This is a genomic window from Sulfitobacter mediterraneus (assembly GCF_016801775.1).
Taxonomy (GTDB): Bacteria; Pseudomonadota; Alphaproteobacteria; order Rhodobacterales; family Rhodobacteraceae; genus Sulfitobacter; species Sulfitobacter mediterraneus_A.
In genome coordinates this window covers 2266910-2375663 of sequence record NZ_CP069004.1, presented here as the reverse complement: position 1 = coordinate 2375663, position 108754 = coordinate 2266910, and the positions used below count along the sequence as shown (strand labels likewise).

The 108754-nt window shown below is 58.8% G+C and carries 124 protein-coding genes, 2 tRNA genes and 1 other RNA gene (1 of these 127 only partly in view); 72 read left to right on the top strand and 55 right to left on the bottom strand.

What is annotated here, in order from left to right:
* Positions 1 to 98: 98 nt before the first annotated feature.
* Together JNX03_RS11840 and JNX03_RS11835 are read right to left on the bottom strand one after the other, a co-directional pair.
* Positions 99 to 174, bottom strand: a tRNA-Ala gene (locus tag JNX03_RS11840).
* 90 nt (positions 175 to 264) lie between these two features.
* Positions 265 to 591, bottom strand: a complete 327-nt coding sequence (locus JNX03_RS11835) for a TIGR02300 family protein (protein WP_203209237.1) — start codon at positions 589 to 591, stop codon at positions 265 to 267.
* A 111-nt stretch (positions 592 to 702) separates the two neighbouring features.
* On the opposite strand from JNX03_RS11835, the gene JNX03_RS11830 reads away from it, so the two are divergent.
* From JNX03_RS11830 to JNX03_RS11820, 3 genes are read left to right on the top strand one after another with little or no spacing between them, the layout of a single operon-like run.
* A complete protein-coding gene (locus tag JNX03_RS11830; protein ID WP_203209236.1) occupies positions 703 to 1401 on the top strand; it encodes a M48 family metallopeptidase in 699 nt (232 codons plus the stop codon).
* The gene (locus JNX03_RS11825) at positions 1401 to 2237 is read left to right on the top strand and encodes a GNAT family N-acetyltransferase (RefSeq protein WP_203209235.1); all 837 of its coding nucleotides are present in this window, start codon (positions 1401 to 1403) and stop codon (positions 2235 to 2237) included. Before JNX03_RS11830 ends, JNX03_RS11825 begins: the two co-directional genes overlap by 1 nt.
* Positions 2238 to 2287: 50 nt before the next feature.
* Positions 2288 to 2938: a GntR family transcriptional regulator gene (locus JNX03_RS11820; RefSeq protein ID WP_203209234.1), complete on the top strand. Its 651-nt coding sequence runs from the start codon at positions 2288 to 2290 to the stop codon at positions 2936 to 2938.
* Here the strand turns inward: JNX03_RS11820 and JNX03_RS11815 are convergent.
* Positions 2935 to 3246: a hypothetical protein gene (locus JNX03_RS11815; RefSeq protein WP_203209233.1), complete on the bottom strand. Its 312-nt coding sequence runs from the start codon at positions 3244 to 3246 to the stop codon at positions 2935 to 2937. The genes JNX03_RS11820 and JNX03_RS11815 overlap by 4 nt on opposite strands.
* Positions 3247 to 3557: 311 nt before the next feature.
* Here JNX03_RS11815 and JNX03_RS11810 point away from each other — a divergent pair, with 311 nt between their 5' ends.
* Positions 3558 to 4013 carry a GNAT family N-acetyltransferase gene (locus JNX03_RS11810; protein ID WP_203209232.1) on the top strand — a complete coding sequence of 152 codons (456 nt, stop codon included), beginning with the start codon at positions 3558 to 3560 and terminating at the stop codon, positions 4011 to 4013.
* 3 nt (positions 4014 to 4016) lie between these two features.
* Here JNX03_RS11810 and JNX03_RS11805 read toward each other — a convergent pair whose 3' ends face one another.
* Both JNX03_RS11805 and JNX03_RS11800 read right to left on the bottom strand, forming a co-directional pair.
* Complete coding sequence (locus tag JNX03_RS11805; RefSeq protein WP_203209231.1) at positions 4017 to 4979, bottom strand: acetyl-CoA carboxylase carboxyltransferase subunit alpha; 963 nt, start codon at positions 4977 to 4979, stop codon at positions 4017 to 4019.
* 72 nt (positions 4980 to 5051) lie between these two features.
* Positions 5052 to 5651, bottom strand: coding sequence for a LysE family translocator (locus JNX03_RS11800; RefSeq protein WP_203209230.1), 600 nt, complete (start codon positions 5649 to 5651; stop codon positions 5052 to 5054).
* Positions 5652 to 5724: 73 nt separating this feature from the next.
* On the opposite strand from JNX03_RS11800, the gene JNX03_RS11795 reads away from it, so the two are divergent.
* A complete protein-coding gene (locus JNX03_RS11795) occupies positions 5725 to 6177 on the top strand; it encodes an Lrp/AsnC family transcriptional regulator (protein WP_203209229.1) in 453 nt (150 codons plus the stop codon).
* Positions 6178 to 6381: 204 nt separating this feature from the next.
* Here JNX03_RS11795 and JNX03_RS11790 read toward each other — a convergent pair whose 3' ends face one another.
* Positions 6382 to 7338, bottom strand: coding sequence for an HpcH/HpaI aldolase/citrate lyase family protein (locus JNX03_RS11790; RefSeq protein WP_203209228.1), 957 nt, complete (start codon positions 7336 to 7338; stop codon positions 6382 to 6384).
* Between the two features lie 244 nt (positions 7339 to 7582).
* On the opposite strand from JNX03_RS11790, the gene dgcN reads away from it, so the two are divergent.
* The 3 genes from dgcN to JNX03_RS11775 are packed head-to-tail and all read left to right on the top strand — an operon-like array spanning position 7583 to position 10474.
* Positions 7583 to 8584, top strand: a complete 1002-nt coding sequence (gene dgcN, locus JNX03_RS11785) for an N-acetyltransferase DgcN (RefSeq protein WP_203209227.1) — start codon at positions 7583 to 7585, stop codon at positions 8582 to 8584.
* 57 nt (positions 8585 to 8641) lie between these two features.
* The gene (dgcA, locus tag JNX03_RS11780) at positions 8642 to 9607 is read left to right on the top strand and encodes an N-acetyl-D-Glu racemase DgcA (protein ID WP_203209226.1); all 966 of its coding nucleotides are present in this window, start codon (positions 8642 to 8644) and stop codon (positions 9605 to 9607) included.
* A gap of 6 nt (positions 9608 to 9613) precedes the next feature.
* A complete protein-coding gene (locus JNX03_RS11775) occupies positions 9614 to 10474 on the top strand; it encodes a D-amino-acid transaminase (RefSeq protein WP_203209225.1) in 861 nt (286 codons plus the stop codon).
* On the opposite strand, the gene JNX03_RS11770 is transcribed toward JNX03_RS11775, so the two are convergent.
* Entirely contained in the window at positions 10471 to 10914 is a 444-nt protein-coding gene (locus JNX03_RS11770; protein WP_203209224.1) for a DMT family transporter, read from the bottom strand. The two genes, JNX03_RS11775 and JNX03_RS11770, sit on opposite strands and share 4 nt — an antisense overlap.
* 60 nt (positions 10915 to 10974) lie before the next feature.
* Here JNX03_RS11770 and JNX03_RS11765 point away from each other — a divergent pair, with 60 nt between their 5' ends.
* Complete coding sequence (locus tag JNX03_RS11765) at positions 10975 to 11433, top strand: MaoC family dehydratase (RefSeq protein WP_203209223.1); 459 nt, start codon at positions 10975 to 10977, stop codon at positions 11431 to 11433.
* A gap of 23 nt (positions 11434 to 11456) precedes the next feature.
* Here JNX03_RS11765 and JNX03_RS11760 read toward each other — a convergent pair whose 3' ends face one another.
* Genes JNX03_RS11760 through JNX03_RS11750 form a run of 3 tightly spaced genes read right to left on the bottom strand, consistent with a single transcriptional unit; the run spans position 11457 to position 12873 of the window.
* Positions 11457 to 11768, bottom strand: a complete 312-nt coding sequence (locus tag JNX03_RS11760) for a DUF1244 domain-containing protein (protein ID WP_203209222.1) — start codon at positions 11766 to 11768, stop codon at positions 11457 to 11459.
* Positions 11769 to 11782: 14 nt separating this feature from the next.
* On the bottom strand, positions 11783 to 12124 hold the full coding sequence (locus tag JNX03_RS11755; RefSeq protein WP_203209221.1) for a 5-carboxymethyl-2-hydroxymuconate Delta-isomerase: 342 nt from the start codon (positions 12122 to 12124) through the stop codon (positions 11783 to 11785).
* An 11-nt stretch (positions 12125 to 12135) separates the two neighbouring features.
* Positions 12136 to 12873, bottom strand: coding sequence for an N-formylglutamate amidohydrolase (locus JNX03_RS11750; RefSeq protein WP_203209220.1), 738 nt, complete (start codon positions 12871 to 12873; stop codon positions 12136 to 12138).
* A 121-nt stretch (positions 12874 to 12994) separates the two neighbouring features.
* Here JNX03_RS11750 and pyk point away from each other — a divergent pair, with 121 nt between their 5' ends.
* The 5 genes from pyk to rplT all read left to right on the top strand — a co-directional run bounded on the left by pyk (position 12995) and on the right by rplT (position 17121).
* A complete protein-coding gene (gene pyk / locus JNX03_RS11745; protein WP_203209219.1) occupies positions 12995 to 14440 on the top strand; it encodes a pyruvate kinase in 1446 nt (481 codons plus the stop codon).
* 30 nt (positions 14441 to 14470) lie between these two features.
* Complete coding sequence (locus JNX03_RS11740) at positions 14471 to 14695, top strand: hypothetical protein (protein WP_203209218.1); 225 nt, start codon at positions 14471 to 14473, stop codon at positions 14693 to 14695.
* Between the two features lie 90 nt (positions 14696 to 14785).
* On the top strand, positions 14786 to 16420 hold the full coding sequence (locus JNX03_RS11735) for an EF-hand domain-containing protein (RefSeq protein WP_203209217.1): 1635 nt from the start codon (positions 14786 to 14788) through the stop codon (positions 16418 to 16420).
* A gap of 119 nt (positions 16421 to 16539) precedes the next feature.
* A complete protein-coding gene (rpmI, locus tag JNX03_RS11730; protein ID WP_203209216.1) occupies positions 16540 to 16740 on the top strand; it encodes a 50S ribosomal protein L35 in 201 nt (66 codons plus the stop codon).
* Between the two features lie 15 nt (positions 16741 to 16755).
* A complete protein-coding gene (gene rplT, locus JNX03_RS11725; protein WP_025047063.1) occupies positions 16756 to 17121 on the top strand; it encodes a 50S ribosomal protein L20 in 366 nt (121 codons plus the stop codon).
* A 76-nt stretch (positions 17122 to 17197) separates the two neighbouring features.
* Here rplT and JNX03_RS11720 read toward each other — a convergent pair whose 3' ends face one another.
* On the bottom strand, positions 17198 to 17785 hold the full coding sequence (locus JNX03_RS11720) for an NAD(P)H-dependent oxidoreductase (protein WP_203209215.1): 588 nt from the start codon (positions 17783 to 17785) through the stop codon (positions 17198 to 17200).
* 102 nt (positions 17786 to 17887) lie between these two features.
* On the opposite strand from JNX03_RS11720, the gene JNX03_RS11715 reads away from it, so the two are divergent.
* The 6 genes from JNX03_RS11715 (at position 17888) to JNX03_RS11690 (ending at position 24331) form a co-directional block, all read left to right on the top strand.
* Complete coding sequence (locus JNX03_RS11715; protein ID WP_203209214.1) at positions 17888 to 18466, top strand: TetR/AcrR family transcriptional regulator; 579 nt, start codon at positions 17888 to 17890, stop codon at positions 18464 to 18466.
* A 74-nt stretch (positions 18467 to 18540) separates the two neighbouring features.
* Positions 18541 to 19614, top strand: coding sequence for a phenylalanine--tRNA ligase subunit alpha (gene pheS / locus JNX03_RS11710; protein WP_203209213.1), 1074 nt, complete (start codon positions 18541 to 18543; stop codon positions 19612 to 19614).
* A 179-nt stretch (positions 19615 to 19793) separates the two neighbouring features.
* On the top strand, positions 19794 to 20564 hold the full coding sequence (locus tag JNX03_RS11705) for a type 1 glutamine amidotransferase (RefSeq protein ID WP_203209212.1): 771 nt from the start codon (positions 19794 to 19796) through the stop codon (positions 20562 to 20564).
* Between the two features lie 36 nt (positions 20565 to 20600).
* A complete protein-coding gene (locus JNX03_RS11700; RefSeq protein ID WP_203209211.1) occupies positions 20601 to 21404 on the top strand; it encodes an alpha/beta hydrolase family esterase in 804 nt (267 codons plus the stop codon).
* 65 nt (positions 21405 to 21469) lie between these two features.
* Positions 21470 to 23869, top strand: a complete 2400-nt coding sequence (pheT, locus tag JNX03_RS11695) for a phenylalanine--tRNA ligase subunit beta (RefSeq protein WP_203209210.1) — start codon at positions 21470 to 21472, stop codon at positions 23867 to 23869.
* 15 nt (positions 23870 to 23884) lie between these two features.
* A complete protein-coding gene (locus JNX03_RS11690) occupies positions 23885 to 24331 on the top strand; it encodes a YtoQ family protein (protein WP_203209209.1) in 447 nt (148 codons plus the stop codon).
* Positions 24332 to 24333: 2 nt separating this feature from the next.
* Here the strand turns inward: JNX03_RS11690 and JNX03_RS11685 are convergent, their stop codons facing one another.
* Positions 24334 to 25035, bottom strand: coding sequence for a glutathione S-transferase family protein (locus JNX03_RS11685; RefSeq protein WP_203209208.1), 702 nt, complete (start codon positions 25033 to 25035; stop codon positions 24334 to 24336).
* Between the two features lie 148 nt (positions 25036 to 25183).
* On the opposite strand from JNX03_RS11685, the gene mscL reads away from it, so the two are divergent.
* The gene (gene mscL, locus JNX03_RS11680) at positions 25184 to 25618 is read left to right on the top strand and encodes a large conductance mechanosensitive channel protein MscL (protein ID WP_203209207.1); all 435 of its coding nucleotides are present in this window, start codon (positions 25184 to 25186) and stop codon (positions 25616 to 25618) included.
* A gap of 65 nt (positions 25619 to 25683) precedes the next feature.
* Here mscL and JNX03_RS11675 read toward each other — a convergent pair whose 3' ends face one another.
* Entirely contained in the window at positions 25684 to 25965 is a 282-nt protein-coding gene (locus tag JNX03_RS11675; RefSeq protein WP_203209206.1) for a DUF1330 domain-containing protein, read from the bottom strand.
* 102 nt (positions 25966 to 26067) lie between these two features.
* Here JNX03_RS11675 and JNX03_RS11670 point away from each other — a divergent pair, with 102 nt between their 5' ends.
* Positions 26068 to 26949, top strand: coding sequence for a LysR family transcriptional regulator (locus JNX03_RS11670; RefSeq protein ID WP_203209205.1), 882 nt, complete (start codon positions 26068 to 26070; stop codon positions 26947 to 26949).
* On the opposite strand, the gene ald is transcribed toward JNX03_RS11670, so the two are convergent.
* Positions 26950 to 28068 (bottom strand): alanine dehydrogenase, encoded by a 1119-nt coding sequence (gene ald / locus JNX03_RS11665; RefSeq protein WP_203212230.1) that lies wholly within the window; start codon positions 28066 to 28068, stop codon positions 26950 to 26952. It abuts the gene before it with no gap.
* A gap of 139 nt (positions 28069 to 28207) precedes the next feature.
* Here ald and JNX03_RS11660 point away from each other — a divergent pair, with 139 nt between their 5' ends.
* Together JNX03_RS11660 and JNX03_RS11655 are read left to right on the top strand one after the other, a co-directional pair.
* Complete coding sequence (locus JNX03_RS11660; protein WP_025047050.1) at positions 28208 to 28666, top strand: Lrp/AsnC family transcriptional regulator; 459 nt, start codon at positions 28208 to 28210, stop codon at positions 28664 to 28666.
* 165 nt (positions 28667 to 28831) lie between these two features.
* Positions 28832 to 29794: an HWE histidine kinase domain-containing protein gene (locus JNX03_RS11655; RefSeq protein WP_203209204.1), complete on the top strand. Its 963-nt coding sequence runs from the start codon at positions 28832 to 28834 to the stop codon at positions 29792 to 29794.
* 88 nt (positions 29795 to 29882) lie between these two features.
* On the opposite strand, the gene rpsU is transcribed toward JNX03_RS11655, so the two are convergent.
* The gene (gene rpsU / locus JNX03_RS11650; protein ID WP_007118112.1) at positions 29883 to 30089 is read right to left on the bottom strand and encodes a 30S ribosomal protein S21; all 207 of its coding nucleotides are present in this window, start codon (positions 30087 to 30089) and stop codon (positions 29883 to 29885) included.
* 114 nt (positions 30090 to 30203) lie between these two features.
* Here rpsU and JNX03_RS11645 point away from each other — a divergent pair, with 114 nt between their 5' ends.
* The 4 genes from JNX03_RS11645 (at position 30204) to JNX03_RS11630 (ending at position 32921) form a co-directional block, all read left to right on the top strand.
* Positions 30204 to 30902, top strand: a complete 699-nt coding sequence (locus tag JNX03_RS11645; RefSeq protein ID WP_203209203.1) for a COQ9 family protein — start codon at positions 30204 to 30206, stop codon at positions 30900 to 30902.
* A gap of 87 nt (positions 30903 to 30989) precedes the next feature.
* A complete protein-coding gene (locus JNX03_RS11640) occupies positions 30990 to 31724 on the top strand; it encodes an energy-coupling factor ABC transporter ATP-binding protein (RefSeq protein WP_203209202.1) in 735 nt (244 codons plus the stop codon).
* Positions 31699 to 32295, top strand: coding sequence for an energy-coupling factor transporter transmembrane component T family protein (locus JNX03_RS11635; RefSeq protein WP_203209201.1), 597 nt, complete (start codon positions 31699 to 31701; stop codon positions 32293 to 32295). Before JNX03_RS11640 ends, JNX03_RS11635 begins: the two co-directional genes overlap by 26 nt.
* Positions 32296 to 32375: 80 nt before the next feature.
* Complete coding sequence (locus tag JNX03_RS11630) at positions 32376 to 32921, top strand: biotin transporter BioY (protein WP_203209200.1); 546 nt, start codon at positions 32376 to 32378, stop codon at positions 32919 to 32921.
* On the opposite strand, the gene JNX03_RS11625 is transcribed toward JNX03_RS11630, so the two are convergent.
* Both JNX03_RS11625 and JNX03_RS11620 read right to left on the bottom strand, forming a co-directional pair.
* Complete coding sequence (locus tag JNX03_RS11625) at positions 32910 to 34013, bottom strand: thiolase family protein (RefSeq protein WP_203209199.1); 1104 nt, start codon at positions 34011 to 34013, stop codon at positions 32910 to 32912. The two genes, JNX03_RS11630 and JNX03_RS11625, sit on opposite strands and share 12 nt — an antisense overlap.
* Positions 34010 to 35248, bottom strand: coding sequence for a class I adenylate-forming enzyme family protein (locus JNX03_RS11620; RefSeq protein WP_203209198.1), 1239 nt, complete (start codon positions 35246 to 35248; stop codon positions 34010 to 34012). The genes JNX03_RS11625 and JNX03_RS11620 overlap by 4 nt, the downstream gene beginning before the upstream one ends.
* Positions 35249 to 35377: 129 nt before the next feature.
* On the opposite strand from JNX03_RS11620, the gene JNX03_RS11615 reads away from it, so the two are divergent.
* On the top strand, positions 35378 to 36364 hold the full coding sequence (locus JNX03_RS11615) for an NAD(P)H-quinone oxidoreductase (protein ID WP_203209197.1): 987 nt from the start codon (positions 35378 to 35380) through the stop codon (positions 36362 to 36364).
* A 279-nt stretch (positions 36365 to 36643) separates the two neighbouring features.
* Here the strand turns inward: JNX03_RS11615 and JNX03_RS11610 are convergent, their stop codons facing one another.
* The gene (locus tag JNX03_RS11610; RefSeq protein ID WP_203209196.1) at positions 36644 to 37288 is read right to left on the bottom strand and encodes a ribonuclease T2 family protein; all 645 of its coding nucleotides are present in this window, start codon (positions 37286 to 37288) and stop codon (positions 36644 to 36646) included.
* Positions 37289 to 37415: 127 nt separating this feature from the next.
* Between JNX03_RS11610 and JNX03_RS11605 the strand changes: the two genes are divergently transcribed.
* The 3 genes from JNX03_RS11605 (at position 37416) to JNX03_RS11595 (ending at position 40836) form a co-directional block, all read left to right on the top strand.
* On the top strand, positions 37416 to 38189 hold the full coding sequence (locus JNX03_RS11605; protein WP_203209195.1) for a DUF1013 domain-containing protein: 774 nt from the start codon (positions 37416 to 37418) through the stop codon (positions 38187 to 38189).
* A 126-nt stretch (positions 38190 to 38315) separates the two neighbouring features.
* On the top strand, positions 38316 to 39413 hold the full coding sequence (locus JNX03_RS11600) for an endonuclease/exonuclease/phosphatase family protein (protein WP_203209194.1): 1098 nt from the start codon (positions 38316 to 38318) through the stop codon (positions 39411 to 39413).
* Positions 39414 to 39657: 244 nt separating this feature from the next.
* Positions 39658 to 40836: a type III PLP-dependent enzyme gene (locus JNX03_RS11595; RefSeq protein ID WP_203209193.1), complete on the top strand. Its 1179-nt coding sequence runs from the start codon at positions 39658 to 39660 to the stop codon at positions 40834 to 40836.
* Between the two features lie 103 nt (positions 40837 to 40939).
* On the opposite strand, the gene recR is transcribed toward JNX03_RS11595, so the two are convergent.
* The 4 genes from recR to JNX03_RS11575 all read right to left on the bottom strand — a co-directional run bounded on the left by recR (position 40940) and on the right by JNX03_RS11575 (position 44173).
* Entirely contained in the window at positions 40940 to 41533 is a 594-nt protein-coding gene (gene recR / locus JNX03_RS11590) for a recombination mediator RecR (RefSeq protein WP_203209192.1), read from the bottom strand.
* Positions 41534 to 41598: 65 nt separating this feature from the next.
* Positions 41599 to 41943, bottom strand: a complete 345-nt coding sequence (locus JNX03_RS11585; protein WP_203209191.1) for a YbaB/EbfC family nucleoid-associated protein — start codon at positions 41941 to 41943, stop codon at positions 41599 to 41601.
* A 54-nt stretch (positions 41944 to 41997) separates the two neighbouring features.
* Complete coding sequence (locus JNX03_RS11580; RefSeq protein WP_203209190.1) at positions 41998 to 43743, bottom strand: DNA polymerase III subunit gamma/tau; 1746 nt, start codon at positions 43741 to 43743, stop codon at positions 41998 to 42000.
* 67 nt (positions 43744 to 43810) lie between these two features.
* The gene (locus JNX03_RS11575; protein ID WP_203209189.1) at positions 43811 to 44173 is read right to left on the bottom strand and encodes a YidH family protein; all 363 of its coding nucleotides are present in this window, start codon (positions 44171 to 44173) and stop codon (positions 43811 to 43813) included.
* A gap of 63 nt (positions 44174 to 44236) precedes the next feature.
* Between JNX03_RS11575 and ypfJ the strand changes: the two genes are divergently transcribed.
* Entirely contained in the window at positions 44237 to 45088 is an 852-nt protein-coding gene (gene ypfJ / locus JNX03_RS11570; protein ID WP_203209188.1) for a KPN_02809 family neutral zinc metallopeptidase, read from the top strand.
* Here ypfJ and JNX03_RS11565 read toward each other — a convergent pair.
* Positions 45085 to 45639, bottom strand: a complete 555-nt coding sequence (locus JNX03_RS11565) for a TetR/AcrR family transcriptional regulator (RefSeq protein ID WP_203209187.1) — start codon at positions 45637 to 45639, stop codon at positions 45085 to 45087. The genes ypfJ and JNX03_RS11565 overlap by 4 nt on opposite strands.
* A 126-nt stretch (positions 45640 to 45765) precedes the next feature.
* Between JNX03_RS11565 and JNX03_RS11560 the strand changes: the two genes are divergently transcribed.
* On the top strand, positions 45766 to 46605 hold the full coding sequence (locus tag JNX03_RS11560; RefSeq protein WP_203209186.1) for an alpha/beta hydrolase family protein: 840 nt from the start codon (positions 45766 to 45768) through the stop codon (positions 46603 to 46605).
* Positions 46606 to 46640: 35 nt separating this feature from the next.
* Here the strand turns inward: JNX03_RS11560 and ffs are convergent.
* Both ffs and JNX03_RS11550 read right to left on the bottom strand, forming a co-directional pair.
* Positions 46641 to 46738: signal recognition particle sRNA small type (gene ffs / locus JNX03_RS11555), an RNA gene on the bottom strand.
* A gap of 37 nt (positions 46739 to 46775) precedes the next feature.
* Positions 46776 to 48575 carry a bifunctional metallophosphatase/5'-nucleotidase gene (locus JNX03_RS11550; protein WP_203209185.1) on the bottom strand — a complete coding sequence of 600 codons (1800 nt, stop codon included), beginning with the start codon at positions 48573 to 48575 and terminating at the stop codon, positions 46776 to 46778.
* Positions 48576 to 48766: 191 nt separating this feature from the next.
* On the opposite strand from JNX03_RS11550, the gene nudC reads away from it, so the two are divergent.
* From nudC to JNX03_RS11535, 3 genes are read left to right on the top strand one after another with little or no spacing between them, the layout of a single operon-like run.
* Positions 48767 to 49735 (top strand): NAD(+) diphosphatase, encoded by a 969-nt coding sequence (nudC, locus tag JNX03_RS11545; protein ID WP_203209184.1) that lies wholly within the window; start codon positions 48767 to 48769, stop codon positions 49733 to 49735.
* 59 nt (positions 49736 to 49794) lie between these two features.
* A complete protein-coding gene (locus JNX03_RS11540; protein ID WP_203209183.1) occupies positions 49795 to 50262 on the top strand; it encodes an SRPBCC family protein in 468 nt (155 codons plus the stop codon).
* Between the two features lie 45 nt (positions 50263 to 50307).
* On the top strand, positions 50308 to 51108 hold the full coding sequence (locus JNX03_RS11535) for an endonuclease/exonuclease/phosphatase family protein (RefSeq protein ID WP_203209182.1): 801 nt from the start codon (positions 50308 to 50310) through the stop codon (positions 51106 to 51108).
* 3 nt (positions 51109 to 51111) lie between these two features.
* Here JNX03_RS11535 and JNX03_RS11530 read toward each other — a convergent pair whose 3' ends face one another.
* Entirely contained in the window at positions 51112 to 51954 is an 843-nt protein-coding gene (locus JNX03_RS11530) for a prephenate dehydratase (RefSeq protein ID WP_203209181.1), read from the bottom strand.
* A 128-nt stretch (positions 51955 to 52082) separates the two neighbouring features.
* Between JNX03_RS11530 and JNX03_RS11525 the strand changes: the two genes are divergently transcribed.
* From JNX03_RS11525 to JNX03_RS11500, 6 genes are all read left to right on the top strand, one after another.
* On the top strand, positions 52083 to 52583 hold the full coding sequence (locus tag JNX03_RS11525) for a c-type cytochrome (protein ID WP_203209180.1): 501 nt from the start codon (positions 52083 to 52085) through the stop codon (positions 52581 to 52583).
* A gap of 154 nt (positions 52584 to 52737) precedes the next feature.
* Positions 52738 to 54666: an extracellular solute-binding protein gene (locus JNX03_RS11520; protein ID WP_203209179.1), complete on the top strand. Its 1929-nt coding sequence runs from the start codon at positions 52738 to 52740 to the stop codon at positions 54664 to 54666.
* A 9-nt stretch (positions 54667 to 54675) separates the two neighbouring features.
* The gene (locus JNX03_RS11515) at positions 54676 to 55767 is read left to right on the top strand and encodes a microcin C ABC transporter permease YejB (protein ID WP_203209178.1); all 1092 of its coding nucleotides are present in this window, start codon (positions 54676 to 54678) and stop codon (positions 55765 to 55767) included.
* Positions 55767 to 56873: an ABC transporter permease gene (locus JNX03_RS11510; RefSeq protein WP_203209177.1), complete on the top strand. Its 1107-nt coding sequence runs from the start codon at positions 55767 to 55769 to the stop codon at positions 56871 to 56873. The genes JNX03_RS11515 and JNX03_RS11510 overlap by 1 nt, the downstream gene beginning before the upstream one ends.
* Positions 56870 to 58450, top strand: coding sequence for an ABC transporter ATP-binding protein (locus tag JNX03_RS11505; protein ID WP_203209176.1), 1581 nt, complete (start codon positions 56870 to 56872; stop codon positions 58448 to 58450). Before JNX03_RS11510 ends, JNX03_RS11505 begins: the two co-directional genes overlap by 4 nt.
* Positions 58451 to 58501: 51 nt before the next feature.
* Positions 58502 to 59266 carry a DUF2189 domain-containing protein gene (locus JNX03_RS11500; RefSeq protein WP_203209175.1) on the top strand — a complete coding sequence of 255 codons (765 nt, stop codon included), beginning with the start codon at positions 58502 to 58504 and terminating at the stop codon, positions 59264 to 59266.
* A 9-nt stretch (positions 59267 to 59275) separates the two neighbouring features.
* Here the strand turns inward: JNX03_RS11500 and JNX03_RS11495 are convergent, their stop codons facing one another.
* From JNX03_RS11495 to JNX03_RS11485, 3 genes are read right to left on the bottom strand one after another with little or no spacing between them, the layout of a single operon-like run.
* Positions 59276 to 59500 carry a DUF6552 family protein gene (locus JNX03_RS11495; protein WP_203209174.1) on the bottom strand — a complete coding sequence of 75 codons (225 nt, stop codon included), beginning with the start codon at positions 59498 to 59500 and terminating at the stop codon, positions 59276 to 59278.
* 34 nt (positions 59501 to 59534) lie between these two features.
* Positions 59535 to 60062, bottom strand: a complete 528-nt coding sequence (locus tag JNX03_RS11490; protein ID WP_231024215.1) for a cysteine hydrolase family protein — start codon at positions 60060 to 60062, stop codon at positions 59535 to 59537.
* 7 nt (positions 60063 to 60069) lie between these two features.
* The gene (locus JNX03_RS11485) at positions 60070 to 60216 is read right to left on the bottom strand and encodes a hypothetical protein (protein WP_203209173.1); all 147 of its coding nucleotides are present in this window, start codon (positions 60214 to 60216) and stop codon (positions 60070 to 60072) included.
* A 99-nt stretch (positions 60217 to 60315) separates the two neighbouring features.
* Here JNX03_RS11485 and JNX03_RS11480 point away from each other — a divergent pair, with 99 nt between their 5' ends.
* Positions 60316 to 61197 carry a LysR family transcriptional regulator gene (locus JNX03_RS11480; RefSeq protein ID WP_203209172.1) on the top strand — a complete coding sequence of 294 codons (882 nt, stop codon included), beginning with the start codon at positions 60316 to 60318 and terminating at the stop codon, positions 61195 to 61197.
* Positions 61198 to 61218: 21 nt separating this feature from the next.
* Here JNX03_RS11480 and JNX03_RS11475 read toward each other — a convergent pair whose 3' ends face one another.
* Positions 61219 to 62670, bottom strand: a complete 1452-nt coding sequence (locus tag JNX03_RS11475) for a D-alanyl-D-alanine carboxypeptidase family protein (protein ID WP_203209171.1) — start codon at positions 62668 to 62670, stop codon at positions 61219 to 61221.
* A 263-nt stretch (positions 62671 to 62933) separates the two neighbouring features.
* Positions 62934 to 63641: an HAD family hydrolase gene (locus tag JNX03_RS11470; protein ID WP_203209170.1), complete on the bottom strand. Its 708-nt coding sequence runs from the start codon at positions 63639 to 63641 to the stop codon at positions 62934 to 62936.
* 88 nt (positions 63642 to 63729) lie between these two features.
* Between JNX03_RS11470 and clpS the strand changes: the two genes are divergently transcribed.
* From clpS to JNX03_RS11455, 3 genes are read left to right on the top strand one after another with little or no spacing between them, the layout of a single operon-like run.
* Positions 63730 to 64074, top strand: coding sequence for an ATP-dependent Clp protease adapter ClpS (gene clpS / locus JNX03_RS11465; RefSeq protein WP_025047014.1), 345 nt, complete (start codon positions 63730 to 63732; stop codon positions 64072 to 64074).
* 3 nt (positions 64075 to 64077) lie between these two features.
* Positions 64078 to 65070, top strand: a complete 993-nt coding sequence (locus JNX03_RS11460; protein WP_203209169.1) for a class I SAM-dependent methyltransferase — start codon at positions 64078 to 64080, stop codon at positions 65068 to 65070.
* A gap of 21 nt (positions 65071 to 65091) precedes the next feature.
* Positions 65092 to 65892: an SDR family NAD(P)-dependent oxidoreductase gene (locus JNX03_RS11455; RefSeq protein WP_203209168.1), complete on the top strand. Its 801-nt coding sequence runs from the start codon at positions 65092 to 65094 to the stop codon at positions 65890 to 65892.
* Here JNX03_RS11455 and JNX03_RS11450 read toward each other — a convergent pair whose 3' ends face one another.
* Entirely contained in the window at positions 65893 to 66888 is a 996-nt protein-coding gene (locus JNX03_RS11450) for a phosphatase PAP2 family protein (protein WP_203209167.1), read from the bottom strand.
* A 205-nt stretch (positions 66889 to 67093) separates the two neighbouring features.
* Here JNX03_RS11450 and JNX03_RS11445 point away from each other — a divergent pair.
* From JNX03_RS11445 to JNX03_RS11380, 14 genes are all read left to right on the top strand, one after another.
* Positions 67094 to 67170, top strand: a tRNA-Met gene (locus tag JNX03_RS11445).
* Between the two features lie 321 nt (positions 67171 to 67491).
* On the top strand, positions 67492 to 68526 hold the full coding sequence (locus JNX03_RS11440; RefSeq protein WP_203209166.1) for a TRAP transporter substrate-binding protein: 1035 nt from the start codon (positions 67492 to 67494) through the stop codon (positions 68524 to 68526).
* 73 nt (positions 68527 to 68599) lie between these two features.
* On the top strand, positions 68600 to 69181 hold the full coding sequence (locus JNX03_RS11435; RefSeq protein ID WP_203209165.1) for a TRAP transporter small permease: 582 nt from the start codon (positions 68600 to 68602) through the stop codon (positions 69179 to 69181).
* A gap of 1 nt (position 69182) precedes the next feature.
* Entirely contained in the window at positions 69183 to 70502 is a 1320-nt protein-coding gene (locus tag JNX03_RS11430) for a TRAP transporter large permease (RefSeq protein WP_203209164.1), read from the top strand.
* 70 nt (positions 70503 to 70572) lie between these two features.
* The gene (locus JNX03_RS11425; RefSeq protein ID WP_203209163.1) at positions 70573 to 72387 is read left to right on the top strand and encodes a feruloyl-CoA synthase; all 1815 of its coding nucleotides are present in this window, start codon (positions 70573 to 70575) and stop codon (positions 72385 to 72387) included.
* A gap of 75 nt (positions 72388 to 72462) precedes the next feature.
* Complete coding sequence (locus tag JNX03_RS11420) at positions 72463 to 74001, top strand: benzoate-CoA ligase family protein (protein ID WP_203209162.1); 1539 nt, start codon at positions 72463 to 72465, stop codon at positions 73999 to 74001.
* Positions 74001 to 74825, top strand: a complete 825-nt coding sequence (locus tag JNX03_RS11415) for an alpha/beta fold hydrolase (RefSeq protein ID WP_203209161.1) — start codon at positions 74001 to 74003, stop codon at positions 74823 to 74825. Before JNX03_RS11420 ends, JNX03_RS11415 begins: the two co-directional genes overlap by 1 nt.
* Positions 74818 to 75264 (top strand): DUF309 domain-containing protein, encoded by a 447-nt coding sequence (locus tag JNX03_RS11410; RefSeq protein WP_231024216.1) that lies wholly within the window; start codon positions 74818 to 74820, stop codon positions 75262 to 75264. The genes JNX03_RS11415 and JNX03_RS11410 overlap by 8 nt, the downstream gene beginning before the upstream one ends.
* 110 nt (positions 75265 to 75374) lie before the next feature.
* The gene (gene boxC, locus JNX03_RS11405; protein WP_203209159.1) at positions 75375 to 77033 is read left to right on the top strand and encodes a 2,3-epoxybenzoyl-CoA dihydrolase; all 1659 of its coding nucleotides are present in this window, start codon (positions 75375 to 75377) and stop codon (positions 77031 to 77033) included.
* 84 nt (positions 77034 to 77117) lie between these two features.
* A complete protein-coding gene (gene boxB, locus JNX03_RS11400; RefSeq protein ID WP_203209158.1) occupies positions 77118 to 78569 on the top strand; it encodes a benzoyl-CoA 2,3-epoxidase subunit BoxB in 1452 nt (483 codons plus the stop codon).
* Between the two features lie 82 nt (positions 78570 to 78651).
* The gene (gene boxA / locus JNX03_RS11395; RefSeq protein WP_203209157.1) at positions 78652 to 79830 is read left to right on the top strand and encodes a benzoyl-CoA 2,3-epoxidase subunit BoxA; all 1179 of its coding nucleotides are present in this window, start codon (positions 78652 to 78654) and stop codon (positions 79828 to 79830) included.
* Positions 79831 to 80256 carry an acyl-CoA thioesterase gene (locus JNX03_RS11390; protein ID WP_203209156.1) on the top strand — a complete coding sequence of 142 codons (426 nt, stop codon included), beginning with the start codon at positions 79831 to 79833 and terminating at the stop codon, positions 80254 to 80256.
* 84 nt (positions 80257 to 80340) lie between these two features.
* The gene (locus JNX03_RS11385) at positions 80341 to 81228 is read left to right on the top strand and encodes a helix-turn-helix transcriptional regulator (RefSeq protein ID WP_203209155.1); all 888 of its coding nucleotides are present in this window, start codon (positions 80341 to 80343) and stop codon (positions 81226 to 81228) included.
* Positions 81225 to 81731 carry a 3-hydroxyacyl-CoA dehydrogenase family protein gene (locus JNX03_RS11380; protein ID WP_203209154.1) on the top strand — a complete coding sequence of 169 codons (507 nt, stop codon included), beginning with the start codon at positions 81225 to 81227 and terminating at the stop codon, positions 81729 to 81731. The genes JNX03_RS11385 and JNX03_RS11380 overlap by 4 nt, the downstream gene beginning before the upstream one ends.
* Before the next feature lie 49 nt (positions 81732 to 81780).
* On the opposite strand, the gene JNX03_RS11375 is transcribed toward JNX03_RS11380, so the two are convergent.
* The 7 genes from JNX03_RS11375 to hmgA form a co-directional block, all read right to left on the bottom strand.
* On the bottom strand, positions 81781 to 83457 hold the full coding sequence (locus tag JNX03_RS11375; RefSeq protein ID WP_203209153.1) for an ABC transporter substrate-binding protein: 1677 nt from the start codon (positions 83455 to 83457) through the stop codon (positions 81781 to 81783).
* A 525-nt stretch (positions 83458 to 83982) separates the two neighbouring features.
* Complete coding sequence (locus tag JNX03_RS11370; RefSeq protein ID WP_203209152.1) at positions 83983 to 84171, bottom strand: DUF2783 domain-containing protein; 189 nt, start codon at positions 84169 to 84171, stop codon at positions 83983 to 83985.
* On the bottom strand, positions 84168 to 85772 hold the full coding sequence (locus tag JNX03_RS11365; RefSeq protein ID WP_203209151.1) for an FAD-dependent oxidoreductase: 1605 nt from the start codon (positions 85770 to 85772) through the stop codon (positions 84168 to 84170). The genes JNX03_RS11370 and JNX03_RS11365 overlap by 4 nt, the downstream gene beginning before the upstream one ends.
* Positions 85773 to 85802: 30 nt before the next feature.
* Positions 85803 to 86753, bottom strand: a complete 951-nt coding sequence (locus JNX03_RS11360) for an MBL fold metallo-hydrolase (RefSeq protein WP_037905226.1) — start codon at positions 86751 to 86753, stop codon at positions 85803 to 85805.
* A gap of 57 nt (positions 86754 to 86810) precedes the next feature.
* On the bottom strand, positions 86811 to 87191 hold the full coding sequence (locus JNX03_RS11355) for a VOC family protein (protein ID WP_203209150.1): 381 nt from the start codon (positions 87189 to 87191) through the stop codon (positions 86811 to 86813).
* Positions 87188 to 88453, bottom strand: a complete 1266-nt coding sequence (fahA, locus tag JNX03_RS11350; protein ID WP_203209149.1) for a fumarylacetoacetase — start codon at positions 88451 to 88453, stop codon at positions 87188 to 87190. The genes JNX03_RS11355 and fahA overlap by 4 nt, the downstream gene beginning before the upstream one ends.
* A 96-nt stretch (positions 88454 to 88549) precedes the next feature.
* On the bottom strand, positions 88550 to 89911 hold the full coding sequence (gene hmgA, locus JNX03_RS11345; protein WP_203209148.1) for a homogentisate 1,2-dioxygenase: 1362 nt from the start codon (positions 89909 to 89911) through the stop codon (positions 88550 to 88552).
* A 69-nt stretch (positions 89912 to 89980) separates the two neighbouring features.
* On the opposite strand from hmgA, the gene JNX03_RS11340 reads away from it, so the two are divergent.
* On the top strand, positions 89981 to 90430 hold the full coding sequence (locus JNX03_RS11340; protein ID WP_203209147.1) for a MarR family winged helix-turn-helix transcriptional regulator: 450 nt from the start codon (positions 89981 to 89983) through the stop codon (positions 90428 to 90430).
* A 26-nt stretch (positions 90431 to 90456) separates the two neighbouring features.
* Positions 90457 to 91317 carry a DMT family transporter gene (locus JNX03_RS11335; RefSeq protein ID WP_203209146.1) on the top strand — a complete coding sequence of 287 codons (861 nt, stop codon included), beginning with the start codon at positions 90457 to 90459 and terminating at the stop codon, positions 91315 to 91317.
* A gap of 5 nt (positions 91318 to 91322) precedes the next feature.
* Here the strand turns inward: JNX03_RS11335 and JNX03_RS11330 are convergent, their stop codons facing one another.
* Positions 91323 to 92132: a division plane positioning ATPase MipZ gene (locus JNX03_RS11330; protein ID WP_203209145.1), complete on the bottom strand. Its 810-nt coding sequence runs from the start codon at positions 92130 to 92132 to the stop codon at positions 91323 to 91325.
* A 257-nt stretch (positions 92133 to 92389) separates the two neighbouring features.
* On the opposite strand from JNX03_RS11330, the gene JNX03_RS11325 reads away from it, so the two are divergent.
* The gene (locus tag JNX03_RS11325) at positions 92390 to 93388 is read left to right on the top strand and encodes a PAS domain-containing protein (protein ID WP_231024218.1); all 999 of its coding nucleotides are present in this window, start codon (positions 92390 to 92392) and stop codon (positions 93386 to 93388) included.
* 216 nt (positions 93389 to 93604) lie between these two features.
* Positions 93605 to 95125 (top strand): ABC-F family ATP-binding cassette domain-containing protein, encoded by a 1521-nt coding sequence (locus JNX03_RS11320; protein ID WP_203209143.1) that lies wholly within the window; start codon positions 93605 to 93607, stop codon positions 95123 to 95125.
* Positions 95126 to 95202: 77 nt separating this feature from the next.
* On the opposite strand, the gene rpmE is transcribed toward JNX03_RS11320, so the two are convergent.
* Positions 95203 to 95424 carry a 50S ribosomal protein L31 gene (gene rpmE, locus JNX03_RS11315; RefSeq protein ID WP_025046988.1) on the bottom strand — a complete coding sequence of 74 codons (222 nt, stop codon included), beginning with the start codon at positions 95422 to 95424 and terminating at the stop codon, positions 95203 to 95205.
* A gap of 13 nt (positions 95425 to 95437) precedes the next feature.
* On the bottom strand, positions 95438 to 95812 hold the full coding sequence (rplS, locus tag JNX03_RS11310; RefSeq protein WP_203209142.1) for a 50S ribosomal protein L19: 375 nt from the start codon (positions 95810 to 95812) through the stop codon (positions 95438 to 95440).
* Positions 95813 to 96182: 370 nt separating this feature from the next.
* On the opposite strand from rplS, the gene ppk2 reads away from it, so the two are divergent.
* Both ppk2 and JNX03_RS11300 read left to right on the top strand, forming a co-directional pair.
* Positions 96183 to 97046: a polyphosphate kinase 2 gene (gene ppk2, locus JNX03_RS11305; RefSeq protein ID WP_231024241.1), complete on the top strand. Its 864-nt coding sequence runs from the start codon at positions 96183 to 96185 to the stop codon at positions 97044 to 97046.
* A gap of 23 nt (positions 97047 to 97069) precedes the next feature.
* Positions 97070 to 97321 carry a YdcH family protein gene (locus JNX03_RS11300; protein ID WP_203209140.1) on the top strand — a complete coding sequence of 84 codons (252 nt, stop codon included), beginning with the start codon at positions 97070 to 97072 and terminating at the stop codon, positions 97319 to 97321.
* 19 nt (positions 97322 to 97340) lie between these two features.
* On the opposite strand, the gene trmD is transcribed toward JNX03_RS11300, so the two are convergent.
* The 12 genes from trmD to JNX03_RS11240 form a co-directional block, all read right to left on the bottom strand.
* The gene (gene trmD / locus JNX03_RS11295) at positions 97341 to 98129 is read right to left on the bottom strand and encodes a tRNA (guanosine(37)-N1)-methyltransferase TrmD (RefSeq protein WP_203209139.1); all 789 of its coding nucleotides are present in this window, start codon (positions 98127 to 98129) and stop codon (positions 97341 to 97343) included.
* Positions 98126 to 98914: a hypothetical protein gene (locus JNX03_RS11290; protein WP_203209138.1), complete on the bottom strand. Its 789-nt coding sequence runs from the start codon at positions 98912 to 98914 to the stop codon at positions 98126 to 98128. The genes trmD and JNX03_RS11290 overlap by 4 nt, the downstream gene beginning before the upstream one ends.
* Positions 98914 to 99435 (bottom strand): ribosome maturation factor RimM, encoded by a 522-nt coding sequence (gene rimM / locus JNX03_RS11285; protein WP_203209137.1) that lies wholly within the window; start codon positions 99433 to 99435, stop codon positions 98914 to 98916. The genes JNX03_RS11290 and rimM overlap by 1 nt, the downstream gene beginning before the upstream one ends.
* 175 nt (positions 99436 to 99610) lie before the next feature.
* The gene (locus JNX03_RS11280) at positions 99611 to 99760 is read right to left on the bottom strand and encodes a hypothetical protein (protein ID WP_203209136.1); all 150 of its coding nucleotides are present in this window, start codon (positions 99758 to 99760) and stop codon (positions 99611 to 99613) included.
* Position 99761: 1 nt separating this feature from the next.
* Positions 99762 to 100391 carry a 5,6-dimethylbenzimidazole synthase gene (bluB, locus tag JNX03_RS11275; protein ID WP_203209135.1) on the bottom strand — a complete coding sequence of 210 codons (630 nt, stop codon included), beginning with the start codon at positions 100389 to 100391 and terminating at the stop codon, positions 99762 to 99764.
* 18 nt (positions 100392 to 100409) lie between these two features.
* Positions 100410 to 100811 carry a 30S ribosomal protein S16 gene (gene rpsP / locus JNX03_RS11270; RefSeq protein ID WP_203209134.1) on the bottom strand — a complete coding sequence of 134 codons (402 nt, stop codon included), beginning with the start codon at positions 100809 to 100811 and terminating at the stop codon, positions 100410 to 100412.
* Between the two features lie 43 nt (positions 100812 to 100854).
* Entirely contained in the window at positions 100855 to 101151 is a 297-nt protein-coding gene (locus JNX03_RS11265) for a chorismate mutase (protein ID WP_203209133.1), read from the bottom strand.
* Positions 101148 to 101432, bottom strand: a complete 285-nt coding sequence (locus JNX03_RS11260) for a hypothetical protein (protein WP_203209132.1) — start codon at positions 101430 to 101432, stop codon at positions 101148 to 101150. The genes JNX03_RS11265 and JNX03_RS11260 overlap by 4 nt, the downstream gene beginning before the upstream one ends.
* Positions 101429 to 101932, bottom strand: coding sequence for a GNAT family N-acetyltransferase (locus JNX03_RS11255; RefSeq protein ID WP_203209131.1), 504 nt, complete (start codon positions 101930 to 101932; stop codon positions 101429 to 101431). The genes JNX03_RS11260 and JNX03_RS11255 overlap by 4 nt, the downstream gene beginning before the upstream one ends.
* Positions 101929 to 102261 (bottom strand): NIPSNAP family protein, encoded by a 333-nt coding sequence (locus JNX03_RS11250; RefSeq protein ID WP_203209130.1) that lies wholly within the window; start codon positions 102259 to 102261, stop codon positions 101929 to 101931. The genes JNX03_RS11255 and JNX03_RS11250 overlap by 4 nt, the downstream gene beginning before the upstream one ends.
* Positions 102258 to 103766, bottom strand: coding sequence for a signal recognition particle protein (gene ffh, locus JNX03_RS11245; RefSeq protein ID WP_203209129.1), 1509 nt, complete (start codon positions 103764 to 103766; stop codon positions 102258 to 102260). Before ffh ends, JNX03_RS11250 begins: the two co-directional genes overlap by 4 nt.
* A 158-nt stretch (positions 103767 to 103924) precedes the next feature.
* A complete protein-coding gene (locus JNX03_RS11240) occupies positions 103925 to 104416 on the bottom strand; it encodes a hypothetical protein (protein ID WP_203209128.1) in 492 nt (163 codons plus the stop codon).
* An 81-nt stretch (positions 104417 to 104497) separates the two neighbouring features.
* On the opposite strand from JNX03_RS11240, the gene JNX03_RS11235 reads away from it, so the two are divergent.
* Together JNX03_RS11235 and JNX03_RS11230 are read left to right on the top strand one after the other, a co-directional pair.
* The gene (locus JNX03_RS11235) at positions 104498 to 105376 is read left to right on the top strand and encodes a LysR family transcriptional regulator (protein ID WP_203209127.1); all 879 of its coding nucleotides are present in this window, start codon (positions 104498 to 104500) and stop codon (positions 105374 to 105376) included.
* On the top strand, positions 105373 to 106272 hold the full coding sequence (locus tag JNX03_RS11230; RefSeq protein WP_231024219.1) for a DMT family transporter: 900 nt from the start codon (positions 105373 to 105375) through the stop codon (positions 106270 to 106272). The genes JNX03_RS11235 and JNX03_RS11230 overlap by 4 nt, the downstream gene beginning before the upstream one ends.
* 135 nt (positions 106273 to 106407) lie before the next feature.
* Here JNX03_RS11230 and JNX03_RS11225 read toward each other — a convergent pair whose 3' ends face one another.
* Positions 106408 to 106767, bottom strand: coding sequence for an ArsR/SmtB family transcription factor (locus JNX03_RS11225; protein ID WP_203209126.1), 360 nt, complete (start codon positions 106765 to 106767; stop codon positions 106408 to 106410).
* Between the two features lie 377 nt (positions 106768 to 107144).
* Between JNX03_RS11225 and JNX03_RS11220 the strand changes: the two genes are divergently transcribed.
* From JNX03_RS11220 to JNX03_RS11210, 3 genes are all read left to right on the top strand, one after another.
* Positions 107145 to 108044 carry a LysR substrate-binding domain-containing protein gene (locus JNX03_RS11220; protein WP_203209125.1) on the top strand — a complete coding sequence of 300 codons (900 nt, stop codon included), beginning with the start codon at positions 107145 to 107147 and terminating at the stop codon, positions 108042 to 108044.
* Positions 108045 to 108229: 185 nt separating this feature from the next.
* Positions 108230 to 108556: an AtpZ/AtpI family protein gene (locus JNX03_RS11215; RefSeq protein WP_203209124.1), complete on the top strand. Its 327-nt coding sequence runs from the start codon at positions 108230 to 108232 to the stop codon at positions 108554 to 108556.
* 27 nt (positions 108557 to 108583) lie between these two features.
* Positions 108584 to 108754, top strand: the 5' portion of a protein-coding gene (locus JNX03_RS11210) for a F0F1 ATP synthase subunit A (RefSeq protein ID WP_203209123.1). 588 nt of this gene lie beyond the right edge of the window; only the first 171 of its 759 coding nucleotides appear in the window; it begins with the start codon at positions 108584 to 108586; the stop codon falls past the right edge of the window.

Genomic DNA, 108754 nt, shown 5'->3' with positions numbered 1-108754 from the left:
ACATTTGGTGCGCAACAATAGCAAATCGGAATGGAATACGGGCGACAGTCAGCCCTTCTGAGGTGCGATAAGTATCAAGGTGCTGGAAAGGAAGGGTTTGGTGGAGCATAGCGGGATCGAACCGCTGACCTCCTGCATGCCATGCAGGCGCTCTCCCAGCTGAGCTAATGCCCCATTCAGGTCTGTGACCTTAGTGGATGCGCCGGTGTCTAGGCGCAAGCGAAGGCGGGATCAAGTGGAAAATCCACCTCCCGCCCCCGAATTTTAGGAATCGTCGTCGTCCGATGCCACGTCCGCAATATCGTCCAGCGGAACAGTGTCGCTATCGTCGTCATCGTCGTCCAGAATATCGTCATCCAGATCTACATCGACGTCGTCGTCATCGAGGATTACATCCTCGTCGACTTCGGCTTCCTTGGCCTTGGCTGTGACGGCATCTTCGGCGTCGGCCGCAATCATCCGGGATTTGGATGCGTCTACTTCCAGTACTTCGCCGGTGTAGGGGCTAACGATCGGGCTCTTGTTCAGGTCATAGAAGCGCTTGCCCGTTGTGGGGCACAGGCGCTTCGTTCCCCATTCTTCTTTGGGCATGGAACACCCCTCTTCGAATTTTCGGTTGCGTATAGATGATTCCGGCCAAGTGCCATATGAGGGTGGCACTGTCAAAGGCTTTAGCCGACTGTTGCCAATTGGACCCTGTTGATGACCGACCCAATTCTGCCCGGCGATCCGCCAATTGTGCTGCTGATGCGGCGTTCTGCGCGGGCAAAACGGATCTCTTTGCGGATTTCCCAGTTGGACGGACGAGTGACATTGACCATGCCCGCCAAGCTGGCAGAAGCCGAGGCGATGGCCTTTGCCCGCAGCAAGGAGCCATGGATTCGCAAACATCTTGAGGCACGCGGCGAGGACGTGCCGGTTGCACTGGGCGCGGCGCTGCCAGTGGGCGGGCAGATGTTGCGAATCGTGCCGGGGCAGGGGCGCGGCGTGCAGATCGGGCAGGACAGTATCGCCGTGCCCGGGGCCCCGGATCGGGTGGCCGTGCGGCTTGGTGCTTATCTCAAGGAAGTGGCGCGTGATCGCCTGGCGGGTGCTTGCGATGACTATGCCGCATTGCTTGGCAAAAGCTATGGCCGGATCACGATGCGCGACACCCGGTCCCGTTGGGGCAGCTGTACAAGTGACGGTGCGTTGATGTTTTCCTGGCGGTTGATTATGGCACCGCCCGAAGTGCTGGATTATGTCGCCGCACATGAGGTCGCGCATCTGGCCGAGATGAACCATTCCGCCGCCTTCTGGGCCGGAGTTGAACGGATTTACGGTGACTACAAAGCGCCGCGCAGGTGGTTGCGCCAACACGGCAGTGATTTACATCGTTATCGGTTTGGGGAGGACCGCTGATGTTTGATCTCCAACCCGCGGATCGCTTTTCCGCCGCGCAGCTTCTGACAGCAATGAACGACGCCTTTTCCGATTATCCGGTTCCTCTGCAACAGGATTTGCCGGGGTTCGAGGCTTTCTTGCGTCAACGCGGCGTTGATCTGACCAGCGCGGTTGTCGCAACACAGGGAGACGAAATCGCCGCGCTTTGGCTCACTGCCATCAGGGGGCAAGCGGCCTATCTGGCGAGCAGCGGCACCCGCCCGCCCTTTCGTAAGCAGGGCTTGGCACGGGCGATGGCGGCCCGTTCGTTCGACGTCCTGAAGGCGCGTGGCGTTTGTAGGTTTCAGCTGGAGGTCTTGCAGAACAACCCAGCGGCAATTGCGCTTTATCAGGGCATTGGCCTGCAGACCCAGCGCGATCTGAACAGTTATTCACTGACCGCGCCCTCCTCAAGCGCGGAGACCGCATTCGAAATCAGGTTTTGCCCCTTGTCAGACATTTCCGCCACGGCCCCGACCTTTTGGCAATGGCGGCCCTCTTGGCAGAATGATAGTCCCGCGCTTGAGGCGGCAGGCGACAATCTGCAGTGCCTCGCGGCCTGGGACGGGGATCAGCTTGCCGGGTATCTGGCGCTTTATCAGGATCGGGCGAGCGTTGCCCAACTTGCCGTGCGGCCCGCGCTGCGCCGCCGGGGTCTTGGGCGGGCGCTCTTGACGGCTGCGGGCCGGCGGCTCCAAGTGGCGGAGTTGCTGGTGATCAATGCAGATGCGAGCGATGCGGGCTTTGCCGCGTTCATGCGGGCCTGTGAGGCTCGCCCGCTTGTGCAACAGTTTGAAATGGCGATGCCGCTATGAAACAGGCAAGCGGGACTTGACGGTGCTCGGTTTTGTGATCACAAACAGATATGACCCTGACCGCCCGTCCATCCGATGCAACCTCGCCCGCTCATGACCGCGTGTATCGCGGGTTGCGCAGCCGGATCATGCACGGAGATTTGCCCCCCGGTCACCCGCTGACCCTGAGGGGGATTGGCAAGGAATACGAGGTGTCGATGACGCCCGCCCGTGAGGCCGTGCGCAGGCTGGTCGCAGAAGGCGCTTTGACGATGTCCACCTCTGGCCGGATCAGCACACCGGAGCTGTCCAATGAGCGGATCGAAGAGCTGGCCGCGCTGCGCGCCTTGATAGAGGTCGAACTGGCCAGCCGGGCATTGCCGCGTGCGCATATGGCGCTGATTGACCGGATGCAGACCATCAATAACGCCATATCTGAGGCCGTCGCCCACCGCGACGCGGTCAGCTACATCCGCACCAATCTGGAATTCCACCGCACGCTTTATCTGCGGGCACAGGCACCGGCGATGCTGGCGATGGCCGAGACCGTCTGGCTCCAGATGGGGCCAACAATGCGGGCGCTTTACGGCCGCCTGCGCCGCACCGATCCACCGCAATTCCACCGGTTGATCATTGCTGCGCTCAAGGCGGGGGATGAACCGGGCTTGCGCCTTGCCGTGCGATCCGATGTGACCCAGGGCTTGCGGATGCTGGCCAGTTAACCGGCAACACCTTCCTTGTCGGGCGCAGGTGCGGGCGTGATGGTTGTCCAGTATTTGCCGGCAGACACAACGCAGCTGATCCCGTTTGGATGGCTGACCAATATGGTAAAGCTATCGCCGCCCACAGAGGACCAGACCTCAATCAAAGCGCGGGCATTCTGAAGGCCTGTGGCGGTCAGTGTTTCGTTGAATTCCGTGCTAAGCCGATCCACCAGATCGACACGCGGCGCACAGGTCATTGCCGCAGCGGGAGGGCCCGTTGCGACCATCCCGAACAGCAGGGCGGAGGTGAGGATACGTTTGTACATGACATGCTCCTTTTCTCAGGCGAAAGAAGGAGCGCAGAACGCAAAGAAGGGGTCTGTGGCTCCCTCATCTATTGATATGGGGATGCGCGACAGCCGTTTCAATTCAAGTGTGATCACAAATTCGGGGATGGGCGGCTCATCCGCCCACTTGACCACCGCCACACCATCGCGCAAGGTGCGCCCATGCTCGCGCACAGACATATCGCTTATTATCGCCGCTCTATTTAGTTGCGGCCCTTTCCTTGCAATTTCAGAACACTGGCCGCCTTGCGCGGCTTTGTGCCGTGCAGCGCTGCCCCTAGGAACAACAAATGTCATCCATCACTATCAGACCCGTGGCCGCGCCCGATCTTCCGGCTGTCCTTGAGATGATCAAGGGGCTCGCGGCGCATCACGATGATACCGCCGCCGTGACTCTCGCCAGCCTTGAACGTGATGTGATGGGCGCCGCACCTTGGCTGACGGTGTTGGTGGCCGAGCAAGGCAAGGTGCTGCTGGGATATACCGCTTTATGCCCAATGGCGCAGCTGCAATTCGGTGTGCGGGGCATGGACCTGCACCATCTGTTTGTCAGCCCGCAAGCACGCGGTCTTGGGCTGAGCAAGCAACTGATTGATGCCAGTATTGCCGCAGCGAAGGACCAAGGATGCCGCTATATGACCGTTGGCACCCATCCAGATAACGTCACCGCGCAGGGCATCTATCTGGCCGCCGGATTTGAGCCGCTTGACGGGATCGGACCACGCTTTCGGATCAAATTTGACTAGCGATCAAGCCGCCAGCCCCTTGCCGCCAATATCAAGATACTTGCGCCGCCGGTCCGCGATCAACGCCTTGCCATCCTTGCCCTCTAGCTCTTTGAGCATTTCGGCGATGGCGCCGCGCACGGCCTCGATGGTCTTCTTGGCATCCCGATGGGCACCGCCCTTGGGTTCGGGAATGATCCGGTCTGTCACGCCCAGCTTCTTGAGATCCTTGGCCGTCAGCCGCATTGCCTCTGCCGCTTCGCGCATTTTCTCGCTGTCTTTCCACAGGATCGAGGCGCAACCTTCGGGAGTGATGACGGAATACACCGAATGCTCCAACATCGCGACACGGTTTGCCGTGGCAAAGGCCACCGCGCCGCCAGAACCGCCTTCGCCGATGATCACGCTGACCAGTGGCACGCCGATCTGCAGGCATTTCTCTGTGGAGCGCGCAATCGCCTCTGACTGCCCACGTTCCTCTGCACCCTTGCCGGGATAGGCGCCGGGGGTATCGACCAGTGTCACCACAGGCAGGCCAAAGCGGCCCGCAAGCTCCAGGAGCCGCACCGCTTTGCGATAGCCCTCGGGGCGGGCCATGCCGAAGTTCCGTTCAATCCGGGACTTGGTATCATTGCCCTTTTCGTGACCAATCACCATCACCGGCTGATCGTTGAAACGCGCCAACCCGCCCATCACCGCCAGGTCATCGGCAAAATTGCGGTCTCCCGCCAACGGCGTGAACTCTGTGAACAGCGCCTCTATGTAGTCTTTGCAATGGGGCCGCTCGGGGTGCCGCGCCACCTGGCATTTCCGCCAAGGGGTCAGGTCGCTGTAGAGTTCCTCCAGCAGAGCAGCGGCCTTTGCATCAAGCGCCTTGGCCTCTTCGGTGATATCCATCTCTTCATTCGCCCGCGCCAATGCGCGCAGTTCTTCCGCCTTGCCTTCAATCTCGGCCAAGGGTTTTTCGAAATCCAGATATTGGGTCATTGGGTGCTCCGGCTGTTTGCCATGATATATGGCGGGCATTTGGAGCATTTGCAACGCGCCGCGGTGCGTTGATCACCCACCAAGGCCCAGAACAGGATAAAGCGAGGCAATGAGCAAGGCCGCCATGGTCCAGTTAAATGCCCTGAGCCGCCCCGGATTGGTTAGAAACCGCGCCATCTGCTGGCCCAGAATGGTCCAGACCCCGACTGATGGCAGGTTGACGGTGGAAAAACACAGCGCCGCCGCCAGCAGCATCAACGCCCCCTGATCCGCCACATAGACGGTGATCGCGGTCAGCGCCATGGCCCAGGCTTTCGGGTTCACCCATTGAAAGGCTGCCGCCTGCAGAAATGTCATCGGGCGGCCTTCTGCGGATCGTTTCTCGATCGGGGCGGCATTGGCAATCTTCCACGCCAGATAAACCATATAGGCGACGCTGGCGATCTTCAGCAGGGTGTAGCTAACCGGGTAGAGGTCAAAGATTTGCACCAGCCCCATACCGGTCAACAGCATCAACACCATGAAACCACCAGAAATCCCAAGCATATGCGGAATGGTCCGCAAGAACCCGTAGTTTGCACCGGAGGCCATCAACATCAGGTTATTCGGCCCCGGTGTGGCGGAGCTGACAAAGGCGAAAAGCGCAAGCGCGGGAATGACATCAAGATTCATGATGCAATGTTTGACAGATATTCCGCGCCGCGTAATTGTGAATTGGAGGTTCTTTACAAGATTTGGACAATATATGGCGGTTCTTGACCGGATTTCCGAGCAGATATTGCAAGAGCTATCTCGCAATGGGCGGATCAGCAATATCGAACTGGCTGACAAGGTGGGCCTGTCGCCCTCTGCCTGCCTGCGCCGGGTGCAGGATCTGGAAAAGCGCGGAGTGATCACCGGCTACCGTGCGGTGCTGGACCGGGCGGCGCTGGGGGCGGGGTTTGTGGCCTATGTGGGCGTCGGCCTCAAAGATCATTCCAAAGCGAGCCAAGAGGCCTTTGAGCGTGCGATTTCGCATGCCCCAGAAGTACGTGAATGCCACAATATCACCGGCACAATTGAATACCTGCTGCGCGTAGAATGCGCGGACCTCAAAGCTTACAAGAGCTTTCACACCGACATGCTGGGCGCTTTGCCGCAAGTGAATGGTATCACATCTTACGTTGTGATGGGCTCCCCCAAAGACGAACGCGCCTGACCCCCTTCATTTGGCCAGAAAACCTGCACGGGGGTCTGGGGGTGTGAAACCCCCAGGGATGCTGTGGGTCTGGAGGTGTGAAATCCCAGTAGCGACGTCGGGTCCGGGGCGCGTGTCCCATCATCAGCCGCCGAAATCACCCACGCATGAAAAAAGGCGGGGCAACGCCCCGCCCCGGTCGGATCGCGCAGGCGATCCGATGTATCAGCCTGCAATCATTTCGGACTGACGCACGATAACTTCGGCCTGTTTGATGCTGGCGATGTCGACCAACCGGCCTTTGTAAACCGTCGCGCCCTCGCCGTTTGCCTTGGCCTGTTCCATCGCAGCCAGAATTTCCCGCGCTTCCGCCACTGCTTCTTCGGATGGCGTAAACACTTCGTTGGCGATGCCGATCTGCTTTGGGTGAATGGCCCATTTGCCAACCATGCCCAAGGTCGCTGAACGGCGGGCCTGCGCGCGGAAGCCTTCGTCATCGGAGAAATCGCCAAACGGGCCGTCTACAGGTAACACGCCATGGGTCCGGCATGCGGCTACAATCGCGGCCTGTGCCCAATGCCATGGATCAGACCAGTGCTTTTCACCGTCGCGCAGCATGTAATAGTTTTCCTGCGTGCCGCCGATGCCGGTCGTCTGCATGCCCATCGAGGCAGCAAAATCGGCGGCGCCAAGGCTCATCGCCTGCAAGCGCGGTGAGCTGGCCGCGATCTCTTCGACATGGGCCAGGCCCGCGGCCGATTCGATGATCACCTCAAAAGAGATCCGTTTGCTGCGCCCTTTGGCCGCTTCGATCGCGGTCACCAATGCGTCGACCGCATAGATATCCGCCGCGCAGCCAACTTTGGGGATCATAATCTGGTCAAGCCGTTCGCCAGCCTGTTCCATCAGGTCCACAACGTCGCGATACCAATATGGCGTGTCCAAGCCATTAATCCGCACCGAAAGAGTCTTGGTGCCCCAGTCGAGATCGCCGATGGCGGCAATCACGTTGGCGCGAGCGCTTTCTTTGTCCGAAGGTGCCACACTGTCCTCAAGATCAAGGTTGATGACATCCGCAGCAGAACTGGCCATTTTTTCAAAGATTGCCGGGCGGGATCCGGGGCCAAAAAGCTGGCAGCGGTTCGGGCGGGCCGGGGCGGCAGGTTGCAGGCGGAAAGACATGGGCGATTCCTTGCGGTAATATTGTTGCGTTTGCTCTGGGTTTATCTGGTATTAAATTGCGCCACGGCCTGCAAGGCTGATTTCGCACATGCAGCATTCGCAGTTGCGGCATGCAAAAATATCGCGCCGGAATCTCATTGAGCGAGAGATTATCGCGCAGTTTCTGAATTTGACCGCAGAGTCGCAAAGGATTTGCGGCAATCGTGCTTCAATATGTGCTGAAACTCAACGCTAGGAGACCGCCATGATCGAAACACCATATCTTCTTTTCCTCGGCGATGCACCGGACCAACTTGCCGCGAAAGTGGCGCAGGGCATCAAGGACTGGCGGCCGGAAAATGCCGTGGGCCAGTTCCGCATGGATGGCTGCAAGGCGGATGTCGGTCTGAAAGACCTGACATTGGCAGAAGCCAAGGCGGCCGGCGCCAAAACGCTGGTGATCGGTGTGGCCAACCGGGGCGGCGTGATCTCTCAGGCCTGGAAAGAGGTGCTGATCGAGGCGCTGGGCATGGGTTTTGATCTGGCTTCCGGCCTGCACAACATGCTGCATGACGAGGGCGATCTTGTCGCCGCTTCTCAGGTGAACGGCTGCACACTGCACGATGTGCGGGTGCCGAACGTTCAATATCCGATTGCCAATGGGGTCAAGCGCAGCGGCAAACGGGTGCTGGCGGTTGGCACCGATTGTTCGGTCGGAAAGATGTACACGGCGCTCGCGCTGGACGAAGCGTTGCAGGAACGCGGTGTGAACAGCACCTTCCGCGCCACCGGCCAGACCGGCATTCTGATCACCGGATCAGGTGTGCCGCTGGATGCTGTGATTGCCGATTTTATGGCCGGTGCAGTGGAATATCTGACCCCTGACAATGATGAGGACCATTGGGATATCATTGAAGGGCAGGGCAGCCTGTTCCACGTTAGTTATTCGGGCGTCACGATGGCGCTGATCCATGGCGGCCAACCGGACGCTTTGATCATTTGCCACGAACCCACACGCAAACACATGCGCGGCCTTCCGGAATACCAGCTGCCGACCATGCAAGCGGTGTCGGATATGGCGTTGACCTTGGCCAAAGTGGCCAATCCGGCCTGTAAGGTCGTGGGCATTTCCGTCAATACCCAACATATGTCGGAAGACGAGGCCAGCGCCTATCTTGCGAAAGTGGAGGAGGAGATGGGCCTGCCTGCGGTGGATCCGTTCCGCCACGGGGCGGCACGTCTGGCCGAAGCGCTGGAGGCATTGTAAGTCTGCATCCAACCCCGCGCGGGGGATTGAGTTTTTTGGCCAAATGAAGGAGCCGGTATGCGCATCGAAGTGACGCGGGACGTCTTTAAGCTGGCGGAGGTGTTCACCATCTCGCGCGGATCGCGGACCGAGGCAAAGGTTCTGACTGTGCGCTTGCATGCGGGAGGCCTCACGGGCTGGGGCGAATGTGTGCCTTACGCTCGCTATGGGGAAACCTTGGAAAGTGTCACCGCCGAGATCGAGGCGCTGCCTGGCGATATCACCCGCGCGGCACTTTACGATCTGCTGCCAGCGGGTGCGGCACGCAATGCGGTAGATTGTGCGCTGTGGGATCTTGAGGCCAAACAAGCCGGCAAGCGGGTTTGGCAATTGGCGGGACTGGCGCAGCCGGGGCCAGAGATCACTGCATATACCCTGTCACTGGCCAGCCCTGCCGAGATGCAGGCGCAGGCGGCCAAACATGCCCATCGGCCTTTGTTGAAGATCAAGCTGGGCACGCCCGATGACATGCCCCGGCTTGAGGCCGTACGGGCCGGTGCGCCCAAATCGACCATCATCGTGGATGCCAATGAGGGGTGGTCCGCCGCAGTTTATGCCGATCTGGCCCCGCATTTGCAGCGCCTTGGTGTGGCCCTGGTGGAGCAGCCTCTGCCAGCCGGCGAGGATGACGCGCTGATCGGGCTGGACCGGCCCGTGCCGGTTTGCGCGGATGAAAGCGCCCATGACCGTGCCAGCCTGCCCAAACTCAAGGGCAAATATGACGTGGTGAACATCAAACTGGACAAGACCGGCGGGTTGACCGAGGCCTTGGCGTTGCGGGATGCCGCCCGCGCCGAAGGCTATGATGTGATGGTTGGCTGCATGGTTGGATCGTCATTGGCCATGGCGCCCGCGACCCTCGTGGCGCAGGGGGCCAAGATTGTAGACCTTGACGGCCCGCTTCTGTTGGCCGAAGACCGCGATGAACCTTTGATTTTTGACAAGGCCGGGGTGCATCCGCCCGTGGCCGGACTTTGGGGCTAAGACATCATGCGGACAGTTTATGTAAACGGCGAATACCTGCCAGAGACCGAAGCCAGCATTTCCATCTTTGACCGCGGCTTTTTGATGGCGGACGGTGTCTATGAGGTGACATCGGTGCTGGATGGTAAGTTGATTGATTTTGACGGTCATGCGGTGCGGCTGAGCCGATCCTTGAACGAGTTGGAGATGAAAAACCCGATCAGCAAGGCGGATCTGCTTGAAGTCCACCGAGAATTGGTGCGTTTGAACGAGATTGACGAGGGTTTGATCTATCTGCAGATCACGCGCGGATCGGATGGCGATCGGGATTTTGCTTTCCCTGACCCTGAAACCACGGTACCGACCATTGTTTTGTTCACGCAGAACAAACCGGGTCTGGCGGATAGTCCTGCGGCCAAGCGTGGTGCCAAGATTATTTCGATTGATGACATTCGCTGGGGTCGCCGCGACATCAAGACAGTGCAGCTGCTTTATCCGTCGATGGGTAAGATGATGGCCAAGAAGGCAGGTTGTGATGATGCCTGGATGGTCGAGGATGGCTTTGTCACCGAAGGCACGTCGAACAACGCCTATATCGTGAAGGGCAACAAGATCATCACCCGCGCCCTGAGCCATGACATTCTGCACGGGATCACCCGCGCGGCGGTTTTGCGTTTTGCCCGAGAGGCGCAGATGGAAGTGGAAGAGCGCAACTTCACCATCGACGAGGCGAAACAGGCCGATGAGGCGTTTACCACCTCGGCCAGTGCCTTTGTCATGCCAGTGGTCGAGATCGATGGCGTCGCGCTGGGCGATGGGACGCCGGGGCGTGTGGCCCCGCGCCTGCGGGAAATCTACCTTGACGAGATGCGCAAGGCTGCGATCTAAAACCGCGACAAAACAACGCCCGCCCCGACCAATGCCGCTGCGGCGAGGCGGGTCGGAGTGATGGCCTGTACGGCCAGACCAAACAGACCGGCGGCGTCGATCAACAGCGCCGCCGACAGTTGCCCGAGGATCAGTGCGGTGATCGTGGTCAGCGCGCCCAGGGTCGGGATCGCCCAAAGTACGGTCCAGACATAAAATGCCCCCAATGCCCCGCCAACCAGAAAGACAGGTGGCGTGGTGGCGACCCGCCCAAGTGACGCGAGATCGCCGGACAGGCCGAGAACGGCCAGCAACACCAGAAATCCAACACCGAATGACACGGCAGCGGCGGCGACCCCGCTGCCAAGGCTGCGGCCAAGGGCAGCGTTCATCGGGGTTTGCAAAGCAACGGCGCAACCGGCAAGGGCGACAAGGCCAAGGGCAATCAGAGGGGTGTTCATAAGGGGGTCTTTCGGTCAAAGAAGAAGGATCTGTCCCAATGAACCCCAAGAGGCCACCCAATGGCAAATCCCATCGACCGTGAGGCTTTGACCGCTATGATCGGCCAGATCTTGGCGCAATCAGACTGGACCTTGGTCGATCAGGCGCAGATTGATGCCTTTGCTGAAGTGAGCGGGGATAGGCAGTTCCTGCACATTGATCCGGCGCAGGCGGCGATGACCGAATTTGGCGGCACGATTGCCCATGGCATGCTGACCCTGTCGATGATGTCTGGCATGGCCTTTGAGGCGATGCCGCAGATTTCCGGGCAAAGCGCCTGTGTGAATTACGGGTTTGATAAGGTGCGGTTTCTGGCACCCGTGCCGGTTGGTGCGATGGTCCGGGGGCAATTTACTGTGCTGGATGTCAAAGTACGTGGTCGCAGCGATATGATGGTGCGGATCGGCGCGGAGGTGCAGATGCAGGGGACGGACCGCCCCGTGCTCAGGGCGGAGTGGTTGTTGCTGTATTCGTTTTGACGGATGGCGGGGTGAATCCCGCCCTACGATTTGCCGACGTTTTCTGCGAATGCGGTTTTGAACGCGTCTTGTTTTTCCGCGGATGCGTCGGTCTGATAGTTGGCTTTCCACTCTGCCATGGTCATCCCGTAATAGCTTTCTCGCGCTTCATCCTTGGTCATTTCGATGCCGCGTTCATTGGCCGCTTCTTGATACCAACGGGACAGGCAATTGCGGCAAAAACCGGCGAGATTCATCATGTCGATGTTTTGCACATCGGTCCGGTCTTGCATCAGATGCTGCCGCAACCGGCGAAAGGCGGCGGCTTCGATTTCCAGCTTGGTTTGGTCGTCCATGACGGCTCCTAACTTCAGAGAATGCGTTTTGCGTAAGTGTCGCGTGCCATATCGCGGGGGTCAACGGTGAGCTGGCCAACCTGCGGCAATTGCGCGTCCAAGACCATTAGCATGTCTTGTGCCAATGTCGCTTTGGTTGGAGTGTCGCGCCCGGTCAGCAGTTTGATTGTCAGATGGGCAAAGCTGTGTACCTTGCCCGCCATCCGCTGTTGGGCGCAGGGCAGGGCGCGCATTTTGATCGCCGCGGGGTCAGGAAATTCGGGGTGATCGCTGGCCGCAGCAAAGAGCGCGTCGAGTGTGTCAGAGATCTGATCCGTTGGAATGTCGGGTGAATGTTCGAGAATGAAGTGAGGCATCTGCGTTTCCTTTATAATCCGGTGGCATCAAGGACTTCGGTCAGCATGGGGGCAAGCCGGTTTGCCCATTTGGTCTGCCCTTCACCATCCGAGATCAGATCGTTGCGCAGCTCGATCAGGACGTTTGGCCGCCCGTGTTGCAGCGCATGACGGTCCACGGCATCACCGGGCAAATGGCCCGAGTAGGGTTCATTGTCGCCAACGGTCAGATCCGGTTCTTGCCGCAGACGGTTCAGAAACGGATGGGCCAGCCGGGTGTCGCGGGCATATAGCACACCAATTTCCCAAGGACGTGGCGGGCGGCCGCGCAGTTGCGGGGTAAAACTGTGCAGAGACAGGATAACGGTGCCTGGCCGTGCCGCGAGGCGGGTCAGGGCATCGTGATAGGGGCGATAACACAGGTCCAGCCGGCGTTCGCGTTCGGCCAGATCGGCGTGACGATTGGCGGGAATGATGGTGCCGTCATAGAGTTTCATCAGCAAGGTTGGGTCATCCTCGCCGCGGTTTGGATCAATCACCAGCCGCGAAAAGTTGGACATGATCACAGGCGCATTCAGCAGTTTGCCAAGCGCCTTGCCAACCCCGGCGGTTCCCGGATCATAGGCGATGTGGCGGCCCATATCCGCAGGGTCCAGGCCCAGAGATCCACCATTGATCTGTGGCGGCACCGTGTTGGCAGCGTGATCGCAGGTGATCAGCCAACGGGCGGGTCTGTCCTCTCCCTCGATGTGAAAAGGTTGATAGGTCATATTTGTGAAACCTTTGACTTGCATGACGGCATTCTATAAGCGCCTAAGCGACGTATTGTTATCGCTAACGAATTTTCTTTCTGTTGGCGGGCCTGCCAACCAACCAACGAGGACGCACCATATGAAACGCTTGCGCAATGTAAAGATCGTGGCGACGCTGGGACCAGCATCAGACACTTACGACATGATCGAAACGCTGCACAAGGCGGGGGCGGACGTGTTCCGGCTCAATATGAGCCACGGCAGCCATGAGGAAATCCGCGAGAAACACGCGATCATCCGCAAGGTTGAGGAAGCCACGGGCAGCACCATTGGCATTCTTGCCGATCTGCAAGGGCCAAAGTTGCGTGTGGGCGTCTTTGCAGGTGACAGCGAACAATTGGATGAGGGCGCCAATTTCCGTCTGGACCTTGATCCGGCGGATGGGGATGCTTCACGGGTTTGCCTGCCGCATCCAGAAATTTTTGCCGCGCTTGAGCCAGGTGCAAGCCTGTTGGTCAATGACGGCAAGATCCGCCTCAAGGTCACCGATTGCGGGGCCGACTATGCCAATTGCGAGGTGATCACCGGCGGTGTGATCTCTAACCGCAAAGGCGTGAACGTGCCGGATGTGGTGCTGCCGCTGGCGGCGCTGTCGGACAAGGATCGCGCTGATCTGGAGTTTGTCTGCGGTCTTGGTGTCGATTGGCTTGCGCTCAGCTTTGTGCAGCGCCCCGAAGATGTGGACGAAGCCCGTGCGCTTGCGAAGGGCCGCGCCGCAATCCTGTCGAAGATCGAGAAACCCTCGGCCGTGGATCGGTTTGATGACATTCTTGCCGTCAGCGACGGCATCATGGTGGCACGGGGTGATCTGGGTGTGGAACTGCCGGTGCAGAACGTGCCGCCGATCCAGAAACGTCTGGTGCGCAAATGCCGTGCGGCGGCCAAGCCGGTGATCGTGGCCACGCAGATGCTGGAAAGCATGATCGAAAGCCCGATGCCGACCCGTGCGGAAGTGTCCGATGTGGCCACCGCGATCTATGAGGGCGCGGACGCCGTGATGCTCAGTGCGGAATCTGCGGCTGGCGACTATCCAGTGCAGGCGGTCCGGACGATGGACAATGTTGCCACCGAGGTTGAGCAAGACCCGACCTATACCCAAATCATTGAAGCCTCGCGCAAGGCCGACCGGATGACCGTCGCGGACGGGATCGTGGCCGCCGCCCGCGAGATCGCTGAAACGACCGATATCAAAGCGATCTGCTGTTTCACACAAAGCGGGACAACCGCGCTGCTGACCGCCCGCGAGCGGCCCCGTGTGCCGATCATCGCCTTGACCCCGCTGGTCGGCACGGCGCGGCGTCTGGCGCTCAGCTGGGGCACCAATTGTGTGATCACCGGCGAGTTGGAGCGGTTCAAGAGCGCGGTGGTCTCCGCTGCCAAAGCGGCGCGCAGCGAAGGCTTTGCCGGGCCGGAGGATCACATCGTGGTCACCGCCGGTGTGCCTTTCAATGTGCCGGGCAGCACCAACATCCTGCGGGTTGCGCCCTGCGACGAAAGATTGATTTTTTCCTCTGATCCGGAGTAAACTCCTGCCGTCAGGGAAGGAGGAATGACGATGGAACCGGATCTTGCACTTGTTCTGGGTGTCATTATCGCAGGTCTGTCTATTCCTTCCGTGCTGTCGGCCATGTCAGACAGGCGGGCCCCGCGTGCCTCTGCACTGACCATCCTCATCGGTGGCGCGTTGATCTTGTTTGCGGTCCAGTCACAGCCGGGAGGGTATTCTCTGGGTGATGTCCCTGACGTGTTCAATAGGGTCTTTAACCGCTACTTGATCTAATTGCCGACACCAGTTGGCGCAGCTGACATAGTCTTGCCCTATTTGCGCAATAGGCCTTCTGCAAATGGTTGTGGAGAAAAGGCAGGATTCATGCACAGGTTATTCTGGGTTTTGGTTTTTTCGGTTCTGTCTGGTCCCGCAGTTGCGGATCAAACTTCAGGGGATCAGGCCCGCGGACTTGCCAAGTTGGACAATCGGTCTGTGGTGCAGGCGCGGACCAAGCCAGAATACTTTGTAAAGAGAACATTGAACGCGTTTTTCAGCTATGCGGTGCAGGATGTGGTGACTCAAGACATTCTGGACCAGCGGCATCGCGCCGAGGTTTTGCGCCGCCGTGCACATTTTCGGTCCGCCTACTTTCGGTTCGATCTGAATGGCGACCATTTAGTGAGTGCAGCCGAGATCAAGCAACAAGAGCCGGCGCTGAAGCCGCAGGATCGGGCGGAACTGATCTGGCTGCGTTATGCTTTTGACGCGGACAAGGATGGCAATCTGTCCCAAACAGAATTGATGATGGCGGTGGATACGCAGCTTGGTCAGTTGGAGACCACCCGAGCGCCCGGATCGCAACTGATGCAATTTGACCTCAACGATGATGGGGCAGTCACTGCAGAGGAAATCATTGCCGTGGTTGATCTGCTTCGTGATGAAGCAGATGGCAATTCAAAAAAGAATAACAAGGACACAAGGAAATCCCCGGCGCTGACAGCCGCCCAAAAGGAACGCGAGCGGCGAATGGCCGAATATGAGGCGCGGTTCGAGGCCAAGCGGGTGGCGTTGGCAGAGGCCGGGTTGCCCGAGATTTGCGCCTATCCGCCCAAGTCTGAAGAAGCGAGTTTGCATTGGCTTTCGACCCTGCGTGGAGGCGCGGTTTCAACGATTTCGATTAGTGGCCTGCATCAAGCCACCACTGTTGTGAGGTTGCATGTCGAAGCAGGTGAGCAACCTCTTTACCTGATCGCGGGTGCGCAGACTTCTGTGATTTGGCAATTCACCGGCGCTGTCGAGCGTATCGAGCGGTTGATCACGCATTCGGGCAATGCGGTTTCGGGTCTGGACAGCACGCAGGTTCACTTTGCGCGGTCGGGTGTCTGCGTTCCGGGTCCATCAGATCTCGGGCAGGCGGTTGCGCAGCGGACATTCCGAAGCACGCTTGAGGTCGCTTTTGACCGGCAAGGGTTTGATGGAAAAACGGCCGAGTGGATGGGCAGTCGGACCTTCCCCAGTCATGAACGGATCATTCACAAGGACCAGCTTGATACGGTGGACAAACCGATCCGTCGCAATGGCAAGGCTTTTGAACTGGTGGACGGCGCCCTGCGCGAGCTGGAGAACAACGTGGCAGCGCGGCGGCAGGTCCAGTACCAGTTTGACCTTGATTATCCCTACGGCGTTGCGCGCATTGACCCGGAAACGCTGGTTTTGCAGGGCAAGGCGCAGCGCTATTCGGTGCTCCCGTTACAAGCAGGCCTGCTACAATTGTTGGATCAAGGCGTGTTGCGGGGGCATGCAGTCGACACATTGGTGATCACCCGCCCGGTTGAAATGCTGCCTTCTGGGTTTAAAACGAACGGGGCCAATAGCAGGGGCTACCGGTTCTATGTTGACCCGCAGGTTACGCTGGACATTGAGGCTGGGAATCTGAGTGACTACAACTATGAAAATCTGGAGACAGGTCGCTGTGTTGATGGGGTGCCATGCGAAATGCTGCCCTCGTTGGATTGATCCACCCGACCCCTCTTGCCAAAGCTGAGACATGGGCCTATACGCCCCTTTCATCCCGTGCGACCGGCCCAAGAGGCATGCCGAGTCGTGCGATCACCGACCTAAGATAGGAGACGGAAATGCCCAAGATGAAGACGAAATCGAGCGCCAAAAAGCGCTTTAAGATCTCGGCGACCGGCAAGGTCATCGGCAGCCAGGCTGGCAAACAGCACGGCATGATCAAGCGGAGCAATAAATTCATCCGTAACGCACGTGGCACAACAGCTTTGTCTGAGCCCGATGCAAAGATCATCAAGGGCTTCATGCCCTACGACCGCTGATAGAGGAGAGCTGAGATGTCCCGAGTTAAAGGTGGTACAGTAACCCACGCCCGTCACAAGAAGATCATCAAAGCCGCCAAAGGCTACTATGGTCGTCGTTCCAATGTCTTTAAAGTCGCCACACAGGCGGTCGACAAGGCCAACCAATACGCCACGCGCGACCGTAAGAATCGCAAGCGGAATTTCCGCGCCCTGTGGATTCAGCGGATCAACGCCGCTGTGCGTTCCCACGACGAAGCGCTGACATACAGCCGTTTCATCAATGGTCTGAACATGGCCGGTATCGAAGTGGACCGTAAGGTTCTGGCCGATCTGGCTGTACACGAGCCCGAAGCCTTCGGTGCGATTGTAAAGCAGGCACAGGCTGCGCTGGCTGCTTAAGCTGGTTTGGTACTAGAATTGGAAAAGCCGCTCCAACCGGGGCGGCTTTTTTGTTTGTTCAGGTGGGCGCTGCGCATTACGCCGCTAGGCCGCCCAATGCGCCAGCCTGCTTGAGCCATTTTTCCGGCTGGCCCGGCTTGGGATGGCTGGCACCGGCAAAATAGCTGATCTTGGCAGGTTTGATGCCGATGAATTTCAGGATTTGGCCGCGCAACTGGTGCAGCATGGCACCGCGGTACATCAGGTTCAGGAACCATTTTGGCGAATCAGAGGTGAGCAAGACCCGCCCCGTGCGCCCGCCAAGCATTGGTTTGGGCATAGTGCCGGGGGGCACGCGCGTGTCAAAGGCGCGGCCGGGCAATAGGACGCGGTCGAACAGACCTTTCAATTTCGCAGGCAGGCTGCCCCACCACATCGGGGTGGCAAGGACGAAGTGTTCGCACCATTCGAGATCGCTCATCACAGTTTCGAGGGCCGGTTCAAGCGGTTTGGACTTTTTGTAGCCTGCGAATTCGTAATCCATATCAAAGTTCAGATCGTGCAGATGTGTCAGGCGAACATCATGCCCTGCGGCGCGGGCCGCCTTGGCATAGCTATCGGCAAGCGCGTGGTTCAGTGAGTTGTCAGCGGGGTGTCCGTTGAGGACGAAAATGCGTTTGGGCATGGGAATCTCCAATAAATGACCGTGGTCAATTTGGTAGATTCAAAAATGACCGTGGTCAATAACTAATTTGACCACGGTCAAAAAGCATGCGAAACACTACGCATGAAAGATGCCATCCAACCCCGCACACTGATAACTCGCGCCAAACTGACTGCGGCTGCCGAAGCTCTGATCGCAGATCACGGCTATGATGCTTTGCGGGTGGAAGAGGTGGTGAAGACCGCGGGGGTGGCCAAGGGGACCTTCTTTGCGCATTTCAAGGACAAGGATGCGTTGATGGACCTGCTGATCGGGGCCAAAATTGACGGGCTCCTGGATGATCTGGAACGGCAGCCAGTGCCGGGCTCCACCGCAGATCTGATCGCGGCAATGGATCCAATGATGCGGTTCATGACCTGCGAGCGCTATGTGTTCGATGTGATCCTGCGCCATTCGGGTGCGGCTATGTCTGATGAAATCGGGCCGATCGCAAAGACCTTTGGTCGACATCTGATCGTGGTGGCGGATTGGTTGCGGGATGGGCCGTTTCGGCGTGACATCTCGACCTTGTTGATGGCCGAAGGGGTGCAGGCCTTTCTGGTGCAGGTGATGGCCCTGCATTTCTGCGCCATTCATGCCAATGTGGATATGCGGGACCGTTTGCAGGTCTATCTCGATGCCTGGCTGCTGCCCAAAGACTGATCCGGGGCGGCTCTCCCTTGTAATCAGCCGCGTATCTGCTAGCACGTCAGCGGACTTTGAAGGACGGGCGGACGATGGACGATCTCAAGCAAAAATACCTGAGCCAGATTGCCGATGCTGCGGATGAAGCGGCGCTTGAGGATATCCGGCTCGCTGCGGTTGGCAAAAAAGGCGAAGTGGCGCTGAAAATGCGCGAGCTGGGCAAGATGACCCCGGAAGAGCGGCAAGTGGCCGGTCCCGCGCTGAATGCGCTCAAGGATGAGATCAACAGCGCCCTTGCCGCCAAAAAGGCCGCGCTGGGCGATGCGGCGCTGGATGAACGTCTGCGCAGTGAATGGTTGGATGTGACCTTGCCAACCCGCGCCCGCCGCGAAGGCAGCATCCATCCTGTCAGCCAAGTGACTGAAGAGCTGACTGCGATTTTTGCAGAAATGGGCTTCTCTGTCGCTGAGGGGCCGCGCATTGATACCGATTGGTACAACTTCGATGCGCTGAACATCCCCGGCCACCACCCGGCCCGCGCCGAGATGGACACTTTTTATATGAGCCGTGCCGAAGGCGACAACCGCCCGCCGCATGTCTTGCGCACCCACACCAGCCCCGTGCAGATCCGCACGATGGAGGCGGAAGGCGCACCGTTGCGCATCATTTGCCCCGGCGGTGTCTACCGTGCCGATTATGACCAGACTCACACACCGATGTTCCATCAGGTCGAAGGTCTGGCGATCGACAAGGACATTTCGATGGCAAATCTCAAATGGGTGCTGGAAGAATTCTTTGCCGCATTCTTTGAGATTGACGGCATCAAGACCCGGTTCCGGGCCTCGCATTTCCCGTTCACCGAACCTTCTGCAGAGGTCGATATCCAGTGTTCCTGGGTTGATGGACAGCTGCGCATTGGCGAAGGCGACGGCTGGCTTGAGGTTCTGGGCTCCGGCATGGTGCATCCCAAGGTGCTTGCCGCAGGCGGAATTGATCCGAATGAATGGCAAGGCTTTGCCTTTGGCATGGGGATCGACCGGATTGCGATGCTGAAATACGGCATCCCCGATCTGCGGGCATTCTTTGACAGCGACTTGCGCTGGCTGCGGCACTACGGGTTTGCGAGCCTGGATCAGCCGAACTTGCATGGTGGGCTATCTCGCTAAGGGCTTGTTTAGCGCTGGCACGCAATCAAGGCTGCTTGTAGCTGCCGAGGCACCGCCTGCGCGGGCTGGCGATTCGGTGAGGCTGGGCGGGCGATTTGTGCGGTTACAAATGTCTGTGCTTGATTTCGTTCCAATAGGTGCGGAAGAGTGAGCGTGCACCCCATTGCGCGAGACACATCATGCTCAACATCCTCATCGTCGATTCCAACCCTGCCGCCGCCAATGCCCCGTTTAAGGAAACGCAAGGCATGACCGTCGGCGAGAATTACGCAGCAGCGCTGCAAACCTGTCGGGATGATCTGACGATTACGATTGTCGCGCCCTATGACGGAGAGGAACTGCCGGCACTCAAAGAATTCGATGGCGTGGTGTTCACCGGCTCCAGCGTGGAATGGAACACCGACGACACCCGCGCCGCGCCTTTGGCTGATGTGATGCGCAAGGTGTTCGCCCAGGGTCTGCCAACGCTCGGGTCGTGCAATGGCATGCAACTGGCGGCAAGCGTGCTGGGCGGCAAATCTGATGCATCGCCAAATGGCCGCGAGGATGGTCTGGCCAAAGGTGTGCGCCTGACGGACGCAGGACGGGATCATCCGCTGCTCAAGGGCCGCGAAGATGGCTTTGCCGTGCCCTGTGTGCACCGCGATGAGGTCACGCAGCTGCCCGAAGGGGCCGTGCTTTTGGCGGGCAATGACCATTCCGGCGTCCAGGCCTTTGCCTATGAGCGGGACGGGGTGAAATTCTGGGGCATGCAGTACCACCCGGAGCTTGATCCGCAAAACCTGGGCCCGAGCTTGGGGCGGATGAACTGGCTGTCCGCGCAAGACGCGCAGGATCTGGAGATTGTCGAGCGGGATCCAGACGCGGCACAGCGTTTGGGGGTGCGGGTCTCTGATATGAATCCGAACACGCGGATGACCGAATTGCACAATTGGCTGGCGTCATTGTGAAGTGACATTCGGGCGCGGGCGTCGTTCCTTGGCGCCATGATTTTGCGTGCATTTTTGTTCTTGATTGTTATCTCGATCTTGCCTGCCATGGGGCCGTGGCAGGCTTGCGAAGGCGCAAAGGCCTGTGAACTGGACGGCCGATCCTATCACATCCGTATGCCCGATGATTGGGATGGTGAAACCGCGCTGCCGGTGCTCTTGCATTTTCACGGCTGGGGGCGGCAAGGTGATCTGATCGTCAAACATCAACGGATTTCGGGTCATACACGCCGGCGCGGCGTTCTGTTGGTAGCGCCCAATGGCCGGGGGCGCACATGGGATTTCTGGGATCAAGACAGCGCCGATGTGCCGTTTGCCGCTGCCGTGATCGAAGATGTGGCCAAGCGGTTTCCAATAGACCGTGATCGGATCTTTGTCTCGGGCTATTCCTACGGCGCTGCTATGGCCTGGCGCTATGCCTGTGAGAATGGCAATGGGGTCGCGGGGCTATTGGCGGTGTCCGGCACGTTGCGCCAATCGGAGCGCTGTCCGCAGGCCCCCAAACATATCCGTCATGTGCATGGTTTTGCCGATACTGTTATGGATTTCCCGATGGGGCCGGACGGCGATGAGACCCATCCGGTGGCCCTGTGGCGCGAGGCGCTGGGCTGTGGTGCTGGCCGCCGCCTGCCGCAATGGGAGATCGTTAGCTTTCTGTCCTTTGAGCGTTGGCACTGGGACAATTGTGATCGCGGGCACACCGTAACGCTGGATCTGCATTCGGGTGGGCATTTCATACCGCATGGCTGGATCGGCTGGCAATTGGATCAATTGATGGGGCGTGTGCCGCAGTATCCTTAGATGCATTGAAACCTTGCGCATTTGACGATACCGAAGCCACAAGCGTTTGCACGAGGAACTGACCGATGAAATTCACCCTGTCCTGGCTGAAAGAACATCTCGATACCACCGCTTCGGTGGATGAAATCACCTATGCCCTGACCGATCTGGGCCTTGAGGTTGAAGGCGTCGAAGATCGCGGTGCGCGGCTTGCCGATTTCACATTGGGTTTTGTGAAGTCAGCTGAGAAACACCCCGATGCGGACCGTCTGCGTGTGTGTCAGGTCGAGACTGACGAAGGTGTACAGCAAATCATCTGCGGTGCGCCCAATGCCCGTGAAGGGATCACGGTGGTGATTGCCAAGCCGGGCGTTTACGTGCCGGGTATCGACACGACCATCGGCGTTGGCAAAATCCGCGGCATCGAAAGCTTTGGCATGATGGCCTCCGAACGTGAGCTGGAGCTGAGCGAAGAACATGATGGCATCATCGAGCTGCCGTCCGGTTCGGTGGGTGACCGGTTTGTCGATTGGCTGGCCGAGAATGATCCGGCCAAGGTTGATCCGGTGATCGAGATTGCGATCACCCCGAACCGCCCAGATGCGCTGGGTGTGCGCGGGATTGCCCGTGATTTGGCGGCGCGCGGTCTTGGCAAACTCAAGCCGCGCGATGTGCCCGCGGTCGAAGGACAATTCCCCTGCCCGATCTCTGTCACCATTGATGAAGACACGCTGGACGCCTGTCCGGTCTTTTACGGCCGTTTGATCAAGGGTGTGAAGAACGGGCCAAGCCCGACTTGGCTGCAAGACAAGCTGCGTGCTATTGGCCTGCGTCCGATCTCGTTCCTTGTCGATGTGACCAACTATTTCACCTATGATCGCAACCGCCCCCTGCACGTATTCGATGCCGACAAAATCTCGGGTGGCACCTTGCGTATTCACCGCGCCAAGGGCGGCGAAACCTTGGTGGCGCTGGATGAAAAGGAATACACCCTTGAACCTGAGATGATCGCCATCTCCGATGCCGAAGGTGTGGAAAGCCTTGGCGGCATTATGGGTGGCGCGGCGTCCGGCTGTTCCGAAGACACCGTAAATGTGTTCCTTGAGGCGGCCTATTTCGATCCGATCCGCACCGCCTATACGGGCCGGGCGCTCAAGATCAATTCGGATGCACGGTATCGGTTCGAGCGCGGGATTGATCCCGAATGGACACCCTATGGCATCGAACATGCCACCCAGATGATTCTCGATATCGCGGGGGGCGAAGCTTCCGAAGTGGTGGTCGCGGGCAAGATCCCGGACACTTCGCGCGCCTATAAACTCGATGCCGCGCGGGTGCAGTCGCTGGTTGGCATGACCATCCCCGAAAGCGACCAGCGCCAGACGTTGACAGCGCTTGGCTTCCGCCTTGAGGGCAACATGGCCCATGTGCCAAGCTGGCGCCCCGATGTGCAGGGCGAGGCGGATCTGGTGGAAGAGGTCGCGCGAATTGCCTCCCTGACCCAGCTTGAGGGCCGGCCCTTGCCGCGCCTGACCGATGGCGTGCCGCGCCCGATCCTGTCGCCCATGCAGCGGCGGATGAGCGCCGCGCGGCGGACCTGCGCCGCTCTGGGGTACAACGAATGCATCAGCTACAGCTTTATTGATCAGGCTTCTGCCGCGCTTTTTGGTGGCGGAACTGACGAAACCCGTCTGGAAAATCCGATCTCTTCGGACATGAGCCACATGCGCCCCGCCTTGTTGCCCGGTCTGTTGCAGGCTGCGGCCCGCAATCAGGCGCGCGGTTTTGCAGATATGGCGCTGTTCGAGGTCGGCCCGGCGTTTCACGGCGGTGAACCGGGAGAGCAACATATGCTGGTTTCTGGTCTGATCGTTGGGCGTACTGGCCCCAAAGATGTGCATGGCGCGTCCCGCCCTGTGGATGTGTTTGATGTCAAAGCCGATGCCGAGGCGGTGCTGGCTGCAATGGGTGCGCCTGCAAAGGTGCAAATTCTGCGCGATGCTGCCGATTGGTGGCATCCGGGGCGTCACGGCAAGATCTGTCTTGGTCCGAAAAAGGTGCTGGGCATCTACGGCGAATTGCACCCGCGTGTGCTGGCTGCGATGGATGTCAAAGGACCTGCGATGGCCTTTACCCTGTGGCCGGGCGAAGTGCCTTTGCCGCGCAAATCCGGTGCAACACGGGCCGCCCTCCAGATCAGTGATCTGCAAGCGGTTGAACGTGATTTTGCCTTTGTCGTGGACGCAGACGTAGAGGCGCTGACCTTGGTCAATGCCGCGAAAGGCGCAGACAAGGCATTGATCGAAGAGGTCCGCGTCTTTGATGAATTCATCGGCGGTAGCCTCGGTGAGGGCAAGAAGTCTCTCGCCATCACAGTGCGCCTGCAACCCAGCGACAAAACGTTGAAGGATGCGGACATCGAAGCGGTGGGTGCCAAGGTGATCGAAAAGGTCACCAAAGCCACCGGCGGCGTGCTGCGCGGCTGAACAGGAGGGTTCTGGATGCTTAAGGTTTATCTATCGGGCGAAATTCACACTGATTGGCGCGAGCGGATCATCAATGGGGCTGAGGGATTGGATGTCAGCTTTGACAGCCCTGTCACCGATCACGCCGCCAGCGATGATTGCGGCGTTGCGATCCTCGGGGCGGAGGCGAACAAGTTCTGGCACGACCGCAAAGGCGCCCAGTTGAACGCGATCCGCACCCGCAAGGGGATTGCGGATGCGGATGTTGTCGTGGTGCGCTTTGGCGATCAGTACAAACAGTGGAACGCAGCATTTGATGCAGGCTACGCTGCGGCTTTGGGCAAGTCCTTGATCATCCTGCACGGGCCTGATCACGCACATGCGTTAAAGGAAGTCGACGCTGCGGCGCTGGCCGTCGCGCAGGAACCGGAACAGGTTGTCCAGATCCTGCGCTATGTTTTGTCGGGCAATTTGCCCGGCTAGGATCAGTCGCGCGGCGGTGTGACCAGCCCTTTTTGCACCGCCGGACGCGCCTCAAACCGTTTGAGGTAGTCGACCAGATTGCCGTGTTCTTCCCAGCCGATGGCCTCTTTCGCGCCGTAGAAATCCAGCGCCCGCAACCATGGTGCGATGGCGATATCGGCGATTGAAAATTCCGAGCCTGCAATCCATTCCTTGCCTGCCAGTTCAAGGTTCAGCACGTTCAGAAGACGCTTGCCCTCGTTCAGGTAGCGCTCCATCGGGCGTTTGTCTTCCCATTCGGAACCGGCAAATTTGTAGAAGAACCCAAGCTGTCCAAGCATGGGGCCAAGGCCGCCCATCTGGAACATCACCCATTGAATGATCTGTGCCCGTTCAGCCGCGTTATTGCCCAGCAGTTTGCCGGATTTCTCGGCCAGATAGATCAGGATCGCACCGGATTCGAACAGGCCAATCGGCGTGCCATCCGGACCGTTGGGATCAATGATCGCAGGGATCTTGTTGTTGGGGTTCAAGGACAAGAACTCAGGGCTTTTGACATCTGCATCCGCCAAAGTCACACGATGTGCCTCGTAGGGAATGCCCATTTCCTCAAGCGCGATGGACACTTTGACGCCATTGGGGGTTGGGAATGAATACAACTGCAGCACATCTGGGTTCTGTGCAGGCCATTTCTTGGTGATCGGGAAAGCGGAGAGATCGGTCATGTGTGGTTCCTTTTTTGGTATGGGTAAGAGGTAGGGATTTTTCCCCGCAAATACAGAGTTTGGTCTGTGCGCGTTTGTGTTAACAATTGTGCAGCGGCGAACCGTTTGGTGCGAATATCAAGCCGCATGTCAAAAAAAGGGACGGAAAATGCTTCAAGAATTCAAAGACTTCATTGCCAAAGGCAATGTTATGGATATGGCGGTTGGTATCATCATCGGTGCCGCCTTTACGGCGATCGTGAAATCCTTGGTCAGTGATCTGATCAATCCGATCATCGGCTTGTTCACCGGCGGTGTGGATTTCACCAATAAATATGCCGTGCTGGCCGGTGAGGTTGCGGAAGGCGCATCGCTTGAGGCCGCGCGGGAGGCAGGAGCATCGGTTTTTGCCTATGGTTCCTTCATCATGGCCGTGATCAATTTCCTGATCATTGCTTATGTGGTGTTCATGTTGGTCAAAGCTGTGAACAAGGCCAAGGCGGTGGCAGAGAAGCCCGACGAGGTTGCGCCAGAAGTGCCGACTGGCCCATCCGAACTCGACGTGCTGCTTGAGATCCGGGATTCCCTGGCAAAAGCCAAGTAAAAGGCGCGAGTTCTCGTGATTGGATCAGGCCCGCCGTTTGGCGGGCCTTTTCTTTTTGGCGCACTTTACAGCAGAAAGATATTGGACTCGCCCGCGTTTTGGCGCATCGCACGCACATCAGCGATCTCAGGATCGGTGTTCCAGGCTTCGGCAGCTTCGCGGCTGGGGAAGGTCAGCAGGACGATGATTTGTGGGACAGGACCATTGCCCTCAATCTGTTTGGGCGCAGGGCTGACGTGCAGGGCAGACACTCCATGTTTTTCCATCGCGGGGCCAGCGGCCTCGCGGTAGCGGGCCATCATGTCAGGGTCGGTGACGTTCAGGGTAACAACGGCATATGCGGTCATGGTCTCTCTCCTTTGTTGATGGTTGAAAAATAGGTGTTGCGGCAATGTGCGAAAACCGCGCAAGGTTGCGGAATGGATGTGCGGAAATGATCGGAAGGCCGAATGTCTCTTGATTGGAATGATCTGCGGTTTGTGTTGGAGACCGTGCGCCAAGGCGGGATCAGCGGAGCGGCGCGGGCGCTTCGGGTCAATCATGCGACCGTTGCACGGCGGATCACCGCGGCGGAGGCGGCGATGGGCACACGACTGTTTGACCGTCATGCCAGCGGTTATCGCCCGACCGAAGCGGGCAGAGAAGCCGCGCGCAGCGCCGAGCAGATGGAGGCGGCCAGTCATGATCTGGGCCGCCGCATCGGGGCCAAGGATCAGGCGCTCAGCGGATCGTTGACCATCACTGCGCCTCAGCTGCTGTTTGAACGGACGCTGGCCCCGATCCTGCACCAGTTCGCGAACCGCTATCCGGCGATTGAGCTCAAGGTGGTGGCGGCGAACCGTGAATTGAACCTGTCGCGGATGGAGGCGGACGTGGCTTTTCGCATCTCTGATACGCCGGGCGATACGCTCGTGGGGCGCCGGGTGACGGAACAGAATGCGACCGTTTATGTCGGCAAAAAGCAGGCCGCGCGGTTGCGCGATGATCCGGCGTTGCCGCTGGATTGGGTGCGATTTGCCCATTGGCCCGGACCGCCCGAGGTGATCAAGCAGAACTGGCCGAACCGGCGCGTGCGGATGACGGTGGATGATATGTACGCGGCGATTGCGGCCGTGCGTGAGAATATCGGAGCGACCCGAATGCCATGTTTTCTGGGCGATCCCGATCCGTTAATGGAGCGTTTGCCAAATGTGCCGTTGCTGCCCTATCGCCCGCTGTGGGTACTGGCGCATCCGGATTTGGCGAAAACCGCCAAAGTCTCGGCTTTCACCGATTTTGCTGCTCGTGAATTTGCAGCGCTGCGCCCCCTGTTCGAGGGCGCAGCGCAGTAGTCAGCCAGCGATGGCTTGATCGGCGGTGATGAAATCCATGCCAAGCGCCTCACCGACGGCGGCATAGGTCAACTGGCCGGCGTGTACGTTCAGGCCTGCCTTGAGATGCGGATCATCTGTGCAGGCCTGACGCCAGCCCTTGTTGGCAAGGTCCAGCATGAAAGGCATCGTGGCATTGCCAAGGGCAATGGTCGATGTACGCGCCACCGCGCCGGGCATGTTGGCCACGCAGTAGTGCATGATGCCGTCAACGTCGTAGACGGGATCTTGGTGCGTTGTGGCTTTCGAGGTTTCAAAACAACCACCTTGGTCAATGGCAACATCAACAAGCGCCGCACCGGGCTTGAGCTCGGACAATTGTGCGCGGCTGATCAGCTTGGGCGCGGCTGCGCCGGGGATCAGCACCGCACCGATGATCATATCGGCCTCGCGGGCCAGTTCGATGGTGTTCTGCGCCGAGGCATAGGAGGTCTTGAAGGTACCGCCATAGACATCATCAAGATAGCGCAGCCGTGGCAGGGATCGGTCAAGGACGGTCACATCGGCGCCCATGCCAGCCGCAATGCGGGCCGCGTGGGTGCCGACGACACCGCCGCCGATGACCATGACCCGTGCCGGGCCAACACCGGGCACGCCGCCCATCAAGACCCCACGACCGCCATTGGCCTTTTGAAGTGTCCATGCGCCCACCTGTGGCGCAAGGCGCCCGGCAACCTCTGACATCGGGGCCAGCAGGGGCAGGCCGCCATTACGGTCAGTCACGGTCTCATAAGCAATGGCCGTGCAGCCGGAGGCCAGCAGATCTTTGGTTTGCTCTGGATCGGGGGCGAGGTGCAGATAGGTAAACAGCAGCTGGCCTTCGCGCAGCATCTTGCGCTCTGCGGCCTGCGGTTCCTTGACCTTAACGATCATGTCCGCCTGGGCAAAAACCTCTTCCGCTGTGGCGATGATTTTGGCGCCTGCGGCCTCATAAGCGGCATCGTCAAAGCCGGCGCCGATGCCTGCGCCGGATTGCACGATCACGTCGTGGCCGTTGTTCACGGCTTCCAGGGCCGCGCTTGGCGTCAGGCCGACGCGGAATTCCTGGGGTTTGATCTCTGTTGGGCAGCCGATTTTCATGGTGATGACCTTTTGTTTGTAGATTGCCTGATTTTTAGGCGATCCGCTGTGCAAAGAGGCACGAATAACCGTGGTCAGAGCGATGCTTGTTGGGATAGTATTGCGCAACATGCCACAGCCACGCGAAAGTTTTGCGCAAATGAGCCTTGATGAGATTGATCGACGTATCCTGAAGGCGCTTCAGCGCAACGGCAGAATGTCGAATGCGGAGCTATCCGAAGATGTGCATCTGTCTCCCTCTGCCTGCCATCGCCGGGTGCAGCGGATGGAGAAAGAGGGATATATCCGTGATTATGTCGCGTTACTGGACCCGCGTAAACTGGGCGTGCCGACTACCGTCTTTGTGGAAATTACCCTGCGCGGTCAGGCGGACGAGATTCTGGATGCTTTTGAGAAATCCGTAGCCCGTATCCCTGATGTTTTGGAATGTCATCTGATGGCGGGATCGGCGGATTACCTGCTCAAGGTCGTTGCCGAGAATACCGAGGATTTTGCCCGCATCCATAGGCAATATCTGGCCCGTCTGCCCGGTGTCGGGCAAATGCAATCCAGCTTTGCCTTGCGAACCGTGTGCAAAACCACGGCTTTGCCTGTTTGAGAGCGTGACCTTGGGTTCTGGCCCAAAGTGGCCCGCGCAATCGCTTATTTTTGTAGCCAAGCAAATCGGTGGTGGGTAAACACGTCTTTGGACGTATCTTGCTGACCCGCTGAACATGTCATGCGCCAAGCCGATTGTCCGCTCCGGGTAACAAGGACAGTGCGAATGCCCCTGAACTTCGAAGCGATTTTGATGGATGCGCCCGTTCCAATGATGGTGTTGGACCGGCAGTTGCATTTTGTCACGGCCAATGATGCCTATCTCACGATGGTGTCAAAGGCTAAGGCGGATTTGATCGGACGATATGTTTTTGACGTCTTTCCGGAAGAACCGGACCGCGTTGAAGCCATGGTCGAGATTTTTCAAAAGGTGTTTGAAGGGGAGCGACCTGTCTTCAAGGAAATTCCTTTCACGATTGCAAGGGATGGAAAGCTGGTTGAACACTGGTGGACGGCATCTCATGCACCTGTGCCGGGGGCGGATGGGTCCATCAAATACCTTGTCCAATATAGCGAGAATGTCACCGAGCAGGTGCACCTGCGCGAACTCAAGGACGCTATGCTGGGCGAAATGCAGCACCGCATCGGCAATTTCTTTGCCGTGGTGGGCGCGATCGGGCGGCAGGTGGCCCGCAGTGCAGCGGATGTGCCCGACTTTATGGACCGCTTCAACAGCAGGCTTGAATCGTTTTTTACAATCCAGAAACAACTGATGCCCGGCAGTGAACAGCGGGACGGTCTGCAATCGGTGATCGACGAACAGCTTGAGGTTTATGCTGCTTCGGCGCATGACCGGATTGTCAAATCCGGGCCGGACGTGCCGCTCTCGCCGGTTGAAGCGCAGGCGGTTTCGATGGCAGTGCATGAATTGAGCACCAATTCGCTGAAATACGGCGCAATCCGCAATCCCGATGGAAAGTTGGACATTTCTTGGGCGGTTGACAGTCAGGATACAGTCACCCTCACTTGGCAGGAGACCGGGGTCAGCGGATCGGATGGTCCAGAGCAAACCGGCTATGGCACGATGCTATTGACCACGATCCTGCCGCGGCAGTTGCATGGCGTGGGCACGCGGCATTTCGACGGTGATACATTTCGGTACGAGTTGACGATCAACAGGCCTGATTGACCCGGCGAATGTCCGACACAGCCAAAGAAAAACCCCCGCAACCACGATGGTGCGGGGGTTCTAATTCTCAGCCAATGCTGAGGATGATTTACATCATCCCTTCGCGTTGTGCTTTTTTGCGTGCCAGTTTACGGGCACGACGGATCGCTTCAGCTTTCTCGCGCGCTTTTTTCTCGGACGGCTTCTCGAAATGTTGCTTGAGCTTCATTTCACGGAAAACGCCTTCGCGCTGGAGCTTTTTCTTCAGAGCCCGGAGGGCCTGATCGACATTGTTGTCGCGAACACTAACCTGCATGTGGTTGTCACCACCTTTCTAGGATAAAGTTGCAATGATTTGCAGGAAACCGGCCTATAGCAAGCCCATTTGGGTTTGTCGAGTCTTTCATCCCTGCACAAAAAGGAGCCCGCGATGACCGATCCGCAGCCAGAGCCAAAGACCCAATTGTTAAACGCAGCCCTTGATCATGTGCCTTTTGACGGCTGGTCAGAGGCAACATTTGCCGCCGCCGTGAAAGACAGCGGTGTTGATCGGACGGTGGCGCGGGCGATCTGTCCACGCGGCGCGGTTGATCTGGCAGTGGCCTATCATCATCGCGGCGATGCGGTGATGCTGGCGCAGCTCAAGGAAGAAGATCTGGACGCGCTGCGGTTTCGTGACCGGATTGCGCGGGCAGTGCGGCTGCGTTTGGAGGTGGCCACCGACAAAGAGGTCGTGCGCCGTGGCACCACGCTGTTTGCGCTGCCGCATCATGCGCCCGAAGGGGCCAAACTGGTCTGGGGGACATGTGATGCAATCTGGACCGCGCTGGGCGATACCTCCGAAGATGTGAACTGGTATACAAAGCGGGCTACGCTCTCGGGGGTATATTCCTCTACCTTGCTGTTCTGGCTCGGTGACACCAGCGAAGGAAATCAGGCCACCTGGGATTTCCTAGACCGCCGCATCGACAACGTAATGCAAATCGAAAAGGTCAAAGCGCAGGTGCGTCAAAGCCCGACGCTGAGCAAATTGTTGGCTGGTCCAAACTGGGTTCTGGGACAGATCAAAGCGCCCACAAGATTTCCCAAAGGGAATTTGCCTGGCTCATGGACGGCCCCGCGCGACTAGGGGCTTGGCCCAGGGTGTGCGGCCCACTTTACTTCAGGCCGCGACCTGTTAGGCAGTGCGCCAGTGAACAGCCGGCCCTAGATCCCTATGACTGACCCCAATGCGCATCTGATAGATATGCAGGCCATCGGCTTTGCCCCGGAGGGTAAGCCGGTGTTGTCGGACATTGATCTGCGCAGCAATGCCCGCAGGATCGGTGTGGTTGGGCGCAATGGATCGGGTAAGACCACCTTGGCGCGGATCATGGCGGGATTGATCGCGCCGGACGCCGGTCAGGTCCGTATTGCAGGCATCAATGTGGCCAAGGATCGTAAGGCGGCGCTGGGTGTGATCGGAATTTTGTTCCAGAACCCCGACCATCAGATTATCTTTCCTACGGTCGAAGAAGAGCTCGCCTTTGGCTTGCTGCAACAAGGCCATCCGAAAAGCGAAGCCGCGCGAGCAGTGGCCCAGACCCTTGCCGATTTTGGAAAGAGCCATTGGGCAAAGGCGGCGATCCATCAGTTGTCACAAGGGCAAAGGCAGCTTGTGTGCCTGATGTCGGTTCTGGCGATGCGCCCCAAAGTGATCATCCTGGATGAGCCTTTTGCGGGGCTGGATATCCCGACGACATTGCATTTACAGCGCACTTTGGAGGCTATTGATCTGACGCTGGTTCACATCACCCATGATCCTGCTGTGCTGGTTGGATACGACGAGGTGCTTTGGGTTGATCAAGGAAAAACCGAATTGATTGGCGCAGCTGCGCAGGTTTTACCCGCTTTTCAAGACCGTATGACCCAGATCGGAGCGGGCGATGATCTCTCTGACCTCACCAGTTGAAACACGGGCGCACGGCTGGCCCGCTGGGGCCAAGCTCGCGGGGCTTTGTTTGGCGACAGTGATGCTTTTCGCGGTTGAAGGACTGGTTTGGCATCTTGGCTTTCTCGGCGCCGCGCTGTGCATGTACGCGCTGCCGGGGTGGTCGTTTTTCCAAGGCGGTATGAGGCGGCTGCGGGTGCTTTGGCCGTTTGCCGTGATCATCTTGCTTTGGCATTATTTCACAAATGACTTTGCCAACGGCGCTGTGATCGTGGTGCGGATGATCACTGCTGTTGGTCTGGCAAATCTTGTCACAATGACCACCAAGCTCAGCGATATGATTGAGGTTGTGCGCTGGCTCTCTGCACCACTGCGCCGCTTTGGCGTGCAAACCCGCAGTATCGAACTTGCCATTGCCTTGGTGGTCCGATTCACGCCGGTGTTGGCGCAGAAGGGGCAGACACTCGCGCTGGCTTGGAAGGCCCGCGCCGCCCGGCGTTTGGGCTGGCGGGTGATCACGCCCTTTGCGATTCTGGCCATTGACGATGCCGAACATGTCGCCGAAGCCTTGCGGGCGCGGGGCGGGCTGTGATGCAATAGCGGTTGACCTTACTAGGCCTGCACCCTACCGCTGCGCCCAACATGCACCAAAACGCAAATGACAGGATTGATATGGAACGTTCCCTCACGCTTATCGCCCTTTTTGCCGCTCTGATCGCGGCACTGGGGTTGATCCCGAAATTCGACCTTGCCTTTGGTGTGCCGATCACGGCGCAAAGCATGGGTGTCATGCTATGCGGTACGGTTTTGGGCGCCAAGCGTGGCGGTTTGGCGGCGCTCCTGTTCATTGGGCTGGTCGCGCTGGGTCTGCCGCTTTTGGCGGGCGGCCGGGGCGGTCTGGGTGTCTTTGCAAGCCCCACCGCAGGTTTTGTCATCGGGTTTCCAATCGCAGCCTTTGTCACGGGTCTGGCTATGCAACAGTTCCGCGCTTTGCCGATTGGTTGGGCGGCTGGCGTGGCGTCGATCCTGGGCGGTGTTGTCGTGCTTTATGCCTTTGGCATTGGCGGCCTGATGGTGGCGCTGAAAAAAGACCTGCTTGAAGCCTCCGGTCTGGTCCTGGCCTTTGTGCCGGGTGATCTGATCAAGGCCGTGCTGGCGGGGTTCATCACCGCAGGCCTGGCCAAGGCGCGCCCCGCAAGCCTGCTTTCACGTTCCTAACAGCAGCGCCGTACCAAGGCCACCGGCCGCCGCAATTGCGGCAAGGCCGGTGCCGCCACCGGACCGGATCAACTCGTGGTAAAGACGCACTGCGTTGATCGCACCTGATGCGCCAATGGGATGCCCTCGCGCCAGGGCGCCGCCGCCACGGTTGACAACCGCTGGATCCAGTTTCGCCCCTTGCACGCAAGCGATGGCCTGTACGGCATAGGCCTCCATAATCTCGGCGGTGCCGATATCCGCGGCGCCAAGACCGTGGCGGGCCAGAGATGTCTGGATGGCGGCCACAGGGGCAAGGCCGGGGCACTCTGGCGGTCCGCCGCGTGTGGCTCCGCCAATCACCCGTACCAAGGGCGACGTCAGCCGCGCCGCAACTTTCTGCGAAACCACCACACAGAACGCTGCGCCATCCGCGGCGACAGCCGCATTGGCCGCTGTGATGTCACCCGTAATCACCTTGGCCCGCTTGCACAGGGCCGGGCTGAGGGCGCGGGCAAAACTGTCGGACCGCAACCCGGCGATAGGGATCACTTCAGATGATCGCGCCGGTCGCGCCAATGCCTTGGCATGGCTGGCCACGGCCCAGTCGTCTTGGGCCTGCCTGTTGATGCCATGAGATCTGGCCAACGCCGCCGCAGCAACTGCCATGTCGGGGTCGCGGTCCGGCCAAGGGGTGAAGGGCGCCTGATCATAGGGTTCAGCTGCGCGGCCATCGGCAAAGGTCTGGTGCCGTAAAGGGCGGCGCGAATAGCTTTCTGCTCCGCCTGCGACAACCACATCGGCAAGGCCGCTTTGCACCATCATCGCGGCCAGCAGGATCGCGTCGAGACCACCGGCACATTGCCGGTCCGTGCTGAGCCCCGCGACGTGTTCCGGCAGGCCAGCCGCCAGCGCGGCGATGCGGGCAGGGTTGCCGCCGCCGCCCAAGGCGTTGCTCAAGATCACCTCGTCTACGTCTTGCGGGGCCAATCCAGCCTCGCGCAGGGCGGCATTGATCACCGGCGCGGCCAGATCATGTAACGCCAATGCGGACAATGCGCCGCCGCGCGGGGCAACTGGGCTGCGGCAGGCGGAGGCAATAAAACCGGTCATGCCTGATCCTCGACCCATTTCGACAGTTTCGGCAGATCAATTTTCCCCGAGCCAAGCAGCGGCAGCGCGGGGTGAAACAAGACCTGCTTGGGCGCAATCAACGGACCAAACCGCTCGCGGCACAGCTGTTGCACTTCGGCGGCCAGATCTGCATTGGCCGGGCCTTCGAGCACTGCAATCAAACGGTGGCCGCGTACAGGATCGGGACGCGGCAGGATGGCACAGGCGGCAATTGGGGTCGCAGCGCAGATCTGCGCCTCGATCCCTTCGGGAAAGACGGTCTGATCCGCGATTTGCAACATCCGTGTCTTGCGGCCCATCAGGTATAGATTGCCGGTGCGATCAAGACGGCCCATTTCCCCAACACTGAGGAAGCCATCGCGCAGCTGTGTGTCATCGGCATGGCCCAAGGCGTAGCGATCAAATAGGTAAGGGCTGCGCACCCAGACCTCGCCAATTTGCGTGGTTTTTTGCCCATCAGGATCACGGATTTGAATTGTCACTTCGGGATAGGCCTGGCCAACGGACGCATGCGGCGTGTCCGGTCCAGACAGTGTAATAAAACTGGTTTCGGCCGCGCCATAGAACACCCGGATCTCGGCGTTGGGGCAAAGGCTTTGAATGCTTTGCGCGGTGCTGTCATCCAACGCGCCACCCCCACATAGGATCAACCGGAGGTGGGGCAACCCTTCGGTCGCAGTGCCAAGCGCCAGCAGGCGCAATTGAGTTGGGGTGGCGTAGAGAATGCTGATGTCCCGAGCGGCCAGAATGGCGGCCTGCTTGCGATATGGCACGGCATCGAGGGCAAATGCGTCAAGGCCAAGATGCAAGGATTCCAACACACCATAAAGGGCCAGGGAATGGCTCAACCGGCCCAGAACCGCGATCCGGTCCTGTGCGGTATATCCAAAAAGCCGGGCGTTCGTGTCGAAACTGTCGATCCAGCTGGATTGCCGGCGCAGAATGCCCTTTGGCTGGCCGGACGAGCCGCCTGAAAGCGTGATGAACTGATCCGGTTCCGAGCTCAGCCCGGAAGGATCAATGCCCTCGTAAAGACAAAAGCCGGAACCGCTTTGCAATGCCGCGCCAAGGGCGGTGAGGGCATCGGCGGTTGTTATGGCGTCAATGGCGCAAAACCGGGATGCGGGGCGCACACCAGTGCTAGGGACAGGCAAAGCCCCGGCAAAGAGCTGCGCATCGGGATGCCAGCGAAAACGTTGCTGATTGTCTGTCATTGCGCTGCCTGTGTCTTTCGCTGGTGTTCCTATCAAATTGCCGCGCGAAAGGCCAAGCGTGACAATCGGGGTGTGCATCACCTGTTTGCGCATTATGTTGACCGCGAACCAAGACCCAAAGGATAGCTGATGCCCGACACAATGCGCGCGATTGAGATTACCCAACCCGGCGGCCCGGATGTTTTGCAACCCACGCAGCGACCAATGCCGCAGGCAGGCCCCGGTCAGGTGGTGCTGAAGGTGGCTTTTGCCGGTGTGAACCGGCCAGATGCGCTGCAACGGGCAGGCATGTATGCGCCGCCCCCAACAGCCAGCGATTTGCCGGGACTAGAAGCGTCAGGCGAGGTGGTTGCGCTGGGTGCAGGGGTGTCTGATCTGCGCATTGGTGATCAGGTCTGTGCGCTGCTGCCGGGGGGCGGTTATGCGGAATTTGTGGCGACCCCTGCGGCGCATTGTCTGCCCGTGCCAAAGGGCATGGGGATGAAAGAGGCGGCTTGCTTGCCCGAGACGTTTTTCACGGTCTGGTCCAACGTGTTTATGCGCGGCGGGCTGAAGGCAGGTGAACGGTTTTTGGTGCATGGTGGATCATCCGGGATTGGCACGACAGCGATCCAGCTGGCGCATGCGAAAGGTGCGCGGGTCTTTGCGACTGCTGGTACGGATGCCAAATGCGCCGCCTGCGCCGGGCTGGGGGCGGAGGCCGCGATCAACTATCGTGATATGGATTTTGTGGATGTGATGCAGGCCGAGGGTGGCGCCGATCTGATCCTTGATATGGTCGGCGGTGATTACATTCCGCGCAATCTCAAGGCTTTGGCCGAGGATGGACGTTTGGTGCAGATCGCATTCTTGCAAGGGCCCAAGGCGGAGGTGAATTTCGCCACGCTGATGACCCGGCGGTTGACGATGACAGGATCAACCCTGCGCCCGCAAAGTGATCTGGCCAAGGCGCGGATTGCGCAAGATTTGCGCAGTGAGGTCTGGCCACTGTTGGAAAGCGGGCAGGTCGCACCTGTGATGGACAGTTGTTATCCGCTGGATCAAGCGTCAGAGGCCCATGCGCGGATGGAAACAAGCGGCCATATTGGCAAGATCGTGCTCAGCGTCGGTGGTTAAGAAAAGGTCGCGCTGCGCGCGGCACGATGTTTGGATTTGCGCAGGCGCAAATCGTGCCTCCGGCGGGAATATTTAAGAGCCAAAAAGGGAGGAATGGCTCATGTCCTTTCCTCCCTTCGGACGAAAGCAACGCTTCCTTTCCGGCGCGGTCATCGGCGCTCCCGCCTGTACCGCATCGGGAATTGACCACATTAAGGTTAAGAGTTTCTTACGCCTTTTTGGCAAATAAATACTCCCCGCGGAGCGTCCCGCAAAAAGCGGCGGGCGGGGCGTCAGTGTTCATTGCAGAGGTGCGAAAAGAGCGTCTTTCTTTTTGCAGTCACGCACGACGTCCTGGCCGCATGGCACCGGCGCAAGGCTGCGGGACAGACAAATGCGGACCTCCTGGATTTGGGCGCCTTTGCAGGTCACGGTGACCCCGTCGGGTTCCATGTCGGGGTTGGCTTTGAGGAAGGCTTCTTCGACCACCGATGCGGGCAGCTTGACCGTGCGGGTCAATTTGCGGAACACGGCTGGCCGTTTAACTTGCCGATAGGCGCGGCGCGATAGGTTGTAGTAGTCCTCCGCCGAAAGTCCGGTGCAGACCCCGTGTTTCTTCCATTGATGCCAGGCCAGGCCGCTGGTGCCCATGATATCGGCCATTTGTGCAGTCATTCCCCGTGAGGGCGGTTTCTTTGCGCTGCGGCAGAACGATGGATAGCCGCGGTGATATTGCGGCCAGAGGCCATGCAGGATCCAGCCGTGGCCGCTGTTTCGGACGCATTGAGGGGAGTTGCGGGCATTGCCTGTCCGGACACACCAGTTCGGTGACCAGCTGAGCGCGAGGACGTAATAGTCAAACGCCCCGGCCTTGCCTGTTTCGCTGCTGGCGGGCAGGGCGGCTGTGATCAGCCAGATCGAAAGCGGCAAAAGCAGCTTGTGCATTGGGTCTTTCCTTATTTGCTATGGCTCAGTATAAGGCGTGCAAGTTCCCCGACAATGGAGACCGTTTCGGCCCGCCGAGACAGCCTTTTCAGGCGACGGGAAAGTTGCGACTTTAGGAGAGATCACAATGGCAAAACCGATTATGGCCAAAGCCACCGCAGTTTGGCTGGTGGACAACACAACAATCAGCTTCAAACAGATTGCTGATTTTGTCGGTATGCACGAACTGGAAGTGCAAGGCATCGCGGATGGCGATGTGGCGCAGGGCGTCAAGGGGTTTGATCCCATTGCCAACAACCAGTTGACCCAGGATGAGATTGACGAGGCGCAGGCCAATCCGCTGCACAAACTGTCGTTGAAATTCAACGCAGCAGCGCAGGGTGAAGAAAAGCGCCGCGGGCCGCGTTATACGCCGCTGTCGAAACGTCAGGACCGTCCGGCGTCGATCCTGTGGTTGGTCAAATTCCACCCTGAACTGAGCGATGGCCAGATCAGTAAACTGGTGGGTACCACCAAGCCGACCATTCAGGCGATTCGCGAGCGGACGCACTGGAACATTTCAAACATTCAGCCCATTGACCCTGTGGCCTTGGGTCTGTGCAAGCAGTCCGAACTGGACGCGGCTGTGCAGAAAGCGGCGGCGAAAAAGGCTGCGGATGGCGAAGTGATGAGCGATGACGAGCGCCGCAAGCTGGTGAGCACAGAGCAGAGCCTCGGCATGGATACAGAGCCGAAGATCCCGACAGCCATCGAAGGGCTTGAAACCTTTACCCTGTCTGGCAGCGATGTTGATGACGAGGATGAAGATGATGCGAGCAAAGGTGACTATTCCGATGCCGACAGCTTCTTTTCCCTGCCCGAAGGTGGCGCGGATGATGATGAGGATGACGCCAAGGCGTGATCGCGGTGCTGCTCCAGCGGAACCAATTGGGCCGCTGCGTGTTTGGATAAAGGGTGTGGGGCATTGGCCCTGCACCCTTTTTCGTTTGTGATGCAGTGACAGCCGCTTCTGGCGGAAAGGGACAAGATGATCAGCGCAATCGTGCTTTGGGGTTTGACGGGGTTCTTGGTGATCGCGAGCTTGCTGCCGCTCAGCAAGATCCCTTTCGGCACAATTCGAGGGCTGGCGTTCCCGCGTGAGCAATTTTTCGTGCTGGCGGTCGTCCTGCTGCCGTTCATGATATTTTTTCAGCCGGCGCCTGCTGCCAGTGTGGGGGTGGCGCTTTTGCTGGGGGTGGCTCTGGTGCAGCTGGTCTATATCGCGAAATTTACCCCGATCTGGAAGAAGCAGTCTGTTGATGCATCATCGGCGCATCTCGCGGACAAGGGCCGCCAGATCAGCCTGCTCGCCGCCAATGTCAAACAGTCCAACCGCGCCTATGATCGGCTGATTTCACTTGTACAGCAAAAAACGCCAGATGTTCTGATGGCCATTGAAGTGGATGCGGAGTGGATCGCCGCACTGCGCGGGCCACTTGGCGGAATGTTCCCGCATTGGGTCGAGGTGCCGCGGGCCAACAGTTACGGCCTATGTCTGATGTCGCGGCTGCCACTGGATGAAACAGACGTGCGCGAGTTGGTGACTGAAGGGGTGCCGTCCATCCGTACCAAAGTGACCTTGCGGGACGGGCAACAGATCCGACTTTATGTCGTACACCCGGAGCCGCCCATCATCTCTCATGACACCAAGGGCCGCGACAGCGAGATTGCTTTGATCGGGTTGGAGGCGGCCGAGGATTTGCTGCCTGCCGTCGTGACCGGAGATTTGAACGATGTGGCATGGTCCACCACCACCCGGCGGTTTCAACGTCTTTCAGGGCTTTTGGACCCAAGGGTCGGGCGCGGGTTCTACAACACATTCAGTGCGACGATGCCCTGGATGCGCTGGCCGCTGGACCATCTGTTTCATGATGCGCGGTTCAGGCTGATCGACATGGCGCGGCTTGGTAAAATCGGATCGGATCATTTCCCGATGTGGTTTGTTCTGGCCCTGACTGGAGATGCCCTGCCGGACACCCTGCCAGAACAGGCGGATGCGCAGGAAGAGCAGGACGTCAAAGAGATGATCGCCGAAGAGAAAAAGCGTGACCGGGAGGCCATCGGAAGCGATTGGGAAGACGGCTAGCATCGAACAGCCTTCCTGCGACTTTTGCGACACAGTTTTGACATGGCGGCAAAAAATGCGTGACGATGCATTTTCCATATTGTGCGAATCCAAAATCGGCGTAAATGGCGGCGTACAGACGCCAACGCACGCGCCTCTGGCCGGTCAGCTTTCCCAACTTGGGCCTGACTGACCCGCGTTTATGTAGCGACGGTAACGTCTCTTGAAACGACTTATGGGGCTATTCCCCACTTGCTCTTTGGAGATGACCATGAACGCTACCCTCCCCGGCGCCCTGCGCGCCGCAACCCCTGTCTATGCCGATCCTGCAGTTGCATTTATTGCGGCCAATGATTTTGACCGTCCAACACTGGTGATCAGCCGTGATCGCGTTGCCGCACAATACGATGCGCTGCACGCGGGTTTGGGTCGCGCACATATCCATTATGCTGTCAAAGCCAACCCTGCGCCGGAAATCATCCGCCTGTTGGTGAAAAAGGGTTCTGGTTTTGATGCCGCATCCCGCGCCGAAATCGAACTGTGCCTGTCGCAAGGGGCCAAGCCGGCCAATATCTCCTTTGGCAATACAATCAAACGCGCCTCTGACATTGCCTTCGCGCATTCCGCTGGTGTGTCCCTGTTCGCGGCTGATTCCGAGGCCGAGCTGGACAAGATTGCCGCCCATGCACCTGGTGCACGGGTCTATATCCGCCTGATCGTGGAAAATTCGCTGGCCGATTGGCCGCTGAGCCGAAAGTTTGGCTGCGCCGCATCAGCGCTGCCTGCACTGCTGGATCATGCCAAAGCCGTTGGTCTTGTGCCATTTGGTCTGTCGTTCCACGTTGGATCTCAGACCCGCAAGGCAGAGTTCTGGAACCCGGTTTTGGATCAGATCGCGCCTTTGTGGAAAGCGGCGATTGCGGCAGGTCACGAGCTTCAGCTCTTGAACCTTGGCGGCGGTTTTCCGGCCTTCTACGGCGAGCATGTCGAAGCGCCGCGCATCTATGCCGCTTCGGTCATGCGTGCGGTTGCCGCGCGGTTTGGCGATGTGCCGCAGGTGATGGCAGAGCCGGGCCGCGGTCTGGTGGCCGAGGCGGGGCATATCGCAGCCGAGGTGATGCTTGTCTCGCGGAAATCTGCGGATGATCTGCACCGCTGGGTCTATCTGGACATTGGCCGTTTCTCTGGTCTGGCTGAAACTGAAGGCGAGGCGATCCGTTATCAGTTTGTGACCAAACATGATGGCGGCGACACTGGCCCCTGCATTCTTGCTGGACCGTCCTGTGACAGTGCCGATATTCTGTATGAAAAACGGCCGATCAATCTGCCAATGGCACTGGCCTGTGGTGACAAGGTCGTCATTCGCAACTGTGGGGCTTATACCAGCTCTTACAGCTCGGTCGGGTTCAATGGTTTTCCGCCGCTGGATGTGATTGTCCTCTGACAATTGTCATCGCGCGGAATGGCCGTCTGTCTTGGGAGGGGCAGGCGGCCAATTTTGTTTGATGCTGGCTGCTGGGGTTGGCGGAAATTTTCAAGAAATCTGGCTACAGGCTTTTGCGTGCGCGCATGGCCGCCGTGATCGTGCCATCATCGAGGTAGTCAAGCTCTCCGCCGATGGGCACGCCCTGCGCCAGTGAGGTCAGTGTGACCTGCCCGTCGAGTTGATCAGCGATGTAATGCGCCGTGGTCTGGCCGTCGATGGTGGCGTTGAGGGCAAGGATGACCTCGCTGACCGCTTCGATCGCGACGCGGTCAATCAGGCGGGGAATGCGCAATTCCTGCGGGCCGATGGCATCCAGCGCAGACAATGTGCCGCCCAGAACATGATAGCGCCCTTTGAACACGCCTGACCGCTCCATCGCCCATAGATCGGCCACGTCTTCGACCACGCATAACTCTCCATTGGCGCGTTTTTCAGAGGTGCAGATATCGCAGATGTCCTCAGTGCCAATATTGCCGCAGTTCAGACATTCCCGTGCCGTGGCCGCGACCGTCTGCATCAGGTCCGACAAGGGCGTCAGCAACAGGGCACGTTTTCGGATCAGATGCAAAACCGCCCGCCGCGCCGATCGCGGGCCAAGCCCCGGGAGCTTGGCCATCATCTCGATCAGGTTGTCGATGTCGCGGGTTGAGCTCAAAGGGAGGCACCTGTTGCGCGGGAAGGGTTGAGTTTATTTTTCCAAATGAAGCAGCGGCCGCATTGTCAGAACGGCAGTTTCATATCGGCGGGCAGGCCCATGCCTTCGGTCAATTTCGCCATTTCGGCCTGCGCCTTGTCAGAGGCTTTGGCCTGGGCGTCTTTGATAGCCGCGAGGATCAGATCCTCGACCACCTCTTTGTCATCGCCATTGAAGATCGACGGGTCGATGTCGAGCGATTTCAGCTCGCCCTTGGCAGAGCAGACCGCTTTGACCAGACCCGCACCACTTTCGCCGGTGACCATGATGTTGTGCATGTCGTCTTGCAGTTGGGCCATCTTGCCCTGCATTTCCTGTGCTTTTTTCATCATCCCGGCCATATCGCCAAGTGCGCCTAGTCCTTTGAGCATTGCTCTCTCCTTTGGGTGTTGTTCGGATCTATATGTGGCCCTGAGAAGGGGGAATCAATCCTCCTCGAAGGGATCCCATTCGTCTTCGACTTCCGGCAATGCCTCCTGAACAGCGGCGGCTGCGATGTCTTCGGGGGTGCGGATCGCGGTGATCTTTGCCTTGGGGAATTGCGCTAGAACGGCCTGCATCAGGGGGTGATCTTCGGCCTCTTGCCGCAGGGCGCGGTCTTTGGCGTCCCGAACTTCGGCAATGGTCTCGCTGTCGCCATCGTTCACCACAGTCACGGCCCAGCGGTTGCCTGTCCATTGCTGAAGCTTTGCGCCAAGGCGCTGTGCCAGATCGCGCGGGGCATTGTCGGTTGGGGTAAATTCGATGCGACCGGGCTGGTAGGCGACCAGACGCAGGGAGGTTTCCACCTCGACCAGCAGTTTCACATCGCGGTTGGCGCGGATCAGCTCGACGACATGGTGAAAGGTCGGAAAACGCGCCAATGCCGCGTCGGTATCCGTCGCCAAGGCCGTAACCGGGCTGCCGCCGCCACCACCGGATGGCGCGGTCCGGCCTGATTGGGCCATGGGCGCACCGCCTGAGGGGGCCATGCCGCCGCCGTATCCGCCGGCCGAAGGGGCGGGGGGGGGCGTGGTGTTTTGCAACTTGCGCACGAGTTCCTCGGGGGAGGGCAGATCGGCCACGTGAGTCAATCGGATAATCGCCATTTCTGCGGCCATCATCGCGTTGGGGGCCGCCGCGACTTCATCCAGCGCCTTGAGCAGCATCTGCCAGAGCCGCGTCAGCACCCGCATCGGCAGGGCCTCAGCCATCTGGGTGCCGCGATTGCGCTCTTCGGGGGATACGGTTGGGTCTTCGGCGGCCTCTGGTGTGATTTTCACCACCGAAATCCAGTGGGTGATCTCGGCCAGATCGCGCAGCACCGCCATCGGGTCGGCGCCATCGGCATATTGGCCGCTCAGTTCGGTCAGGGCGGCGGCGGCATCCCCGCGCAAGATCATGTCAAACAGATCGAGCACCCGGCCCCGGTCGGCCAGACCCAGCATGGCCCGCACCTGATCAGCGGTGGTTTCTCCGGCGCCGTGGCTGATTGCCTGATCAAGAAGGGAGGTCGCATCCCGCGCGGATCCTTCGGCGGCGCGGGTGATCAGGGCCAGCGCATCATCCGTGATCTGGGCCTCTTCGCCGTTTGCAATCCGGCGCAGCATTTCGATCATGACTTCGGGCTCGATCCGGCGCAGGTCAAACCTCTGGCACCGCGACAGCACCGTGACCGGCACTTTGCGAATCTCGGTGGTCGCAAAGATGAATTTGACGTGCTCGGGCGGTTCTTCCAGCGTCTTGAGCAAGGCGTTGAACGCACCTGTGGACAGCATGTGAACTTCGTCGATGATGTAGACTTTGTAACGGGCCGATGCGGCGCGGTAATGCACGCTGTCGATAATTTCGCGGATGTTGGCGACGCCGGTATTAGAGGCGGCGTCCATTTCCATCACGTCAACATGGCGCCCCTCCATGATTGCGGTGCAATGCTCGCAAACGCCGCAGGGTTCGGTGGTTGGGCCGCCGGTGCCATCGGGGCCGATACAGTTCATGCCTTTGGCGATGATCCGCGCGGTTGTGGTTTTGCCGGTGCCGCGAATGCCTGTCATTACAAAGGCTTGGGCAATGCGATCCGCCTCGAAGGCATTCTTGAGGGTGCGCACCATGGCGTCCTGGCCGACCAGATCGACAAAGGTTTCGGGCCGGTATTTGCGGGCCAGCACGCGGTAGGCTGTGGGTGCGGTCATGGTGTTCCTGCGGCGGATTCGGTCAAGGTGTTAAACTAGGCGTTCCGCCGCGCGGCGTCCACCACCCTCACAGTGTCCAGAGGATCGCGCCCGTCGCAATCGACCCGCCGATGAAGGCGATGGCAAGGTTGCGCATTCGGCTGTGGGGTTGTGAGGCGGCCTGATGTTCGCTGAGCCGGTCGAGGGTGCGGCGGCTTTGCTGCTGCGCGGCCCAGAAAATATAGATCGCGATCAGGACAAACACCGATGCGACCGACTTGGCCAGCCATGTGGGGTCAAATGCGCCAAACACCGCCTTGAGCCCCACAGCGATGGCCAATGACGCCATGCCTGTGCGCATCCAGCCTGCAAAAGTGCGTTCGTTCGCCAGAATGGTGCGGTCTTCGGCCCAATCTGTCCGGTCTTTTGCCATTTCATTGCTATCGTTCATTGAACTATTGTGTGGCTGATGCGTTCGGCTGACAATAGTGCCGTTGCAAAAAGGGGTGGTGTCATGCGGTTGAGAGGTATTCGGCGCAGCAGAAATGTAGAAGTGCGCAGCGGGGGACGCAGGGGCGGTGGACGCGGTGGCCGTGCTGGTGGGCTTGGCCTTGTGGGTGTCATTGCGGTTCTTGCAATCGGATATTTCACCGGTATTGATGTGAGCCCTCTCCTGCAAGGCGGCGGCACCGTTCAAACGCAGCAAACTGCGCCCGTGTCTGACGCCGACAGTCGCGCAACCCAATTCTCAGCGCAGGTTTTGGCCACCACCGAAGATGTCTGGACCAATATCTTTGCGCAGCAGCTCAACCGCCAATATCAACCACCAAAGCTGGTCGTGTTTTCCGGCGTTACACAAAGCCCGTGTGGCGGTGCATCGGGCGCCACGGGGCCGTTCTACTGTCCGGCGGACAACAAGGCTTATCTGGACACCAGCTTTTTCACATTGTTGGATCAACGTATGGGGGCGGGCGGTGATTTTGCCGCGGCCTATGTGATCGCCCATGAGGTGGCGCATCACGTGCAGAACCAGCTCGGCATCTTGCCCAAGGTCAACGCCGCGCGGCAGCAAGCCAGTAAGGTCGAAGCCAATGCCCTGACCGTCCGGCTGGAGCTGATGGCCGATTGTCTCTCGGGTATTTGGGCCACCAATGTGCAGGGGTTGATGGAAAAGGGCGATTTGCAAGAGGCGCTGAATGCGGCGCGCAAGATCGGCGATGACCATTTGCAAAGACAGGCCGGGCGTGTCCCGCAGCCGCATACCTTTACCCATGGCACCTCAGAACAGCGGGCGCGTTGGTTTGCGCGGGGCTATGAAAGCGGTGATATCGGGCAATGTGATACCTTCGCCGCCGCACGGCTTTAGTTGAGCAAACCGGGCAATTCGCGCAGCACATCGGAGGACCGGCGGGCGCGGGCAAGCGTCCAGCCGCCCTGCACCATGATAAACATGCGTTCCGATTTGCGGCGGGCCTCGTCGGGCGCATCACCCAGACGTTCCGCCGCCTCTGCCCCTTCGGCAATCCAGCCGTTGAACAACTGCTCGGCGCAGGCACGAAAATCTTCGTTGTCCGGCCCTTCGAATAGGGTGGACGAGATCGGGCAACCATCCCATCGGCCGGCAAGGTCAAACAATTTCGCCAGTTTGTGACACAGCGTTGTCATGCCGTCCTCAAAGGTTTTTGCCTCCTCAAAGCTGACGGCGATAAGCCGCAGCATTTCATCGGAGGCCCAGATCGCCGCCGCCTTGGCAAGGTCCGGTTTTCCATCAGGAAAATGATGGTAAAGCGAACCCTTGGGCGCATTTGCATGGGCCAAAAGATCGTTCAGTCCGACCCCATGATACCCGCGCACCCGAAACAGGTTGGCGGCAGATCGTATCAATCGATCCTTGGTGGAGAGTGCGCGTTTGGTCATTTTTCCTTCTTGACACAACTAGACCGATTGGTCCAGATGGAATCAATTGGACCGATTGGTCTAGCCTGTATTCTGTGGAGAAACAGCATGGCAGACGGCGCGACATATGCCCATTTGAGGGGCCCGATGAAGAAGGTTGAGGTCTTCAAGACCAAAGATGGAGCTGAATTGATTGGCGAGTTTTTCTTGCCATCGGGGGCCGCACGCGGCGCGCTGGTGATCAATGGCGCTACGGGCGTACCGCAAACATTTTATCGGGCCTTTGCCGAATATGCTGCACAAGAGCATGGCTTTGTCGTGTTCACCTATGACTACCGCGATATGGGGCGGTCCGGGCGTGGATCTGTACGCAAATCGACCGCTTCGATGGCCGACTGGGGGTTGCAAGATCAGCAAGCCGCCCGCGCCTATGTGCGGCGAAATTTCCCTGAACTGGCATTCTGGACAATTGGTCATTCCCTTGGTGCCATGACACTGCCGTTACAGCAGGACACGAGCGGTATTGATCGCGTGATCTGTGTGGCTTCCGGCAATGTCAGCCACTCCGATCATCCTTGGCCTTACCGCGCACAGGCGCTTATGTTCTGGTTTGGCCTGGGGCCAATGATGGCGGCGCTGTTTGGATATATTCCGGGCAAACTGCTTGGCATTGGGGAGGATCTGCCGGGACCGGCCTATTGGCAATGGCGGCATTGGTGCACTTCCAAAAACACCTTTGGCGATGAGGCCGGCCAGACCTTGCCTGCGATCAACTGGAACCAACCCGCGACCGAGGTCAAATTCATCGCCTTTGAAGACGACGTAATGATGCCGCCGCATTGTGTGAAACGGCTGGCGCGGGATTATGGCAAAACCGATGCCGATGTCACCGTGATTACGCCAGCGGCGCTTGGCCTCGAAGCCGTTGGTCATATCGGCGCGTTTTCCCGAAAGAACCGAGCGGTTTGGGATCAGATTTTACGATGAGCCGGAATGCGCGGCCCACTTGGGACCGTTGCATCAGGTGAGAGATTGATAACGACCCAAGCGGGACTCGTTACGGCTGCTTCCTTCCGGATCTGACCGGGTTGGCGAGGCGCCTGCCCGCACCAACCTCTCACCGCTCATATAGGACGCCGCCGCACCAAGCGCAAGCATCAGAGCGACAGGCGTATTTTTGCAAAGCCATCTTCACTTGTCCCGCAGTCCTCTGGCTTGAGATGAGCGATGTCTTGCAAGTGGAGGCGCGCCCTTGGTGATGTATTCAGAATCGCTTTCACGCTTTGGGATGGCTTGAGCTTCCAAGGCCTGACCAAGGGATCCTCTTCCAGAATGTTGCCGGTAAGACTATCTTGAACTGCGGCGTGCAGATTGGCGGCATGGCGCAGGATCACGTTCTTTGGATCAAGTGCCGGATATCCTCCGCCACCACCGGCGCGAAAATGGTCTGTGACCAGCACGACAGAATCTTTTGGCGCCAATGGCCCCTGATCGCAGCGTAAATCGCTGATGCGTGCGCCCAAGGGCTTTGTCGGATCAATCTCATAACGCAGACCATAAAGGGTAAGAAAGTGAAAGGGTGCCGTGCCGGGATGCAGCAGGTTCTGATCGGGTTCGCATGCTTGCAAGCGCTGAAACACCGCCGCCGCCTGTTCGAGCCACCCGCGAATTTCGCGGCCCGTCACACGAAGCGCCCAGATTTCATTGTCATGGGGGCAAGGCGCGTTGAGATCACGCCGGAGAAAGGGGCCGGGCGCAACCTCAACAAAGTTGTCAGCGCCGTTGCGCCCACCCGCGGTTTGGGCAGAGACAGCAATGGCAAGGGGCAAAGCCGCATTTGCGGTGCCGCGAATCTGGTCCAAAATGGCGGCCCTTTTGGCCTGTGCGAGCAGGGCGCATATCTGTGTGGGCGCGGCAAAGGAAAAGTAATTGTGCATTCGGCGTTGAAGGCGCCCTACCGGCTGTCTCAAGTGACGCTGGACCAGACCGTGCGCCTGCGCAGAGGCGGACAGGAGTTTTTCGCAGGGCCTTGATGTGTTTTCTCGCAATTCGGCTTGATGGGCGCAGACGCGCCACTGGTTGTCGCTGCCCGCTTGCAAGGTGATGTCCAGCACGCCCAGATGAGATCCGTGATGTCCGGGCATGATCGCGGGACGACCTGCAATGCGGCCCGCAGGACTGTTGGGGCTACAGGCGCTTTTTGACAGTGGAAAGCTTTCGTGAGTGTGTCCCAAAACGATCGCATCGATGCCCCTGAGGGATGCCAATGCGGGGTCTGATGCGGTCCCTGTGTGGAACTCTTGCCTGCCCATATGCGCGAGAAGGACAACCACGTGCGCCCCGGCACTGCGCAGGGCGGGCGCGGCCCGTTCAACCGCTTTGTGATAGTCTTGTACCGTGGCTTGCCCTGACAGAACGTTGGCATTCCATTGATCCGTACCGCGCGGCAGGACAGAGATCACCCCAACCCGCAGCGCCGCGGCCGGGGGTGTTCCGTGCGAGGGGAGCCGGGCAGAGACGATCGCACTGCGGTAAAGGGCGGATGTCGTTGGCCCCCGCAGATTGCTGGCGACCAGTGGCATATTCAGATGCTCCGCCAGCGCGTTGAGATAGGGCAAGCCAAAATCCAGATCGTGGTTGCCCAACCCGATGGCGTCGTACCCGATGGTGTTCATTGTTTTGACCAGCGGATGCGCGGCGGTCACGGGCCGGTTGGCCAGCCATGTACCCATCGCGCCGCCTTGAAGGAAATCACCGTTGTCGAGCAGGACGCAGGCCATTCCCATCCGCTCTGCCTCCTCGCGGGCGGTCGTGATTTGCGGCGCAAGCCCCGCGAGGCCGAAATGCGGGCCCTGCCGGTCTGCGTGGTAGTCATATCCGTGCAGTTGCAAATGCAGATCCGTGGTCGCCAGAATCCTGAGCCCGACCGATCTGCCCTTGTGGTCATCCGGGCCCAAGGGCGGTCCGGAGAATAATGTGTCAAAAGCTGTCAATACATGCCTAACGGTATAGATAGTTGACTCAGTCTACTAATGATTGAGTTCGCATAGGTGTCACAACTTCGTCAAGTGACAGCATCCGATTGCCCTCGCGGTGACCATGGTGCATTCCTGTATCCGAGCAGCGTAATTGTCAGCAGGAGCACGGTATGAAGCATGCAGAGCAGGTGACCTTTGGAGGGTCCGCATTGGATCGTGCAGGCGAAATTCGCAGTGATCCCAAAGCCTTGACCGAAGCGCGCCAGCATCCTGATGCCCGTGCGATCCTGTTTTGGCGAGGCAAGGTCTTGATCTCCCCCGAACGGCCTTCCCAATTGGTGCGGCTGCCGATGGATCACGTAATTTTGAACGAAGCAGAGGCCGACCCGATCCTTTTGGGACGCGAAAATGGCGGTCCGCGGTTTGCGTTTGACCTCTCGCCCTGGTTGCCCGAGGGTCTTGATGAGGCGTCTTTGGGCGCGTTCCTTGACCCGTCAGAGCAGCGCCATCCGGCTCTACCGGACACGATGGGTTTTTATGAATTGCGGCGCGTTATGACTTGGCTGTCCCCCCGTGATGCGGAACTGGCCGCGACCGGCAAGGCGATCATCGGCTGGCATGACATCCACGGGTTCTGCGCGGTTTGCGGTGTGGCCTCTGATATCACGCACGGCGGTTGGCAACGGACATGCCCGGCTTGCAATGCCTCGCATTTCCCGCGTACCGATCCGGTTGTGATCATGCTGATCACCCATGGCAATTCGGTGTTGATGGGGCGTTCGCCCGGCTGGCCCGAAGGGATGTATTCGCTGCTAGCAGGATTTGTGGAGCCAGGCGAAACGCTTGAGGCCGCTGTGCGCCGCGAGGTGTTCGAAGAGGCGGGCGTGCCGGTTGGTCCGGTCAGCTATTTGGCAAGCCAACCCTGGCCTTTTCCGGCTTCGTTAATGTTTGGATGCCAAGGTGAGGCCCTTGACGACAAGATCACCATTGATCCGGTGGAAATCGAAGATGCGCTTTGGGTCAGCCGCGAAGATATGGTGGACGTCTTTGCCGGAAACCACCCCAAGCTGCTGCCCGCGCGTAAGGGCGCAATCGCACATTTCCTGCTGAAAAATTGGCTTGCGGATACGCTGGATTGAGGTGAATGTGTTAAACGAACGTTAACGCAGACAAGTTGACGAAGAGACAAGGCAGACCGATGAAGTTTTCAACACGAGAAGACCTCGAAGCTCCGATTGATGCAGTTTTTGCGATGTTGTGCGACTTTGAAAGCTTTGAACGGGCGGCAATGCGGCGCGGTGCGGATGTGCGGCGCGTGGATCGTCTGGACGATCCCGGTATCGGAATGCAATGGCACGCGGTGTTTGAACTGCGCGGCAAACGCCGCGAATTGCAGGTCGAGATGGTGCAGTTTGATCGTCCAAACGAGATGGTCATCCACAGCACGTCACCCGGGCTTATCGGAGAAATGCGGTTTGAACTAATTGCATTGTCCCGCTCCCGGACCCGTATCAGGGTTGAACTTGAAATAAAGCCGAAGAACCTCAGCGCACGTCTGTTTGTGCAATCTCTCAAACTCGCCAAAGCGTCCCTGACCAAGAAATACAAACTGCGCGTGGCTGATTATGCCACCACGATGGAAGAACGGTATCTTAAGCAGGCCTGAGGCGCTATCGCCGTAACTTGCATCGACGAACTGAGGGCCGTGCCGATGAAAATCATGTGTCTGAACGGCTGGGGCGGCAAGATGCACGATGTGCTTTTGCCTTACCTGCAACGTGAACAGCCCGATATCCTTTGTCTGCAGGAAGTGGTGCACAGCCCGCGGTCTTCAAAACCTGAACTGACCTACCGCGACGGGGATCATGTCTTGCCGCAGCGGGCGAATTTCTTTGGGGATGTTTGTGCGGTGCTGCCCACACATGCTGCCAGCTTTTGCCCGGCTGCGCAGGGCGTGTTGTGGGATGGCGACATTTCGGTGCCGTCACAATGGGGGCTGGCGACCTTTGTCAGCCGGGATTTGCCGGTGATCGGTCAGGCGCAGGGGTTCGTTCACAAATCTTACGGCACAGATGGTTACGGTGATCATCCCAGATCGCGCAGCGCCCATGTGGTGCGGGTCCATGATCACGAAACCGGGCGCAGCGTGACGGTTGGGCATATGCACGGGTTGCGCGATTTGCGCGGCAAGATGGACACCGTCGAACGCAGGGCGCAGGCGCGATCAATGCTGGCGCTGTTTGACAGCGTGGCGCGGGCGGATGACATCGCAGTGATCTGCGGCGATTTCAACGTTGAACCGGACAGCGAAACGTTGGCCTTGATGCGCAAAGCCGGATTTGAAGAACTGGTGACTTCCGGCAATTTCCCCGGCACCCGCACCGCACAATATCTCAAACCGGGCCGGTTCGCTGATTACATGTTGGTGCGCGGTTTGGGTGGGAGGGCAGACTTTGATGTGATCTACACGCCAGAAGTCTCGGATCATTGTCCGCTGGTTCTGCGCCTTTGACCCTCAGCCCCGATCCGCGTCAGCAGGATATACCCCAAGGATTTCCAGCATATTGGTAAAGTAATCCAATTCCTCCAACGCACGGCGCACGGGCGGATCCTCGGGGTGGCCTTCGATGTCGGCATAGAACTGGGTGGCCGTGAAAGAGCCGCCCACCATATAGCTTTCCAGCTTGGTCATGTTGACGCCATTGGTCGCGAAACCGCCCATGCCTTTGTAAAGCGCAGCAGGGATGTTGCGGACCTCAAAAATGAACGTGGTCAGCATCTTTTCACTGCGGCGTGTTTCATCGATTTCCGGCGACATCAGCAAGAAGCGCGTGGTGTTGTGGTCAAGATCCTCAATATCCCGCGCCAGAACCTCAAGTCCGTGAATCTCCGCCGCAACCTCACTGGCCAGAACCCCTTCGGTCATGCAATCGGAGGCTGCCAGATCCGCTGCTGCGCCTGCGCTGTCGGCGGCGGGCTCTGATGTGATGCCATGCGCATTCAAGAAGGTCCGGGCCTGCGGCAGCAACACCAGATGGGCGCGGACATGTTTGATGTCCTCCAGCTTCACTCCCGGCTTGGCCATCAGCGCAATGCGCACGCGGACAAAGGCCTCTCCGACGATGTGCAGGCCACTTTCGGGTAGCAACCTGTGAATATCGGCGACCCGTCCGTAGGTCGTGTTCTCCACCGGTAACATCGCCAGATCGGCATGACCTTCTTTTACCGCGCGGATCACCTCTTCGAAGGTCAGGCAGGGCACGGGAATCATCTCTGGCCGGGCCTGCAGACAGGCCTCGTGGCTATAGGCACCCAAGGCACCTTGAAAGGCGATACGGGGGGTGGTTTTTGCACTCATGAACGCAATCCGTTGTAAAATATCGGAGGATGGGCGAATGGTCGCGGTAACTACACCTTGCTTGCGACAAGGGAAAGCAATAGATACGCGCAAAACGACGCTTGATACCAAAACACTGGACCTATGCCATGTTCGATACAATGACACTGACCAAAATTGCCGGCGGCCTGTTTGGCGCGTGGCTGATCCTGCTTCTGGGCAAATGGGCAGCCGAAGAGATTTATCATGCCGAAGCGCATGGCGAACAGTCCTATGTGATTGAGGTTGCCGGTGGCGACGCTGAACCCGAAGAAGAAATCGACTTTGTCGCCATGATGGCCGAAGCCGATGCCGGCAAGGGCGAGAAGGTGTTCAGGAAATGCACGGCCTGTCACAAGGTCGAAGATGGCGCGAATGCAGTTGGTCCGCACCTCTATGCCGTTGTGGATCGCGACATCGCCTCTGTTGATGGTTTTGGGTACTCCGGCGCCTTGACAGGTCTGGACGGCGCATGGACCCCGGAAAATCTGAGCGGTTTTCTTGAAAACCCCAAAGGCTATGCGCCTGGCACCACAATGGGTTTCGCCGGTTTGAAAAAACCAGCAGACCGCGCGGACGTGATTGCCTACCTGCAAAGCATCGCAAACTGATTTGATCCCATACCGGGATGAGAGGCCGCCCAATGGGCGGCCTTTTTTGTGCGATGGGCGGCCGATAACATAATCGCAACTTGTATCTTGGCATGGCCGCCCTTTAGCTTACATCAAGCGACAAACGTGAATTGCGATCAAGAGGATGCGCCTGATGACCAGACCCAAGACCCGGACCGCCGCCCGAACCCTGCCAATGAAAAGTTGGATGAACTGGACTGCGCTGTTGTCACTTGGGATCGGCGTCATCATGGCCGGGGCGGTCCGGGCACAGGATACCGGCACCACGGTCAGCCATGGTTATTCCTTTTATGGCGATCTGTCCTATCCGGCTGATTACCCGCATTTTGACTATGTGAACCCAGACGCCCCCAAGGGCGGCGAAATTGCCATTGCATTTGTTGGCTCGCTGGATTCGATGAACCCCTATTCCGGCAAAGGTCGGGCGCATCTGTTCTCAGTCTTTGGCTATGAAAGCCTTTTGGGAGAGGCGCCCTCGGATGGATTGCCTGCCGATCAATACTCCGAAGCTTACTGCCTGCTGTGCGAGTCTGTGGAGTACCCCGAAGACAAATCATGGGTTATCTTCCGTATGCGACCCGAGGCGCGATTTTCCGATGGCGCACCAGTAACGGCGCATGACATCGCATTTTCCCACAATCTGCTGCTTGATGAGGGGCTAAAATCCTATGCTGATGCCGTGCGCAAACGCATTCCCAAGGTTGAGGTGATCGACGACCACACCATCAAGTTCTACTTTGCCGACGGTATCTCGCGCCGCAGCTTGATTGAGCAGGTCGGCGGCGTGCCGGCTTGGCCCAAAGAATGGATGGAGAAAAATGGTGTCGGCCTGAAGGATTCATGGCTCACATCGCCGCCCGGTTCTGGGCCTTATGTGATAAAGGATATCGATCTGACCCGGCGGATCGTGCTTGAGCGGAACCCCGATTATTGGGGCAAAGACCTGCCGATCAATCAGGGCCGAAACAATTTTGACACCATCCGCCTTGAGATATTCAGCGATGACACCGCGTCGTTTGAAGCGTTCAAAGCAGGTGAATACACCTTCCGCCGCGAGTCCGATTCCAAGAAATGGGCGGCGGGCTATGACTTCCCCAAAGTCGAACGGGGTCAGGTGGTCAAGAAAGAGCTGCCAGACGGTCAGCCGCCGAGCTCCAGCGGGATCATTTTTAATCTGGCGAGCGAGAACTTGCAGGATAAACGCGTGCGTGAGGCGATCTCTTTGGCGTTCAACTTTGAATGGACCAATGAATCGCTGCAATACGGGTTGTTCAAGCAACGGGCCTCTTTTTCACAAGACACGCCGCTGATGGCCCAAGGCAAACCCGAAGGGGCTGAATTGGCGTTATTGCAGAAACTCGGCGATCTGGTCCCGCCAGAGATGCTAAGCGAGGAGGTGCGCGTGCCGCATACCTCCAAAGGGGACCGGTTGTTTGACCGGCGCAATGCCCGCCGCGCTGGCAAGCTTCTGGAAGAGGCTGGATGGACGATAAAGGATGGCAAGCGGGTCAATGCGGAAGGGGAGCCGCTGTCACTCAATTTTCTGTTCAACTCCGCCAGTTCCGCCACCATTACGGCGGTGATCGAGAATTTTGTGTCAAACCTTCAGGCGTTTGGCATCGACGCCAAGTTGGAGAAAGTCGACAGTTCGCAATACACCGCCCGCGAGCGTGATCGCGATTATGATCTGATCTATGATAGCTATCCTGCCTTTTTGGGTACCGGCACCGGATTGGCCCAATACTTCGGGTCCGAAGCGGCAAGCTATTCCTTGTTCAACCCGGCGGGCGTGGCCAGCAAACTGGTGGATGAGTTGATCGAAGTGTCGCTGGCGGCCCAAACCCGCGAGGAAGAAACCGCCGCGATGATGGCCATCGACCGCGCCTTGCGCCAAGAGTTGATCATGATCCCGGTCTGGTACAACGACAGTCATTGGGTGGCCTACTACGACCAGTACGAACATCCCGAAGAGATCCCAGCCTATGGTTTGGGCTATCTTGATTTTTGGTGGTACAACCCGGAAAAAGCCGCTGCATTGCGCGCCTCTGGTGCATTGAGGTAAGCCGCAGCCATGGGCGCATATATTCTTCGACGGTTGCTTTTGATCATCCCGACATTGTTGGGGATCATGCTGATCAACTTTACCCTGGCGCAGTTTGTGCCCGGCGGTCCGGTTGAGCAGGCGATTGCCCGTGCGCAGGGTGGCGGCGACGTGTTTGGCGGCTTTGCCGGGACCAACTCTGACGCCGGTTCCGATCCGATCGATAACGCCTCTGACAGCACCTATGTGGGCGCGCGCGGCTTGCCGCCAGAGTTCATTGCGGAACTGGAAAAAGAGTTCGGCTTTGACAAACCGCCCGTCGAACGCTTCATCAATATGATGTGGAACTACATGCGCTTTGATTTCGGGGAGAGTTATTTTCGTTCCATCAGTGTGATTGACCTGATCAAGGAAAAGCTGCCTGTGTCGATCACGCTGGGCCTATGGTCTACACTCATCGCCTATATGATCTCAATCCCGCTGGGCATCCGCAAGGCGGTGCGCGATGGCAGCCGCTTTGACACCTGGACGTCCGGCGCGATCATTGCGGCCTATGCGATCCCCGGATTTCTGTTCGCGATCCTGTTGCTGGTTCTCTTTGCTGGCGGATCTTACTGGCAGATCTTCCCGCTGCGCGGACTGACCTCCGACAATTTTGATCAGCTCAGCCTGCTGGGCAAGGTCGGGGACTATTTCTGGCACATCACCTTGCCAGTGCTGGCCTCGACCATCAGCGCCTTTGCCACGCTGACGCTGCTGACCAAGAACAGCTTTCTCGACGAGATCAAGAAACACTATGTCATGACCGCCCGCGCAAAGGGTTTGTCCGAGAGCAAGGTGCTGTATGGCCATGTGTTCCGCAACGCGATGTTGATCGTGATCGCGGGTTTTCCGGCGGTGTTCATCGGGGTCTTCTTTGGCAGCTCCCTGATCATCGAGACGATCTTTAGCCTTGATGGCTTGGGGCGCCTTGCCTTTGAGGCGACGGTGGCGCGGGATTATCCGATCGTGTTTGGCTCTTTGTTTATCTTCGGGCTGATCGGTCTGTTGGTGGGAATCCTGTCGGACCTGATGTATGTGCTGGTTGATCCGCGCATTGACTTTGAACGGAGGGAAGGCTGATGACCCTGTCCCCCCTGAACCAACGCCGTTGGCGCAATTTCACCCGCAACCGCCGCGCCTATTGGTCGCTCTGGATCTTTGCGGTGCTGTTCGGGATCTCGCTGTTTGCCGAATTTGTCGCCAACGACAAACCGATCCTCGTGAATTATCGCGGCGAATATTACACACCGATTTTTAACTTCTACCCGGAGACCGAGTTTGGTGGCGATTTCCAGACCGAAGCGATCTACCGCGATCCAGAGGTAAAATGCCTGATCGAAACCGGCGGGCTTGACGCCTGTTTTGATGACCCCGAGGCCTTGATCGAAGATGCCCAAGATGGCGTGATCGACGGCGAAGACATCGTCAAGGGCTGGGCGATCTGGCCGATCATTCCCTATTCTTTCAACACGGCCGTGGACCGCCCCGGCGCGGCGCCCTTGCCGCCGAATGAACAAAACTGGCTTGGTACGGACGGCACCAAACGCGACGTGCTGGCGCGGGTCATCCATGGCTTCCGCCTGTCGATCCTGTTCACCCTGATCGTGACGGGGCTGGCTTCTGTCATCGGGATTATTGCAGGGGCGGTGCAGGGCTTCTTTGGCGGGTGGGTCGATCTGATCTTTCAGCGGATCATCGAGATCTGGTCCTCCACGCCGCAGATTTACGTGATCATTATTATGTTCGCCATTCTGGGGCGCAGTTTCTGGCTGTTGGTGTTCCTGATGGTGCTGTTCGGCTGGATGTCCCTTGTGGGCGTGGTGCGGGCCGAATTCCTGCGGGCGCGGAATCTTGAATATGTGCGGGCGGCGCGGGCGCTGGGCGTGGGGAATATCACTATCATGTTCCGCCATATGCTGCCCAATGCGATGGTGGCAACGCTGACGATGCTGCCCTTTATCATCACGGGCACCATCAGCACGCTGGCGGTGCTGGATTTCCTCGGCTTCGGTCTGCCCTCATCGGCCCCCTCGCTGGGTGAGCTGACATTGCAGGCCAAACAAAACCTGCAAGCGCCCTGGCTGGCCTTCACCGCGTTCTTTACCTTTGCGATCATGCTGTCGCTGTTGGTGTTCATTTTTGAGGGCATCCGCGATGCCTTTGATCCAAGAAAGACGTTTTCGTGACTGCACTGCTTGATGTCAAAGACCTGCGCGTATCCTTCCGGCAGGACGGCGCGCTGACCCATGCGGTCAAGGGCGTGTCCTTCCACGTGGAACGGGGCGAGACGGTCGCATTGGTGGGGGAAAGCGGATCGGGCAAATCGGTCTCGGCACTGTCCACTGTGGCGCTGTTGGGCAGCAGCGCAGAGGTGTCCGGATCTGTCACCTATGACGGGCAGCAGATGATTGGCGCGGATGAGGCGCTGCTTCGCAAGGTGCGCGGCAACGACATCAGCTTTATCTTTCAAGAGCCAATGACCTCGCTCAATCCGCTGCACACGATTGAAAAGCAACTGGCGGAATCGCTGGCCCTGCACCAGGGGCTGGTTGGGGTGGCGGCCCGAGACCGGATTCTTGAATTGCTGGACAAGGTTGGCATCAATGATGCGCAAAGCCGCTTGGGTGCTTATCCGCACCAGTTGTCCGGTGGACAGCGCCAGCGTGTGATGATCGCAATGGCCTTGGCCAACAAACCCGACGTGTTGATCGCGGATGAACCAACAACCGCGCTAGATGTGACCATTCAGGCGCAGATCCTTGATCTGTTAAAAGATCTCAAAGACAGCGAGGGCATGGGCCTTTTGTTCATCACGCATGATCTGGGCATCGTGCGCCGCATCGCGGACCGTGTCTGTGTGATGCAGAATGGCGAGATTGTTGAGCAAGGCCCCACCAAAGAGATTTTTGACGCCCCGCAGCATCCCTATACGATCAAGCTGCTCAGCGCCGAACCAACAGGCGCGCCGGACCCCGTTGCGCCAGAGGCCGAAGAGATCGTCAACACCGAACACCTCAAGGTGTGGTTTCCGATCCAGCAAGGGCTGCTGCGCCGTACGGTGGGCCATGTGAAGGCCGTGAATGACGCGACCCTGTCTGTGCGTGCCGGTGAAACGCTTGGTATTGTCGGGGAAAGCGGGTCGGGAAAGACAACGCTGGCGCTGGCAATCATGCGTCTGATTTCCTCCGAGGGGGGGATCACCTTTATGGGGCAGGACGTGCGCAAATGGTCGACCCGTGAGTTGCGGCGGCTGCGCAAGGATATGCAGATCGTGTTTCAGGATCCTTTTGGATCGCTGAGCCCGCGCATGACCTGCTTTCAGATCATTGCCGAGGGTCTCGACATTCACAAAGTGGACCCGAACCGTGACCAGCGTGAACTGGTCCATGAGGTGATGGTCGAAGTGGGCCTCGACCCGGCCACCATGGACCGCTATCCGCATGAGTTTTCCGGCGGCCAACGTCAGAGGATCGCCATTGCCCGCGCCATGGTCCTGCGCCCGCGCCTTCTGGTGCTGGATGAGCCAACGTCGGCCTTGGATATGACTGTGCAGGTTCAGATTGTTGAGCTGCTGCGCGACCTGCAGGTCAAATACGGGCTGGCTTATTTGTTCATCAGTCATGACCTTAAGGTGGTCCGCGCAATGTCGCACAAGGTGCTGGTGATGAAACGCGGTGACGTGGTCGAATATGGCGCTGCAGAAGACCTCTACGACAGACCAAAAAGTGACTATACCCGCACCTTGTTGCAGGCCGCGACCTGAGAAACAAAAGCAAGAATTTGCTTTTCTGAATTTCTTGGCAATACTGCCGGAATGAACACCAGACCCGAAGGCGCACCAACCCTGCGCAGACCCACTATTGCAGATTTCAAAACCAGCCTTGGACTGGGTCTTCGCGATTTCCTTGCCAATCCTGTCACGGATCTGTTCTTCGCCAGTTTCTTTGTCATTGTCGGGTTGATCATGGGCTGGATCACCTATGCCACCGGACAGACGTTCTGGCTGATCCTTGCGGTGCTGGGCTTTCCTCTGGTCGGGGCGCTGGCGGCACTTGGATTTTATGAGACAAGCCGCCTCAGGGCCGCAGGAGAAGAGATTCATTTCCCCGATGTGCTGCGCGTGGTCTGGACCAGCAAATCGGGCCAGTTGCCTTGGCTGGCCACAATCATTGTGGTGATTTTCCTGTTCTGGTTCTTCCTAGGTCATATGATTTTTGCGCTGTTTCTGGGCCTTTCTCCTATGACCAATGTTTCCACCTCGCTTGAGGTGTTTCTGCGCCCCGATGGACTGATGATGCTTGGCTTCGGCACCGTGATCGGTGCGATCTTTGCAACTGTGGTGTTCTCGCTCAGCGTTCTTGGTATGCCGATGCTGCTGGATCGCGACGTCGATTTTATGACAGCGATGTTGCGTTCCATGTCCGCGGTGCAGGACAGTTTCGCGCTTTATATCCTCTGGGGGATATTCATCGGCGTTGTGACCCTGGCTGCGATGATCCCGCTGTTTCTGGGGCTTTTTATTGCGATGCCAGTGCTGGGCCACGCCACATGGCATCTTTACCGGCGCGTGGCTGCCTAGGATCAGGCCCTAACCGCTGATCAATCCTGCCACCATGGCGCCCAAGGCCACGACATGGATCAACATGATCGCCTTGTCGCGCCACAACACGCCCACTGTGAACCAGCCGATCAGCCCGATCAGGAACAGATAGATATTAAGCGGCGTCAGCCCGAATGCCGTGGCGCTGTAGCCCATGATCTGCACAACCGAAGCGGCCCATTTGAGGGTCATGATGCCGCGTTCCCGTTGCATTGTTCCGAGACGAGGGTGGGGTATTGACGGCATTTCAGATCACCTTTGCATAAGACATGGCAAGCGGGGCGAGAAAGGCCGCCTGCACTTCGGCAGCGCTGAGGTGCACGCCATTGAATGACAGCGCCTTGGCCCCGCAGGCATCGGCAATCAGCGTCACGTCATAACCCAGATCCCGTGCCGCACGCGCGGTCGCATCAATGCACATTTGCGTCATAGCGCCGATGATCGTCACTTGGGTGATCCCCGCCGCCTGAAGATGTGCGTGCAGATCTGTTCCATGAAAGCTGTTGGGGCGGTGTTTGAGGATCATCGCCTCACCTTCCTGCGGTGCGACGGAGGCGTGGATTTGCGCCCCCTGGGTGCCGGGACGAAAGAATGGTGCGCTGTCGCTGGCGGCCTCGTGATAGACATGCACGACCATCTCACCAGCGGTCCGAGCGTCCTGCAGCACTTCGGCAGCATGTGACGCGACGCGTTCCATGTCTTCCACGGGCCACAGCCCTCCGGTGAAATAATCGTTCTGAATGTCCACGAGAACCAAGGCCATTGAATTGCTCATACCAGCCTCACAGGTCCAGCGGGTGGATCTGGATCGTCTTGCCGCGCTGGAACCAGCGGCGCCGGGTGGTCTTGTTTGTTCTGGGGTGTTCGCGCATTTCCACTTTGTCGGTGCGGGTCGCAGTCATGAAGGCTTGAGCATAAATATTTAACATGTCGGTTCCTTTCCTTGCATGCATCTGCTGTTGAATATGTTTGAAACGGTGACATACTGCGAGTCACGGATGTTCGCATTGTGTAAGCTGGGGTTTAATATGGATTGGCGTCACCTACCGCCATTGTCGGCGCTCAGGGCGTTTTCGGCCTTTGCCCAGACCCGTAACTTGGTGGCGGCAGGTGAGGCGCTTGGCGTCAGCCACGCCGCGATCAGCCAACAGTTGCGTGCGCTTGAGGCACATCTGGACGTGGCATTGCTTGATCGGTCCGGGCGGGGTCTGCAGCTGACGGACGCGGGCGAGACATTGGCCAAAGCCCTGCAGGCGGGATTTGCCGCGATGATCGAAGCGACGCAAGAGATCACCGGCGCGTTGGACGACAAGCCGCTGCATATTTCTGTCACGCCCACCTTTGCCGCCTCATGGTTGATGCCGCGCATGCCAAAGTTTCGGGCGCGGCATCCCGAGGTGGATCTGATGATTGATCCAACACCAGAGATTGTCACGCTGTCCTCAGACGGAATTGATGTGGCGCTGCGTTATGGGGTTGGGCCGTGGCCGGGGCTGGATGCGGAAATGCTGCTCCGCTCGCCTATGGTCGTGGTGGCTGCGCCCTGTTTGGTTGGCGATGGTCCGGGCCCGGACATCAATGCCTTGGCCGATCTGCCGTGGCTCGAAGAGTTTGGCACATCTGAAAGCACCAGATGGCTGGACCGTCACGGGATGTCCGGCGCACGCAAACACGGGATGGTGCAGGTGCCCGGCAATCTCTTGCTTGACGGGGCGCGGGACGGGCAGGGGGTGATTGTAACCGTGCGTGAATTTGTTGCGCGGGATATCGCGGCGGGGCGATTGCGTGAGTTGCACATCGAACCGGACGATGATGCAGGCTATCACCTTGTCAAACGGCCCGGCGTGATGCGGCCCGTTCTGAAATCATTTGTGACATGGATACGCCGTGAGGCGCGTGAGACTGCCTGACCAGGAAATGGTGTGGGCGGTTTAGCTGGGCCCAATCATGAAACAGCTGATCTTGCGCGCCGCCAGACGTCGGCAGGCCAGATCGGCGGTTTCGCGTGTCATCCCAAGAAAATTGGCGTCAAAGCCCTGTGGGCGTCGCACCACCTTGCGCAGGCTGCCATCGAGTGTGGCCATTTCTGCCAAGGCGGTTTTAAGCAGCACTTTTTCTGCGGCAAACTTGCTGGGGTAGCGGCCCACGTTGACGCCCCAATGCCGGCCACCTGATGTGGAAACACGGGTCACGATCTCTTGGGGACGGGCCTTTTTCGGTCCTGGCGCGACTGAGGCCAAGGTGGATGGACGTGCTGCAGGTCTGATTGACACGGCGGCAGAGGCCAGGGTCACAACCGGCGCTGTTTCGGCTGGTTTCGTTTCGGCGGCTTCGGCGACAGGTTTAACTGGCGGCTTGGCTGACTCTGCCGGCTTGGCCTCGGCGACCAATACCGGGGCTTGATGGCCCGGACGCAGAACAGGGCGCTTTGATTTCTTGACGGCGCCGACGACGCGAATGGTCTTGCCAGCGCCACCTGCAGTGGAACCGGGCACAACGGATTTTTCGGTCTCGACATCGGCATAAACCGGCTTGGCCGGTTTGCGCAGCGGCGCACGTGAGGGCGCGCGGCGGAAACCAAGATCCATCAGCTCTGCCACCTTGGCATTGCGCGAAGAGGTGGATTTGCCGCCAAACACGGTCACGATAATGCGTTCATTGCCCCGTTCAGCGGAGGCGGTGAGGTTAAAGCCGGAGGCGCGTGTATATCCCGTCTTGATCCCGTCTGCACCGCGATAGTCGTTCAGGAAACGGCGGTTCGTGTGTGTTACTTTGCGCACACCCGCATCAGCGGTGATGCGCGAAAACAGATTGTAATATTGCGGAAAATCATACAGCAGGTGGCGCCCCGCGATGGTCATGTCGCGGGCGGTGGACAGGTGGCCCGCTTCGGTCAGGCCGTGCATATTCTTGAACGTGGTCCGCGTCATACCCAGCGCCTTGGCGGTGCGGTTCATGCGGCGGGCAAACTTGGCTTCGGACCCCGAGATCGCCTCGCCAATTGCGGTGGCGGCGTCATTGGCGGATTTCACAGCGGCGGCGCGGATCAGATAACGCAGGGCAATGCGCTGTCCAGGGCGCAGTCCCAGTTTGCTGGGCGGCTCTGCTGCGGCCTTCTTGGAAATAGTGACCTTGGTATCAAGGGAGATTTCACCGCGCTGGATCGCCTCAAAGGCCACGTAAAGGGTCATCATCTTGGTCAGAGATGCCGGATGCAGGCGGGTGTCGGCGTTGCGGGCATGCAGCACCTTACCGGTGCGGGCATCGATTACATAAGCGGCATAGGGTGCAGCCATCGCACTGAGCGGAAGCACCACCAAGAGCCAAAAAGCCGTGATAAAAAATAGCCCCAAACGGGCCGGCTGAACGCGCCGCGCCTTCATGATGAACTGCCTTTTTCTGCCTCAAGCCGCCGATTTATTCGGCTGACCATGTATTATTATCGTTCGACACTAGCATAAGGTGTATTCAAAATAAACCCATTCATTCAAAGGATTAACGGGAAATTAACGTTCTGGCTTGTCAACATGTTGGGTTTGCTCCGGCCCATGACCCCACCACGGCCATTGTGGCGGGAATAAGGCAAGAACTTGGCGGGCTGCCATGTTTCGTTTGGCCCGGATTTTTGGGTTCGGAATCGCCCTGATCAGGCCTGCGTCAGACCGTAAATAAAATCGGGTAGCGCGCCGAGATCAGCAAGCTCTGCAAATCGTGGGGCGTCAGCGGGGGCTTTGGCGTGCTCAATCGCCCAGGTCAGCCCATGCGGGATCAACACGCCCCATCCGCCCGCATCAATCATCGGCACCACATCCGAGGCCATGGAATTGCCCGCCATCAAACCCTGATCCGCGCCCGTGCCAAGCCGGGTAAAAATTTCGTGGTACTCGGCGGCGGTCTTGTGGGAAACGATCTCGATGGCATCAAAATGCTCGCGCAGACCCGATTGCGCCAATTTACGCGACTGGTCCAGAAGATCGCCCTTGGTGATCAGGATCAGTTTGAAATCATCGCGCAGCGTCGCCAGGGTGGTCTCGACGTGGGGCAGCAATTCAATCGGATGGGACAGCATATCGCGCCCCGCCGCGAGTATTTCGCCAATGACATCTGCGGGCACTTTTCCTTCTGTCACTTCAATCGCGGTTTCGATCATCGACAGGGTGAACCCTTTGATGCCAAAGCCGTAATGCGGCAAATTGCGCCGCTCCGCCGCCAAGAGGCGGTCCATCAAGTGGTCCTTCTCGTTGTGATCGGCCAGAAGTTCGGCAAAATGGGCCTGAGTCATCGCAAAGAAGCGTTCATTGTGCCAAAGCGTGTCATCGGCATCCAATCCGATGGCTGTTAACGGCGTGGTCATTTTCTTCTGCCTCTTTTCTAATGCCTGTGGCAGGTTATATAGACGCCAACACGACTCACCAATGTTTCGAAGCAACTCAGGAGCAGCAATGCGCCTTGATGATCATATGATGGCAGACCGGCCCGGCGATGACGACGGCCAGACCGACCTGCTGACCAAGACCAAGCCAAAGACCAAACGCCCGCCTTTGTACAAGGTGATGCTGCTCAATGACGATTTCACACCGATGGAATTCGTTGTGCATGTGCTTGAGCGTTTCTTTGGGCTCAATCATGCGCAGGCTTTCGAGATCATGCTGACAGTTCACAAAAAGGGGCTGGCAGTTGTGGGTGTGTTCAGCCACGAGATTGCCGAAACCAAAGTGGCGCAAGTTATGGATTTTGCCCGCCGGCATCAGCATCCGTTGCAGTGCACGATGGAAAAGGAAGAATAGCGCGTGATTGACGCGCGATTGCAGCTGGCGCTGGGTGGGGGTGGATTGGACCTGCCCCAGGACGGTCTGATCGGGGTGTTCCGTCCGACTGTTGATGCCGACCTTGACGGGATCGACATGGATCGGTGCCAGATTCTGCATGATTTCAAACCATTCTACGCAGCATGGGAAAGCCGCGGCTATACCGTGGCCAATGCGCCAACTGAGCGCTTTGCCGCGACGGTTGTTTGCCTGCCTCGGGCCAAGCAAGAGGCCCGCAGTTTGATTGCGCAGGCCTGCGCATTCAGTGACGGGCCGGTCGTTGTAGATGGCCAAAAGACCGATGGTATCGATTCCATTTTTCGTGAGATGCGCGGCCGGGTGACAGTGCATGGCCCGATTTCCAAGGCGCATGGCAAATTGTTCTGGATCGACGCGCCTGCCGCCGATTGTTTTGCCGATTGGGAGGCCGGACCAGAGCAGACCGATGGCGGGTTCTGGACCGCGCCGGGGGTGTTTTCTGCGGATGGGGTCGATCTGGCCTCGGCTTTGCTGGTAGATGCCCTGCCAGATAAAATGGGCAAAGAAGTTGCGGATCTGGGGGCCGGTTGGGGCTTTCTTTCCGCGCATGTCCTCACACGGCCCGAAGTGACTTCTGTGCATATGGTTGAGGCGGGGCATATGGCGCTGGAATGTGCGCGCCACAATGTCACCGATGACCGTGCAAAGTTCTATTGGGAGGATGCCACCACTTGGCAGCCGCCGCACCGGATGGATACGGTTGTGATGAACCCGCCCTTTCACACGGGCCGCGCCGCAGAGCCGCAGATCGGTCAGGCCTTTGTCGCCGCTGCCGCGCGGATTTTGTCGCCGCAGGGACATCTGTGGATGGTCGCCAACCGGCACCTGCCTTATGAAGTTGAGTTGAAAAAACGCTTCGCCCATGTAGAAGAGATGGGCGGCGATGCGCGGTTCAAGCTGTTCCACGCGACGCGGCCATCGCGCCCAAGGCGCTGATTTCACCAAAAGGGGCACCTCATGTCTTTTTCTGTTTCTGGAAAAACCGCCATTGTGACAGGTGCGGCCAATGGGATCGGCCTGGCCATTGCCCGCCATCTGGCCGACCACGGCGCCAATGTGATGTGTGCGGATGCGGATGAAAAAGGTTTGATCGCCGAATTGGGGGATGAACCGGAAGATGGCAATATCCGCACCTTTGCAGGGGATCTGCGCCAGCGGCTGACGGTGGCCAATCTGGTATCGGCAACGATTGATGCTTTTGATCAGATCGACATTCTGGTGAACGCCTCGCGGCAATTGCTGCCGACAGATGCGCTTAACGTCGAAGACGATTCTGTTTCGACGCTGCTGGATCAAAACCTGATGACGGCCCTGCGGTTGACGCAGTTCGTGGCCAAACGCATGATCAAACAAGAGGCGGACCAGCCCGAGGGGCAAATCGGCTCTATCATCAATCTCAGCTCGATCGCGGCGCGGCAAATTCAGCCGGACTTGATGGGTTATGCCATCGCCGCATCCGCGGTGCAGCAGATGACGCGGTCCATGGCGCTGGTTCTGGCCCAGCACCGGATTCGCGTGAATGCGATCTCGTTCGGATCGGTGATGAGCGGGAGCTTGCGGGCCACGGTTGCGGAAAACCGCGAGTGGCGCGATGATATTCGCGATCATACCCCGCTTGGGCGCATCGCCTCTCCAACGGAACTGTGCGAAGCGGTGCAATTTCTTGCCGCTGAAAGCTCTGCTTTTATGACCGGTGAAGTGATGGTGATCGACGGCGGGCGCAGCCTGCTGGACGCGGTGAGCGCCCCTGCACATTGATCAGGCGTTCGCCTCTGCGGCTTGATCTTTCGCATTGCTCGGCACAATCCAGCGGGCAAACAGCCACGCCAAGACAAACACTGCAAATCCGCCCAACAGATCGCTAAAGTGATGCCCGCCGTGTGACAGGATCGCGGGCAGCATCCCGATATTGAGCAAGACCATCGGCCAAAAGATCATCGTCCCCCGAACGAAGCAGATCGCGAGAAACACCATCACCGTATGGTATGATGGAAAGGCGATTGTGCCCATGATCATACCGGGGGCGATCAATGCATTGCCTTCCTGGGTCATGCGCAACAACTGCCCGCCTTCGGCGTGACCGTGGACCAGCCCAAGCGCCTGTTCGATGGAGGTTGGCAAGGTGAAATATGCGGAAGGGCCAATGCTGGGCCAAGCCCACCAGAACGCCACAGCAAACAGCAGCGAGACAATGCCGGCCACCAGAACGCGGTGCAATTGCACGGTGCGGCCCGTCAAGCCCAGTACAAAGATCACCACGAACAACTGACCCAGTGAGGTGTTGTAAACCCAGCCAAGGATCTTGCCGAGAGTTGGGTACTGCGCAATAAAGCCGACGAAGCCGACCCAGTCATATCCAACCAGCCACTGGTCGATACGCATAAGGTCTGTGTCGATCAACGGTGTGCTGATCGGAAACCGCAGATAGATCAAGATCGCGATGACGCCGGAAAACCCGATATAGATGCCCGCGCCAATCGCTGCCAATCCGGCACGGTGCATTTGTTTTTTGACACGGATATATGCACCCAGACCAATCAACCCGATGGCCGGTGCAAAGCTGATAAGAAACGCGGCCCAGGCGACCTGCTGGTCAAATGCAAAGGCCAGAACTGCCGCGAGCGCGCCTGTCAGCACTGACAACACAATGAGGAAAATCTCGGCAGGGGCCAGCCACAGCCCGACCTTTTCCAAGGCGGGTCTTGGTGCCGTCTTTTGAGGGGCGGCGAAAGTTAGGCTGGCATCGGTTGGCATGGACGCTCTCCGGAGTTGGTCACAGTTGGTATCTTTGGTTTTTTGGGCCAGATTTGGGCGCGAGCGGGGCAATTGGATGAAGCTCAGTGCGTCGCGGCCCGCAACGGGAAATTCCCGGCGGTGCCTGCGCCAGCAAACTGATGTAATTTTCGATGAGGTTTTGGGCTTGACGCCAAGCGGAGGCTGCCCTACTTCACGCGCGGATGGCGTTATAGCTCAGTTGGTTAGAGCGAACGACTCATAATCGTTAGGTCCCTGGTTCAAATCCAGGTAACGCCACCATCTCCTCCCTTATTTTTCAATGCCGCTCAGGGCTGCACCTAAGCACTATAATGCGCAGATTTATCTTTGCCGTTGACTGCGGCGCGGCGCTGGCTTGGGATGATCTGCACTAAAATGCTTTGTCTGTGCGCGACTTGTCCTGTCGGAAGGGCCGGTTTTGGCCGGTAAACCTGTGACAAATTGCGTTTTTGCCTGTCTTGGCTTGCGTCATCGCGGCCAGCGGGTATTGATTATAGGCACAACCGGGGGTGCAAGCAGCACTTCGGCAAAATCAGGACCGCGGTACAACCGGGGCCAGATGGATAACAAAGGGAGACCACTATGATTTTTCGCAGAACCCTGATGGGTATGGCGGGGGCAGCTGTTGCTGCAACCTTGATGGCGACAACCGCAATGGCGCAGGAGGTGACGCTGCGCATGCACCAATTCCTGCCACCGCAGGCCAATGTGCCCAAGCTGGTGCTGGATGTCTGGGCGGACAACGTTGAAAAAGACAGCGGCGGCCGTATCAAGGTTGAGCGCTATCCTTCCATGCAGCTGGGCGGCAAACCACCAGAACTGATGGACCAGGCGATCGACGGCGTGGCCGACATCGTCTGGACCGTGGTTGGCTATACGCCGGGCCGCTATCCCAGCACTGAGGTGTTCGAACTGCCGTTCATGATGACAAACGCCCGCGCGGCCTCTTCGGCCTATTGGCAGATGTTTGAAAAGCACATGAAAGACGGTGAATTCAAAGATGTGCATATTCTGGGCACATGGGTTCACGGCCCCGGCATGATCCACGTCAACAAGGAAGTCCGCACGCCTGCCGATATGGAAGGCCTGAAAATCCGCGGTGGTTCGCGTCTTGTGAACTCGCTGCTGGAAAAAATGGGCTCCACACCCGTGGGCATGCCGGTTCCGGCCGTGCCAGAAGGCCTGTCCAAAGGTGTGATCGACGGCACAACCATTCCTTGGGAAGTGACCGGCGCGTTGAAAGTGCCAGAGCTGGTGGATTACCACACCGAATTTGAAGGCAATGCCCTTTATGTTCTGACCTTCGTTCTGGCGATGAACAAGGACCGCTACGAGGGTCTGCCAGCGGATCTGCAAAAGGTGATCGACGACAACTCCGGTCTGGAATTCTCCATCTTTGCAGGTGGCACGCAGTCCGATGCCGATGGTCCTTCACGTCAGGCCGCCGTGGATCGTGGCAACACCATCGTGACAGTTTCGGGTGATGATGTTCAGGCGTGGCGCGATGTGGCGCAGCCGATCTATGACGAATGGATCGCAGACATGAAGTCTAAAGGCATCGACGGTCAGGCTCTGATCGACGAAGCAAGAATGCTGATGGACGCTTACGATAAGTAATCGCCTTGCATGAATACAGATCTGCGGCAGTCCTGCTGCCGCAGATCTTTTTTACTGAACTGAGAGAATAGCAATGCACCGGCTGATCCAGTCCCTTGCACGCCTCACCGCTTTGGCTGGTGGGTTTGTGCTGATCGTGTTGATCGTTCTAACGTCACTGTCGATCATTGGGCGCTCCGTGAACAAGCTGCTGCACAATGACTTCTTTCAGCAAAAGATGACCGGCTTCTCCCAAGCCCTGCTTGATCTCGGCATTGGTGAGATCAATGGCAGCTACGAGCTGCTTGAGGCCGGCGTCGCCTTTGCGATTTTTTCTTTCCTGCCGCTGTGCCAGCTTTATGGCGCTCATGCGACAGTGGATGTATTTACCGCCGCTCTTCCGGTCCGGGCGAACCGTTGGATTGCCGCCTTTTGGGAGATTGTTCTGGCGCTCGTGCTGGCGCTGATCATCTGGCGGCTGTACGAGGGGATGCAGCGCTACATGGGCAATGGCGAGACAACGTTGTTCCTGCAGTTTCCGGTTTGGTGGGCCTATGCGGCCAGCTTTGCTGCAGGCGTCGTGACCTGCATTGTTGCGGCCTATTGCGCGGTGATGCGCCTTTTGGAGGCTGTGCAGAACCACAGCATTCTGCCGTCCGAGCATGGGGAACATTGAAATGACCAACCTCGAATTGGGCTTTTGGTCCTTTCCCATCCTGATGATCATGGTGTTTCTGCGCGCGCCGATTGGTCTGGCTATGCTGCTGTGTGGATTTGGCGGCTGGTATATGGCGATGGGCGGCAATCCGACCCCGCTGTTGGCCAAGCTGAAATCTGAGACCTACACCACCTTTTCCAGCTATTCGCTGACCATCATTCCGATGTTCTTGCTGATGGGGCAATTTGCGACCCTGTCCGGGATGAGTCAGGCCCTTTTCAAAGCAGCAGAAAGCTTTCTTGGTCACCGCCGCGGCGGCGTTGCCATGGCGGCTGTCGGTGCCTGCGCCGGGTTTGGTGCGATTTGCGGATCGTCGCTGGCCACGGCTGCGACCATGTCCAAGGTCGCCCTGCCGGAGTTGAAACGCTATGGCTATTCGGGTGGTTTCTCCACCGCGACGCTGGCCGCTGGCGGCACGCTGGGCATTCTGATCCCGCCCTCTGTGATCTTGGTGATCTACGCCATCCTGACCGAACAAAATATCGCCAAGCTGTTCCTCGCAGCGTTCATACCGGGCATTCTGGCGGCGCTGGGGTATATTCTGACCATTTCCATCTATGTGCGTCTGCACCCGGATGCGGCAGGCACCCGTCCTGCGGTCCCCATGGCCGAGAGGTTTCGCGCCCTGGCCGACACATGGCCGGTTCTGGTGATCTTCCTCGTGGTGGTTGGCGGCATCTATCTGGGCTGGTTTACACCCACCGAAGGCTCCGCCATTGGTGCGATGGGCACGGGGCTGGTGGCGCTGGTGTCCGGCAGTTTGAACTGGAAAGTGCTGGGTGACAGCCTTTTGGGTACAGCGCGGACCACGGCGATGATCTTTTTCATCGTGCTGGGCGCGGCGTTTTACAACGGCTTCCTTGCCCTGTCGGGCGTGCCGCAGTTCATGGCCGATTGGGTCGTGACACAGGGCTTCAGCCCGCTGTTGGTGCTTTGCGTAATCTTGGCCTTCTATCTGGTCTTTGGTTGTCTGATGGACAGCCTGTCGATGATCCTGCTGACCGTGCCGATCTTTTTCCCGGTGATTTCGGCGATGGATTTTGGGATGAGCCCGGAACATCTGGCGATCTGGTTCGGCATTCTGGTGCTGATCGTGGTCGAGGTTGGTTTGATCACGCCGCCGGTGGGGATGAACCTGTTTATCATCAACTCGATGGACCGCGAGACCCCGATGACCGAGACCTACAAATCAGTGATGTATTTTGTCGGCTCCGACATCCTGCGCGTTATCATTCTGGTGGCTTTCCCCGCGATTACATTGTTCCTGCTGCCCGGCTGACGGGCCGCCATCGGGAAAGCTGCCGCTGGATCAACCGCCCTGCAATTTTGCAGGCTTAGGGAGGTTTGCAATGACGGCACATTTGGGGCTGAAACCACATCAGGTTCTGCGCGAGGATCGCGCGAATGGGGCAATTGTCTTGCAGTCCGGATATACCCATGGGCCGGTGGCGCGGTGCACAGGGGATTGGCTGGATCAATGGGCGGATGCAACGCCCGACGCCCTGTTTCTGGCCGAACGGTCCGGGACAGGCTGGCGCAAGGTCACCTACGGCGCGGCGCGGGATATGGTCCGGACGATAGCGGGGCACCTGTTGAACCGCGATCTAGGCCCGGACCGGCCTGTTTTGATCATCTCCGGCAACAGCATTGACCACGCCTTGCTCAGCCTTGCGGCGCAATATGTCGGTATTCCAGTGGTGCCTGTTGCCGAACAATACGCCCTGATCCCCGCCGCGCATGGGCGGTTGATCCATGCCGCAGACATGGTGCGCCCCGGTTTGGTCTATGCATCGGATGCGTCCCAATATGGAGCCGCGCTGGATCTGGAGATATTTGCGGGCGTTGAAAAACTATCGTCGATGCCGGGGGGCAGTGGTGCGACGGATCTGGCCGATCTGATGCGCCCCGGCACCGGCGATGTGCAGACGGCGGCAGATGCGGTGACGCCCGAGACGTTGGCCAAGATCCTGCTCACCTCCGGCTCCACTTCCGATCCCAAAGGGGTGCTGACCACGCAGCGAATGATGACCACCAATCAGGCACAGGTCGCGGCCTGCCTGCCGTTCCTCGCCAAACGTCCGCCCCGGTTGGTCGATTGGTTGCCGTGGAATCACACCTTTGGCGGCTCGTATAATTTCAATCTGGTGCTGGCCAATGGCGGTAGCATGCATCTGGACGATGGCAAACCTGCGCCGGGGCTGTTTGACCGGACCCGCCAGAACCTTGCCGAAATCTCGGCCACCATAAGCTTTAACGTACCTGTTGGTTTTGCCCAGTTGGTCACGGCGCTAAAGGCGGATAAGGCGTTGCGCGAGACCTATTTTGCCGATCTCGATATGATCTTTTACGCAGGCGCGTCCCTGCCGCAGGACATCTGGATGGCTTTGGAACAACTGGCGTTGGACACTTGCGGGCAATTGCCCCTGATCACCACCTCTTGGGGGCTGACCGAAACCGCACCGGGGGTGATGATCAGCCACGAGCCGGCCAAGGGGGCAGGGCTTGTTGGCGTGCCGATGCCGGGGTGCACGGTCAAGCTGGTGCCGGACGGGGATGGCCGCTTTGATGTGCGGGTCAAAGGCGACAACGTCACGCCCGGATATCTGAACAACCCTGAAAAAACGCAGGAGGCGTTCGACGGCGAGGGCTATTTCATCACCGGCGACGCTATGCAGTTGGTGGCCCCCGCAGATGCCGATCGCGGGCTGATGTTTGACGGGCGGATCTCCGAAAACTTCAAACTGATGACCGGCACTTGGGTGCGGGCCTCGCAATTGCGCCTTGATGTGTTGGCGGCACTGGCCCCCCTGGCGCAGGACGTGGTGATAACAGGTGAGGACCGGTCCGAGGTGGGGGTGATGATCCTGCCCAACCGCGCCGCGATTGCCGCGCAAGGCTGGACTATGACAGAGGCGGATGGCGTAATCACCTGCGCCCCGTTGCAAGAAGAACTGGGCCGGCGTCTGTCGGCGTTGGCCGGGCAGTCAGATCAATCCACGCATGTCAGCTGCGCCTTGGTCTTGTCTGAACCGGCCTCCATGGCCGAGGGAGAGGCGACCGCGAAGGGAAATATCAACTTTCCCAAGTTCCTGCGCCGCCGCGCCGATCTGGTGGATCAGCTTTATGATCCGCAAACCGAAAGCCGGATCACCACTGCGCATTAAAGTGCAACCTTTTGTGCTGCCGGTTGCGCATATGCGGGCGGGATGCACAATGTTGCGCAAATACTGGGGGGTTACATGGTTTCTACCGACAACAACGCTGTCACCTATTTTGTGGATCGACATCTGGACGAAGGACGCGGCGACAAGCGTGCCTTCTTGGAAGCACAAAGCGGACGCAGCCTGAGCTACAGCGACATGGCCGCAGGTGCCGCGCAGGTGGCGGGGGCGTTGACCCGCGCTGGTATCCGGCCCGAGGAACGCGCGGCGATGCTGGTGCTGGACCAGATCGAATTTCCACAGATCTTCTGGGGCGCGATCAAGGCCGGCGTGGTGCCGGTCCCGCTCAACACGCTGTTGGCCACGCCGGTTTATGACGCGATCCTGCGCGACAGCCGCGCGGCGGTCCTGTTCGTGTCAGAGGCGCTTTGGCCCGTGGTTGCCCCTGCGGTCGCAGGCAATCCCTATCTGCGGCAGGTGGTTATGATTGGCGATGCGCCGGAGGACACGCAGGGTTTCGATGACTTCATGCGCGATGCCCCCGCCCAAGACACCATGGCCGTCAGTGCCGACGAGGTGGCATTCTGGCTATATTCGTCGGGCTCTACCGGGCAGCCAAAGGGCGTTGCGCATGTGCATTCCGCCCTGAAGGCCACGGCAGACACCTACGGTGCCAAGGTGCTGCGTATTGCCGAGGATGACGTGGTGCTGTCAGCCGCCAAATTCTTTTTCGCCTATGGGCTGGGCAATGCGATGACCTTTCCGCTGTCTGTCGGGGCCAGCACGGTGCTGTTCACCGGTCGGCCCACGCCGCCGGACATGATCGAAACAATTGCCGCGCATCGGCCGACGATCTTCTGCGGGGTGCCGACACTGTATGCGGCGATGGTCGCACAGATGGATCAAACTGGTGCGCCCGATGCGCCATTGCGCACCTGCATCTCGGCAGGTGAGGCATTGCCCGAAGATGTGGGCAAACGGTGGGAGGCGCATACGGGAGTGGGCATTCTGGATGGTGTCGGATCAACCGAGATGCTGCACATTTTCCTGAGCAACGGGCCGGGCGATATCGTCTATGGCACTTCGGGGGTTGCGGTGCCGGGATACGAATTGCGTCTGGTCGACGAAAGCGGCGCAGAGGTGGGCGTTGGAGAAGTGGGGGAACTCTTGGTCAACGGGGCGTCCGCCGCACATTGTTACTGGAACCAGCGCGACAAATCGCGTGAGACCTTCGAAGGGGTCTGGACCCGCACGGGCGACAAATACGAGCGCCGCGAGGATGGGCGGCTGGTCTATTGCGGGCGCACGGACGACATGTTCAAGGTCTCGGGTATCTGGCTGTCCCCCTTTGAGGTTGAAGGCGCATTGGTCAGCCATCCGCAGGTGCTGGAGGCGGCGGTCGTGGCCATGCGGGATTCCGATGGGCTGGAAAAGCCCAAGGCCTTTATCGTGCTGCAATCAGGTGAGGGATCAGACACCCTTGAAGCCGAGCTGAAAGACTTTGTGAAAGAGAAAATCGGCAAATGGAAATATCCCCGCTGGATCGAAGTGGTGGAAGACTTGCCAAAAACCGCAACCGGAAAGATCCAGCGGTTCAAACTCAGAGAGGGCGCGTGATGGCGATCAATTGGACGAATGCCGATGGGGCGCGGATTGCGGTCAACGGCCAATCGCTTGAGTATGCCTGCTGGGGCCCCGCGCCGCACAAGGCGCCTACGCTGGTGCTGCTGCATGAGGGGCTTGGTTCTGTCGCGCAGTGGAAAGACGTGCCTGCGCAATTGGCCGCACGCACGGGCTTTGGTGTCTTTGCCTACAGCCGTGCTGGATATGGCGGATCTGATCCCGTGACGCTGCCCCGACCGCTTGATTTTCAGACGCGTGAGGCTGAGGATGTTCTGGGTGCCGTGTTGGATGCGGCCGGAATCGAGCATTGCATTTTGATGGGGCATTCGGACGGTGCGACCATTGCCGCGATTTATGCCGGTTCAGTGTCTGATATGCGGGTGCGCGGGCTTGTCCTGATCGCGCCGCATTTCTTTACCGAACCTTCCGGGCTGGCGGCGATCCGCGCGGCAGGCGAGGCGTTTGAAGACGGGGATCTGAAACAGCGCCTTGAGAAATATCACGCCAATGTCGAAGTGGCGTTCAAGGGCTGGCATGATGTCTGGACTGATCCTGCCTTTGCCAAGTGGAACGTGGCTGATGCAATTGACCACTGGCGCATTCCGGTTCTGGCCATTCAGGGGCGCGATGATGCCTATGGCACCCTGGCGCAAATCCAAGAGATAGAAGACCGGATCTATTCACCGCTGGATACGCTGATCCTTGACGATTGCGGGCATGCGCCGCACCTGGAGAAACCGAAGGAAACCCTGGCGGAGATCACGGAGTTCTGCGCCCGGCTGCGGCGGCTCGAAGAGGATGAGGTCAGGATTGGCTGATCAGCCCGACCATATTCCGCGGCCGTCCCATGCCTATTTGCCGGGGGTGAATGCACGTCATCCCGAAGATTGGTTCGATGATATCAAAATCAGTGTGGGCCCGCAGACACCGCTGGATGCGCTGCATCTGACGCTCGCCTGGCAGGCGGGATTGGAATATTTCGAGGCCGGCTATTACTGGGAATGCCACGAGGTGCTTGAGGCTGTTTGGTTGCAAACGCCGGAATGGTCGGCAGAGCGGGACATGGCGCAGGCGATGATCCAGCTGGCCAATGCACGGATCAAGATCCGGATGCAGCGCCTAAATGCGGCGAGGCGGCTGTGTGATATGGTGCTGGCACATCTTGCGCGTTGCCCGATGGGACTGCCGGTTTTGGGGTTGGAACGGCCCAAGATGGAACGGCTGGTGCAGGAAACTTTGATCCTGATCGATCAATGAAGATGCACTATAATTCACGTTATCCGGAAAATAATGTAACTACCTGCCGTTTCCGCTAAGTATTCTGAACTATATCGCATCAATGCGACTTATTCATGAGGGGACCACCGATGACCAAAGTGATCGACTTTCAGACCGATCCGTCCAAGTACCGGCACTGGAAGATTGAATATGATGGTCCGATTGCATGGCTTTCGATGGATGTGGACGAAAAGGGCGGGTTGTTCGACGGCTATGAGCTCAAGCTGAACAGCTATGATCTGGGTGTCGACATCGAGCTGGCTGACGTTGTGCAACGGATGCGGTTTGAACACCCCGAAGTCAAAGTGGTGGTCATGCGTTCGGCCAAGGACAAGGTGTTCTGTGCAGGGGCCAACATCCGCATGCTGGGCGGCGCGGCGCATGCCCATAAGGTCAATTTCTGCAAATTCACCAACGAGACCCGCAACACGTTTGAGGCCGCTTTGGCCGACAGCGGGCAGAACTATATCTGCGCGGTCAAAGGGGCCTGTGCGGGCGGGGGTTATGAGCTGGCGTTGGCGTGCAATCACATCATGCTGACCGATGACAGCACGTCCTCTGTGGCCTTGCCTGAGGTGCCGTTGCTGGCGGTTCTGCCGGGCACAGGTGGGCTGACCCGAGTGACCGACAAACGCAAGGTGCGCCGTGATCTGGCAGATGTGTTCTGTTCTATCGAAGAGGGCGTGAAAGGCAAACGCGCGGTGCAATGGCGGCTGGTGGACGAAGTGTTCCCGAACTCCAGCTTTGATGAAAAGGTCGCGGAGCGGGCGGCCACGCTGGCCGCAGAATCGGCCAAACCTGATGTGGCGGAGGGGATCGAACTTACTCCGCTGTCCCGCAGTTTTGCCGAGGATGGTGTGAGCTATACCACGGTTGAGGTGGCGCTTGTGCGGGATGAAAGCCGTGCCACAATCACGATCAAAGGTCCGGAGGCAGATGCGCCAGCGGATATGGATGCCTTCACCGCCAAGGGGGCGGAGAATTGGATGCTGCGCTGTGCGCGGGAACTGGACGACGCAATTTTGCATTTGCGCAACAACGAAAAGGAACTGGGGCTGATTGAATTCCAGACCCAGGGCGATCCTGAAACCGTACTGGCGCATGAAGCGCTGTTGCTGGGCAACCCTGATCATTGGCTGGCCAACGAAGTGCTGCAATATTGGAAACGGGTGCTGAAACGCATCGACATGACCTCGCGGTCCTTGGTGGCGATCGTGGAGCATGGATCATGCTTTGCCGGGGTGCTGGCCGAACTGCTCTGGGCGGTGGACCGCAGCTATATGATGCTGGAGGAGTTTGACGGCGACAACCGGGCGCTGGCAACCGTTGCGATGTCAGAGGGCAACTTTGGCACCTATCCGATGGGCAATGACCTGACCCGTTTGCAGACCCGTTTCCTTGGCACTCCGGAGCAGGTGGAAAAGCTGAAATCCTCCATAGGGGAGGCACTGGATGCGGATGACGCAGAGAAACTGGGCCTGATCACCTATGCCTACGATGACATCGATTGGGAGGATGAGGTGCGCCTGTTCATGGAAGAACGTGCCAGCTTTAGCCCCGATGCGATGACGGGGATGGAAGCCAATCTGCGCTTTGCCGGGCCGGAAACCATGGAAACCCGGATTTTTGGCCGCCTGACTGCATGGCAGAACTGGATTTTCCAGCGCCCCAACGCAGTTGGTGAAGAGGGCGCCTTGCAACGCTACGGCACCGGGGTGCGCGGCAAATACAATATGGAACGTGTGTAATCATCAATGGAACGGCGTCCTCGAAAGAAGCCGGTCGGGAACGCCTCAGGTTTCCGATGCCCAGACTGAAAAGGAACTTCGACAATGCTCGATCTGATCAACGTAAGTTATGACACGCAAATCCCGAACAATGTCGGGCTGTCCGAGGACAAGAAGGTGCTCAAAGCGCTGGAGAAATGGCACCCCGGTTATATCAACTGGTGGAATGATCTGATCCCGCAGAACTTTCAGGAAAGCATGGTCTACCTGCGCACCGCGGTGAGCGTTGATCCCAAGGGCTGGGCGAAGTTCGACTATGTGAAGATGCCAGAATATCGCTGGGGTGTTCTGCTGGCACCAGCGGTTGAAGATCGCAAGATCCCGATGGGCGAGCATTATGGTGAGCCGGCATGGCAAGAGGTGCCGGGTGAGTATCGCAATATGCTCAAGCGCCTGATCGTCATTCAGGGCGACACTGAGCCGGGATCGGTAGAACAGCAGCGTTTCCTTGGTCTGACGGCGCCATCCCTTTATGACATGCGCAACCTTTTTCAGGTGAACGTCGAAGAAGGCCGTCACCTTTGGGCGATGGTGTATCTGCTGCAGAAATATTTTGGCCGCGATGGCCGCGAAGAGGCGAACGACCTGTTGGTGCGCTCCTCCGGGTCCGAAGACGCGCCGCGTATGCTGGGCGCGTTCAACGAGGAAACGCCCGATTGGTTGTCGTTCTTCATGTTCACCTATTTCACCGACCGTGATGGCAAGATGCAATTGGAAAGCCTTGCGCAATCGGGGTTTGACCCGCTGTCGCGCACCTGCCGGTTCATGCTGACCGAAGAGGCGCATCATATGTTTGTCGGCGAGACCGGCGTGGGCCGAACCATTCAGGCAACTGTTGAGGCGATGAACGCCAATGGCATCACCGATCCCTATGACATCAACAAGATCCGCGATCTGGGCGTGATTGACCTGCCGACGATCCAGAAAAAGCTGAACCTGCATTATACTCTTTCACTGGATCTGTTTGGTCAGGAGGTATCGACAAACGCCGCCAATGCGTTCAACTCCGGCATCAAGGGCCGCTATATGGAGCAGCGGATCGACGACGATCACAAGCTGAATGATGCGACCTATCCGGTCACCTCGATCAAGGATGGCAAGATCCTGACTGAAGATGTACCTGCATTGACCGCGATCAACATGCGCCTTCGCGATGATTACGTGCGCGATGCTGCGGGCGGGGTGGGCCGTTGGAACAAGCTGATTGCCAAGTCGGGCGTGGAGTTTGAACTGAAGCTGCCGCATGAGGGTTTCCACCGCCAGATCGGTGTCTTTAGCACAGTTGCGATTGATCCGGACGGCAATATCCTGTCGGCGGAAGAGTGGCAAAAGCGTCAGGGTGACTGGTTGCCGACCAAGGCCGATGGGGATTTCATCCAATCCTTGATGGTGCCTTGTTTTGAGCCTGGCAAATACGCCTCTTGGATCGCAGCGCCCAAGGTTGGGATCGACAACAAGCCGGGCGATTATGAGTATGTTAAGCTGCACATGGCCTGACAGTTTGGCGGGGTAGACCCCGCCTTGCAGAATATCAAGGGTGGGGGTCTCTCCGCCCTTCTTTTGATGAATGGGAGAGCCTATGACCACCCCCGTCAAACAGCACCTGATTGATCCCGAGATCTGTATCCGTTGCTATACCTGTGAGATGACCTGCCCAATTGGGGCAATCGAACATGACGACAACAATGTCGTTGTGAATGCGGATGTCTGTAATTTCTGCATGGATTGTATCCCGGTCTGTCCTACGGGGTCCATTGACGAATGGCGGGTGGTGGAAACGCCTTACACCCTTGAAGAACAGTTTGATTTTGACGAACTGCCCGAACAGGCCGAGATCGAGGCGGCGCCAGCGGGCGGTGACGAGGGCGATGCAGATCCGGTTGCGGCCCTGTTGGCCGAGGCGCACAAGGGCGCGGGCGGCAAGGCGCGTGCGCCACTGACAGCGGCGAAACCGGCGGTCAATATGTACACGCTTGGCAAACCGGCCAAGATGAAAGTACAGGGCAACTACCGCCTGACCGACGATCCAAGCCATGATGTGCGCCATATCATTCTGGACCCCGGCGCATTGCCCTTTCCGGTGCTGGAGGGGCAATCGGTCGGCATCATTCCACCGGGGCAAGATGCGGAAGGCAAGGCGCATCTGCCGCGTCTTTATTCCGTGTCCAGCCCGCGGGACGGGGAGCGCCCCGGCTATCACAATATCTCGCTGACCGTGAAACGCGAAGAGGGCGGACTGGCGTCCAACTACCTGTGCGATCTTGAGCAAGGTTCAGAGGTTGAGGTCACTGGTCCGTTTGGCTCTACCTTCCTGATGCCGAATGATCCCAATGCGCGCCTGTTGTTGATCTGTACCGGCACCGGATCAGCGCCGATGCGGGCCTTCACCATGCAGCGGCAGCGCGGCGGTGCCACGGGCGGCATGACCATGTTCTTTGGTGCGCGCACACCCGAAAGCCTGCCGTATTTCGGACCGCTCAAGAAGATCCCGGAAAAGATCCTGCGGCAACATCTGGTGTTCAGCCGCCTGCCGGATGCGGACAAGGAATATGTGCAGGACCGGATCGTGGCCGAACAGGACGAGGTCGCCGAAATGCTGGGTGATGAGCGTACGCATATCTACATCTGCGGGTTGCGGGGGATGGAAGAGGGGGTTGAGCTTGCCATGACCTCCATCGCGGAAAGCATCGGCCAGCAATGGACCGCCCTACGTGATGTGATGCGCGATGAGGGTCGCTATCACGTGGAGACCTATTAGATGAGCGCAGAGAATTTTGTGCATCCGGTCAATGTGACCTGGGCCGATTGTGACCCCGCCCGCATCGCCTATACCGCGCGGCTGCCTTACTTTGCATTGGATGCGATCAATGCCTGGTGGGAGGCCCATCTGGATGGCGACGGTTGGTTCCAGATGGAGATCGATCGCAATGTCGGCACGCCATTCGTCAACATGTCGATGGATTTTCGCAGCCCCGTGACACCGCGCCATAAGCTGTTGTGCGAAACATATCCGACACGGCTGGGCGACAAGTCGATCACCTTTGCGGTGAAGGGGCGGCAAGATGATGTGCTGTGTTTTGAAGGGCGCTTTACCTGCGTGTTTATCATCGCCGATCAGTTCAAAAGCCAATCGGCGCCGGCAGAGTTCAGGGCGGTGATTGAGCCGCGTCTGCGTGCGGAATAGTGCAAAAAATCGTTCCGTAAGGATTGTTTTTCGCCAAATGACAGGCAACGATGCAGTATTATTCCTAATCATCTCTCTGGTTTTATGACTGACCTTTCCCCCTCAGAAGACCTCGGCGCCGCTTTGATTGCGCGCCTGGCGGCCCGCGTGGCGGAGGCCCGCAAGCTGCGCGGGCTGTCGCGGAGGGTCTTGTCGGAGATGTCCGGTGTCTCGCCGCGCTATCTGGCGCAGCTGGAGGCGGGCGAGGGCAATATCTCGGTGCTGCTGTTGCAGCGGGTGGCCAGTGCCCTTGATCTGCGGATTGAGGCGCTGTTGGCTGAAGGCATCCCGATGGACCACGAGGCAGAGCGGATTACGGCCTTGTTCCGGCAGGCGCCGCCGCAGATACAACAGCAGGTCTGCGGGTTGCTCGCGCCGCAAAACCCCAAGGTCATGCGGGCCGGGCGGATCTGTTTGATCGGGCTGCGCGGGGCGGGCAAATCCACCCTTGGCCGCATGGCCGGAGAGGCGCTTGGCATTCCGTTTGTGGAGTTGAACCACAACATTGAAACAGACGCCGATATGCCGCTCGCGGAGGTGATGGCGTTTTACGGTGAGGACGGCTATCGCAAGCTGGAGGCCGAGGCGCTTGAGCGTGCATCGGCCAAACATGACAAGATGATCCTTGCCGTTGCGGGAGGGATTGTGGCCCAGCCGGATACCTATGCCCGCCTGCTTGAGCGGTTTCACACCGTCTGGATCAAGACCAGCCCGGCCGAGCATATGCAGCGGGTGCGCGGGCAAGGTGATCTGCGTCCAATGGAGGGCAACCCGGCGGCAATGGCGCATCTCAAGTCGCTGTTGGAAAGCCGGATACCACTTTATCAAAAAGCCGAAGCGCAGGTGAACACAACCAACCGTGCGGTGCGGTCATCGGCCAATGATCTACTGGCGGTGATTGCCAAACACCGTTTCCTTGACGGGGCCAAATGACCGCGCGTGATGCGGCGGCTGTGTTGCAGGATGCGTTCTGGCAGGCCGGTGAGGCGCTGATGTACCGGCATACGACCCCTTGGGAGCTGGACGAGGCGCTGACCGATTGGGGCTATACCATGGGCCCATGTGAAGCGCAGGATTTAATCGGGCTTGAAAAGGTCCTTGCCCGCGAACCAAACCGCCCAGTGCCGGTTTTGCCGCGTATGGTGGCGGAAGGGCGTATCGGCAAATCTGGCGGCGTTGGCTACTATCGCTATCCCGGTGGCGGCGGGGCGGTCATTGACCCATTGATAGAGGACATGTTTCGCGAGGAGGCATGGTTTGCCGGCGATGCCCGCAGCGAGATCAGCGATGCACAGATCGTCGAGACGATGAATGCCGCGTTGGTCCAAGCGTTAGATCGGTTGTCCTTGCCGGATGCGGAGGCGTTGTCTGTGTTGGTGCGGGCCGTGCATTTCCCCAAAGACAAGACCTTGGGGGAACTTATCCAGCGGACATAAAAAAGGCCGCGACATGCGCGGCCTTTTTCAATGTCTGGGATCAGCGTGTTTACGCAGACCAACCCATCCGTGCCGGGTGCAATTCAAAACCGATGTGGTGCGCTGCACCAACCAGACCCTCTCTGGTGTGGTTGTAGAGAGAGCGCCAGTACGGCTGAATGGTCACGCCTTCGTCCTGGATCATCGCCTGGCCTTTGGCCATCAGGCCACGGCGCTTTTCAACGTCCGCAGTTGCGAGGGCTTCGGCCAGCAGTGCGTCAAACTCTGCATTGCTCCAGCCAAACTCGTTCCATGCTTCGCCGCTGCGATAGGCCAGGGCCCAGATCTGAACACCCAATGGACGGGCGTTCCAGTTGGTAGAGCTGAACGGATATTTGGACCAGTCATTCCAGAAGGTCGAACCGGGCAGGATTGTCCGCTTGACCTTGATGCCCGCATCACGCAGCTGGGCGGCAACCGCATCGGTTGTGTCTTTGCGCCAAGCATCGTCAATCGACATCAGTTCGTGCTCGAAGTCGGCCATGCCGGCTTCGTCCATCAGTGCCTTTGCCGCGGCAGGATCAACCTTGCGGGCTGGCATTTCGGCATACTCCGGGTGCATCGGACCAACGTGGTGGTTTTCCGCAACGATACCGCGGCCGCCATACCCCAGTTCCAGCAGAACTTCGTTGTCTACGGCCATGCCAATCGCCTGACGCACACGTTTGTCTGCATAAGGCTGCTTGCCATCAACTTCTGCCAGCTGGTTGGGACGAATAACGATTGTCGCGGCGGTCGCGATGGAGTTCTCGACCCAGCCGTCCAGCGTCGACATGATGTCGATGTATTCGCCTTCCATGGAATAGAAACCATCAACCTCTTCGGCTTCGGCAGCGGCGATCCATGCAGATGGATCGGTGCCGTAGTCGATATACTCCAGACGGTCGATGAACGGTCCGCCGGTGATTTCCGTGCCCCACCATGTATGATCTGGGTTCTTGACCAGCACACCTTTTACGCCCACTTCGAGGGATTCTGGCAAGTAAGGGCCGGTGCCGATCGGGTTGTCCAGCATGCTGTCCGCGGTGAAGGAGCTGTGGACAATCGCGGCAGGATAGTCGGCCATGCCTGGGATCAACGTGATGTCGGATGCAGGCAGCATCAGTTTCACAGTGTGGCTGTCGACAACCTGAATGGCGCCTTCGATGGCTTTGCCTGTGGCTTCGTCGATGAGGGTCGCAAAGCGGCCGGCCATGGAGTTGCCTTCAACGGATTTGTCACACCATGCTGTGATGTTGCGGGCAACATCTTCGGCGGTGAAGTCGTCACCATTGTTCCACTTGACGCCTTTGCGAACGTTCAGTGTGTACTCGGTTGCGTTATCGTTGATTTCCCAGCTTTCGAGCAAGGCTGGGGTGAATGTGCCATCGTTCTCCCAGATGGCCAGATATTCCAGCCAACCGCGTGAGAAGTTCGCGATCTGTGACCAGTCATATGTGCGTGGATCTTTCAACGCGCGGACTTCCATCTGAATGCGGACAGTGCCGCCCGGCTTGATGTTGGCGTGGGCTGCGGCGTTTGCCGGAGCAGCCATGCCAATCATGGAATAGGCGGTTGCGGCGGTTGCGCCGAATGCGCTGGCCAATGCCAGGAACTCGCGGCGGTTGACCGGATCTTTTTTGGCGGCTTCTGCGGAATCGTGGATCGATTGCGGCAGTGGCTTTCCGGTGCGTGTCAAATAACTCATGGTCTTCCTCTCTGTTGTCGGTGGCGATCTCTGAGAGCCGCCCTTTGTGACGCCAATTTGATGGCGCCAGATGATACAGTTTTCCTGCTTTTCTGGCCCGCTGACGCGGTTGCATGGCAATAGTCAAACACACAGGCCCGTGGCGTCAAGCCCATCACGGTATCTTGTCCATGGGTCGCGGGATCGGATAGGCCACGCAAACAGCGGTTGTGCGTCGGCGGTCAGGATGTTCATTTTCTTGCAGCGGTTTTGCGGCAGAGTGACGAAGATCTAAGCCACCCGCAATTTCAGTCCGTCAGCGCCAATTCAGGCTGCTCATGTGTCGCTTTCGGGCAAGCCGCCATGGAGCCAAGGTATAACCCCCACAATTTTCAGCCGTGGACGGAGGCGATTTTCCCGCCGCAATTCGGGTTCGTTTCTTTCCGAATTGCGGCGCATTTTGAAATAAAAAAAGTTTGGATAGATCTGCCGGAGGCGCGAACTTGGGCCTTGAGGGGGCGTGCAAACGAATCTATTCGCTCCGCTTCAGGTCACATCAACGGCTGCTTGCATCAGCTTCTTAAGTTTTTCCAAATCTCCGATTTCATTACTTAAAATCAACACAAGGCGGGCATTCAACGCATGACTTTGTGCCTCGCTCAGGCCGTCGTGCAGGTCCATGAGTGCGTTATAAAAGGCGTCGGTGTCCTGCCCCAATTTATCATCAAGGATCATAGGGATGCTCCCATTGCATTTTCCATTGCAGTGCTGATCGCGGTGACATCCGGTGTGGAGAACACGGCGCAGACATGGCCGTCGGGGCGGAACAGATAGATATGGTCACGGCCATAGCGGCGGATGGCGTGGCCGTCCGTTGCCTCGAAGCAGGGGTAATTTCCGCGGCTGTTGATCCCGATACGGGCGATACCGTCGATCTGCGGCAATGCCACATCGCCAAAACCGACAAGCGTAAACTGTCCCTGCACCTCGTGGATCAGCCAGGTGTCGCCGTTGGGGCCGGACAACGGGGCGTCTGTGACCACCTCACCGGGGGCCACGGGGGCGCCGCCGGGGGTTTGCAGGCGCATCCCTTCGAGGGAACACGGCAAAGACAGCCGCCCGGAGTTGATCAACCGGCGGGCAAAGGGATGGCGGCTCGCGAGGGTCAAAACCTCATCGCGAAACAGCGCTTCAATCGGGGATTTGGGTGTCATGAAATTGGTGGCGCGGGACGAGTTCAGGATATTCTCGGCCGACCCATGGGAGCGCTCTTCGTTGTAGGTTTCAATCAGGGCAAGCGGTGCATCACCGCGCAGCACGGCGGCGAGTTTCCAGCCGAGATTGTCGAGATCCTGCACCCCGCCATTGCCGCCCCTTGCCCCAAAGGGGCTGACCACATGGGCGCTGTCCCCGACAAACAGAACCCGGCCATGCACAAACCTGTCCAGCTTGGCGCAGCGGAATTTATAGACGCTCATCCAATCAAGGCGGAAGGGTGCATCCCCGACGATCTGTTTGATCCGGGGGATCACCTTTTCTTCGGTGGCTTCTTCCTTGGGGTCGGTGTCCGGCCCCAGTTGCAGATCAATCCGGTAGATGTTGTCAGGTTGTTTGTGCAGCAGTGCGGATTGGCCGGGGTGGAAGGGCGGTGCGAACCAGAACCAGCGTTCGGGTGTGTCGTGATCGCCAAAGGGCGAGCTTTCCATTTCCACGTCGACAATCAGGAAATGCTCTTCGAAGGTCTGGCCATCAAAAGCGAGGTTCATCCGTTGCCGCGTGGCGCTGCCGGCCCCGTCGCAGGCGATGTACCACTCTGCCTCAAGCCTATAGGGGCCATCGGGCGTTTCCACCGTCAGCACAACATGATCGCCATTGTCGGTGTGATCTATGACTTTGTTGAGGAACCGCAGGTCAATAAGATCGGGAAATTCCTGCGCCCGTTCCACCAGATATTGCTCGACGTAGTATTGCTGTAGATTGATAAAAGCAGGGTACTTGTGGCCCGGCTCTGGCAACAAATCAAAGCTGTAGATCTCGTCCTTGCCGTGGAACTGACGCCCGACTTTCCATGTGACGCCTTTTTCGAGCATCCGTTCGCCCACGCCGAGCCGGTCAAAGATTTCCAGCGTCCGTTTGGACCAGCAGATCGCGCGTGATCCGACCGACACCACGTTGTTGTCGTCCAACACCACCGATTTGACGCCTTGCAACGCAAGATCGACCGCCATGGCCAGCCCGATCGGCCCCGCGCCCACAATCACAACCGGATGGCGCGGCTCGGGTCCGCTTAAACCGGGCGGTGCGATGTAGGGGTATGGGGCGTAATCATAGGCCATGGGGCGCTCCTGTTTTGGGTGTTTTTCGGGTCAGCCTTGCAAGGCCTCCCACATTTCCAGATCGCGCTGTGCGGTCCAGATGCGGGGCGTTTCGATGCCGCGGGCTTCGTCATAGGCGCGGGCAACGTTGAAGGGCAGACAGTGTTCGTAGATGGCGTAGTCCGCGAACTTGGGATCGCAGGCGGCGCGGACCGCATCCCATGCTTCTTTCAAGGTGCCACCACGGGCCGCGACGCGGGCGGCCGGGGCATAGGTGCTGTCGACAAAATCACGGGTGCTTTCGATGGCACGTTCCACGGCGTCTTTGCCGATCAATGCGCCGCCGCGACCGGGGGCGATGGCATCCACGTCAAAGCTGGCGATGTTATCAAGGGTGTGGCCCCACTCGTGGAAATGCCCGTCGCCGCAATAGCAGGCAGAATGGTCTTCGACGATGTCACCGGTGAACATGACGTTTTCGTCCTGCACCTGCACCACGATATCACCAGCAGTGTGTGCGCGGCCCAGATGCATTAGATCGACGCGGCGGTTGCCCAGATAGACGGTCATGCTGCCGGAGAACGTGGTGGTTGGATAGGTCAGGCCGGGGATGCTTTCATGGCCTTCAAACAGGCGCGGGAAACGTTGGAATTCGCTGTCCCAGTCTTCCTGCCCACGTTCCACAACCATGCCACGCGCAGCATCGGACATGATGATCTGGTCCGCGCCATAGGCCGAAGCGCCCAGCACACGCACCGCGTGATAATGGGTCAGCACAACATGGCTGATTGGTTTGTCGGTCACTTCGCGGACCTTCTCGATCACCTTGCCCGCCAGACGCGGGGTGGCCTGCGCCTCGACGATCATCACGCTGTCGTCGCCGATGATCACGCCGGAGTTGGGATCACCCTCGGCGGTAAAGGCCCAGAGATCGCGGCCGATCTCGTCAAAGGTGATTTTCTTTTCGGTCATGTCGCCTTGGGATGCGAATGCTTTGGCCATGAGGGATGTCCTTTGTGCGTTGTGTGGATGCCGGGATGGGGTGCTTCTGGCGTGCGTTTAAGGGGCTGGTTGCGGGCTGGCGTCAAAGGCCAGAAACTCCAGCCGGTTGCCAAAAGGATCGGTGGTGAAGAACCGTTTGCGGTCTTTCAGCGCAGCGTCCCATTGCAGCGGGTGATCGGCGGCGTTCAGCTGCTTTGCCAGCGCTTCGATGTCTTCGACCAGAAAGCCGGGGTGGGCTTTGCCAGCCGGAGCAAAAGGGGTTTCCACCCCCAGGTGCAGCTCGGCCCCCACAAGCGCCAACCAAAGTCCGCCGCGCTCTTGCAAAGCGGCGGGTTTGCGGACTTCCGGCAGGCCGATCAACTGGCACCAAAAGGCGCGCGCCTGATCTTCTCCGCCTGCGGGGATTGCAAGTTGGATATGATCCAGTCGCAGGGTCATTGGTGGCTGAAAGGATTGTTCAGGGCAGGCTGGATTTGCCCGGTGCAATCGCCAAAACCGATGCGGTAGCCGTCCCCATGGGCCGCGCCGCGCAGGGTCATTGTGTCGCCGTCTTCGAGAAAGCCGCGGGTCTCGCCGGTCTCCAGCGTGAAGGGCTCGCGCCCGGCCCAGCTGAGTTCCATCAGCGATCCGTATTCGGCGCGGGTGGGGCCGGAGATTGTGCCTGAGCCCAGCAGATCACCGGGGTTCATCCCGCAACCGCCCACCGCGTGGTGGGTCAGCTGTTGCGCGGCGGAATAATACATCCGGCTGTAGTTGGTTTTGGCGATGGAGCTGGCACGGGGCGCCCCTTCGGGCTGCATCAGCACTTCGAGGTCAATATCATAAAGACCCGGTTTGCTTTCGCTGAGGTAGGGCAGCAATTCCTTGCTGCGTTCCGGCACCTCGGTGCGGAAGGGTTCAAGCGCCTCTTTGGTGACGATCCATGGTGAAATGGAAGTGCCAAAAGCCTTGCCCTGAAACGGGCCAAGCGGTTGGTATTCCCAGCCCTGAATGTCCCGCGCGGACCAGTCGTTCAGCAGGACATAGCCAAAGATCATCTCATCGGCTTGCTCGGTTGTGATCGGCTGGCCAAACTCACTGCCCATGCCGACAACCGCGCCCATCTCCAGCTCGATATCAAGGCGCTTACTGGGGCCAAAGCTTGGCACTTCGGCGTCAGGCGCTTTGATCTGGCCCAATGGGCGGGTGATGGGCGTGCCAGAGACAACGACCGACGAGGCGCGGCCGTTGTAACCGATGGGGATATGCAGCCAGTTGGCGGGCAGTTCCGGACCGCCGCGCAGGATAGACCCCATGTTCTCCGCGTGTTGGCGGCCTGCGTAGAAATCGGTGTATTCGGACACAAGGAACGGCAGGTGCAGTTCGGCGTCGGCGCGGGCAACGAGCAACGGCGCAGCGGCGGCCTGATCGGGCGATCCTTCGGCGAGGATCTCGGTCAGGCGGGCGCGCAGGCTGGACCATGTGTCAGGGCCCAATTCCATGACTTCGTTCCAAAACGGCACGTCAAACAGCGCCTCATCATTGAGGTTGATCAGCCCTTCTTCTTCGGCGCGGGCCATGTCGAGGATCATATCGCCGATGGCCACACCGCAACGCGGCGACAGATCGTCGGTCGAGAACACGCCATAGGGCAGGTTGTTCAGAGGAAAGTCGGTGTCTGCGCTGTTGGCGCTGGTCACCCAAGAGGGGAGGAGGGTCATGTATGGTCCTTTGGTCGGTGCGGCGGCAGGCTTCCCGCCCAATGCAAGCAAGGTAGGGTGGGGATTATCCCCACCACAACCCGTCATTTTGCGGCGTCATTTCTGGCCCGGTGTGCCATCAAATTTCTTTTCGATGTCTTCCCAGCAGTCGATGTAATCGTCCTGCAGCGGTGCCTCTTTGGCGGCGAATTCCGTCAGATGCTGCGGGAAGCGGGTCTCGAACATGAAAGACATGGTGTTGTCCAGCTTTTCCGCCTGAAGATTGGCGTTAGACGCCCCCTCAAAGGCGTTCTTGTCCGGCCCGTGCGGTAGCATCATGTTGTGCAGGCTGATGCCTCCGGGAACAAAGCCCTGCGGCTTGGCGTCATACTGTCCATAGATGTTGCCCATCAGCTCGGACATGATGTTCTTGTGATACCACGGCGGACGGAAGGTATCTTCGGCCACCATCCAGCGTTCGCGGAACAGGACAAAGTCGATGTTCGCGGTGCCGGGCTGGCCCGAAGGGGCGGTCAGCACGGTAAAGATCGAGGGATCGGGGTGATCAAAGAGGATCGCGCCGACCGGGCAATAGGTGCGCAGGTCATATTTCACCGGACAGTAATTGCCGTGCCAGGCCACCACATCCAGCGGCGAATGGCCGATCTTGGTTTCGTGGAACTGGCCACACCATTTGATCGTCACTGTGGAGGGGGCATCGCGGTCTTCGTAGGCGGCCACGGGGGTTTTGAAATCACGGCGGTTGGCCATGCAATTGGCCCCGATGGGGCCGCGGCCCGGCAATTCGAACTTTTGCCCGTAGTTTTCGCAGACAAAGCCGCGTGCCGGCCCTTCAAGCACCTCGACGCGGTACAGCAGCCCGCGCGGCAGGATCGCAATTTCCTTGGGTTCCAGATCAATGATCCCCAGCTCGGTGCAGAACCGCAGGCGGCCTTCCTGGGGCACCACCAGCAATTCGCTGTCGGCGGAGTAGACATAGCTGTCCACCATGCTTTCGGTGACCAGATAGATATGCGTGGCCATGCCGACCTGCGTGTTCACATCACCGGCTGAGGTCATGGTGCGCATGCCCGTGAGCCATGTCAGCTTTTCCTCTGAATGTGGTACGGGATCCCAGCGGTATTGGCCAAGCGATGTCACATCTTCGGGGATGTGCGGCGCCGATTTCCAATAGGGCAGGTCGATGCGTTCATAGCGGTGGGAATGCTTTACCGAAGGGCGGATGCGGTAGCACCATGTGCGCTCGTTCTGGTGGCTGGGCGCGGTGAAGGCGGTGCCGGTCAGCTGTTCACCATAAAGACCATAGTTACACTTTTGCGGGCTGTTCATGCCCTGCGGCAAGGCACCGGGCAGGGCCTCCGTTTCAAAATCGTTGCCAAAGCCGGGCATATAGCCTTCGTGCGGCCCGGCGGGCGATGCGGCGCGGATCATGCCGCTGGGACTTGTCTGACGGTTCATGAGGTTCCCCTGTTGCGAGTTTGTTGCGGATGTAATAGTTGTTTTTGTAACTAACAAGCGGTGTGGCGCATGTCTGACGACAATTTTGAACTGGAAGAGTTCCTTCCTTACCTGCTGAACCAGTCTGCAGAGGTCAGTTCCCTCGCGTTTCAGCGTATCTACAAAGACCGTTATGGCATGTTGCGAACGGAATGGCGGGTTTTGTTTCACCTCGGGCTTTATGGCAGCATGACCGCAAGCGAGATCGGCAACCGGGCCCGGCTCCATAAGACCAAGATCAGCCGCGCAGTGCAGCGCCTTGCCCAGCGCCGGTTTCTGACGCGAACAAAGGACAAGACGGACCGGCGGGTGGAGCATCTTGCCCTGACCGCTCAGGGCGAGGCGGCGTATAGGGATCTGCGCGAAACGGCGCGCCAGTACGAGCAAAAACTGCTGTCTGAGTTGACCCCGCAGGAAGGCAAGGTGCTGCGCAAGGCGTTGATGAAACTGTCTCAGGTTGATCCGGGCCGCTTTACTTAACGCCCCAAAACCGTCACCGATGGCGCATGAGTGATCAAACCAAAGGCCTTTTGATAACCCTTTTCGGTGTCCTGTTTGTGGTGCCGGATTCGCTTTTTGTGCGGTTGATCCCTGCCGACCCTCTGACAATTGCCTTCTGGCGCGTTCTGCTGGCGGGCGGCGGCACCGGGATCTGGTTGTTGCTGCGCCGTGGCACAGCGCCGTTTGGGGCAGTTCTGGAGACGGGCCTCTACGGGTGGATCTATATGGTTGGCGTGGGGGCAAGCGGTGTTCTGTTTGTGATCGCGGTCAGCCTGACATCAGTCGCCAATGTTGTCTTTATCATCGCGTCGTTGCCGGTGTTTGCCGCGGTGTTCAGCCGGATTTTTTTGTCCGAGCCGTTTAGCCAGCGCACGCTGTTGACCATTGCCGCGGTGGTGCCGGGACTGGCGGTGATCGCCTATGGCTCAGGCGAGACCGAGAATGCGCATATTGCCGGAGATCTGTTGGCGCTCTGCCTTTCGGCGTTGTTTGCAGCGGCGTTGACGGCGGCGCGGGCGGCCAAGGGCACATCCATGGTGGCAGGGGTGGCGATGGGGTATGTCATGGCGGCGCTGTTGATCCTGCCATGGGCTTCGCCCTTTGACATGCCAAGCGGTGCATGGCCGCTGGTGTTGGCCCATGCGGGGGTGATTCTGATCAGTTCCGTGCTTCTGGCGATTGGGCCACGCTATATCACTTCGGCAGAGGTGGGGTTGCTGGTATTGTTGGAATCCGTGCTAGCGCCGCTTTTGGCATGGGGTGTGATCCGGGAATATCCCGGCCCCTATGCGCTGATTGGCGGCGCGATTGTCATTGGTGCGCTGTTTCTGTCCAATCTGGTGGTGCTGCTCCGGCAACGCCGGTAGCGGGATCAGAAATCGACGGTCACATCCGGCAGGTTCAGCGCCTTGACCAGATCGCGCAATTCCTGACGGGCCGCGATATTTGAGATATTGAGCTGTTTGACGCCAATGTCCTTGAGGTCCAGCAAAGTCAGGCCACGTGGGAACAGCTCTCGGAAGATCACCCGCTCGTTAAAGCCCGGTGCGATGCGGAACCCGATGCGCTTGCTAAGATTCTCAATCGCGCGTTCCATCTTTTCCTTGTTGACCATGCGCTGTGCGCCCATGCGGTTGCGCACCACAACCCAGTCAATCGCGGACAGGCCGGCCTGCGCCCGTAACTGCCGCGCGTTCCAGACCATTTCGGAGTAGACGGACGGTCCGGTGATCTTTTCGCCGCTGGCATCGGTGTGGGCCAGCAGGTCAAAGTCGATAAAGCTGTCGTTCAGGGGCGTGATCAACGTATCGGCCAGAGAATGCGCCACCTGGCTGAGCCGGGTGTGGGAGCCGGGGCAATCAATCAAGATAAAATCGTTGTCAGCTTCCATCTGCGCCACCGCAGCGCTGAGCCGGTGATCATACATGTTCTCGCCAGGACGCAGGCTTTCTTGTGCCACTTCGGGCAAATCACACAGGGCAGGGCAGGCCAGATCCAGACCCGAGTCCTCGATATAGGCACGACGGTTTTCGATATAGCGGCCGAATGTGCGTTGGCGCAGGTCCAGATCCAAGCCGCTGATGCGGTGCCCCATCCGGGCAAGGGCGGTCGCCACATGCATGGATACGGTGGATTTGCCCGCGCCGCCTTTTTCGTTACCGACGACAATGATATGCGCCATTCTGCTGTCCCTCTTCATGCCTGCTACTCACAGGATCTTGTTGGGCACCACTATATGTTGGGTTGCCTGAATTTGAAAGTGTTAGGATTGGCCAAGCTTCCCTCTGCGTCACCGATGCTTGGGCTTGGCAAATTGTGATTTCAGACCTTATGTTTAACGCTAGGGGCCGCGTCTCCGGACGGTCTGCATCTCTATGATGTGCCAGGATGGGATGCGCAAGACGGCCTTGGTGCGAAATTTTTTACCGGAGAGTGACGTTGGACAGGAACGGCAGGGAAGGCGCATGGGCGCTGCGCAATGACCGTGCGATTGCAGAGACCGTGCGGCACGCGCAAATTCCCCTTTGTATTACGGATCCGACATTGCCGGATAATCCGATTGTGTTTGCCAATGCGGCGTTTTGTGAGTTGACAGGTTACGTTGAGGAAGAGGTCATCGGCCAGAACTGCCGGATGTTGCAGGGGCCGGGCACAACGGAAGAAAGCGTTGCGGCGATCCGCAAGGTGATTGCAAGCGCCGAGGTGGATACGGTCGAGATCCTGAACTACCGCAAGGATGGCACCTCATTTGTGAATGCATTGCAGATCGGTCCGATCCTCGATGATGACGGGGCGCTGATGTATTATTTTGGCTCGCAACTGGATGTGACCGCCAAACGAGAGATGGAGAAACAGGCACGCCAATTGGCGGATGACGAGCTGCTGCATCGGCTGCGCAATATCGTCAACGTGATGAACGTGATTGTGCGCATGACCGGCCGCGAGGAAACCGATACTGGCGCACTGGCCACCAAGATCAGCGAACGTTTGACAGCGCTGAGTGATGTGCACTTCAACACGATCCGGCCAAACACCGAAGTCGGAACAGAATTTGAAGCGCTGGCGCGGACCATTCTAGCCCCCTATGCGCCGGGCGGATTGGTGCAGCTCACTCTTTCCGGGCCTGCCGTGGCACTGCCTGCGGGGCTGATCTCGCCGATCACGCTTGGCCTGCATGAGTTGGCAACCAATTCCGTCAAACACGGCGCGCTCAGTGTGGCCGAAGGCCGGGTTGAGCTGCGATGGGTCGTGCAGGACCGCGAAGAGGGGCGCAGCATTGCCTTTCATTGGGAGGAAACCAACGGTCCGCCCGTCGTTGTGCCCGCCCGGCAAAGCGGATCACGCATCATCAAGACCCTGACCACCAGCACCGGCGGCGATATGGCCTTTGATTGGCGCGAAAGTGGGCTGATCGTTAAGGCGGATTTCCCACTGTGATCCATGGTTGCCATTGTGGTAGGCTTTTCCTAGTCTGATGCAACGGTCTATTTCAACAACAGGAGGGCAACAGCTGAACATGCGTATCATCCGCCGTCTTCAGCATGGTCCCCGCACCGCCCTGTAAATCCGTTTGCAGGGCTGATCAGGGAACAATTGCCCATTGGTCTGCCTCAAGCCGCTTTGCGGCCCGTTTTGATATGACTTGAGACCACAATGACACTGTTGAATGTAAATGCCTTGGGCGTAACCCTTGGTGACCCGCTTTTTACCGACCTGAACCTGACCATTTCCAAAGGCGACCGCATCGGTTTGGTGGCCGCGAACGGGCGCGGCAAATCCACATTGATGAGCTGCCTTGCCGGCACGTTGGAACAGACCACTGGTGATGTGACCCGCGCGCGCGGGTTGCGTATCGGCCACGTGCAGCAATATGTGCCCGAGGCGGCACAAGAGCTGACGCTTTATGATCTGGTGCTCGACGCCCTCCCGGCCGAACAGGCCGAATACGAAAGCTGGCGCGTGGACGTGGCGCTGGATGAGCTGGCAGTGCCGTATGACTTGCAACATCAGCCCCTGAACACACTCAGCGGCGGCTGGCAGCGCACGGCGCTGCTGGCGGCGGCCTGGATCAATGAGCCGGACATGTTGATGCTGGATGAGCCGACCAACCACCTTGATCTGCACCGGATCGGGTTATTGCAGGGCTGGATTGCGGCATTGCCGAGGGAACTGCCGGTGTTGATCACTTCGCATGACCGGGCGTTTCTGGATGCCACTACCAATCGCACGCTGTTTCTGAGGGCGGAAAGATCGCGGGCTTTCGATCTGCCTTTCACACCGGCGCGGGCCGCGCTGGAAGAGGCCGACGCGGCCGACGAGCGCCGGTTTGCCAATGATCTGAACAAGGCGCAGCAGTTGCGCAAACAGGCGGCCAAGCTCAAGAACATCGGTATCAATTCTGGCTCTGATCTGTTGATCACCAAGACCAAGCAGTTGAATGAACGCGCCGCCAAGATGGAAGCGGCCGCGAAACCGGCACATAGGGAACGCAGCGCGGGTGAGATCAAGCTGGGCAACAGCGGCACCCATGCCAAAGCCTTGATCACCTTTGACGAGGCGGATGTGACCACACCGGACGGGCGGCTGCTGTACCGGACCGGGCAAAAGTGGATCTCGAAAGGGGATCGTGTGGTTTTGCTTGGGGCCAATGGCACGGGCAAGACCCAGTTGATCGAGATGGTGCAGCGCGCGCTTGAGGGGCATGAGGGCGGCGCGGTCAAGTCCGCGCCCTCGGTGGTGCCTGCCTATTCGGATCAACATCTCAGTCAGTTGGACGATGCCGCCACACCCATGACAACAGTGGCGGGTCAGTTCGACGTGGGTGATCAGCGGGCGAGGGGGTTGCTGGCGGGGGCCGGTGTGAACATCCAGATGCAGGATACCAAGATTGGCGCATTGTCAGGCGGACAAAAGGCGCGTCTGGCGATGCTGGTGCTGCGGCTGAGAAACCCGAACTTTTATCTTTTGGATGAACCAACCAACCATCTGGATATCGAGGGGCAGGAGGCGCTTGAGGAGGAATTGATCGCTCATGGCGCGTCTTGCCTTTTGGTCAGTCACGACCGGAGCTTTCTGCGCAATGTGGGCAACAGGTTTTGGTGGATCAACGGAAAGAAGCTGGAAGAGGTCGACAGCCCAGAGGCCTTTTTGCAAGGCGAGATGGCGGGCAACTAATGCCTATATCACATCGGGCAACAAAAAAGGCGCGGACCACGGTCCGCGCCTTTTCGCAATAAACGTCGTCAGGTGCCTTACAGGCTGAGACCTGCGTATTTGTTCTTGAACTTGGACACGCGGCCACCGGTGTCCATGAGGCGGGATGTGCCGCCTGTCCATGCTGGGTGCACGGATGGGTCGATGTCCAGCGACAGTTGATCGCCTTCTTTGCCCCATGTGGATTTCATCTGTACGATCGTACCGTCAGTCATCTTGACGTTGATCATGTGGTATTCGGGATGTGTATCGGCTTTCATTGGTCCGGCCCCCTTACGCTTTCTTCGGCTTGTAGTTGGAATTCTCAACGATACGCGCGGATTTACCACGACGTGAGCGCAAGTAGTACAGTTTGGCGCGACGCACACGGCCACGGCGGACCACTGTGATGCTGTCGATGTTGGTGGAGTGCAGCGGGAATACGCGCTCAACACCTTCGCCGAAGCTGATTTTGCGAACTGTGAAAGACCCGGCAATGCCGTGACCGTTGTTACGGGCGATGCAGACGCCTTCGTAGTTCTGCACACGGGTGCGGGTGCCTTCGGTGACTTTAAAGCCAACGCGGATGGTGTCGCCCGCGCGGAAATCTGGGATTTCCTTGCCAAGTTCGGCGATTTGTTCCGCCTCAATCTCTGCGATCAGGTTCATCTGACGCTTCTCCTATGATGCTCGTGGTGTTCCACGAAGTTATTGCGCGATCCAAGAGCTTCGGGGTCTATCGGGACTGCGCCGTAGCGGCCCGCCGGAGGTAGCATCGTCATTCCTTATTTGCCCTGCACGTAACGCAAAGCACCGGAAACGCGACAAGCGATTCCGGATGGGCGGGGTATAGGGGGGAAGTTAGCAGGGATCAAGGGGGGAAAACCCGTCTAGATTTGATCCGGGTTCGACAGCTTTGCCGCTTTGCTTGATCCACGTCAAGGCAATGGCCGTGCGGCTGTGGCTAGGTAGGGCCGCAAGAGAAAACCAGGCATTGGAAGGGGACAGCATGGCGGCTGAAACACAGCAGACAGAGGCGATGGAGCATTCAGACCGCAGCGCGGCAATTGTTGGATTTGAACAAGGTGAATACCCCTATCAGACCAAGCTGGACCGCAAGACATACGAGGCTGAGAAATCCGCGCTTCAGGTCGAGTTGTTGAAGGTGCAGCATTGGGTGCAGGAGACCGGCCAGAAGTTTGTGCTGTTGTTTGAAGGCCGTGATGCGGCGGGCAAGGGCGGCACGATCAAGCGGTTCACCGAACACCTCAACCCACGCGCCGCCCGTGTTGTGGCCCTGAACAAACCCACCGACGAAGAGCGCGGGCAATGGTTCTTTCAACGCTATGTCAAACATCTGCCCACGGCGGGCGAGATCGTTCTGTATGACCGGTCCTGGTACAACCGCGCCGGTGTGGAGCGGGTGATGGATTTCTGCGCTCCGGCGGAATACCTCGAATTCATGCGCCAGACGCCGGAATTCGAACGGATGTTGGTCCGGTCCGGGATCAAGCTGTTCAAATATTGGTTCTCGGTCACGCAAGAAGAGCAAAAGCGCCGCTTTGCCTCGCGGGAAACCGATCCGCTCAAGCGGTGGAAGCTTTCTCCGATTGACCGCGCCAGCCTGGACAAGTGGGACGATTATACCGAGGCCAAGGAAGCGATGTTTTTCTACACAGATACGGCGGATGCGCCTTGGACCGTGATCAGATCCAATGACAAGAAACGCGCCCGGCTGACCTGTATGCGGCACTTCCTGTCGCAGCTCGATTATCCAGACAAGGACCATTCTGTCGCCACCGCACCCGATCCGCTGATCTTTCATCAGGCCGAAGCCCTGCTGCGCGACAGCGACCATATCCTGGCTTCTTCGCTGCATCCGAAGAGCCGGAAACGTACATAAACCCAACAGAAGGAAGATCACCTATGTCTCACACACCACATGAACTGACCGAAGAGTTCCCCGAACTGGTGGATCAGATGGCGGCCCTGCGCCAATCCGACAGCCATTTCGAAAAGCTGAGCGATGCCTATCACACGCTGAACCGCGCCCTGCACCGTGCCGAAACAAATGTGGAGCCGACAAGTGATGATCACATGGTCGACATGCGCAAAGAACGCATGGCGCTGAAAGATGAGATCTATGCCTATGTGAAGGCCAATTCAGAAACGGCCTAATGGCCATCGAGGGTGGCGATCAGGTATCGCCATCCTCATCCCTGACCAGATCTGGCCGCCGCGACCGCGTGAGAGACAGCGATTGTGCACGGCGCCATTTCGCGATTTCCTTGTGATTGCCCGACATCAACACTGGCGGGATTTCACGGTCCTTCCAAATGGCCGGGCGGGTGTATTGAGGATGCTCAAGCAAACCGTTGGAATGGCTTTCCTCGACCGTGCTTTCGGCATTGCCCAACACACCCGGTAGCAGGCGCACGGTAGCGTCGATCATGGCTTGGGCGGCCAGTTCGCCGCCTGTCATCACAAAATCCCCAAGCGAGACTTCGGTGATGCCATAGTGTTCGATGACCCGTTCATCGACGCCCTCAAACCGCCCGCACAGCATGGTCACACCGGCACAGCCCGCCAGATCACGGGCCATCGCCTGATCAAAGCGGCGGCCGCGCGGGGACATGTAAAGGATGGGCCAGCGGCCATGGGCGTGGGCCTGCGCCGCTTCTATTGCGGGGCCGACGACATCAGCGCGCATGACCATGCCTGCACCACCGCCCGCAGGGGTGTCATCGACATTGCGGTGCTTGCCAATCCCGAACTGGCGCAGATCATGGGTGTGCAATTGCCATAAACCGTCCTGCAGGGCCTTACCCGTCAGGCTGGCCCCCAGCACACCGGGAAAGAGGTCGGGAAACAACGTCACGATCCGCGCCTGCCAGACATCCGCATAATCCGGTTTGTCCTGCATCAGCTCGCGCGGTTGCAGCGTGGCGCGAATGGATTGGCGGCCATGGGACCGTGTCGGTTTCATTTGTCCTGCACCTTGTTCAGTAGTGCCGCCTTGGCGGCATTGCGGGCCTCGGCCCCGTCATGGGTGCGGTTGATCTGCAACATCTGCTGCAGGATGTCATCCTCCAATCGTGTGTTGGCGGGGGGCGGCGCGTGAAGAGTGCCGCGCAGGGCAAGCGGGATGTCACATAGATCCAGCAAGGGATCGGCGGTTCCCAGCGGCAGATCGGCACAGTCTTCCAGCGCGGCATGATGCACCGGCGCGGGCACGCGGCTGGCGATTTCCTGCACCATCTCCTCCAGCTTTGCGGCGGCGGCATATTTGGTCTCAAACGCGGGGTAATCCAGGGTCATTCCGGACGATTTGACATGTTCGGCCCAGGCCGAGCGCAGCCAGGCACCCGGCGCGCGCGTGGTCAGATAGATCAATATATCGGCTTTGGGGAACCGCTGGCGGGCGCTGTCCCAGAAGGCATAAAGCAGCACGGGCGCAGCGGAATAATCCATCAGATCTCCGCGACCGGGCAGATGCCCGCAGAGTTCCTCGGAGGAGACAATCAAACTGCGGCGCGGCATGCCGGGCAGCTCGTTCAGCATCGCCTCAAAACGGTCTTGCACCTTGAGCATGGTCAGGGGATCGCGCCATGTTGAATAGCCGCGCGTGGCAGACAGCAAATCCTTGAGATGCCAGCGCAGACGCAGCGCGATGTGTTTTTTCAGCGCGGCCCGGTTCTCGCGCAAGGTGGCTTGAAGGGTGGTCGTGCCGGTCTTGTGAAACCCTGCATGCAGGATGATCCGGCGCGGCATCAGTCCTTGTCCGTTTCCGGCAGTATGCCCAAAGGCGGATCAGCGACGATGCGACCCGCAGTGAGATCCACGGTGGGGACCGCCGCCTTGGTGAAGGGCAGAAAGGTCGTTGCGGAAGTGCCTGCCAACTGCAGTTCCAGAAGGTCGTCGGCCCCGTGGTTCTGGACAGTTTTTACACGGCCCAGCAGCACGCCGCCGGTGTCGTACACCTCAAGGTCAATCAGATCGGCATGATAGAATTCATCATCAGGCAGTGACGGCATCTGATTGCGGTCGGCGAAAAGGTTCACGCCGCGCAGGGCGTCGGCCTCTTCCTTGGTGGCGACATCGGCGATGCGGGCGGAAAACCCGTTCTTGATGGGGCGCAGGATGGCCAGGGCAAACTGGCGGCTGCCGTCCTCGGACCACAGCGGGGTGTAGTTTTCGATGTCTTCAGGGGTGGCGCAAAAGCTCTTGATGCGCAGCTCGCCCTTGACGCCATAAGCGCCGGCAATGGCCCCTACACAAATTCTGTCGGTCATTTCGACATCTCCACAATTACGCAGAATCCCTGGGACCATTTACCATCAGCCAACAAACACTCGTCTTGCATCGCAGCGACGCTGGCAGATGATCCTGCGAAGAAGCCGGACGCAAAAACGGCGGCGAGCACAACAAACGAAAGCAGCACCTGCCGTCCCCAAGCGCGTAGGATTGTCATTGCAAAAGCTCCGAGTTGACACAGATCGTGCCGGTCCATTCGCCCTCGCCATTGGCGCATTCAGCGGCCATCTGCACGCGATCATATTTGATGCCGAGACCAAAGCCGATGGCGGCGGCAAACAGCAAGAAGATCAGGCGCAACATATCAGCGTGTCTCGATAATCAGGTGCCGGGCGCGATGTTCCCAGCCTTTGGTTTCCAGTTCGGGCGTCAGGGTCTCTTCCTTTGGCCAGCCAAGGCAAAGATAAGCCACCAGATGCCACCCTTCCTTGGCCTTAAGATCACGGCTCAGGCGACCCGGGTCAAGCACGGAGACCCAGCCAACGCCCAATCCGTAGGCGCGGGCGGCAAGCCACATCTGGGTGACGGCGCCAACCACCGAATACCGGCGCATTTCCGGCATTGAAGCGGCACCAAGGCCGCTGCCCTTGGTTGTGGTGTCATCGCAAAAGATCGCCAGTTGCACGGGCGCATCCTGCATGCCCGACAGTTTGAGAGAGGCATATAGCGCCGCCTGATCCCCGTCATAGCCGGCAAGGGCCGTTTCATTTGCGGTTTTGAAATTCTCAAGCGCGGCCTGCCGCGCTGTGTCTGATGCCACGCGCAGGATGCGCCACGGCTCTGACAGGCCCACGGAGGGGGCGAGATTAAAGGTGTCCAAGCAGGTTTGCACCAAGGCCTCATCCACCGGGTCCGTGCGAAAGTGGCGCACATCGCGCCGCCAACGCATCAGATCGTGCAGCCCGGCACGGAAATCATCACAAAACTGTTCCATGCCGGGCGCTGGCCTTGCTTATTCTGCTGCGGCTTCGTCAGCAGATGACTCTTCGGCCGGGGCTGCGGCGGCTTCGGCTGCTGCTGCGGCTTTGGCGGCTTTCTCTTCTACACGTTCCTGGGCTTTCTTGCCCGGTGTGCCCTTCTTGGGGTTGTTGCGCGCAACTTTTTCTTTCACGCCAGCCGCTTCGAGCATACGTGCAACGCGCTCTGTTGGCTGGGCGCCTTTGGAGATCCAGTCCTGGATCTTTTCAATGTCCATTTTCACGCGCTCTTCGCTGTCTTTCGGCAGCAGCGGGTTATATGTGCCCAGCTTTTCGATAAAGCGGCCGTCGCGTGGCATGCGGCTGTCCGCTGCAACGATACGGTAGAAGGGGCGCTTTTTGGAGCCGCCGCGGGCGAGACGAATTTTCATAGCCATGGTGTGTAGTCCTTTTGGGTTTGTTGCCGGGGTGAACCCCAGCTTAAGATTGGTGCTTTTTGTGGTGCTGAATCACTTCAGCGATGATGAAGTTGAGAAACTTCTTGGCGAATTCGGGATCGAGGTCGGCCTCTTTCGCCAAATCTTCAAGCCGTGCGATCTGATCCGCTTCGCGGTTTGGATCGGACGGGGGAAGGTCGTGTTCGGCTTTGAGTTTCCCCACTGCCTGTGTGTGTTTGAAGCGCTCGCCCAGGGTAAAGACGAGGATCGCGTCGAGCCGGTCGATGGAGGCCCGGTGACCTTTGAGCACCTCGGCGGCGCGGGTTACTGGATCGGTCATGCGAAGTCCCTCCGGTCATTGGACGTGATCCCATTGCCGCGCTGACGCGCGATGAGATTATGGGTGCCTGTTGCATCCTGAGCCCGCGTCATCGGCGCGGCAGCCGTTGATAGGGCAGTGGCCCGTTTTGCGCTGAGGTGCTTGAGCCGCAGGTCTGCGCTCAAGGCACCTGTGCGAGGGTGGGTGGCGATTCCGCCCAGCGTCAAGGACAGGCCAATCAAAGATTGGTCGCTGCGCGATCCTTGACCCTGGGCAGAATCACCTTTGAAAATACGGCTCATTGGGACACCTCATGGCGGTAGACCACATCGGTCTCGTCATGTGGGATGGCCGTAGGGTCAAGCTGTGCCCCGAGCCGCTGGGCCAGTGCGATGGACCGTGTGTTGTCCTTGTGGATGTAGCTGACAAGGCTTGCCGGTTTGAGTGTGCTGCGGGCATAACCCAGGGCGAGCCTGGCCGCTTCGCCCGCGATACCGCGCCCTTCGAAGCCGTCAAAGACCATCCAGCCAAGTTCTGTTTCGGCAAAATGCGGGGGGTGGGTCAGGGCCACCTGACCGGCAAAATCGCCGTCCAGGGTTTCAATGGCCCAGCCCCCCATCCCGTTCAAAGCCCAACTGCCGACTTCCGAGGCGAAGCCGTACCACAGGTGTGTCTTGTTGTTCGGCACATCCATCAGGGCGGCGCGGGGCGATTGGTAGAACGTCCAGAAGGCCTCCATATCGGACAGGTGGTGTGGCCGCAGGCGGATGGTGTCGCCGGTGAGGATTGGGGCTTGTGTCATGGCTGGTTGCCTTCCAGAGCGCGGCCTTCAAGCACGGGTCGGGTGAAGCTGCGGTCATAGCGGCGGATGCATTGGGTGCGTTCCGCGAAAGCATAGGCGGCCTGGCATTCGGCGTCTTCTGCCATGCGTGTGCGGTAGTCTTCGTAGGCGGCGAGGCTGGCAAATGAAAAGTGGCAATAGGCGAGGTCATTGGCGCCCTCATGGGGCAGCCAATAGCCGTGATGTGTGCCGCCCATGCGGTTCACGATCTTGATCCACGCCCTTGCGTAGGTTTCAAAATCGTCCACCTTGGCCGGGTCAATTTCATATGTCAGCGAACAGGTGATCATTTCTTTTTGCCAAACCCGGACAGGCCAGAGGGCAGGCCCATACCGCCGCCCATGCCGCCCAGACCTCCGGGCAATTTGCCGCCCATTTGTTTGGCGGCCGCTTCCAGTGCCTTGGGGTCCATGCCCTGTGCCATGGCGGCCGGGTCCATGCCGCCCTTGCCGAACATGCCTTTCATGGCTTGTTTCAGCATGCCGCCCTTGCCCATTTTGCCCATCTTTTTCATCATGTCGGACATCTGGCGGTGCATTTTCATCAGCTTGTTGAGGTCGGAAACCTCCATACCCGCGCCTTTGGCGATGCGTTTCTTGCGGGAGGCCTGCAAAAGCTGCGGGTTGGCGCGTTCTTTCTTGGTCATCGACTGGATCAGCGCGATCTGCTGTTTGAGGATCTTGTCATCGAGGCCCGCGTCTTCGACCTGTTTGGCCATTTTGCCCATGCCGGGCATCATGCCCATCATGCCTTGCATGCCGCCCATCTTGATCATTTGTTCAAGCTGCATTTTCAGGTCGTTCATGTTGAACTGGCCCTTGGTCATGCGGCGCATCATCTTCTCGGCCTGTTCGGCCTCGATGGTCTCCTGGGCCTTTTCGACCAGCGCGACAATGTCGCCCATACCGAGGATTCGGCCCGCCACACGTTCCGGCTCAAAGGTTTCCAGCGCGTCCAGCTTCTCGCCCAAGCCGACAAATTTGATCGGCTTGCCGGTGACGGCACGCATGGACAGGGCTGCACCACCGCGTCCGTCGCCGTCCATCCGGGTCAGGACCACGCCGGTGATGCCGATGCGCTCGTCGAAATTCTCAGCCGTGTGCACGGCGTCCTGGCCCGTCAGGCCATCGACCACCAGCAGCGTTTCGCGCGGGGTGGCGACATCGCGCACCGCTTTGACCTGTTGCATCAGCTCTTCGTCGATGGACAGGCGGCCTGCGGTATCAAGCATATAGACGTCATAGCCGCCGAGGCCGGCCTGGGTCTTGGCGCGTTTTGCGATCGCAACGGGATCTTCGCCCTTGACGATGGGCAGGGTATCCACGCCGATCTGGTTGCCGAGGATCGCCAGCTGTTCCATCGCCGCCGGGCGGTTCACGTCGAGCGAGGCCATCAGCACCCGTTTACCGTCTCTTTCCTTCAGGCGTTTGGCGAGCTTGGCGGTGGTTGTGGTTTTACCGCCGCCCTGCAGGCCGACCATCAGGATCGGTGCGGGCGGGTTGTCGACCTTGAGCGCGCCGGGCTCGCCTTCGCCTTGCAGCACGTCGATCAGGGCGTCGTGGACAATTTTGACAACCTGCTGACCGGGGGTGATGGATTTGGTGACGGCCTGACCGGTGGCTTGTTCCTGCACTGCTTTGACAAAGTCGCGGGCAACCGGCAGCGACACGTCCGCCTCAAGCAGGGCCACGCGCACCTCGCGCAGGGCGGTTTTGACGTCGTCCTCGGACAGGGCGCCCTGTTTGGTCAGGCGGTCAAAGACACCGGATAGGCGTTCGCTGAGATTTTCAAACATGGGCATAGGCCCTTTCGTCGGTCGGTTGCGGGATGTTCCTAACTTAGGAACGCCAGCGTGAATGCACAAATGCCCCCGTGGGCGCAACGCGCTGACGGGGGGCGATCCCGACAATAGGCCGGGACCGGAAGGCAATGCTTCCGGGAATTGGGGGCGATTTACGCCGCAGGGGGCGCTGAGTCAAGGGCAGCGAGCCAATCGTTGATCGCCGCTTCGGCGCGGCGGGCGCCACCGCCACTGGAATAGACCAGAGTGATGGGATGGGTGCCTGCATCCATGCCGCCGCTGAAATGCAGGGCTGCACGGTAGGTGTTGGTGTCGCTGGATCGTGAGGTTTCGACAAAGGCCCGGTCGAGGTCATGCAAATCCCAGCTGCGCCGGTGATACCCAAGCAGCGACTTGCGCCGCAGCTCCACCAGATTGCGGGGGCGGTCGAGGATCAGTTGGGTGCGCCTGATAAAGGCTGTCGTAAAACCGCCGCCCATAACCAGCCCGCCTAAAAGGAAAGCGATGCCGGTGCCCGGTTCGGTCCGGATGGTGACAAGGCCGATGCCGACAAAGACCAGCGAAAAGACAGAGATAAAGATTGCCAGCCAAAGCGGATTATTTTCCACGATAAGCTGTTCGGGTGTGTTGCGGGTGATCTTCATCCTCGCAGTATGCCATCGCATTTTCCCGCGCCAAGTGATTTTACCCTTGCCCCGACCGGAACATCCGGCATTTTGCAGGGCATGGACAATTGGGACGAGATCAGGACCGCCTTTCAGGTCGCCCGGATGGGCACGGTCAGCGGCGCGGCCGAGGTGCTGGGTGTGCATCATGCCACTGTCATCCGGCACATCGATGCGCTGGAGCAGCGGTTGGGCGCAAAGCTTTTCCAACGTCATGCGCGTGGCTATACACCAACGGAGGCGGGCGAAGACCTGTTGAGGGTGGCGCAGTCGGCTGACGATCAGTTCAGCCAGTTGTCTGGCCGGATCAAGGGGCGTGGATCTGATGTGGCGGGGGATCTTGTGGTGACATCGCTGGTGTCACTGGCCGGATATATGGCGCCGATGTTGGCGCGGTTTCAAAAGATGCATCCAGCCGTTGTCGTGCGATATGTGACTGGAGAGCGGTTGTTTCGGCTGGAATACGGAGAGGCCCATGTTGCGGTGCGCGCTGGCGCTGCGCCGGAACAACCGGACAACGTGGTGCAGCCCTTGGTGCAGCTACAAATGGCGGCCTATGCCAGCACATCCTACGTTAAGGTGCATGGGGTACCGGGCGGTCCAGAGGACTATACCAAACACCGCTTCGTCGGGCCGGAAAACCGCGAAAGCCGTGCACCTTGCTATGTCTGGATGCGCGACAATGTTCCGGATGCCTCTGTGACCTTCCGCTGTACCGATGCGGGCGCTGTGGAATCGGCGATTCTGGCTGGGGCAGGTATCGGTTTTATGCCCGTGACCGAAGCGCAGAAGCACCCCGATCTGGTCGAAGTCCATGCCGCGCGGGACGTGTGGTCTTCGCCTCTGTGGCTTGTGACCCATGTGGACTTGCATCGCACGTTCAAGGTGCAGGCGTTGCTGTCGTTTATCAAGGATGAAGTCAAAGAGGAGGGCTGGTGAGCCCTGGCGCACAGGGGCATCTGGCCATGCTTGCGTTTTCCGCCCTTGTTGCGGGGTCGTTTTCCTTGGGCGCGATGGTTGCCAATGACATTGCGCCGTCTGCGATCACCGCCTTGCGGTTCTGCCTTGGCGCAGCGCTTGTGGGTTTGATCACCCATATGCGTGGCGGGTTTCGTGCGGGTGATTTTGCGGCACCCTGGCGGTATCTGATCCTGGGCGGGTTGTTCGCGTTCTATTTTGTGATGATGTTTGAGGGGCTCAAGACCGCGCCGCCGGTCAGCGCGGCATCGGTCTTTACGCTCGTGCCGGTGATGTCTGCGATCTTTGCGTGGTTCCTGCTGCGCCAGGTTATGACGGGCCGCATGGCGCTGGCGTTGACCATCGGAGCCGCCGGGGCGCTTTGGGTGATTTTTCGGGCGGACCTGTCTGCCCTTCTGGGCTTTGATGTCGGGCGGGGCGAGGTGATTTACTTCATCGGTTGCGTATCTCATGCAATCTACACACCCATGGTGCGGCGTCTGAACCGGGGTGAAAGCATTTATAGCTTCACTTTCGGGATGCTGGTGGCGGGCTCCATCGTGCTGCTGATCTATGCCGCGCCTGATCTGGCAGTCACCGAATGGGCCGTCTTGCCGGGAATGGTTTGGGTGACACTGGCCTATATCGTGGTCATTGCCACCGCCGCGACTGCGCTGCTTTTGCAATTTGCCACCCTGCGCCTGCCGTCGGCCAAGGTGATGGCCTATACCTATCTGACGCCGACATGGGTGATCGTGTGGGAAATCGCGCTGGGCAACGGGGTGCCCTCGGCCTTGACGTTGGGCGGTGTGGCACTGACCATTTTGGCGCTGCTGATGCTCCTGCGGGATGACAGCGCGGCACCAAAGGCCGGGTGAGGGAACCTTTTGCGGATTCAGGCGTTAAGTCGTGCAAAATATGAAAGGCCTCGCCATGCGAAATATTATTTATCTTGTCGGACTTGTTGTGATTGTTCTTGCGATTGTGCAGTTCGTCCTTTGATCCCTACAAAATCAGGCTGATGGTCCGTCCGGATCGTCAGCCTCTTCTATTTCGGGCAGTTCAACTGCCAAGAACCGTTCAAACGCCTCAAGGTTGACCGGTTCAAACTGCCCAAACCCCTGCATCCAGATGGTGGCATCGCGCAAGGCGTCCGGCTCGATCTTGCACCATTTCACCCGCCCGCGTTTCTCCTGAGAGATCAGGCCTGCCGCTGTCAGCACCCCCAGATGTTTGGAAATCGCTGCCAGCGACATCTCGAACGGGTCTGCCACATCGGTCACCGCCATGTCGTCCTCCAGCAACATCGCCAGAATAGCGCGGCGCGTCGGGTCCGCGAGGGCGGCAAATACCTGATCCAGCTGATTGCTCATCCTTGGTATCTACATCGCGGCGCAGGTCAGAGCAAAGCGTTTCAGCCGCGCGGGTGATGGGTGGTTTCGGACGGCCAGCGGTGGGTCAGCCTAGAATGTTCAGATGTGGAAAGGCCAATATCACAGGCTTGCCTGATGGATATATCCCGAACATGCGGATGCTTGCGGTATCGCCACTTTCGAGCGAGCCATTGGATTATCTTGCCAAGATGTGCATTTTCTGAACGTGCGCAATCCCCGCAAGAAACGGCGGTAGGTGGTGTAACTGTCATGAGAAGGGCCATTTCTTTGAGATTATCCTCTGAATATGGGCCTTGGCGCGGGACGTATCAAAGACAATTGCTTGACAACATATGTCTGGAAAAGTCACATATTTTATGGCCCGAAAACTTCCCCCTCTGAATGCCCTGCGCGCCTTTGAAGCTGCGGGGCGGCATCAAAGCTTTTCCCGCGCAGCGGAGGAATTGGGCGTCAGCCATTCCGCCATCAGCCGCCATGTGCGCGGGCTGGAGGACCGGCTGAATGTGCAATTGTTTCGCGATCTGCCGCGCGGGCTGGCCCTGTCTCCCGACGGCGCCGCCTATCTGGCGCAGGTGTCGCCAGCCTTGGATGCGATTGCCGATGCGACAGAAGGTTTATCAGAGCGGCCCAAAGGCACTGTGTCCATCAACAGTGAGCCGCTGTTTGCGACCAAATGGCTGGTGCCGCGGTTGGGGGACTTTTCCCAGGCCAACCCAGAGATTGATGTTCGGCTTGAGGCTTCGCGTCATCTGGCGGATGTGGCTCGGTACGAAGCCGATCTCGCGATCCGTTTTGTGCATCCGGGCGGAGCCTATCCGGGGGCCGAATTAATTAGTGACGCGCCGCTATATCCCTTTGCCGCGCCGGGGTTGGTTGATCTGCCGCTGTCTGCGCCTGCCGATTTGCTAAACTATCCACTGCTGCGCGACCGGACCAATGGCACATGGGGCGTCTGGTTTGAAAAGGCCGGCGGCGTGGCGCTGCAAGATGTGCCGCAGTTTACCTGGCGCATGTCATCGGTCCTGGCGGTCGAGGCGGCGATTGCCGGGCAGGGTGTGTTGCTTGTCTCTGCCGAGGTGGTCGCGGGCGAGGTTGCGGCGGGCCGATTGGTCAGGGTGTCGGACATCGGGTTCCGCGAGGGCGGTTATCATTTGATCCGCACCGAAGGGGTGTTGCGCCGCAAACCTGTGCGGATCTTTCGCGAGTGGTTGATGGCGCAAAGTGCGCAGTGGCGCAGCGGCCAATCTCCATCCTAAACCATTTGGTTGAATAACCGCAAAGCGCCGGTATTTACGCAAATGCCCAAAGTTTACAGCAGAGTGGCTGATGGCTGGATTAAAAATTATATGTAAATCAATGTGTTGCGCCAATTGTCACGCATGTTGACTCTGCGCCGCCCCACCATTAGCACAGGCCTCAAGCATCCAGTGGGGATATCGGCGTGGCTGACCCGGACCAACAGCGGCAACTTGAGCAGCTTGAGGCCAAGATCGACGCAGCAAAACAGCGTTCTGCGCCCAAGCCCCGCGCGGATGAACATTATTCTCAGGCCAACTTGGCGTGGCGGATGGTGATTGAACTGGTGGCCGGTCTCGGGATCGGTTTCGGCATCGGATACGGGTTGGACCTGCTGTTTGGCACCCTGCCCATCTTTATGGTGCTGTTTGTAATGCTGGGCCTTGCGGCGGGAGTGAAGACGATGCTCCGATCTGCGCAAGAGATCCAGGACAAGAAAATGGCCGAAGAGGCCGAGAACAAATCGCCCTAAGTGGCGGCAAGAACGAAGGAGCCTGAAATGGCGACAGAGACACCCGGTGCGGAAGAAGGCGGTCTGGTCTTTCACCCGATGGACCAGTTTAAAATCGAACCAGCGTTTGGCGATGGCGCGATCGGCATGTTCACCGTGACCAATGCCACCGTCTGGATGGCGCTGGCCGTTGTTGCAACCTGTGCGCTGCTGGTTTTG

Bases quoted from the DNA above. Each gene is read 5' to 3' on its own strand.
- JNX03_RS11660 (WP_025047050.1), top strand. From the start codon at position 28,208: ATGAGCCTTGATGAGATTGATCGACGTATCCTGAAGGCGCTTCAGCGC.
- JNX03_RS11415 (WP_203209161.1), top strand. From the start codon at position 74,001: ATGGCGATCAATTGGACGAATGCCGATGGGGCGCGGATTGCGGTCAAC.
- JNX03_RS11620 (WP_203209198.1), bottom strand. From the start codon at position 35,248: ATGACAGACAATCAGCAACGTTTTCGCTGGCATCCCGATGCGCAGCTC.
- rimM (WP_203209137.1), bottom strand. From the start codon at position 99,435: ATGACCGACAGAATTTGTGTAGGGGCCATTGCCGGCGCTTATGGCGTC.
- JNX03_RS11365 (WP_203209151.1), bottom strand. From the start codon at position 85,772: ATGGCCTATGATTACGCCCCATACCCCTACATCGCACCGCCCGGTTTA.
- JNX03_RS11515 (WP_203209178.1), top strand. From the start codon at position 54,676: ATGGGCGCATATATTCTTCGACGGTTGCTTTTGATCATCCCGACATTG.
- JNX03_RS11610 (WP_203209196.1), bottom strand. From the start codon at position 37,288: ATGCACAAGCTGCTTTTGCCGCTTTCGATCTGGCTGATCACAGCCGCC.
- JNX03_RS11795 (WP_203209229.1), top strand. From the start codon at position 5,725: ATGGCGGTTCTTGACCGGATTTCCGAGCAGATATTGCAAGAGCTATCT.
- pyk (WP_203209219.1), top strand. From the start codon at position 12,995: ATGAAACGCTTGCGCAATGTAAAGATCGTGGCGACGCTGGGACCAGCA.
- JNX03_RS11355 (WP_203209150.1), bottom strand. From the start codon at position 87,191: ATGACCCTGCGACTGGATCATATCCAACTTGCAATCCCCGCAGGCGGA.
- JNX03_RS11820 (WP_203209234.1), top strand. From the start codon at position 2,288: ATGACCCTGACCGCCCGTCCATCCGATGCAACCTCGCCCGCTCATGAC.
- nudC (WP_203209184.1), top strand. From the start codon at position 48,767: ATGAAGCATGCAGAGCAGGTGACCTTTGGAGGGTCCGCATTGGATCGT.
- JNX03_RS11535 (WP_203209182.1), top strand. From the start codon at position 50,308: ATGAAAATCATGTGTCTGAACGGCTGGGGCGGCAAGATGCACGATGTG.
- JNX03_RS11250 (WP_203209130.1), bottom strand. From the start codon at position 102,261: ATGATCACCTGTTCGCTGACATATGAAATTGACCCGGCCAAGGTGGAC.
- JNX03_RS11540 (WP_203209183.1), top strand. From the start codon at position 49,795: ATGAAGTTTTCAACACGAGAAGACCTCGAAGCTCCGATTGATGCAGTT.
- JNX03_RS11490 (WP_231024215.1), bottom strand. From the start codon at position 60,062: ATGAGCAATTCAATGGCCTTGGTTCTCGTGGACATTCAGAACGATTAT.
- JNX03_RS11615 (WP_203209197.1), top strand. From the start codon at position 35,378: ATGCCCGACACAATGCGCGCGATTGAGATTACCCAACCCGGCGGCCCG.
- JNX03_RS11580 (WP_203209190.1), bottom strand. From the start codon at position 43,743: ATGACCGCACCCACAGCCTACCGCGTGCTGGCCCGCAAATACCGGCCC.
- JNX03_RS11475 (WP_203209171.1), bottom strand. From the start codon at position 62,670: ATGAAGGCGCGGCGCGTTCAGCCGGCCCGTTTGGGGCTATTTTTTATC.
- JNX03_RS11760 (WP_203209222.1), bottom strand. From the start codon at position 11,768: ATGGACGACCAAACCAAGCTGGAAATCGAAGCCGCCGCCTTTCGCCGG.
- JNX03_RS11320 (WP_203209143.1), top strand. From the start codon at position 93,605: ATGACACTGTTGAATGTAAATGCCTTGGGCGTAACCCTTGGTGACCCG.
- JNX03_RS11765 (WP_203209223.1), top strand. From the start codon at position 10,975: ATGGCAAATCCCATCGACCGTGAGGCTTTGACCGCTATGATCGGCCAG.
- JNX03_RS11700 (WP_203209211.1), top strand. From the start codon at position 20,601: ATGATTTTGCGTGCATTTTTGTTCTTGATTGTTATCTCGATCTTGCCT.
- JNX03_RS11420 (WP_203209162.1), top strand. From the start codon at position 72,463: ATGGTTTCTACCGACAACAACGCTGTCACCTATTTTGTGGATCGACAT.
- JNX03_RS11585 (WP_203209191.1), bottom strand. From the start codon at position 41,943: ATGCTCAAAGGACTAGGCGCACTTGGCGATATGGCCGGGATGATGAAA.
- JNX03_RS11675 (WP_203209206.1), bottom strand. From the start codon at position 25,965: ATGACCGCATATGCCGTTGTTACCCTGAACGTCACCGACCCTGACATG.
- JNX03_RS11715 (WP_203209214.1), top strand. From the start codon at position 17,888: ATGAAAGATGCCATCCAACCCCGCACACTGATAACTCGCGCCAAACTG.
- JNX03_RS11645 (WP_203209203.1), top strand. From the start codon at position 30,204: ATGACCGATCCGCAGCCAGAGCCAAAGACCCAATTGTTAAACGCAGCC.
- JNX03_RS11330 (WP_203209145.1), bottom strand. From the start codon at position 92,132: ATGGCGCATATCATTGTCGTCGGTAACGAAAAAGGCGGCGCGGGCAAA.
- rpmI (WP_203209216.1), top strand. From the start codon at position 16,540: ATGCCCAAGATGAAGACGAAATCGAGCGCCAAAAAGCGCTTTAAGATC.
- boxB (WP_203209158.1), top strand. From the start codon at position 77,118: ATGCTCGATCTGATCAACGTAAGTTATGACACGCAAATCCCGAACAAT.
- ppk2 (WP_231024241.1), top strand. From the start codon at position 96,183: ATGGAGCATTCAGACCGCAGCGCGGCAATTGTTGGATTTGAACAAGGT.
- JNX03_RS11260 (WP_203209132.1), bottom strand. From the start codon at position 101,432: ATGAGCCGTATTTTCAAAGGTGATTCTGCCCAGGGTCAAGGATCGCGC.
- JNX03_RS11635 (WP_203209201.1), top strand. From the start codon at position 31,699: ATGATCTCTCTGACCTCACCAGTTGAAACACGGGCGCACGGCTGGCCC.
- JNX03_RS11440 (WP_203209166.1), top strand. From the start codon at position 67,492: ATGATTTTTCGCAGAACCCTGATGGGTATGGCGGGGGCAGCTGTTGCT.
- JNX03_RS11220 (WP_203209125.1), top strand. From the start codon at position 107,145: ATGGCCCGAAAACTTCCCCCTCTGAATGCCCTGCGCGCCTTTGAAGCT.
- JNX03_RS11830 (WP_203209236.1), top strand. From the start codon at position 703: ATGACCGACCCAATTCTGCCCGGCGATCCGCCAATTGTGCTGCTGATG.
- JNX03_RS11735 (WP_203209217.1), top strand. From the start codon at position 14,786: ATGCACAGGTTATTCTGGGTTTTGGTTTTTTCGGTTCTGTCTGGTCCC.
- JNX03_RS11815 (WP_203209233.1), bottom strand. From the start codon at position 3,246: ATGTACAAACGTATCCTCACCTCCGCCCTGCTGTTCGGGATGGTCGCA.
- JNX03_RS11435 (WP_203209165.1), top strand. From the start codon at position 68,600: ATGCACCGGCTGATCCAGTCCCTTGCACGCCTCACCGCTTTGGCTGGT.
- JNX03_RS11705 (WP_203209212.1), top strand. From the start codon at position 19,794: ATGCTCAACATCCTCATCGTCGATTCCAACCCTGCCGCCGCCAATGCC.
- bluB (WP_203209135.1), bottom strand. From the start codon at position 100,391: ATGGAACAGTTTTGTGATGATTTCCGTGCCGGGCTGCACGATCTGATG.
- JNX03_RS11530 (WP_203209181.1), bottom strand. From the start codon at position 51,954: ATGAGTGCAAAAACCACCCCCCGTATCGCCTTTCAAGGTGCCTTGGGT.
- JNX03_RS11750 (WP_203209220.1), bottom strand. From the start codon at position 12,873: ATGACCTATCAACCTTTTCACATCGAGGGAGAGGACAGACCCGCCCGT.
- JNX03_RS11625 (WP_203209199.1), bottom strand. From the start codon at position 34,013: ATGACCGGTTTTATTGCCTCCGCCTGCCGCAGCCCAGTTGCCCCGCGC.
- JNX03_RS11825 (WP_203209235.1), top strand. From the start codon at position 1,401: ATGTTTGATCTCCAACCCGCGGATCGCTTTTCCGCCGCGCAGCTTCTG.
- JNX03_RS11525 (WP_203209180.1), top strand. From the start codon at position 52,083: ATGTTCGATACAATGACACTGACCAAAATTGCCGGCGGCCTGTTTGGC.
- JNX03_RS11575 (WP_203209189.1), bottom strand. From the start codon at position 44,173: ATGAACGATAGCAATGAAATGGCAAAAGACCGGACAGATTGGGCCGAA.
- rpmE (WP_025046988.1), bottom strand. From the start codon at position 95,424: ATGAAAGCCGATACACATCCCGAATACCACATGATCAACGTCAAGATG.
- JNX03_RS11450 (WP_203209167.1), bottom strand. From the start codon at position 66,888: ATGCCAACCGATGCCAGCCTAACTTTCGCCGCCCCTCAAAAGACGGCA.
- JNX03_RS11605 (WP_203209195.1), top strand. From the start codon at position 37,416: ATGGCAAAACCGATTATGGCCAAAGCCACCGCAGTTTGGCTGGTGGAC.
- JNX03_RS11685 (WP_203209208.1), bottom strand. From the start codon at position 25,035: ATGACCGATCTCTCCGCTTTCCCGATCACCAAGAAATGGCCTGCACAG.
- JNX03_RS11755 (WP_203209221.1), bottom strand. From the start codon at position 12,124: ATGCCTCACTTCATTCTCGAACATTCACCCGACATTCCAACGGATCAG.
- mscL (WP_203209207.1), top strand. From the start codon at position 25,184: ATGCTTCAAGAATTCAAAGACTTCATTGCCAAAGGCAATGTTATGGAT.
- JNX03_RS11500 (WP_203209175.1), top strand. From the start codon at position 58,502: ATGAACACCAGACCCGAAGGCGCACCAACCCTGCGCAGACCCACTATT.
- JNX03_RS11290 (WP_203209138.1), bottom strand. From the start codon at position 98,914: ATGCCGCGCCGGATCATCCTGCATGCAGGGTTTCACAAGACCGGCACG.
- trmD (WP_203209139.1), bottom strand. From the start codon at position 98,129: ATGAAACCGACACGGTCCCATGGCCGCCAATCCATTCGCGCCACGCTG.
- JNX03_RS11370 (WP_203209152.1), bottom strand. From the start codon at position 84,171: ATGATCCTTGATGATAAATTGGGGCAGGACACCGACGCCTTTTATAAC.
- JNX03_RS11640 (WP_203209202.1), top strand. From the start codon at position 30,990: ATGACTGACCCCAATGCGCATCTGATAGATATGCAGGCCATCGGCTTT.
- JNX03_RS11240 (WP_203209128.1), bottom strand. From the start codon at position 104,416: ATGAAGATCACCCGCAACACACCCGAACAGCTTATCGTGGAAAATAAT.
- JNX03_RS11720 (WP_203209215.1), bottom strand. From the start codon at position 17,785: ATGCCCAAACGCATTTTCGTCCTCAACGGACACCCCGCTGACAACTCA.
- JNX03_RS11560 (WP_203209186.1), top strand. From the start codon at position 45,766: ATGAAGAAGGTTGAGGTCTTCAAGACCAAAGATGGAGCTGAATTGATT.
- JNX03_RS11690 (WP_203209209.1), top strand. From the start codon at position 23,885: ATGCTTAAGGTTTATCTATCGGGCGAAATTCACACTGATTGGCGCGAG.
- JNX03_RS11335 (WP_203209146.1), top strand. From the start codon at position 90,457: ATGAGTGATCAAACCAAAGGCCTTTTGATAACCCTTTTCGGTGTCCTG.
- JNX03_RS11805 (WP_203209231.1), bottom strand. From the start codon at position 4,979: ATGACCCAATATCTGGATTTCGAAAAACCCTTGGCCGAGATTGAAGGC.
- JNX03_RS11495 (WP_203209174.1), bottom strand. From the start codon at position 59,500: ATGCAACGGGAACGCGGCATCATGACCCTCAAATGGGCCGCTTCGGTT.
- rpsP (WP_203209134.1), bottom strand. From the start codon at position 100,811: ATGGCTATGAAAATTCGTCTCGCCCGCGGCGGCTCCAAAAAGCGCCCC.
- JNX03_RS11835 (WP_203209237.1), bottom strand. From the start codon at position 591: ATGCCCAAAGAAGAATGGGGAACGAAGCGCCTGTGCCCCACAACGGGC.
- JNX03_RS11630 (WP_203209200.1), top strand. From the start codon at position 32,376: ATGGAACGTTCCCTCACGCTTATCGCCCTTTTTGCCGCTCTGATCGCG.
- JNX03_RS11485 (WP_203209173.1), bottom strand. From the start codon at position 60,216: ATGTTAAATATTTATGCTCAAGCCTTCATGACTGCGACCCGCACCGAC.
- JNX03_RS11425 (WP_203209163.1), top strand. From the start codon at position 70,573: ATGACGGCACATTTGGGGCTGAAACCACATCAGGTTCTGCGCGAGGAT.
- JNX03_RS11810 (WP_203209232.1), top strand. From the start codon at position 3,558: ATGTCATCCATCACTATCAGACCCGTGGCCGCGCCCGATCTTCCGGCT.
- rplT (WP_025047063.1), top strand. From the start codon at position 16,756: ATGTCCCGAGTTAAAGGTGGTACAGTAACCCACGCCCGTCACAAGAAG.
- fahA (WP_203209149.1), bottom strand. From the start codon at position 88,453: ATGACCCTCCTCCCCTCTTGGGTGACCAGCGCCAACAGCGCAGACACC.
- JNX03_RS11565 (WP_203209187.1), bottom strand. From the start codon at position 45,639: ATGACCAAACGCGCACTCTCCACCAAGGATCGATTGATACGATCTGCC.
- boxC (WP_203209159.1), top strand. From the start codon at position 75,375: ATGACCAAAGTGATCGACTTTCAGACCGATCCGTCCAAGTACCGGCAC.
- ald (WP_203212230.1), bottom strand. From the start codon at position 28,068: ATGAAAATCGGCTGCCCAACAGAGATCAAACCCCAGGAATTCCGCGTC.
- dgcN (WP_203209227.1), top strand. From the start codon at position 7,583: ATGATCGAAACACCATATCTTCTTTTCCTCGGCGATGCACCGGACCAA.
- JNX03_RS11340 (WP_203209147.1), top strand. From the start codon at position 89,981: ATGTCTGACGACAATTTTGAACTGGAAGAGTTCCTTCCTTACCTGCTG.
- JNX03_RS11360 (WP_037905226.1), bottom strand. From the start codon at position 86,753: ATGGCCAAAGCATTCGCATCCCAAGGCGACATGACCGAAAAGAAAATC.
- clpS (WP_025047014.1), top strand. From the start codon at position 63,730: ATGCGCCTTGATGATCATATGATGGCAGACCGGCCCGGCGATGACGAC.
- JNX03_RS11790 (WP_203209228.1), bottom strand. From the start codon at position 7,338: ATGTCTTTCCGCCTGCAACCTGCCGCCCCGGCCCGCCCGAACCGCTGC.
- JNX03_RS11770 (WP_203209224.1), bottom strand. From the start codon at position 10,914: ATGAACACCCCTCTGATTGCCCTTGGCCTTGTCGCCCTTGCCGGTTGC.
- JNX03_RS11390 (WP_203209156.1), top strand. From the start codon at position 79,831: ATGAGCGCAGAGAATTTTGTGCATCCGGTCAATGTGACCTGGGCCGAT.
- JNX03_RS11800 (WP_203209230.1), bottom strand. From the start codon at position 5,651: ATGAATCTTGATGTCATTCCCGCGCTTGCGCTTTTCGCCTTTGTCAGC.
- JNX03_RS11255 (WP_203209131.1), bottom strand. From the start codon at position 101,932: ATGACACAAGCCCCAATCCTCACCGGCGACACCATCCGCCTGCGGCCA.
- ypfJ (WP_203209188.1), top strand. From the start codon at position 44,237: ATGCGGTTGAGAGGTATTCGGCGCAGCAGAAATGTAGAAGTGCGCAGC.
- JNX03_RS11655 (WP_203209204.1), top strand. From the start codon at position 28,832: ATGCCCCTGAACTTCGAAGCGATTTTGATGGATGCGCCCGTTCCAATG.
- ffh (WP_203209129.1), bottom strand. From the start codon at position 103,766: ATGTTTGAAAATCTCAGCGAACGCCTATCCGGTGTCTTTGACCGCCTG.
- JNX03_RS11510 (WP_203209177.1), top strand. From the start codon at position 55,767: ATGACCCTGTCCCCCCTGAACCAACGCCGTTGGCGCAATTTCACCCGC.
- pheT (WP_203209210.1), top strand. From the start codon at position 21,470: ATGAAATTCACCCTGTCCTGGCTGAAAGAACATCTCGATACCACCGCT.
- JNX03_RS11775 (WP_203209225.1), top strand. From the start codon at position 9,614: ATGCGGACAGTTTATGTAAACGGCGAATACCTGCCAGAGACCGAAGCC.
- pheS (WP_203209213.1), top strand. From the start codon at position 18,541: ATGGACGATCTCAAGCAAAAATACCTGAGCCAGATTGCCGATGCTGCG.
- JNX03_RS11670 (WP_203209205.1), top strand. From the start codon at position 26,068: ATGTCTCTTGATTGGAATGATCTGCGGTTTGTGTTGGAGACCGTGCGC.
- JNX03_RS11470 (WP_203209170.1), bottom strand. From the start codon at position 63,641: ATGACCACGCCGTTAACAGCCATCGGATTGGATGCCGATGACACGCTT.
- JNX03_RS11740 (WP_203209218.1), top strand. From the start codon at position 14,471: ATGGAACCGGATCTTGCACTTGTTCTGGGTGTCATTATCGCAGGTCTG.
- JNX03_RS11375 (WP_203209153.1), bottom strand. From the start codon at position 83,457: ATGAGTTATTTGACACGCACCGGAAAGCCACTGCCGCAATCGATCCAC.
- JNX03_RS11430 (WP_203209164.1), top strand. From the start codon at position 69,183: ATGACCAACCTCGAATTGGGCTTTTGGTCCTTTCCCATCCTGATGATC.
- rplS (WP_203209142.1), bottom strand. From the start codon at position 95,812: ATGAACCTGATCGCAGAGATTGAGGCGGAACAAATCGCCGAACTTGGC.
- JNX03_RS11520 (WP_203209179.1), top strand. From the start codon at position 52,738: ATGACCAGACCCAAGACCCGGACCGCCGCCCGAACCCTGCCAATGAAA.
- JNX03_RS11480 (WP_203209172.1), top strand. From the start codon at position 60,316: ATGGATTGGCGTCACCTACCGCCATTGTCGGCGCTCAGGGCGTTTTCG.
- JNX03_RS11380 (WP_203209154.1), top strand. From the start codon at position 81,225: ATGACCGCGCGTGATGCGGCGGCTGTGTTGCAGGATGCGTTCTGGCAG.
- JNX03_RS11385 (WP_203209155.1), top strand. From the start codon at position 80,341: ATGACTGACCTTTCCCCCTCAGAAGACCTCGGCGCCGCTTTGATTGCG.
- JNX03_RS11280 (WP_203209136.1), bottom strand. From the start codon at position 99,760: ATGTTGCGCCTGATCTTCTTGCTGTTTGCCGCCGCCATCGGCTTTGGT.
- JNX03_RS11225 (WP_203209126.1), bottom strand. From the start codon at position 106,767: ATGAGCAATCAGCTGGATCAGGTATTTGCCGCCCTCGCGGACCCGACG.
- JNX03_RS11300 (WP_203209140.1), top strand. From the start codon at position 97,070: ATGTCTCACACACCACATGAACTGACCGAAGAGTTCCCCGAACTGGTG.
- rpsU (WP_007118112.1), bottom strand. From the start codon at position 30,089: ATGCAGGTTAGTGTTCGCGACAACAATGTCGATCAGGCCCTCCGGGCT.
- JNX03_RS11595 (WP_203209193.1), top strand. From the start codon at position 39,658: ATGACCATGAACGCTACCCTCCCCGGCGCCCTGCGCGCCGCAACCCCT.
- JNX03_RS11235 (WP_203209127.1), top strand. From the start codon at position 104,498: ATGGACAATTGGGACGAGATCAGGACCGCCTTTCAGGTCGCCCGGATG.
- JNX03_RS11265 (WP_203209133.1), bottom strand. From the start codon at position 101,151: ATGACCGATCCAGTAACCCGCGCCGCCGAGGTGCTCAAAGGTCACCGG.
- JNX03_RS11600 (WP_203209194.1), top strand. From the start codon at position 38,316: ATGATCAGCGCAATCGTGCTTTGGGGTTTGACGGGGTTCTTGGTGATC.
- JNX03_RS11455 (WP_203209168.1), top strand. From the start codon at position 65,092: ATGTCTTTTTCTGTTTCTGGAAAAACCGCCATTGTGACAGGTGCGGCC.
- dgcA (WP_203209226.1), top strand. From the start codon at position 8,642: ATGCGCATCGAAGTGACGCGGGACGTCTTTAAGCTGGCGGAGGTGTTC.
- hmgA (WP_203209148.1), bottom strand. From the start codon at position 89,911: ATGAACCGTCAGACAAGTCCCAGCGGCATGATCCGCGCCGCATCGCCC.
- boxA (WP_203209157.1), top strand. From the start codon at position 78,652: ATGACCACCCCCGTCAAACAGCACCTGATTGATCCCGAGATCTGTATC.